Origin of the sequence: Leptolyngbya sp. UWPOB_LEPTO1 (genome assembly GCF_017302695.1) — a bacterium.
Taxonomy (GTDB): Bacteria; Cyanobacteriota; Cyanobacteriia; order Leptolyngbyales; family Leptolyngbyaceae; genus Leptolyngbya; species Leptolyngbya boryana.
In genome coordinates this window covers 1-115,343 of record NZ_JAFLCJ010000018.1, presented here as the reverse complement: position 1 = coordinate 115,343, position 115,343 = coordinate 1, and the positions used below count along the sequence as shown (strand labels likewise).

The window sequence follows — 115,343 nt, the reverse complement described above, 5'->3', positions numbered from 1 at the left end:
GATACTGCTTTCTCAATCACTGCATTCGATGGCTCGCATGAAACTTTCACATTGAATGCTCCTTTTGAGAATGGCACAATGGCATCAAAAGGCGAAGCAGGCTCAAAACCTGGAGAAGTAACAAGCCGGATTAATCAGCAAGACCATATTCGCCCTCAAGTCTTCTTTCCAAGTATTGTGACACTGAAAGATCCAACTGAAGCAAGTTTCCTCTATGTGTTTAACAACATTCTAAGAACTCGTCACTATGGCGCACAAACCACTCGAACTGGGCGGCTTAGAAACGAACTGATTGGAGTCGTGTTTGCAGATGGAGAAATCACGAGTAATCTGCGTTGGACGCAAGCAATCTATGATCAGATGCAAGCAAAAAACACGTTGAACTCGACTGATCCATTGAATGAAGATGAAGTACTAGAAACTGCGGTCGCGACCATTCAAACTCTGATGTCAGAGGAATTCATTGTGCATACTGACTTAATCGGCTCTGACTTTGAGGCATTACTGACAGAAGTTAAACAGCTTACAGGTCAAGAATCAGGAATGCGATCGCTTTTGCAACAAGCTGATGCCGAAGCAAAAGCCTATGCACAGAAACACATCAGCAAGAAATCCACTGCAAAAGCAAAGTAATTTCCAATGCCTACTTTCTACCGATGCACGCTAGAACTTCATGACAGTCTATATTTTGCAACCCGTGAGATCGGGCGACTCTACGAGACAGAACCCGTGCTGCATAACTACGCGCTTGCGTATGCTCTAGGTTTAGTAGATAGCGTGCAGCATAGGACTGTCGTCGCTGAGAAAGACGCTTACAGTTATTTTTGCCCTGAACAAGTGCCGAAATATAAAGAGCATCTTACTCCACTCAATACTCAAGCAATCTATGTGACTCCTGCAAGAGCCATGTCTCACACGACGATCTTGAGTACTTGGAAGTATGCGGACAATCGCTATCATGTAGAGATGCAACCGACAGAGCGCAATATCCCAAGTTTTGGCAGGACAAAGGAGATTGCACCAGAAAGCCGATTTGAGTTTTTCATCATCTCAGAGCGAGCGCTCAAACTGCCTAGATGGATTCGCTTGGGTAAATGGGCAAGTAAAACAGAACTGACGGCCGAAATTCTGACAAACCCGAAGCATCATCAATCGGCAGAGTTCACGATTCCTTATCTTCTCAATCCGTTAGATGTGATGTTTACTAACCAAGTCTTGAGTTATGACACTGTGAATATGCCTCCTGTCAGCTTGATTCGCAATGTCCGAATGCGTGGAGAATTCTACACGTTTGAGAATTCTTCTTTGAAGATTCCGGCTCAGATGCACTATCACTTTGGGTAAGCCATGCCGCATAGTTTAGTTCTGAATTTACAACCTCAATCGCCAATTCCAGCGAGTCATTTGAGTGGGCGACATCTTCATGCACTGTTTTTGGATTTGGTACGATCGCAAAATCCAACGCTCAGCGAAACCTTGCACAAACAAACTTCTGAGAAGTCCTTTACGCTCAGTGCTTTACAAACAAGATCGCATCATTCGCTGCTGCAATATCAGCATGAAAGAGCGATCGCAGTTCCCTGCTGGTGGCGCATTTCTCTGTTAGATGATTCTTTGTTTAGTCAGTTAGCACAGTTGTGGCTGAATCTCAGTCCGAAGCAGTCTTGGCATTTAGGAGCCGCAGAGCTTACAGTTACTAGCATTTTAGGAACGGCGCAGCCGAAGCAGCCTTGGGCAGGATTTAGTTCGTATGCTCAACTGTACGAGCAAGCCTCAGATCGAGATCGACAAATTAAACTTCAGTTCTGTACTCCAACCACCTTTCGTCAGACTCGGTACGATAGTGCTTTACCGACGAAAGAGTTGGTTTTTCAGAGTCTATTGCGACGATGGAATCAGTACAGTGGGATTCCATTTTCTGAAGCAGTGATTGAGCCACTTTTTCCCAGTTACTTTGACATTCGGACTGAGATCGTGATGGACAGTCGGAGTAAGTTGATTGGCTGTGTGGGTGAGGTAACATTTGCAATTTTAGGCGAAGTGGATGTGGAGACCATTCGGCAGATTAATACCTTGGCGGATTTTGCGATGTATGCCGGAGTGGGACGAAAGACACCGATGGGAATGGGAATGGTAAGGCGAAAGTAAGTGATGAACCCTGAAAATTATTTGCCTCTCTCGTATTTGAATGCTTGGGAGTACTGTTCGCGGCGATTTTACTTTGAGTATGTGCTGGGGGAAATGGTTGAGAATGAGCATATTGTTCTCGGCACTCATCTGCATCGCAATATCAATGAGGCGGGAGTGATACAGGAGGGCGATACTATTGTTTACCAACAGCAATGGGTTTGGTCGGATCGATTGCAAGTTTCGGGTGTGATCGATGCAGTAGAGGAGCGCGATCGACAACTCATTCCCTTGGAGTACAAGAAGGGAAAAATGGGTCGGCACTTGAGCGATCACTTTCAACTCTGTGCAGCAGCACTGTGTCTGGAAGAGCGGACGGGAAAGACGATCGCGTATGGTGAGATTTTTTATCATGCGAATCGAAGGCGGCAACGGGTGGAGTTCTCACCTCAGTTACGACAGATGACAGAAGATGCAATTCGGGCAGCTCAGATGGCTGAAACTCGTCCGATGCCACCGCCGATCGACCATAAAACCAAGTGTCAGGCGTGCAGTTTACAGAGCATTTGTTTACCGATGGAAGTCAAACAATTAAGGAGTTAGCATGTCAGTTCTGTATGTGACTCAGCCGGATGCGATTTTGAACAAGTCGTATGAGGCATTTATTGTCAAATTGAAGCAAGCGGATGGGTCTTGGAAGAAGCAAACCATTCCGGCTCAGACGGTAGAGCAGGTTGTATTGATGGGCAATCCGCAAGTGACGGGCGATGCTTTGATGTATGCGCTAGAACTAGGAATGCCTGTGCATTATCTGTCTGGATTTGGCAAGCACTTGGGATCGGCGTTGCCTGCTTACTCGCGCAATGGGCAACTTCGATTGGCGCAGTATCGGCGGTATGAGGATCAGGCGCAGAAGTTGGAATTGGTGAAAGCGATCGTCACGACTAAAATCCACAATCAAGCGACGGTCTTGTATCGGCATGGAGTGAAAGAGCATCCGTTAAAGCAGCGAAAAGCGAGTGTGGCTGCTCAAAAGACGATCGATCAAGTGCGCGGAATGGAAGGGTTGGCGGCGCGGGAGTATTTTGGGTATTGGTCGCAGATGTTGAAAGGGAATTGGCAGTTTTCAGGGCGAAATCGTCGTCCGCCGACTGATCCGGTGAATGCGTTGCTGAGTTTTGCTTATGGATTGTTGCGATCGCAGGTGACAGCAGCGGTACATTTGGCAGGGCTTGATCCGTATATTGGCTATTTGCATGAGGTGACGCGGGGACAGCCTGCTTTGGTGCTGGATTTGATGGAGGAATTTCGCGCTTTGATTGCGGATAATGTGGTTTTGACAGTGCTTAATAATCGGGAGATTCAGCAGAAAGATTTTGCGGAAAGTTTAGGGGCATATCGCTTGTCAGATTCGGGCAGAAAAGCTTTTTTGCAGGGGTTTGAGCGGAAGTTGAGTGATGAGTTTACGCATCCGGTGTTTGAGTATCGCTGTAGTTATCGGAAAGCGATCGAGCTTCAGGCAAGATGGTTGGCACGGCATTTGCAGGAGGATGTGCCTTACAAGCCGTTAGCGGTGCGGTAGATGACGACGCTGTTTTATTTGATCATTTATGATTTGCCGGATAGTAAGGCGGCGAATAAGCGACGGACTCGGTTGCATAAGTTGTTGTCGGGGTATGGGACTTGGACGCAGTACAGCGTGTTTGAGTGTTTTTTGACGGCGGTGCAGTTTGCGAAGCTTCAGGTTCAGATTGAGCGGTTGATCAAGTCGGAGGAGGATGCGGTGCGGATTTATGTGTTGGATGCAGGGGCGGTGAAAAGAACGCTAGCTTATGGGTCGGAGAAACCGCGCCAAGTTTCGGCGATCGTTCTATAATGGCAGCAAGTTTTGGCAAACCGAAGCGGGGTCGAAAACTCTGGGAGGTTCGCCAAATCGCTAGAACCAAGACAAGTCAATAGTTTTAACGATTTAGCGATTCGCCATCATTGTAGAATAAAGGCTGGGATCAATGTTTCAGATGACCTTTGCCAAAATCGGTTCTACAGCCCTTGTTCAGTAAGGGTTTCAGATGGCGGACGCTCAAACCCTCTAATCCCGGCAACGGGACTGAAACTTGTCGCAGTCGGAGCGAAAAACCTCACTGAGGCGCGCTCAAACCCTCTAATCCCGGCAACGGGACTGAAACCCTAACCCCGTCCCAACTCCCAATCCTACTAAAACCGCTCAAACCCTCTAATCCCGGCAACGGGACTGAAACTATGACAGGACGACGCAAACGCGATTTCCTCAAACTCGCTCAAACCCTCTAATCCCGGCAACGGGACTGAAACCGTGAATTTGGAGCGATCGCCGTTGCCAACTCGATCCGCTCAAACCCTCTAATCCCGGCAACGGGACTGAAACCTGTATTTATGGCTTGATCGACAGCGCTTACGACAACGCTCAAACCCTCTAATCCCGGCAACGGGACTGAAACCTTAACTCGTCCGGTCAGGTCATCGGCACTACTCCTTACCGCTCAAACCCTCTAATCCCGGCAACGGGACTGAAACTTCTCTTAGCTGCCTATGAAGCTGGAGAGTCTGCCGCTCAAACCCTCTAATCCCGGCAACGGGACTGAAACAAACTACTCGACTCATCCCCAAATTCCACAGGCATACGCTCAAACCCTCTAATCCCGGCAACGGGACTGAAACAGAATTGGGACAAATCACAAATCAGAAATATGCACACGCTCAAACCCTCTAATCCCGGCAACGGGACTGAAACTATCCAAAATACTCGAATCGGACACTCTATTATTTCGCTCAAACCCTCTAATCCCGGCAACGGGACTGAAACTTGATGGCTTGGCGATTGAGGTTGGTCAAGGAACGCGCTCAAACCCTCTAATCCCGGCAACGGGACTGAAACTTCAGCTACTTCTTTGAAGAAGCAGTAGCCGAAGCGCTCAAACCCTCTAATCCCGGCAACGGGACTGAAACTCATCTCTAAGTCTCCTTATCCCTACGTCTGAAAAGCGCTCAAACCCTCTAATCCCGGCAACGGGACTGAAACATCCATTTGACACTATTGCTAATCCAGTTGACAGCGCTCAAACCCTCTAATCCCGGCAACGGGACTGAAACATTGCCTGCAATCGTTCGACTCGAATGTCTAAAATTCGCTCAAACCCTCTAATCCCGGCAACGGGACTGAAACCAGCAGGGATAGCTGCAAATGCGGGAGATGTCCAGCAACGCTCAAACCCTCTAATCCCGGCAACGGGACTGAAACTTGAAGCTTTTGAAGTTCAAGTTCAGCGATCGTGGCGCTCAAACCCTCTAATCCCGGCAACGGGACTGAAACTTCGGACACTGGATACTCTCGCTCAAGGAACCAGTAGCGCTCAAACCCTCTAATCCCGGCAACGGGACTGAAACACATCGCAGCGGTAGCCGTCGTTGGGGTCGGGTAGCGCTCAAACCCTCTAATCCCGGCAACGGGACTGAAACAGTCTATGGAATTCGTAAACGCTCAAGTTCTCATTGCCGCTCAAACCCTCTAATCCCGGCAACGGGACTGAAACTTCTGAATGGCGCTTTGACGCTGAATTGCCTTAACGCTCAAACCCTCTAATCCCGGCAACGGGACTGAAACTGGAGTCAGTGAGCCAACCGCGCAGAAGATTCCGAGACGCTCAAACCCTCTAATCCCGGCAACGGGACTGAAACGCACATGCGGCAGGGGCAGCAACTAGCGCAGGATTTGCGCTCAAACCCTCTAATCCCGGCAACGGGACTGAAACCCACCATTTCGACGATCTCCGATTCCGCCCGTTGCCGCTCAAACCCTCTAATCCCGGCAACGGGACTGAAACCTTTGCCGCGACGTTCGACGATTCGACGGGCACTGAGCCTGCGCTCAAACCCTCTAATCCCGGCAACGGGACTGAAACACGTCAAGAGGGGCAGGTACGAACTGCGCTCCCGGTGCTGCGCTCAAACCCTCTAATCCCGGCAACGGGACTGAAACTTGCCACTTAAATTCAAAGCCGCGATCGTGCCGAACGCTCAAACCCTCTAATCCCGGCAACGGGACTGAAACATCGCTCACTTTGGACTTGAAGGAGAAAGACTAGGCGCTCAAACCCTCTAATCCCGGCAACGGGACTGAAACTTAGCTACAATATCAACACCGTATAGGTTCCAGTTGACGCTCAAACCCTCTAATCCCGGCAACGGGACTGAAACAAGGTTGCGGTGAACGGCGCGTCATTGTTCGTCGACGCTCAAACCCTCTAATCCCGGCAACGGGACTGAAACAAGACTTGCCCCCCTTGTTTCCAAGGGGGGCTTTGCGCTCAAACCCTCTAATCCCGGCAACGGGACTGAAACTTCAACGACATCAAATCCAGCAGGGGTGATCGTGACGCGCTCAAACCCTCTAATCCCGGCAACGGGACTGAAACGAGAAAGTCCTGCTCTAATACAAGCTTCACATGTAGCGCTCAAACCCTCTAATCCCGGCAACGGGACTGAAACTATTAAGAAGATTCTTTATGCGCTACGTTTCAAAGACGCTCAAACCCTCTAATCCCGGCAACGGGACTGAAACTAGCGATATAACTGTCCAGGGCATTGTCCCAATTTTGCGCTCAAACCCTCTAATCCCGGCAACGGGACTGAAACTTCCACAACGTCATATCCGGCCGGGGTGACTGTGACCGCTCAAACCCTCTAATCCCGGCAACGGGACTGAAACCGCAAATTGATGACAGAGAAAAACATTGACTACAGCCGCTCAAACCCTCTAATCCCGGCAACGGGACTGAAACAAGCTCTTACCCGAACCAATTTGACCAGCAATCCCAACGCTCAAACCCTCTAATCCCGGCAACGGGACTGAAACGCGAGAGGTGATCGGGGGGAGGGGGGTGGGCTGTCGCTCAAACCCTCTAATCCCGGCAACGGGACTGAAACTCTGAGGGGGCGGATTTCTGCGCGGCGGCTCTTGCGCTCAAACCCTCTAATCCCGGCAACGGGACTGAAACAGGGTGCTATGTCGGGTTGCGAGAGGTGATCGGGGGGCGCTCAAACCCTCTAATCCCGGCAACGGGACTGAAACCAATCTCGTTTGTGGACGGTTCGGGCCGTCAGTTTGCGCTCAAACCCTCTAATCCCGGCAACGGGACTGAAACACTATTTTCGGCGCGATATCTACACTTGCATTCTGTACCGCTCAAACCCTCTAATCCCGGCAACGGGACTGAAACAAAATCGAAAATGCAAGCCTGAAGCAAGCGAATGCCCTGCTCGCCGCTCAACCCCTCTAATCCCGGCAACGGGACTGAAACCAAGGTAGCGATCGTGCTCTGGCAAATTCGAGACAACGCTCAAACCCTCTAATCCCGGCAACGGGACTGAAACCACCACAAACTACCGACCGCCAAGAAACAAGGCGCTCGCTCAAACCCTCTAATCCCGGCAACGGGACTGAAACATGTAATCGCTCAATCAGGGGATTACACAACGGCACACGCTCAAACCCTCTAATCCCGGCAACGGGACTGAAACATCGACAAACCCAAACGCCCCATTACTGAAGCGCCTGCGCTCAAACCCTCTAATCCCGGCAACGGGACTGAAACTCCAGCGATCGCTACGTTTATCGCCCCTGACACCACGCTCAAACCCTCTAATCCCGGCAACGGGACTGAAACAATTGAGATTAAAACAAAAAAAACAAAAGCCGCTTTAAACGCTCAAACCCTCTAATCCCGGCAACGGGACTGAAACTGCTGAAGTGCATTATTTGGATTAGTTCCAGGAGCGCTCAAACCCTCTAATCCCGGCAACGGGACTGAAACTCTAGTCCTCATTCTGGACAGGGATTCCTGGGCTCGCTCAAACCCTCTAATCCCGGCAACGGGACTGAAACAAGAGTTTTAAGACGGGCGATCTAAAGTTGCTTCAACGCTCAAACCCTCTAATCCCGGCAACGGGACTGAAACCCGTCCGCGCCAGAAGGATCTCGAACAAAATACACGACGCTCAAACCCTCTAATCCCGGCAACGGGACTGAAACTACTGAATTTGGCAAAGCGTTGGAGAGCGATCGCCTCGCTCAAACCCTCTAATCCCGGCAACGGGACTGAAACCAATTAAAACAGCGATCGCTCTCTTCAATCGTTTGACGCTCAAACCCTCTAATCCCGGCAACGGGACTGAAACGCTCATGCGATCTGCTTTGCAGGACTGGGGATAAACGCTCAAACCCTCTAATCCCGGCAACGGGACTGAAACATTTCAGCCTGAAGTTGATCTGGAGAAGGAGACTGTCGCTCAAACCCTCTAATCCCGGCAACGGGACTGAAACCAAGACGCTACCACGTTAGCGATCGCTAAAGCTCCGCGCTCAAACCCTCTAATCCCGGCAACGGGACTGAAACCTTTACTGACTTCGAGATTGAGTTTCGACGAAGCCGCTCAAACCCTCTAATCCCGGCAACGGGACTGAAACCCCCATCTGTGCGACCTTGTTGATCAGATTTGATGGCGCTCAAACCCTCTAATCCCGGCAACGGGACTAAAATCTGAATACTATGTGGCACTGACAAAAGATACTCAGAAGCTCAAGTTGATGAAATAGAAGACTTTCTCCGCGATATTAAAGACAAAGCCAGAGTTTTGAGAACTCAACAAGAATACCTACCACTATCCCTAATTTTAGGTAGTCCTCATTCTTCCTCATTAACAGCAACATCTAAGCAAATGCTAACAACAATGAGGAATAGCCACTCCTAAACATAAAGAAGACATTAAAGTAAGTACGGATATCATCAGACCCACCGCTATGCTGGATAGTCATAAATCTAATGCGCCTGATTTAAAGACATTGATCACGCAATTTTACTACTTCAGGAGATTGAAAAATCACCCTGCTCTACTGTAAAGAGGAATTGTTTATGTCGAATACTCCGCAACAGCGAAGAAGCGTTCGTTGTTTACAGATCAAACGACTTCCGAGTTTTACAGCATTCGGAGTTTTGCTCGGTACACTTGTGTTTTTCGCGATCGCATTTCACAGTAATCCAGTTCATGCCCAACTGTTTAATCAAGCTGAGCAACAAACGACTAGCATTTTCGGACAATATCTCGGCAACAATATCATTCCATTCATGTTTGGCTTACTTCGGGTTGTCGTCTGGGTTTCAGCAGTCGGATTCATCCTATTTGCGGTTTACCAAGCCCAACGTGGCGAGCAATGGCAACCTCTGATGCAGAATGCTTTTATCGTCATTGCAGCGGTCGTCGTTGTCGAAGGATTAAGTTCACTGTTCTTCGGTGGCGGCACAGGAGCAACTCCTACGGCTTCTCCTCGGTAAATCAGAGCCATGAGGGAGCGTTCCACTCTATTTCGTCCTATCAATCAAAGTTTAGGGCGACAGCCTAGCCTTGGACTTATTCCAGCACACCTTCTTGCACCTTCTGCTGGCATTTTAGTTAGCTTCTACATCGTCTTTGTCTTGATCTTACGCTTAGCTTTTGGCTGGTTTCTACTTTCGAGTCTTTGGGGAATCACCAGTTGGTGGGTTGTGGTTGGACAAAAAACTTGGAAGTTTACTCATAAGTTCAAATCTGTTCCGGATTGGCATCGAGGGCATCTACCCTATCACCCTTGTTTACGGGAGGAACCGCATGACCACAACGAAACATCACATTGGGACTAAACGCTTTACCTTTCAGCCGTTTGAAGATGAATCTCATCTGGAGTGCCTCTGCCAGCTTTCTCTGCAAGGTCGTACAGTCGGTGCTTATCTTTTACACGATCGACAAACCTTCTCACTCGTCTTTGGCTTTCGTACTCCTGGCGTTCATACTTTACTGACCAATGAGCAGATCGAGGGAGCCTTGAAACAATTAGAGAATGGTTTGCAAGGGTTTCGTCCGCAAGACCGTTTGCGAATTCATTGGAGATCATTTGCGAATGATCAATCCCGTCAATCAGAACTCGCTGATTTAATCGATCGTACTCCCTGCATCGAAAGCCAATTTCTACTTCTTGCTCAGCAATCTCACACGCACCGTTTAACTGAACGAGCAGACCATCAACCCAAGCAGCTTCTTCTGTTTGCGACTTACATGCTAGAACCCGGAGAGCAGAGCAAGGATCGGCTTGAGAAGCTTCTTGCTTGGTTGCTTCATCACTACGATGAACTCAAAGGACTGAAAGAAGACAACGATCGCGCCTACTACATTCAGCTCTTAACTCAAGCATTCACTGACGGATTCCTACATTGGGAACAGCAAGTCAATACCCGCATGGGACTGCAAGCAATTCCAATGTCGGATTCTGAGCTTTGGCAGTATCTTTGGGAGCAGTTTAATACCTCAGAAGTTCCTCCTATCCCCCAATTTTTAAAGCTTCAGGAAACTGCTGGCAATTTTGCGCTGAGTGAAGACATTCAAGAACCTCAACACGCAGTGAGTGTGTTGATTCGGGGAGAGTATGGGCAACCAACACACCCGCAAGCGGATCGAGAATGGGTCAAAGTGAAAGGAAAATATGTCGGTGCGATCGCACTTGAATCTAAACCATCTGGATTTGCTTCACCCAGCCATCAGTTGTATTACCTCTGGCGAGTTCTGTCACAATTTTCAGATTGTGGATGCGTTTGTGAATTGTCCGCAGCAGACCGAACTCTCACGCGAATGACGCTACAACGCCTAACTCGGCAGAGCTATACCGCAATGCACCGCGCCACCGTTTTCAAAGATGTCGATGTTGCGTCTCAAGTTCGGGCGAAAACAGGTGTAGAAGCACAAGAGAAAATGGTCGAAGGTGCTTTACCCATTTGGGTTTCTGTCGTCATTTTTATTCATCGAGATCACCCAAAATCATTATCTGAAGCCTGTCAAAAACTAGCTCACTCCTTCCCGCAAGGCGAGTTCGTTCGAGAAACTGAAATTGCTTGGTCATTGTGGCTGAAGTCGCTACCGATTATCAATGATTTACTTCTGCGTGACGGGCGCAAGCAGCTGTATTTCACAAATGAGGCACCTGGACTCATGCCGATCACTTGTACTCAGGCAGTAGACTTTAGAGGAATTGAATTCATTACGCGCTCGGGAAAAATGCCGCTCTACCTCGATTTTGTTCATCACCATCGTGGCATTTTGATCGCGGGTGAAACCAGAAGCGGAAAATCAGTGTTGGCGGCTGAGATTTTTGCTTGGGCGATCGCGAATGAAATGAATGTCATCTCACTTGATTATCCAAAACCAGATGGCACGACCACTTACACGGATTTGGTGAAATTTTTCGGCGAAGACGGTGCGTATTTCGATATTGGCTCTGAGTGTAACAATCTATTCCAGATTCCTGATGTTCGTCATCTCCCTGCATCCTTTCAGAAAGAGCGCTTAGAGGATTACACAGAATTTCTTGTCAAAGCCCTCGACACGATGGTAATGGGAACCGAAACTGAGGGACGATTGGGCAAGCAAGTTCATACGATTCTATGGCAAGCATTAGCAGCTTTTTTTGAGCAACCTCAAATTCGTCAAAGGTACGATCGCGCTTTTGAATCTGGTTTCAGTAGTGATACCTGGTTTGAAATGCCGACTTTGGTTGATTTCGTAAAATTCATCCGCGCCTTCGATTTGGGTGTTGAATCTGCCTCTGCTTCGGAAGCGATCGCAACGATCATTCTCGAACTACAAGGCTGGCTCACAAGTCGCGTTGGGAAAGCAATCTCTCAACCTTCCACCATTCGCACAGATGCCAAGTTTACGGTCTTTGCGCTCAGAAATGTGGGAGATAATATCGAAGCCGCAGTCCTCGCACTATCAGCACAGTCTCTCGCATTTCGGAAAGCCTTGGAAGTGACTGACTCACTTTTAGCGATCGACGAAAGCCCCATTCTGTTCAAATACAATGGTATTGCTCAAATCATTGGGCAAGTTTGTGCAAACGGAGCAAAATCAGGAATTCGTCCACTGATTATTGGACAAGACCCAGATACGATCGCGCAATCGATTGTAGGTTCTCAAATTCTACAAAACCTAAATACCCAAATCATTGGGGCTATTCAGCCCAGTGCTCTGCCGTCCTATCAGTCTTTTTTGGGAATCGATCCAGCGTTGTTACTTCCCAACACTCATGAATCCTTTCGGACTGATCCCATTCGGCTATGCTCCCACTGGCTCTTAAAAGCAAATGGGCGATTTGTTGAATGCAGCCACTATCCCTCTCCTGAACTTCTTGCAGCCGTTGCAAATAACCCCAAAGAGCAGAAAGCAAGACAACGAGTTTTAAAGCACTATCACAGCAAATTTGAGGGGTACGCTGCATTTGCTAAACGATATGTCGAAACTCTGAAAGCAGGAAAATCGATGGACACCATTTTCCCAATGCCGATTAAGAGTGCGGAAAATACCAAAGTATCAGTCATTCCTTATCTACGGAGGATGAAATGAACCGGAAAATTCTTTTGCTATCTACAGTAGCACTGACCACTTTGCTCAGCACCGGAACCGCTTCTGCTTCGCTTCTCCCTGGTGGAATTGGTGATACATGGCAGCAATGGGTGCTAGATCGCCTGAAAAATCCGCTCGATCAGATTCAGGCACAGCTTAAACAGGGAGATGAAATTCTCAACACCATTCTCAAGAATGGACTAGGGCAGGTGTGGGAAGAAATCCCTAGAAGTGCTGACAACCAAGCAATTGATCCTTATCGCATCCGAACGACAGACATCACAATTCCTTCTGGCGTACTTGCAACGAACTCGATCGTGCAAAAGCGGGATGCTGCAAATCTCTATGACCAGGAACTCAGTCGCTCGATCGCAGCCCCCGTTTTAGGTGAAACCGGACGAAAACGGCTTGAGCAACAAGGTCAGCAGACGAACGAACTCATACAAAACAATCAGCAAGGCTTACAAGTTACACAACGACTTGCACAGGATGCTCAATCGCTGACATCGACTCAGGATGTGATGAAAAGCAATGCAAAAGCTATTGCCTCGTTAGCTGGAATCGCCACGAATCAATCCCGACTCACCGCAGATAATCAAGTTGCCCTACTCAAATTACAACAGCTTCAGGGAACCGTTGCTCAACTCGCAGCAAACACAAGTGAGGGAATTGACGAATCGAATCGGCGTGAACGAGTGGCACGTCAGATTGAACTGAGTAGCGCGACAAATGCTGAAATCTACATTCCAGGACTTTACGACACACAGGACAAATAGCAATGCTCATTCCGCTTTTTGCTCAAGTTACGGGTGGTCGCGCCATCATTGAAGATAGCATTCAGCAAGTAGGAGATGTTCAAAAAGCCTGGGATAAACGTTGGATAGACATTTTCAACGGTACAAACGGACTGTACGACGGGATTAACAAGTTTGCGGCTGTGATTGTTGTGGGCGCTTTTCTTTTCTTTGCGATCGGTTGGGTTAAAGATGCAATTGATCGTGGAATCTTTCCTGCTTTGCCCCATGTTCTATGGGTACTGGTCGTTTTCGTGCTGCTTTTTAACAATGGCAAAATGCTGGGGTCAATAACATTAGGTATCCGAAATCTGATGAATGACCAAACCCGAATCGTGCTGCAAGTTCAAATTGGAGAAGTCTCCATGAGAGATGCACTGAATGACGTAATTGTTTCACAACAGGCAAAGACACTGATCCAACAGCAATATGCAGATTGCGAGGCAAAGGAAGGACAAGCTCAAATTGATTGTTTTATCGAAGCCGGAAAACGTGCTGAAGCATTGATTGAACAAGAATATAAATCAAAAGGATGGCTCACGGCTGGAGTTCAACGGCTGAGCCAACGAGTCAGCGCAGTTAGTCAACAAGTTGCACAAAACGCAGCAAAAGGAAATGCGATCGACAAACTCAGCTTCATCACGAACTTAGTGAGAGAGAATTTGATTGCAACGGCTGGACAAGCAGCAGCGCAGCAAATTCTTAAGGGTTTTCAATGGGCATTCGCCAATACGATTGAACTTGCGATGTTGCTAACTGGATTGATCGGGCCGCTTGCAGTTTCAGGTTCAATTTTACCGATTGGTACTCGTCCAATTTGGGCTTGGCTCATTGGTTTTTTCAGCTTGGGACTTGCGAAGTTTTCCTATAACGTGATCGTCGGACTTGCCGCGACTGTCGTTGTTGCTGCTCAAGCACAAACTTCCTCCGAGATTGGTTTTCTCTTAGTGATTAGTATTTTGGCTCCGATTTTGGCTCTCGCGATCGCGAGTGGTGGTGGAATGGCAGTTTTCCGAGGCATCTCTGGAGGCATTACGCGCATTATCTCAGTGGGGACTTCTACGCTGCCGATTAAGTAATTCAAGGAAGCTATGCAAATTCGCAATCTAAAACGTCCGCGCTGGAGACTGAATTCGAGCGACATTTTACCAATCTCGGTCGCTGGACTTGCGATCGCGCTGATTATTTTATCCAGCGCAACCATTTGGTTAGCTGTTTCATTTTCTAAACTCGCCAATCAGAAACCGCCGACTCTTGTTCAGCAGGTTGATGGCAAAGCTTTCACAGTGCGTCCTGAAACAGTTCTTTATCGGGAACCGGAAGTCATTCGGCGTACCATCTCAGATTGGGCAGTAATGACGCTGACATGGGGTAAGCCTCCAGGCGCGGCAAATACAACGATCGATGAAGGTAAACCAATTAATAGCAAGCGTGATCGAATTCCAACCTCATCTTGGGAAGCCTCCTTCCTGCTCGCACCTGATTTTCGCGATATTTTCCTCCAGCAGCTTGCGACAGATATTGTGCCACAGTCAGTTTTCGCAGGGCAGTCTGCGGCAGTTCTTGTGCCACAAAACTTCTCAGTTCCAGAGATCGCTGGTCAAGGGCGATGGAAATTGAAGATGATTGCAACCCGCATTGTCTTTGATGATGCGACTCCAGCAGGACGCTCGATCCCGTTTAATCGCATCTTTTTTGTCCGTGCAATTCCACCTCCTCAGAATCCTCTCCCTCAAACCGTAAACGATTACCAACGCATCGTTTACAGCCTACTAGAGCGAGGAATTCAGATTGAAGAAATTCGACCGCTAGAACGTGAGGAAAAAAGATGAAGCCTACACTTCAAGAGCTAAGGAAACTACTTGATGTCCCCGACCTACAATCATCATCATCTGTCTCCCCAACAGACACAACAGCAGTTCCTAAATCCCCTCGACCAATCTGGGCAAAGCCCATCCCTAAATTCACTGCTGCAACAATTCTACTGATGCCTGTATTCGCGGTTGCAGCGCTCTTTCTGGGTAGCACTCCTTCCTCTAACAAATCACGATCTCCTGAGTTCACTCAACCAGACAGCAAGTCTGAATCTCCTTCAGATACTACTGAAATAGTACGTCAAGAAAATGCACGATTGAAAGCTAACGCAGCGTTAGAGGGGCAACAAAGATTAGAAAAACAAGCAGCAAAAACTAGACCAAATTCAAAACCCGCTTCTAAGCAATCTGGAAAACCTCTTAAAGTAGCAATTTCAAGAGCGGTTGCGCCACCTTCTACAATCTCAATTCGCCAATCCGAACCTCCAAGGCTTGTTACAGCACCCGTGCCTCGTTCTGAAGCTCTTCCAACGCGTCCTGTTGCTTTGAAGTCGTCTCATACTCAGGCAATTAATCCAGCAAAGCGGTGGCAAGAACTGGCAGAGATTGGCAGTTACGGTTCCACTCCTGAGAGAATAGCTCAGCCAGAATCATCGAGGAGCCAACGACCTCTAGCACCTATACAAACTTTGAGTTCAGTTCCAGAACCAAGAAGCGAAACATCACACTTAACCGTAAATCCTGCTGTAGATAGAAATAACTTGCAATCAGACCCTGTTCTGCTGGTCGATAAGAATAGTGACCGCTCCCTGCCAATCTCATCTTATCCACCAATTCTCCAGGCAGCAGAGGCACGAGTTCTCAATCAAGATGTGGAAGTGCCTACGACACTAATTGTAGGCAGCAACGTTCAAGGCGTTTTAGTTACTTCAATTATTTCAGATGAACCACAAACAGAGGCTACTCGCGATTTCATTCATCAAGCAACTGTAGCACTATCGCAACCTCTCCAAGATGATAGAGGTAAAACTGTACTCCCCAAAGACACCAGGCTTACCGTACAACTGAGCAACATTTCTCAATCAGGACAGGTGCGGTTATCTGCGATCGCTGCAACCTGGATTCAAGATGGAGTAACACGATCAATTCAACTTCCCTCAGATGCAATTCAGATTCGAGCAGAAGATGGAAAGCCTTTGGTCGCTAACGATCTAGAAGATAAAGGTAAAGAAATTGCCGCTCTAGATACAGGGCAATTTATTCTAGGCGCATTGCAGCAAGCATCTGGTCAGTTCACACAGCCCAACACACAAGTTCAAGCTGGCAATGGAACAACGATCGTCACTCAAACCAATCCGCGTCCCAATCTAATCGCCAATGTGCTTAAAGGTGGCAGTGATTCGCTTCTCAATTCTGTGTCTGAGCGTAATCGTCGAGCAGTTGAAGAAATCCAGAATCGCCCAGTAACGAGAATCATCAAGGCAGGACAACCCGTTCGAGTTTTTGTCAATCAGGCTGTGCAGATCCAAACTTGAGCATTCCACCACCAGTATCTTTGGAGCAAGTAGCTATGCGAATCCTTCTCACTGCTGGGGTAACTTCAATCAGTCTTTTCTGTTTTGGCTCGATCGCAAATGCTAACCCAGTTCAAACGCTGAGGCTGTATCCCGGTTATGGCACGACACTTAACTTCCGCTCAACCGGAGAAATAGTCTACAAAGTATGGCTCGATGATCCTTCACAAGTCACGATCGATTTTGATGACTCGAACTGCCTTGCAAGGAGTGAAAAAACCGCTTGCAAGGCACAGATCATTCACCTACGCCGAATCCATCGCTTGAACTTTCCTGGATTACCAACAAGTTTAACGACAGCTTTAACTGTAGTTACCAATCGAAATCTCTATCAATTTCGACTCTCATTCCCGAATGCTGGAATACCGCTCACAGGCATTGTGGATGTCCAGTTCTCTGCTTCTCGATCGCAAATTTCGCGAGGATTGCAAATAGCTGCTTCGAGAAGGTTATTGCACCCTGGAGATGCTCTTTGGAAGAGAATGCAAGCATTCTTTCGACTTATCGATCGAGGAACGCCACTCAATCAAGCTGCCCAGCAAGTAGGAATTTCTCTTCAATTTATCCAGCAATTGAATGAGCTTGGTCAAATCGCTGTCCCGTGATGGGAAAAAGCCATGTGGAAAAACTTTGAAGCTTCGATTTACAGAATAATCGCTTGGTCATTGATGCTAATAGTAGCATTATTCATCATCCCTTCTTCTTTGCTACATGCAGAAACTTCATTACCTACAAGCTTATTGAAATGGAACGGGCAATCTGTTCAAATTCCAGACTGGTCGCAGACAACCTTAAAATCACTGCCTCCCATCCAAGAGAGCGGAACCTTCTCGGCGACTGAAAACATGAGCCAAGAGGTCGGATACGATCTATCTCGCACCTGGCAAGCAGGACAAACAGCAGATCAGTATCTCAAGTTGGGTGATTTACAAACTAGTCTCTATCCTCAAATCTTCAATCTCTACAGCATTGCGAGGATGACCAATTTAACCCTCGATCGAGTCTCGCTATCAGCATTAGAACCTATCCAGTGGCAAACGATCTCAGATTTAATCACTGCCCTTCCTGGGTTAGGAAACATTCAGATTGAGCAGATTCCACCCTTAAAAATCCTGATTGACCAACCCATCATGTCAAAGAAATCGTTGGGAGAGCTTTTACAAGTTCAGCCCCAGATTGGACAACTCAAATTGGGCGATTTAGGTAATCAACTCGGTCAATTTGCGATCGCATCTATTCCTGGACTCGAAAACATACCATTACAAAATCTGAAAAATTGGGAGAATTCTAAAATCGCTGGTATTCCTGGGCTAGGAGACGTTCCGCTAGCTCAAATGCCAAATCCGCTCAGCACAACAGGCATGATTGGAGTAGTTGATGTTGTCTACGGAGCAAAAGAAAATAATCGCGATCGCACAATTTCCGGCAGTCATGAACTAGGATTTCAGGTTGCTTGCAGCAGATATTGTGCCCATGTAGAGCTAACTGGGGACAAAGTGCTTCAAGGTAAGCAATGGATTTCTGGAAAATATCAGACTGTAAAAGGTGGATTCGGGGTTTTAGGAGGTGCAAATGAAGGGAAAGAACCTACTGGACGACATCCTTTTGGCGATGCTTTTAAAGTAGTAATCTGGGATGTCGATGAAGCCTCTGGGTCTGTTTCGACTGCGCTATTTTTTCGGATTTGCAAGCGCGGAATTCCTGACCTTGGTTGTACACCTTACTTTTTAGGTCCCGTTCCTTTCCTCAGCTATCGCGAAAAGAAGCCTATCTTCACCGGATTAATCGATGATCAAGGAGGGGCATTAAGCAGTGCATCTATTCCTGAAGGGGTGATTAAGAAGGCACGAAATTTGGGAATTCCTGCTTCTGCGTTACCAGAAGAGTCTCGAATTGGTATGAATCGCAAAGAGAGTTCAGAACTTTGTGGAACAGCCATTGGAGGTGTTGACTTTAGCGTCCTAGCCGATGCTTTCTCAGGAATCGAAGGAGATTACGATTCAGTCGGGGGATTTGTTTGCGATGCCGATGGAAACTGCGGACGAGGCTTAGGGCGCTATCAATATATGAGCTACCGATCAGATGTCAGAGCTAGAATCAGTCAGCAAGATGGAGGAGCAGCATTTCTTGCCAAAGCTGATTCCGGTGTGCCTTTAAGCCAAGCTGAAGTCGATCGTATCTTTCCACCAGATATTCAAGATAGTATTTTTCAAGCAGACCAGACTCGCAATATTGAGCAAGCTCAAGCAGAAGGGTTTTCAGGTGGACGCTTGATTGAGCGCGTTGGACAGATTCATTTTGGAGGAGCAGGTGCGCTGATTGATGGTGGAGCTTCCGATGCCAATGGACGGTTGACGCTCAAAACTTACGGAGAAGAATTGCGACAAAACTATGAAAGCTCGTTAGCCGATCGAGGGAAATGCCTACAGAAGCGAGGAGGAAGATCATGACACGAATCATTCCTTCCCTAAAGGTTCTGCTGCTATTCGGAGGGTCACTTTTTCTGACGATTGCGATCGCTCTCAATCATTACGCTTCTGGTCAAGAGCAATGGCAATTCGTACAGAATTCAGTTCCATCTGAACTATTAACCCAACTTGCTCAGGAGAATATTCAACCTGGAAAAGCGATCGACACTCGACGAATGAAGCGATGGAAGGTACAACAATCTCATCTCCTTTATCTATTCGATATGCGAGTTGCTTATTCTGAAAAACACCCTCGCGAAAATCTGCTATGTGGTCAATCAAATTGCCTGTTTGTTGGTTACATCCGAAAAGGAGAGCATTACCAGAAGATTCTCAATCTTTATCTTGATCCACATCTACCGCCGAGAATTTCTCTATGGCAAGTGCTTCCAGAACTCCGCGATCGCTTGCCCTGTTTCATAGCTCAGCAGCTTGTACAGCAGAAAATTCAAGTTTCAAAACTTTGCTTCAATCACGAGTCTTACGAAATCGTTGAAACGCAATACTTACCAAATCGATATGAATAGTCAAACTGTAATTCACGCTCTGCCGCAGCCTGTTCAGCCTATTATGAAATCGCTAATTGATTCAGGGCTGGGGATGATGCTTTTTGGAATGCTCATTCTTACTGCTGGGCTTAATCTCACACAGGGTCGAAACAGTAAAATCTCGACTGGGCGATTCGCTAAAACTAGAGAGAGAAAAACTGCAAAGCGAATTGCTCGACATCAGCAACGGCAACGCAAACCGAATCTTGTGAGCTTCAAAGTAGGTCAACTTGTGATCCCAGAAGCACAGCAAGGCATCGCAGTTTGTGGCGCGCCGAATAGTGGCAAAACTTTCAGTATTATTGACCCTGTGATTCGAGATGCAATTCGGCAGGGATTTGCGATCGCGCTCTACGACTATAAGGGAAGTCAGCTTGAAGCTCATGCAGCTTATGCAGCTTCACAAGGCTATGAAGTTCACATTTTTGCTCCGGGTTTCCCATACACAGGGGTTTGCAATCCGTTGGATTTTGTCAAAGATGCCTCTGATGCACTCATGGCAGGACAATTAGCAGAAGTCATTTATAAAAACATTCGGCGCGGAGGTCATACGAGTGAGAATGATTTCTTCGCTACCGCAGGACAGAAGCTTGTTGAAGCTGTGATTCTGCTTGCAAAGCATACACCTTATCCTGATCTGCTAATGGCAAAGAAGTTACTCAATCTTCCAAATCTTCCAAAGCGCATTCGGCTAGCAGAAGAAACTGGAAAAATTCCAATTTGGACGATCGAGAGTTTTAGTCAGTTGATTGTTTCAGAAGATGCTGAGAAGCAGGTTGCGGGAATTGTTGCAACGGCTCAACGCACCTTTGATAAATTTATTAGCCAGGAATTGATTCCCAGTTTTATCGGTCAGACAACTATTCCTCTAGATTTAAAGGGAAAGCAAATTCTTTTTCTTCAAGTAGACACTCAAAAGCGAGATGTGGTCGCTCCTTTACTGGCTGTTCTGCTGCATCTGATTATTGCTCGGAACTTTGCTCAACCTCGCAAAGAGCCTCTCGTCGTAAGCCTAGACGAATTGCCGACCTTGCATCTTGATAGCTTGCCAAAATGGATCAACGAATTCCGTTCCTCTGGCTTCTGCCCGATTCTGGGCTATCAAAATTTCGCTCAAATTCAACATACTTATGGGCGAGAGCTATCCAAAGCAATCTTTGCAGCTTGTGGAACGAAAGTCTTTTTCAATCCTCGCGAGGATGAAACCGCGACGTTAATCTCACGCTATCTGGGTGAGAAAGAAGTCCGAATGTTTACGAAATCGACCAACACCGGGACTCATCGTAGCACCAGCCGAAATGAGCAAATTCAAAAGATGCCATTGATGACGATCGATGAAATCCTGAAACTGGATCAAGGCGAGTGTGTGTTTATCAATCCTGCTTACAAGAATCGCACGGAAGCGTCTATTCCTCTCAGAACAAAGCTTCGAGTTCCACGATCCGAAGTAATACTTCAAGCAGAGAGTGAAAAACTATGGCGAAATATTTGGCGCGATCGCATGGCTGATCAAGCAAAATCTCAACAAATTGCACCAGAGCGAATCAATGCAGCCGCTCAAGTTCGACAAGCAGCCGCAGAAGCATTATTTCCTTTGAGCCAAGAAGCAGCTCAACCTCAGATTTATTCAGAAGACTATTTTGAAGACGAAATTATTTTTTAGGAGATAGCCATGTCTTTTCCAATTCATCCTGCTGATACTCAAGCGATGCAAGAAGACCAGACACAATTATTGAGCGCAATTTCTCACGTAACACGCAGCACGCTTAGCTGGCTACAGCAATCTAAATCCCAAGTTCAACCGAAGCCTGAATCTCCCAAGATTCATATGAACGGACGATTGGTGTATGGAGTTATGGCAGGTGGACAATTTCGGAATGAATTGACGACCGAACGCTTGAGAACACTTCTGGATGCGCTGCAAAATCCGATTGCAGAAGGCATTGAGGCGAAACGCTACAAAGGCAAATCCGCAGCAATCCAAATCTGTGATGCAGGAATCGTTCTGTTTCGACAAGAGCGAGATAGCACAATTACAGTGAATCAATTTCAACCACAGCAAGAATCTCACCCGAAGCAATCCTCTGGTATGGAGATCAGTTGAGATGGAAAATCAGCAACTCGTTCAACATTTCATGCAACAGTTTTTGGAGGGGAATGCTTTCAAAACAATTCTCGCTGCTAGACGACAAGCTGTAGAGGTGCTGGGCAAGGACATTTCAAGAGGTTCAAGCTTAACTAAGCTGGTTGATGAATCAGTTGAGGCCGCATTAATCCGAGTCGCGCAATCTATTGTTAGAGAAACTAGAAGTACGATCGAGATTTACGATCGCTTGGTGAATCTCTACCAACGCCAGCCTGTACTGAATGTTCGATCATCGACAAGTATTCTCCAGCAGGCTTACAGCACACCGATTCCTATTGCTTATCTCGCCTCTCAGCTTGCAGGAATCACATCTGAAACGAGCGTATATGAGCCGACTGGAGGACATGGAGCATTATTACTGGGAACAGATCCAACGCGCGTTACAGTAAACGAACTGAACCCAGAACGAGCCACTGATCTCAGAGTCCAAGGCTATACCGTGACTGAATTCGATGCGACGAGCTATCAGCCTGAACAACTACACGATCGCATTATTTGCAATCCACCCTTCGGTGTTCTCAAACATGCGAATGGTCGCGTGAAGCAGTTTGAAATGCCTAATAGTCGGCGGAGTTCAACTCAGATTGATCAAGTCATTGCACTGCGGGCATTAGAAGCAATGCAGCCGGATGGAAAAGCGGTCTTGATTTTAGGTGGAAAGCTGGGTCAGGATGACGATTTGAGATCTGAGCGCTATAACAGCTTAGAGAGTCGCAGCTTTTTTCGAGTGCTGTACGACCATTACAACGTGACGCAGCATATCTCAGTTTGGGGCGCGTTGTATCGCAAGCAGGGTGCAGGATTTCCAATTGATCTAATTGTGATTGAGGGACGAGGTAAATCGAGTCTCATGTTACCTGCTGCCCGAATTCCGCCTATCTTCAAATCTTTTGCCGAGCTAAAGGAGCTAATTCCAAATGAACGATTACATGAGCTACCCCAAAGCATGGAAGCCCGATCAGGAAGAGTTTCAGGACTTGATGATGGTGCGGATTCCAGATCAAATGCAGCAGATGAGCAAAGACGACTATTGGAGACTCATGGAACAACGCATCGACTGGATGGTGCGCCGCTGGATGAACCTAGCAGAGGAAGATCAAGCCCAAACCCATCAACGCTTGTGCAACGCACTGAGTCAATTAGATCCCGTCCAAGCTCCACCAGATCTCAATCCCGATTGGCAGACGCTACAAGCATGGACGCAGGAATGGGCGGCAACGTTTATCGAGTACAACGATCGATTGAAACAACGGATTTACACTCCCTTTCCCGTGAAGATCCAACCTCCACTTCTACCGGAAGTGCTGGAGCAATGGCTGACGATTCACGACACGATGAATCTAGCCGAGTGGCTCGAACAACTGACTTACGAACCGACGATCGACGATTGGTAATTTCTGGAGAGGTCAGAATGAACAATCTTCAAGCTTTGGATATTCCCTATATTCCAAGATCTAAAGCAAGAATTGCAGAAACGATTATTCCAACCAATATGGCTGCGGCAGCTCAGAAAGCACTCGACAACTTAGAAAAAGCCGTTGGGGATATCGATGAATTTGTTATGCATCGATTGGGGTACGACTCGACTGAGCAATTATGGCGGTACTTCTATGCTGAGCAAATTGATGCGATCGCACTTTCGTTTCATCAACGCGATCAAGGCAACATTTTTCTCAATGGCGATCAAACGGGAAATGGAAAAGGTCGCTTTGGGGCAGCAAATTTAATTGATGCTTTTAGAAACGGGTTTATTCCTGTGTTTGTAACGCAGAAATCGAACCTGTACAATACGATGCTCAATGATCTAGCGGATGTTGGAAAGACAGATTTTCGCATCTTTGCAACTGATAACGGGTTGCGCCTGAAGCTAGATGATGGAAGACGACTGACTACAGGAACGGCTGCTGAACAAGAGGCAGAAATGCGGCGCATCATGCAGGAAGGGCTTGGGAGTCAGTACAATGCCATCTTTACAACTTACTCTCAGCTTCAAACAATTGAGAACGAAGAACCTTTTCGGCGAGAGTTTTTTCGCTCGATCTCGTCCCGTGCTGTGTTCGTTTTCGACGAAGCGCATGAAGCAGGTGGAGTGAGCAAGATCGGAACATGGAAAACGAATGCGCCTGCGAATCGTGCTGATTTTGTGCGGGAACTTGTCGATCGATCTGCGGGGTCAGTGTTTATGTCCGCAACTTCGATTAAAAATTCGGCTGTGGTTGATCTGTATGCGAGGCGGAGTGATGCTCGTTATGCAGTCGAGCGGATTGAGAATTTAGAGAAGATTTTGCGCGATGGAGGTGTTCCACTTCAGCAAATGTTTGCAACAAAGTTTGTTGCAGCAGGGCAAATGGTTAGGCGAGGTCGTTCGATGGCTGGCATTTCGTTTGACTCTGAGATCGTGCCAGTCGATCGCGAAATTGCTGAGAATATCTCGACGATTATGCGATCGATTAACCGCTTCGATGAAGCGAAGCAAACTGCGCTGAAAGAAGTTGGTAAACAACTTAAGGCGGAGGCGAAAGCCTTGAGCCAGGATAATTCAATTGGGCAAGTGGGCTTGAAATCGACCAACTTTACGTCATTGATGCACAATGCGATCGACCAAAGTTTACTAGCACAGAAAGCAGAAGCAACCGTACAAAGCGCTATTTCTGCAATTCAGCGTGGAGAAAAGCCGATCATTGCAGTCGCTTCGACGATGGATAGTTTTATCGCTTGGTACACCAAAGAGAATGGCATTAAACCAGATTCTGCCATCTCGATTACCTTTGGTGATGTTTTACAGCGATATCTGGAGCGCTCACGCGACATTCTGGTGACAGACTATGACGGTGTGACAATCCGTAGAAGACTGACTGATGAAGAACTTGGTGATGATGGAGTTGAGGCATATCAAGACGCATTGAGTTGGATTGAAGCAACGGATTTAAGCCAGATTCCGCTAAGCTCGATCGATTACATTCGTTGGAGATTGACGCAGGAAGGCTATCGGGTTGATGAAGTAACGGGGCGCGAAAACATTCTTGAGTATGGGCAGCAAGGTAAGACGAGCTATGGATTGCGTCCTGAGCGTGAAGTTAGCCCACAGGGGAGAATCGATATTGTCAATCGCTTTAATCGTGGCACTTTGGATGTGCTGATTCTCAACCGTTCTGGTGCGACCGGAATTAATCTTCATGCTTCTGAAAGGTTTGCAGATCAACGTCCTCGACACATGATTGTTGCTCAGGCTGAGCGCGATGTGAATTTAGTCATGCAAATGCTCGGGCGCATCAACCGATTTGGGCAGGTCAATAAACCTCGATTTACTTTGCTGATGAGTGATTTGCCTGCTGAAAAGCGGTTAGGTGCTTTGCTTGCTAAAAAGATGGCGGAACTGAATGCAAATGTAACGGCTGCACCTGATTCAGAAATGTCGATCGCGAATGTAGTTGATTTTATGAATGTTTACGGTGAAGAAGTTGTCATAGATCTACTAGACGAAGATTTGGAACTTCAGGGGAAGCTGGGCTACCCGCTTAAAGGCAGTGATGACTCAGAAATTGCTGTGGTGAAGCGCGTGACTGGGAGAATTCCCTTACTCACGCTGAACGAGCAAGAGAATCTTTATACGCTGATTGAGGCAGAGACGCGAGATTTGATTGCTCAAAAAGAAGCAATGGGGGAAAGTGTTCTGAGAGCCGATCAACTCGATTTAGATGCGAGAACGATCGCTCGAATGGAAGTCATCCCAGATACAAGTGAAATTGAGAGCGAATTTACAGGTTCCGTCTGCCTAGAAGTCGTCGATGCGAAAGTTGCTGCGAAGCCACCGACTCAGCTTGAGGTGATTAATTCAGTTCGAGAATCTTTGAATCTGCAACGGATTAAACAGGTTGAAGAGCATGATTTTCAAGCAGTAGAAGAGATCGCTTATGAGCATACCCAAACACTTTTAGCTCAAGTTGAGCGTGACACGAACTCGTATCGTCAGCAAGCATTATTAGTCGCACCATCTGAAGCGAAGCGAGATAAGTTAAATACTCGACTAGATGAGCAACTGATGCATTTAAGACGCATTCTGCAAACACTACCTCCCGGAACTCCGGTTCAAGTCATTTCTCCTGAAGGAAATGTGTTTTATGGTGTGGTTTCGCAGGTAAGCCAGAAAAGCTATCGAGGCAGTCCATCGGCTCCGACAAATTGGAGAGCGCAGATTTTGATTGATCATCGTTCTCGTCAACTCACGATCCCGTTTTCTAAGCTGAATCGCGGGAAAGACGATACTGCGATGTTAGTGACAAGGCAAGCAGAAAACTGGAGCGGAGAGAATATTTACGAGGCGTTTGATTCGCGCCAACAGGAGAGCCAACGAACTGAAGTGCAGATTTTTACAGGGAATCCTATCAAAGCTTTTGAAAAGTTTCCGAAAGGGAAGTTTGTGAACTATACAACGGCTCAAGGCGAGGTTTTACAAGGTTTAGTGATGCCTGCTAGCTTCGATATTCAGCAGGTTTTGCGGGAAGAGCCTGTGTTTTTTCGAGAGTCTAGTCAAATTCAGGCTTTTTTGACTGAGGCGACGCAGTATCGTGGCGCGGTCAAAACATCGGATGAGCTACTCACGATTAAAACTCAGTTTTCGGCGAGAACTGGAGAGAGCAAGGCAGTTGGATTCGTGCTGCAAACAGTGAAATCGGGTTTAGGAAATCAATATTCGCTTGATCCAGAATTGATTCAAGCAGCAGGTGCAGAGTTTTACTCGATTAGCGATCGTATGGAATGCATTGTCTCTGCCGAACGAATTGATGCAGTCCTGACGCTCATGCTTAAAGAAAAGCGGTGGATATTAGCTGCATTCGACTTCAAAGAGAAAGCGCGAGATTTGCTCAATATCAAGCTTCCAGAATTTAGGACTGTAGAATCTGTTCCAATACCGCAGATGCCGGAGCGCTCCTCATCAGTTCGGGTACTCTCGGCTGAGTCACAGATAGGAACATCTGAAAAAAACATTGCTCGGTTTCTCGATCGAGCAAATTTAGCTGAAGCTGTGATGAGCAATTCAGAGTTTTACTTACAGATTCAAAATGAGCCATTTATCCCTTTGACGATCGAACGTCACGATGCGGATTTGCATTTTATTCATTGGCTTAACGATCAAGCAGGAGACTTATTCATCGACTCAGAAATGATTTTTCAGCTTAGCGAGGATGGACATCTTAAGCTACAAGAGATTGCTGTACAGAATGCTTTGATTGGGGGTGAAACACGAGGACTTGATCCAGCTTTTGCTCGGTTATTTTCTCAGAATATTCTCGATCAGGGTTTTGCGCAGGCTGTGGTCAAGTTGGAAGCATCTTCTAGTGAGAAAGCTCAGCAGAAATTAGCAGATTGGCAGATCCTCGATCGGACAGGTCTAAAAGCGCACGTGCTGTCTTATCTTGCACTAAAAGACGAGCATCCAAATGCGCTTGTGTTTCAGAAATCAAAGTCTCAAGCATTCTATGAAGCAATGTTTTCAGATGCTCGAACGATTGGGCGAGAGCTAGATTTAGTCGTGGTGAGTCGGGATTTGGGTGGTGCAGCAAAACAAGCACCATTGCTTCTCATTCCAGCGAAAGCAACCGTAATGAAGCGGTTTACTGAATACCTACAAGACCAAGGCTTTCGCGTTGTGGTGGATGAGGGACAGACATTGACTCCATCGCTCCAACCTTTAGCCGATCAATTACGAGGAATTGATTTGGAAATCGTGGCAGAACGATTAGGATTAGAGCGTGATCTCACAAATCCGCAAAAATGGCGCAGTGAGGAACATATCATCAAGATTCAGGAAGGTAAATTTCAGGATTGGGCAACCAATACAGAGGGGGAAGGTGCAATCGAGCTAGTGATGCACATCCAAAATGCGAATCTCAAAGCTGCGATCGCTTGGCTTTCTCGACAATTCTTGACTCAACCGAATGAGCAGTTTCCTCAAGCTATGGAGGCACATTGGAAAGCTGTACGAGCCGATTTGGTGGAAGTGCGCGAGCTGCCTGGAGACTGGATTGATCGATTGCATACCAGAGGGTTAATTTATGCAGATGCTCAGAAGAATGCTGTGTTTCTGAAATATCCAGAACAGCAGCATGGAATATCTTGGTCGCGCGGGCATCCAATAGGAGCAGAGTTGCAGAGAGCATCTGAGCCAGCATCTCAGGATCTTGCACCTAGAACGAGCAATGAGCAAGGATGGTTTTGGTTGCGGCAGGGGGAAGGGGAAGTTCAACGGATTGTTCTAGTAGGTTCTGCGATCGATGCTCTCTCATTGGCTGCTTTAGAACGAGAAAAGGGACAGAATTTGGGGACTACGGTTTATCTTTCAACGGATGGGATCGTTCCAACTCAAGCATTACGATCGCATCTAGAACAAGGTAGACAGGTGATTGTTGCGTTTGATGCGGATAAGGCAGGAGAGCGGTTAGCATGGCAGGTCGCACATGAAGTTTTGGGAGTGCGGCGAATGAGTCCAGCCGTGGGGAAAGATTGGAACGATCGATTAAGGGCGGAAAAGCATCCTGACCAATCTCAGCCTCTCGCAGAGCGGGGAAATCAAGAAACGCTGAAGTTAATGTGGAAGTGGTATCGAGTGTCGGGCGAATTGGCAAAGTCTGAGGCGTATCGGCAGCGAATTACTGAAGTAGCACGGGAGGTGGTAGATGGAACTCTGCTTTCGGAAAATGCGATCGCTGCAATGGAGAGGGATTTTCAAGCATATGGAGAAGTATCTCCTAACCAGCAATCTGCTCAGAACTTAAATTCGCAGCAGATCAGAGCATCCGTCGAAGGTGGGTTATAACTCTATGCAGTACCGGAATTGACGCTCTGAAAGTACGGATTCTCAAAAATGTTCGACTCATAACTAGGGCGGATACTGTTTCAGAGCAATGAGTTGCGCTCGCTCTGAAACTCGCTCTGGAGAATTAAATTGAAGAATTTTGGCAGTTACACGCCCTTCTGGCGTGAGAGGTATGATCGTTGCAGATTCAAGGCAGAAGTGATCTGACCAGTGTTGAATTCGAGGATTAAAGAAAGAGGTCAACTGGCGAGTCTCTGGATCGATTGAGCCTAAGTCTGTCCCTTTGAACCGATTGCAAGAGGGACAGGACAATGCCAAATTATCTGCCTCAGTGCTTCCATCATGTTTCTCAGCAATAATATGCTCAATCTCAAAGCTGAAAAGAGAGGCATGTTGAGGAAATTGGCAGTATTCGCACTTTTCCTCTGCACGTTGCACAACGAATCGACGCAGGGCTGCTGAAACATAACTCATGCGATCTCTTGTAAGCGCTTGTAGGCATTTGCTTTTGCAAGCCGAACCAGATGCTCAATGACTAAGTAACGATCGAGTTCGGCTTCCTCTTGGCGTGAGAGTTGTCCAGCTTTGTTTCGGGCGAGGAGATCACTCATCCGAGCTTGTAGGACTGGCGTTGGGCGAATGGCGAGAATGTCTTCTGGTTTAGGTTGACTGGCAAGAAGTTCAAGGATTTGTAGTTCGTCCTGAAAGGTCAAAGAGGAAGGTGTAGAAAGCTCCTGCATTGCGCGATCGAGTAATTCTGGCAGGCGATCGCGCAATGCTTCTAATCTTTCACCTACATCGTCAGGCACGTCCAAAATGATTTGCATACTGCGCCTCCAGATAGAACAATTGAGCGACGATAACAATATGATACCGCAGCATAAAAGTGAGGGGTTAATTTTGGAGAAGATGCCATTGTTGGCATAGAAACTAATACTGAGCATAATTCCACTCGATCTTTATCAGAGATTTCAGCCCTATTTGACCGCTAGAATGCTCTTCCGAAATGATAGACGAGGATGAATATCAAGAGCGGAGGGAAGAAGCTAGGCAGAAGAGAAATTTCAGTCGATTTCAGGCTCTACTATTCTCTTCTGTTCTCTATTTTCTTCCAAAGGACTATCCATCTTCCTGAAAAGACTATCTAGCAACATCCGATGCCAATCGTGATCCCGCAAATCCTGCACGATCGCACCCGGCAAACTCTGCCGAATCTCATCTACGATCGCTAAATCATCTCGTGAAGCCGCAAGATACCGCACCCCTGAAGGCACAGGCTGATCAAACACAAACTTTGCCAAAACCGCGATCGCCGAATCCACTAACACCACCCGTTTAATCCCTCCTTCACTATCCAAATAAAACCACCCTTGCCTCCTCCAACTTCCATCGGCAACCGTTTCCGTCTTTTGCTTGATCGAATAAACTGTCGCACCATTCGCTGTTTGCGTATTCAACGATCGATGCACAAATACAACTTGCCCCGCTTGATCTGGATAGAGCAATCTCGCTTGATACAATCGCTCCACCAATGTCCCAGGTAGCTTGAAAGTTTTAGTCAGAGATGCGTTCACCGCTTGCCAATGTTGCTCCCCTAGCTCTGGCAACACAAAAAGCTTTTTTGCTTCTGACTGCAAAATCTCCTCAGTTTGCCGTATCACCGCTTGTACTGTCGCAGCGTCCCCCCAACGATCGCGCAACCACACGATCGCCGCTCTAAAATCACACTGCTGCAAATACATCACAAACTCGATCACCCCAGTTCCACCGCTCAAAGCCTGCCAATCATAAAACCGATTGCCAGTAATGCTAATCGTCTGGCTGGCGTTTTGCCATTGTCCAGTCTGCCTACCATTTGGTTTCAGTCCTAGCTCGACCGCAATTCTTTCAAGCGACAAATCTTGAGTATCCAAATCGAGTTGAACCTTTTCCAACTTCTCAAGTCGTTGCTGCAATTGCCCATTTTCTCGCGCCAAATGCATTGCGGTCTGTTCCAGTTCATTCCGTTCCTTTAGAAGTCTTCTACGATCGACAAGTTGATGTTGAATCACCGCACTATCCAACCCAAAATCAGGCTCCTGCATGACGGCTGCATAATATTCCTGAATCGCCGTATGAGTTGCCCGACTTCCTCGAATCCCTCGCTGAATTCCCAAGGGTTCCAGAGCCTTCGCATAGCTATCTTGAAACTGCCTGAGCTTTGTACGATCGCCAAACAAGCCCCGACAATTTAACTTACCTCGCTCATCCAAAGGCACGAGATAAGCATGAATGTGAGGGGTCGCTTCATCAAGATGCAATTCTGCTCGAACAATGCGATCTCCATAGGTTTCCGTCAACCACTGCTGTACTGTCCACTGAAATCGCTCCAATCGTTCTTCATCCCAATAGCTCGCCTGACCAGGAGTATTCGCTCGAAAGTATTCTGGACTAGCAGTGAGCAACATTTCCACACACCAAACCGCATTCTTCCGAATTGATTGCGCTCCAATTCGCTGCTGAACCAATTCTTCCAGGGTCGGTTCCTTTTCCCCAACCAATCGAACGTTTCGTCTTTCCGGGTTAGCATTCGGCGTTTCTCTTAAGCGATTAACGTGTTGTTCTGATCCAGCTAAATTCGATCGTTTCAGCTTTCTAATCCGCGCAATTGCATAAGACATTTTTCCTCTTCTAAATTGCTTTCCTCAAGTTTCCTCAAATTTGTCAATCTTATCTCTGCAGTGTTAGCTTTCGTATTTATATCAATACAATTGCGTAGTAAGTACACAATCACAAATTATGCTGTCTGCTTTAGTTTCTCAATTATTTCAAATTACATAAAGAAATCCTAAAATAGCATTCCATATTCGATTTCACCGCTAGGATAAGAAGCAACTTCAATGATATGAATTCAGGGTGCAACTGGCATTCAAAATCGTTCAACTGACTACTCTGATGAGATGAGTTTGATATTCACTCTGGACTTGCGATCGCTGTCATCTCAAGACTGTGAAAGGTCATCTGTATAAAGCAGTGAGGCAAACGATGGCTCAGAAGAAACCGCCATTAGTTGAAATTGATGACGCAACATTGCAGCAAACTCTCGAAGCATTACATCAGTTACCCAGAAAGGGGCGCACTCTACGAGAGATCATCACCTATCTCAACGAGGAAATCCAGCAGACTCTATCAAAAGGCTACTCCTACCTAGAAATTGTGGAATTTCTAAAAGAACGGGGCATTGCCATTTCAGAAAATACCCTGCGGCAATATCTAGCAGAGACAACCAAAACAAGATCGCCCAAGCAACGACCGACAAAGAAAGCTCAATCTTCTGCTATCCCAAATCTATCCAACCAATATTCACCTGATAACACGCCCATATCTAAACAACGCCCTGCTGATACACACCCAAAGCGTCACACCATTGGCGAATTCGTAGAAATGCCCGACGAATTGTAGTTCCTGCTCAGGAGAACTTGAGATGACTATCACATCGAAACTTCAGAAAACAAAACGCTCCAGTCGAAGCCAATATCAGAAACGTCTAATCCTGATTACAGGCAACAAAGGTGGCACAGGCAAAAGCAGCTTTGCTCGTGGTTTACTTGATGTTTATCACCATTTGAACATTGCTTGCTCAGCTTATGACAGTGATACTCAGAATCCTCAACTCTTTCGTCACTACAATAAAACGATCGGTATCTCTCGGATCAATATCGCTCTGAGAGGCGGAGCCGATGTATTGTTAGACGACCTTGAGCAGCAAAAACCTGCGATCGCACTTGTCGATTTGCCTGCTGGAGCCGGAGATTCCTTTGAGCGATATGAGCAAGATGTGCAGTTAATATCATCCGCATCCGAATTGGGATATCGATTGACCATTGTTTCAGTCATGTCCAGGGTGAAAGATTCTGTCAACGCTCTACGATTACTCATGGAATTTTGCAGCGATCGCGTTGATTATGTTGCAGTGAAAAATCTGCATTTTGGTGAAGCAGAGAAATTCAAACGATTCGACCAATCCAGAGCGAAGGAACAATTCTTGGCGATCGGTGGCATTGAGATCGTCATGCCTGATTTATTTGATGATACCTATGATTTGATCGATGAGAAAGACTTCACGTTTCGAGAAGCAGTAGGAGCGACTTCCTCACTAAGCCGAGCAAATCGATCAAGAGTCCACCAATGGCTCAAAACAATGGAACTCGAAATCTTCAAAGCTGGACAATATTTTGGAGTTTCCCCATGAACGAATCAGAAACTCTGCTCAATACATTACTTCAGGGACGCTCTGATACTTTCAAGGCAAAGGTATTGGACATTGTATATCGCCATCATCTCGACCCAAATGACCCCAATTTTCAAATCTTGATTGCAACTGGACAATTAGAGATTTTGCTACAAGAAGCCCCAGAACAGTTTGAAGCAACTCTATCCCAATTGTTAGAAACTCTACGCAGATTAGTCGATTCAGAAGTAAAGACCCTTCAACGGCTGATTCAAACTGAGCGTGAAGTCTTGCAAGAGAGTTTGCTAGGAGCAAAGCAACTTACCGAGGAACACAATCAAGCTTTTGAACAAAAAATTCAAGATATTCATACACTAATTGCATCCCATCAATCTGCTCAGAAAACCTGGATGGAAACCCAACAGGCTCATCAGAAAGCAGAATATGAGCATCAGCGAGATATCACACTTCAAGAATACAAGGCAGCTTTGGCAAAAGAAGCAAAGGGATTGATTCAGCTTGCAGCTTTAGAATTGCGCGGAAGTTGGGCAATTCGAGTGGCATTACCAAGCGCGATCGCATTTCTTAGTATCGCGAGTATTGGCTTCCTGGGTGGATGGTCAACCCGATCTGCCCAAATCTACCAGTACTATAGTCCAGCAGAGTTAGAGTTTTTAGCTCAGCTTTGGCGAGAAAATCGCGATCGTATGTTGAAATGTCGAACCGCTAAACAATCTGAATGTGTTATTCGACTCGTTTCACTCGGTCAAAAGTCCTCTAATTGAACAGCACGATCGCAAGAATTGAGATGAAAAGTTTAGTAAGAGCTTTAAGACGTGGCGATCAAATATACAAATGTCGGTAATGTGACTGAAGTTTTTGATGTTCTATTTGTTAAAAAAGCGATTGAGGGGCTTCAACTGTCCAGACTGCACTAGCCGCTCAAATTGCAACTTCATGCCTTTTGCAGCACTTTGATCTTTTAGCAAAATGCCTGCTTCTAGATTGCGTTCGTGAGCAGCTTCGGTGAAATTTGCAGAAGTCACGAAGAGAAACTGTTCATCTACGATCACACACTTAGCATGAAGGCAAGCTTTTGGGCCTTTGGTTTGAGCAACTGATCTGGGGTCGTAAAACACTTCTGGAAGTCGGTTCCCGCACCAAATTCGATACTGAAATGTTTGAGCAAACTCTTGGACTAATGCAATCTCTGACTTTTGACTACCAAAGGTGCGCTTGATATTCAAAAACATTCTTACCCTTAGCGTTGGGATCTGATCCATTCGTGCTGCAAGAGTTGAAAACAGAATTTGTCCCTTCGTATCTGTATCGAGTGCATAGCTGGCAATCAGAACACTGTGAGTTGCTCGATCGAAGAGTTCTTGCACCACAATATGAGTATCTCGACTTTCCATCCCCGGTGTTTCTAACCCCGTCCAAACCAACTCAACGCGATCACGCTGTTTCTGAATCGATTGACGCTCCGCGATCGTAAGGTTCAGCATATATGTGAGATGCTGAACTGTCATTCCTTGCTGATAAAGCGTATTCAGTTCTAATGCGATCGTGCTGGTTGAATCCGCAGGGATATAGGCTGATAGAGTTGCAGGATGAACTGGAAATGAGAAACGTCCGGTTTCTAATGCTGTGATCAAACTGACCAGAGCCGGATAACTCAAATTTAGAAACGGAGAATCTGTCTTACCCATGCTCCGGGAAGAACGCACTACCCGCGTTCTCAACTGTATCAACGACTAATGCTCGATCGAGAAATTCATTATTGCGCTCACAAGAAGTTTCAGCGATTAGTAAACATCCATGACAGGCTGCACCATGTAAGAAGCGTTCTTCGTGAGTGTCAGCAGGTTTATGCTGAGCACAAACCGGATCATTTGAGCAGAGTTTGCCAAGCTCTAATGCACTTTCTAGAAGAGATTCAATACGTTTGCCAACTTGAACTAATCCACCTAAAGTTCCTTCTGAGCCTGATGAACCTGTGTACAGAAGAATGCCATAGCCAGAGCTACCTGCGTAAATTCGTTCTCGAATCGCGCTGGCGGAGTAACCACATTCTAGGGAAACAGCAGTGATTAAAAGATGAGATAAAGAATGCAGCATAATGTAAGGCATTCCAGGGAAAAGGAGCTTACTTGGATCAAGTCCTTTTCGCTCTATCCAAGTATTGAAACCTCTTTGCAGGTCTACACCTCGTTTTCTGACTGCATCGAGTTCCTTCCACGTATGGATAGCATCTGGGCTGAATGAGATGAATACACCTTCGCCTTTGTTCTCGATCGCTGGAAACCAGTTTAATTCTCGACCCAATGCAGCCGTTTGAACATTAAGCTGTAGTTCGCCATCGATATCTGCTAGGTTAGGTTCAAATCGGGTGAAGCCAATTTGAGCCGTTACTTCTCGTAAACGATGAACAAGAACGATGCGATCAATGCGATCGCTCAACTTTGAATTGAGATTTTCAATCGAGCGATTTCGAGCATAGAAATTGCTTTCTGGAATATCTTCACCAATTTCATTTGGCTGAGATAGTAATGTCTCGATTTCGACTTGCTTAATGCTTTTATCAGCGAGTTTGACCCCATTCCGGCGACGCTGTACTTCTTCCCAAACTGCATCATCACTGAAGCCTTGTAAAACGCTGGTTGCTAGAGGAGTTTGGCGTAGAATCTGGAGCATCTCTAAGCTCTGAGCAACTTGCAAAACGCTATCATAGACCTGATTGACAGCATCTCGTAATTTTTGATTTGAGTCAGGCAGCGAAATCACGCTCAAGGATTGAGCAAAGTAGGCATTACTCGCAGAACGAACGAGCAAGCGGCTGTAATAGGGCTTGTTCTTCTCTGGATCAATACATTCCTCTTGATCATGGATGCCTAACCAGGGACGTTTCCCTTCACATTTTCCTAGAGCTTTCGAGTTTGGGAGAGTCGCATCAGAGAGGGGACGACGAGCGCCGCATTGCTGGCATCGAACAAAGATATCTGCAAAGTCATTACTGGCTCCACCTTCATCGAGCCAGAGTGAACCTTTACGGTTGGTGCAGCCAGAATTGTGTTGAACGAAGGCTCCCCAGTTAATATCGCTAATATGACCATTCGGGCAGGCTTGAACAAAGCGAACTGGAACAACGGGGCATTTCTTCTTGTTTTGATCGACGTATCCACCTCGATAGATTTGTCCGTAGGGAATGAGGGGACGGGTTCGGTAGATTTTGCCGGTTTTGGATTCCCAAGTGTCGTCAGTCTGAGCGACAAACCAAGTTGGAAATAAGAAAGCTTTGATACCAGTTTTTACTCCCAACTGATCTTGGCTATTGTCAGGGGGAGTGAATAGTTTAATTGTGGTGAGATCGGGATAGTGATGTTTGAGGCGATCGTAAATCTTGGCAGTGAGGCGTTCTTCTAAAATTTCATTGCGCTCTGGTGGAAATCTCCAGTAATTGAGTCCGCCAATGAGGACAGAGGCTTCTGGTAAGTCAACCATTGAACCAGGCCCGTAGGTCGAGAGAACTTGGCTCTGGCGAATTTCACCATCGGGTGGACGCTTTTTAGATTTCATGATTCATCCTCCAATTCTGCACCATCGGGATTCACAATCCAGAGATTGACGGATTGTTCGACATCGCGGAGACTTCGTTGTGCCCTGAATTTTGGCTGTTTGCGGGATTCTGGGTCAAGGGGATCGTAGAGTAGCGGCGGGGCTGCACCTTCTTCTTGTTGGTATTGCAGTTTGCCTTTCTCTTCCGCAAGATGTGACCAACTATCGAGGAGATCAATCACGGCGCTGCGAAGTCGGATGCGTTGTTCTTCGATCTCATCAGAGGAGCGATCTTTGTCGTGGTTTTCGGCTCGGCGTGAGAGTGCTTCTGCTACGAAGTCGAGTTCATCTCGGTGATTGAGAATCGCTAACGCATTGTGTGGAGCCGTGAGTTTGTCGCACCCGAGTCGAGCCAGTCCAACTGAAACTCCTGCTAATCCTCGATCGATAGCGCGAGGCGAAAAGGGGGTAACGCTGGTTGCTTCTACAGCACGGTAGAAGGTGTTGTGCCAGGATTGGAAACGCTCATAGTATGAGCGATCGCGAGGACGATGAATATTCATCAATGTGATCACCAATCCTGGGCGGTCTTCATCGCGTCCAACTCGGCTTGTGGCTTGGATATATTCAGCCGTTGTTTTGGGTTGACCGAGAACGACCATTAAGCCAAGGCGAGTGATGTCAAGACCGACAGAAATCATGTTCGTGGCAAGAACAACATCGACAGCGCGTTCTTTGCTGTGGAAAGTTCTTTCTAGCTGACCTTTGGATTCTGCGACTTGGCTGGTGCTGACTCGTGAAGTGAGTTCGATCGGTTCATCGGTGATAGTGCGATCGACAAATAATCCTTCTGGCTCTGTGATGCGTTTTTGGGTGCTGTAGGTTGCGAGACGTGATTTTACTTCGTCCTCTACAATGCGGCGACTGCCTCCGAGTTCTCTGAGAGAGTTGAAGTAGCCGAGTAAAGTCATATAGGGATCGACTGGGTTAGATTTATTCTTCGCGCCGCCGGATTCTTCCCAGAGCTTTTGGGCAGCACCAAGAAGAACAAGGTAAGAGCGGAGTAGGACGACTTTGAGGCTTCGACCTTGTCCTGCGATTCCAACATAGAGACGAGCATTTCGCTCAGTGGCAGAAACCGTTTTTGCAAAGAAGGAATCTCGGCGATCGGGGCCGGGTGGTGGAAAGACTTCGACTAGTTCTCGACCAAACAGGGCGCGAATTTGCTTTGTTGCACGGCGAACGGTTGCGGTCGAAGCAACAATTTTGGGTTTGATGGTTTTGCCGTTCACTTCTTGAGAACATAGGTTTTCGATGACTGTTTCGTAGAGTCCGACCATTGTGCCTAAGGGGCCTGAAATGAGATGTAGCTCATCTTGAATGATGAGATCTGGGGGTGGAAGAGGCTTTTCGAGCTTCTGAGTGCCTTTGGACTGAGGTGTTGCTGCACCATAGAATCCACTGTTGTCATAACTGGTAACTTTGCCAAATAGGGAAGCTGTTCGTCCGACCCAAGGCAGGTTTGCGAATTTATCAACGGTTGAAATGATGAAACAAGGGATGCGACGATAAATTGCTTCGTCTACCGCAACGATTGGCAGTTTGTTATCGCCTCGGAAATCACATCGACGATTGAGACAAGAGACTTCTAAATCAAGAGGGTGATCTTCTGACGGTTTGAGTCGGAAGGACTCTTTTTTGAGGGCATGACCACACCAAGGACATTTATCGATCGGGATTGGAGCGGTGGTGGTTTTACCTTCTTTGAATTCGCGAGTGCGGTGTCGGGCAGTGCCTTCTTTCTTGTCACCTTTGTGCCCCATTTCATTTGGGGTTGCGCCAAGCCCGACCCATAGCCCAATTTCAAAAGGATGCACACCGAGTTTGACGGGATCTTTTTGGCGTTCTAGTTCTAAAGCACAAATGAGTGTTGTGGCTCGACTGAGTTGATCGAGCGTGAGCAGTCGTAGCGTGTAGCGCATGAGGACGCTCATTCCGGCTCCTTGAATGCCAGGGTTTCGCAGGCGACGGAGAACGAGAGTAAAGGCTGCTAGTCCTAAATATGCTTCGGTTTTACCGCCGCCTGTTGGGAAGAAGAGAAGGTCAACGATTTCACGATCGCGGCTTTCGGGTTGAGCAATGCCGACGAGATTCATTAAGACGAAGGCAAGTTGGAAGGGTCGCCATTTTGGAGGTTTGATATCTTCGGGTTGGAGATCGCTGCCGTGAGTGAGGCGACGACGGATTGCAGTTGCGATCACACAATTGGCAAGTTGGAATGCTTCGAGAACTTGTGGATCGTCTAAAGCAGCGAGTCCGGCAGCAATTCGTTGATTAACAATGGTGGCGCGGTGAAGCAAATCACGAGCGGTAATGGGGCGTTGATCATTTGCGTTTGTGGGTTCTGGAATGGGTTGGGCTGCAATCCAGTCTGCATAGGCTTGCACCATTGGGCTAATTTGGGCGCGCACTGCATCGGCAGAGTTTGCTTGTGCGATCGCTTCCATTGATAGCTCGACTGGGATTTCTTCATTGGCGATCACTTTTTCAACTTCTGCGGTGGGCATCCAAGCTGTTTTGACTTCGGTGCAAGGGAGGGTTGGATTGGCCAGTACAGAAACGTTGTGTCCGACTGCGAATTCGTAATCTTGGCGAAATTGCAGGTCTGCGATGCGTTCGTCATCGTCTTCGATGCGATGGGTGCGGAGGTCGGGACGAGGGACGAATCCATTGGGAGTTTGAACGGTTAGCTGAGCTTGGAAGATGTAAGCTGCATCTCGTTTACTATCGGTTTCGGGACGGCGATGGTTGACGAGAAATAGAGAAACGGCACGGGTTCCAGTTGGGAGTTTGTCGGTTCCGGTGACGGGGCGGACTGAGAGGGAGAGTTCTAAGCCGTTGCTATCGGGTAGTGCGATCGTAGTCGGTGCAGGTTGGTTGGAGAGAGGCACAGTGAGGCGACGGCGTTGTGGAGTGCGTTGCCACGGGGTTGAAGTGCGTTCTTGGAGAGCGGTTTCGGCGTGATCGGGGGCTTGTTCGATCGAGTGGTAGTCGCCCCAGGTGATTTCGACTTCGATAGATTGGGTTTGGGGGGTGACGAGGAAGCTTAAGCCGATCGAGGAGGGGAATAAGCCTTTACGGGCGGATGCCATTTCGGGCGTGTTTTCTTCGTCACTTGCACTAGAGGATTCTAAGAGGCTGAGTTGATCGTTGCCGTCGGGGGTGCTGCGGTCTTCGATGCTGGCTTCGTAGGGGACAAGAAATCCAGTGAGATACCACTTTGAAGGGGCTTGAGAAAGGATCTCAGTTTGGTAGTGGTCGTTGTCGGTTGGATTAGGCCCGATTAGGTCGAGGCGGAGCGCTCTAACTAAGTGTTCACGCGCCTCGGCGGAAGAAGTCAGCATGAGTTTTAGGGGGCGATGGGAAGGCTGTATCAATATTCACCCTACATTGTGTCGCATCCGTATCATTTTGGATAGAAACTTCGATAAGAGTGGCTATTTATACTGCAAACTTAGAGGGACTCGATCGCTCTATTGAATGAATATCCGAAACAGCGCAAGCAGGGGAATTTTGGCTTGATGAGGTTTCAGTCCCGTTGTCGGGATTTGAGGGTTTGATCGGTGATTCTCTGGTTGAGTTTTGGATGACCAACAACATTCGTTTCAGTCCCGTTGCCGGGATTTGAGGGTTTGATCGTAGGAACCCATAAAGCTTATCCTGCAAATCTAAGTTTCAGTCCCGTTGCCGGGATTTGAGGGTTTGATCGATTCTTCGTCTGATTCAGTAGGAGAAGACGAGTAATGTTTCAGTCCCGTTGCCGGGATTTGAGGGTTTGATCGTAGCTAGTTTGTAAAGGGTAAATGAAGGTGAGAAAGTTTCAGTCCCGTTGCCGGGATTTGAGGGTTTGATCGTTGGAAATGTAGATGTAGACACTTCTGCATTATTGTTTCAGTCCCGTTGCCGGGATTTGAGGGTTTGATCGGTGAGTGGATAATAAGGCAGAATGCGATTTTCAATAGTTTCAGTCCCGTTGCCGGGATTTGAGGGTTTGATCGCGTTGATAACGTGTTCAAGGGTTGGATTCTGCATAAGTTTCAGTCCCGTTGCCGGGATTTGAGGGTTTGATCGTGAAATTCAAAGATACTCCCCAACTCTAAATAACTTGTTTCAGTCCCGTTGCCGGGATTTGAGGGTTTGATCGCCTTGCTTTTTTGAAGCTTGTATTCCTCAATTCAAGTTTCAGTCCCGTTGCCGGGATTTGAGGGTTTGATCGAACCGTCTATTGTATACGTTTGTGATATTCATCACAGGTTTCAGTCCCGTTGCCGGGATTTGAGGGTTTGATCGTTTAAATTATGCAGAGCAAACTTCTAAAGATTTAGAGTTTCAGTCCCGTTGCCGGGATTTGAGGGTTTGATCGTTCCCGCCGGAGCTTCGGATTCGGGAGTGTCCCGATGTTTCAGTCCCGTTGCCGGGATTTGAGGGTTTGATCGACAAGGGCAACCCGTTTATAAGGTTTCAGGAGGACAGTTTCAGTCCCGTTGCCGGGATTTGAGGGTTTGATCGATCTCAAAATCCCGATCGAGATCTGGATCTGCCGCGTTTCAGTCCCGTTGCCGGGATTTGAGGGTTTGATCGACTAAATCAGCGATCGCATTCTTCGCCAGTAGCTAATGTTTCAGTCCCGTTGCCGGGATTTGAGGGTTTGATCGCTTTGAAGGGACGATCGCGCAAAAGCCAACAACTGGTTTCAGTCCCGTTGCCGGGATTTGAGGGTTTGATCGCTTATTCCTGCCCGCACACCCCGCTAGAATCGCTCGTTTCAGTCCCGTTGCCGGGATTTGAGGGTTTGATCGACATGCGTGTTTGCACACCCGATCGTGATGGCGGGTACAATTGGTTTCAGTCCCGTTGCCGGGATTTGAGGGTTTGATCGAAAGGACTAAAGCTTACCTTGAAAGACTGACAAGCGTTTCAGTCCCGTTGCCGGGATTTGAGGGTTTGATCGACCCCCAAGGGTGTAATTGTCCGGCATTCCCACGGGCGTTTCAGTCCCGTTGCCGGGATTTGAGGGTTTGATCGGGGAGAAAATTTGCAATCAGTACTTAAACGAATGATGGTTTCAGTCCCGTTGCCGGGATTTGAGGGTTTGATCGGCAGCAACTCACCTCTCAAATCCTTCCTCACATTGGTTTCAGTCCCGTTGCCGGGATTTGAGGGTTTGATCGTTGAAAACTTCCATCAGCATTATGCTTGAAGATTTGTTTCAGTCCCGTTGCCGGGATTTGAGGGTTTGATCGCAGTACCTTTTGGACGACCAGCACCGTCTCTTTTACGTTTCAGTCCCGTTGCCGGGATTTGAGGGTTTGATTCCGCCATCTGAAAGCCCCACTGAATAAGGGGTGTAGAACTGATTTTGGCAAAGGTGATTTCAAAGTTGATTTCAGCCTTTATTTCTACCACGATGGCGATATTCTTAAAGCCTTAAACTATTGAATTGTCTTGGTTCTAGGCGTTTGGCAAACCTCCCAGGATTTTCGACCCCGCTTCGCTTTGCCAAAAACTTGTGCTGATTATAGAACGATCGATAAACTCCCCCTCAAATCTTTCTAAAAAGTTCAGCATTGGACGATCGTCAATCTCGATCAAATCGTTTGAGGAAAGCTTGGTCGGTGAATTAGATTACTGAAAGGGATTGATAATTCTAACGGCTTGATTGATGAATTGATTGTGCTGCATATCTTCTGAATAGACGATCGAACAATCATTGAGAAGTGCAGTCGCAAGAATGAGGCTGTCCCAGTAAGCGTAATTGTAGCGATCGCTAATTGTCAGTGCAGTAAGAACGGATTGCGGGTTGATATCAACAACTGGAATGTCCTGGATGATGAGCTAAACGATGTTGCTACTGTCTGTTTTGCTGAAGAGTTTCTTACGAGTTAGCACATTGTATAGTTCGCCCAAAACTTGTGTACTGACAATCAGCGATCGTCCAGAACTGCTAATGAGATCTGCAACGGCTTGGTATTTCTCTTGTGGATTTTGTGTGTAGAAGTAAACCCAGAGATTTGTATCCAGAAATACTTTATCGGTCATAAAGCTCGTCACGGTCGAATTTATAGTCTGCGGGAAGTTTAGCAGAATATTGTTTCGACCTCTCGACAAATCGGTTAATTCTGGCTTGGGCTGCTGCTTCAGATTCGGTTTGATCAGCTTGATACATTGAGTCAGCGTCTAGAATAATGATCTTCAATTTCTTGCCTTCTAGTTCTGGACTCAGTTCTTCCTGAAGAACTAACTGCCCATTTGAGAGTGTTGCATTTAGAATCGTAGTCATAGTTCATTAGATTGCTACTAGTTTTCCGGATTGACGGTATATCGTTAATCGATCGTAAGTTACGGGTCAACGTAATCTCATCCTAAGTTACGACATATCAGAAATTACCTAATTTTAGGAATTGTTGATAACAAAAACTCAGGTGATTTCTAGATTCAATTGTTCAGAGGTTTGATTTTTAAGGGTTTCTGATTTCTTACCTCTAGTTTTTTGTCCCTTAGATTTTTTCTCGGCTCGATCGCCACCTAAGATTTCTTGCTGGTGGCGCTGTTGGTTGAGGTCGAGGAGGCGGGCGAGGACTTCATCGTGCAGGGGTTCTGCCCAACGGTAGCGCCAAGGTTTTTTGCGTTTGCTGGTGCTGTCGGGGTCTTCGTCTTCGTAGTCGAGGCGGAATTCGCAGTCGGTGGGGAGATCGTGCCAGCCGTAGGCATCTAGGACGGCTCGATCAAGCTTTTCATGCAGGTCGCGCAAAGTGAGGATGTCGGGATCGGTTTCGTTGGGGTCGTGGAAGCGGTTGTAGGTGTCGGTGAGTCCTTGGTTGTTGCGAATCATTAGCTCGGCGCGGTATTCGTAGTATTGTTTGCCGATGGTTGCGAGGGTTGGATCGGTTTCCCAGTTTGGGGGAAAGGGGAAAGTTTGGAAGCAGTCTGAGGGAGTGTAGACAGGATCATCTTTCATAGAAGAGCCAAAGAAAATAGCCCAAACCTCATGTATGCGTGAATGTAAAGTCGCAAAAGCTGAGTATTGAGATAGAGCAAAAACAACTAACTTCTGGTCAAAGACGTAGTGAGGAGCTAGAAATGTAAATGTTCTATATTTGCTTGTCTGAGCACAAACCAAAACGCGATCGAGAGGTGAGATCGCTCTAAACAATGCTGGTGTGGTTTCACCAAATCGCCACCAGTAACGTGCCCGAATCTCTCGTTTTTGTCTAAGTCGTTCCGGCTTAACTTTGTCTTCAACGATCGCCATCAAGTCAGGATAGTTTCGTGCCTCATCTTCACTCATTTCTCCAAAATTAATAACATAGCGGCGATGAGAATGAGTTGGACTACTGTTTACTTCTTCACCACCAATGTAAGGAAAGATTCTTTGAGCATTGCATTGATCTTTCTCAATTAGTCTGTTCATCTCACTTATCGAAGATGCATTTTCATTTGTAGCATCGAAAGTAAAACCAATTCCTAAAATAACACTGCCCTTAAAGCTCTTCTCAGCATTCGCTAACAGCACTTTTGGATTCTCACTATCGCCTTTGGGAAATAGAAAAGCAGAAATCAGTGGAGCTTCCTTTCCATCTAATTGTTTCGTGCCGTTGTACTGTCCTTTGAACACATTGATCACACTCACAACGACTGCTGCTTGCCCTGCCCATCTCACGCGCTTCTGAGCATGATAGATAGTTCCCTTATGCTGACAAATCCAGCGTAGTCCCGTCGATCGAGTATCGCCTTGAGCAATGGTATTCGTCGCAATCAATCCGAACGTTCCGCCTTGCCGCAGTAAATCAAACGATCGACGGAAAAAGTAAGCTACTAAATCAGAATTACCATGAGACTCTGGATAGTTCTCTTTTAGCCATTCTAGATAGTTCTCTGGATTGCCATTGATGATCGTGTTCTTTCCAGCAAAAGGCGGATTTCCGATAATGCAATCAAATCCAGGATTTTCTCGATCGAACACTTCAGGAAACTCGACTTCCCAATTAAACGGAACAACCCCTTTCTGATTTCGCAACTTCCAAGCGATCGAGCTAATTCCAAAATCCGTCGCATTGTTGCCCACATTTTCAGAACCCTGCGATCGCCAATGTCCAATCAATGCCGCATATTCTGTCGATCGCTCCTGTCGCTCCTTCTTACTGCTGCCCTCAAAAAACGCCGAAATCATCAGATCCGAGGTCAATCGAGCCTCTTTAATTGCTCGTTCCGCATCTTGCCACTGTTCCCGTTTGTGATCATCATCCGCATCACTGCGCGTATCATGCGCTTGAATCTCAGACCGGAATGATTTTGCTCGATCGACCTGTTGCGTAAGTAACTGCATTAAAGGTAACTCTGCATTCGGATCTCTACCAAACGAACCAATCTCAGCCTTTCGCAACCCAATCAAAGAATCCCCACACTTCAGCGCATGATCCAGAAACGTAAACGGCAACGCCTTCGACAACGTAAACAACCACAGCGACAACTTCGCCAAATTCACCGCAAACGGATTCTTATCCACCCCATAAATACACCGTTGCGCCACCAACCGCCGCGCATACGACAACGGATCTTCCCCCTCCGGAAGCTCAACAGGCAACCCTTCACGATTCCAAGCCTCAACCAGCGCTTCAGCTAACTGCTGACAAGCCTCGACCAAAAACGCCCCCGACCCCATCGCCAAATCACAAACTTTCAACTCCAAAATCTGTGCCGCAGTCGGAATCTCTCCCAACCCTTCAAAAATCGGTCGCAACGTCGTTTCTACGATCGGTTGCGTTAACTTCCGAGGCGTATAGTGCGATCCCGATCGTCTACGCTCCTCAGTCGGCTGTAAATAGAATGATCCTACATTTAGCAAATCCAGGGTTCGACTTGATCTTTTTCGCCCCAGTGCAGCAGCTAACTCTGTTGGGTTTGTTGCTTCTTTAACCGCTTTTGCAGTACTACCTGATAACTCACAATTTGCCCATTCTTTGAGCAACTTTGCGCGATCACTGCTCTTTGCTGCTAACAGTGCCTCTACATCAATTACTACAGTCGTCGAAATCTTCGATCCCTTGGGTTTACTATTTACCCCGATCGATAAACTTGTCGATCGCTCAACCGTATAGCCCATAATCCCTTCATAAACAGACCCAATGTTAGAAACGTCCAAAGACCTGTAAGACAACCGCTCCCCATCTAAAATGAGTAACTTATCCAGCATCCGATAAACCACACCATCAGGAATTCGAGGCACTTCATACCGTCCATCAGTTCGTCGGTTGTTCCCTTCCAAAAATGGATACTCACTCGGATCAAACAATTGCCCATGTCGAGCTGGCAAATATTCAGGAGTCGCCCCGCCCCCGTCATACACCAATCGAAACAAACTCAACAACCAAGCCCAAGCCCCATAGCGATCGTCCATCGTATCGGGATAGTTCCCCGCATCTTCTCGCAGTCGCTCATACAATCCACTCACCGAGTAGTAGCACTGATACACAGGCTCATCCGGCATCAATCCCTCATCCTCGGCATACAGCAAAAACACCAGCCGCATCAACGTTGTAATCAGTCCCCCATACAAATGCGTCGGATCTTCAGCCAGTAAAGTCTGATTCACCGCAGCATCCGCCATCTGAAACCCACGCAACAGTTCCCACAGCGCATCGACAACTTGATCAGCCAGCTTTTCCGAAACTTCCGATTGATACTCCCGACTCTTTTCCAGAATCTTTGGCAATCGTCGATCGCTCGACACACCAAACAATCGATCCGCACCCAGCAACAGTTCCATTGCTCCCAAAATCAACCGCCCAGACACCTGCGACATCACCTCGATCGGAAACGTCAGATGTCCCGAAGATTCTCCCCTCGGCGCATAAACCAATCGAAGCTCAACCCCATTCCACAAAATCCCAGTCGGAATCTGTGTTTCTCTCAGCAATCGCTCAAATCTCTGGTGTACCGTTGCTTTCCACCCCTTCTCAGCATCCGGCAAAAAATCATCCAATTTCTGTCCCGGCATCACCGTTTGCACCAGCATGATCCAGTCTTTACTATCTGGATCTCTCACCCCATAAGTCGGCTTCAGTATCTCCCCATACTCCGGCAACGGCACAGCCATCTCCTCTGGCAAATCCGTCACCAAATCCTCCGGTAGCCACTCCAGCACATACTCCGCCAACCGTGGAAAGTCCACACAGTCCCGCCATCCTTCTTCTCCCTGCATCGTTGAGAATTCCGGTGTCGCCAACTGTTCCAACAAAATCTGCAATCGTTCCTGAAGTTTGACCAGTTGAGATCGATCAATCGTCGCCTCCGCACTCACCAATGCTACCGGAGACACCACCAACCCCACAGGCTGCAAGAGTCCCAACCATTCCCGATGCTGCAAAATTTGAGGATCGATCGCCATAACACTTCTCGACTAAAAAACTTCTAACTCTTACTCCCCTTCTCCCAAGCTTGGGAGAAAAGGCTGGGGGATGAGGGCTAGTTCGACACCGGAACCAAATACACCAATCCCACAGGCTCAATCCGAGTCGCCTTCACCTGATAAATTTCCTCAATCCGGCGTGGCTCATCTTCAATCTCCGTCTCTAATTCCTTCAACCTGCGCTCCCAATGTCGGCGATCAGCTTCAAGCTGCTGCGTTTCTTCAAAAAGCTTGAGTTGCACATTCTTCGATTTCTGTTCCAAAATGCGATCGCGCTGTTCAATCAACAACTGCCGCATTGCCTCCGCTTCTTCCTGTCCCCGTTTGGTCAACTTCTCACTCGCTCGCTTCGTCAGCACCTGCGCCCGGTCTTCTAGCTCAGACAGCAATTCTCGAACATCTTGCGCCGCACAGTCTTGTAGCCGTTCAGAAACGCCTTGTGAAACCTCTCTCAATCGCGGTGTGATCAACGAGGTCTCTAGCAGTGCCAGCACATCTTTTTTCTCACCCTCCGTCAGAGCCTTCAACTTCCGTCGTCCTCTCGCTTCAGGTGCGATCCAATCTGCCGCGATCGCAACGATTTCATCATGCAGTCGCGATGCCCGTTCTCCATACAAAGACAACCGCCCCAACACAATGACTTTCGGAATTGGATCATCCGTCAAGCACACACAAGCACGAGTCAATTCGTTATGCACAAACCCTTGCGCCAAAAATCGCCCTAGTAATCTCTGTACTAATCGATGTTCTAAATGCAGGTGAACTACTTCCCCATCCAATGTCCCTGGATCTTTGAAGACCACAGGACGCACAGGATTTTCATTGCGCCAATCCCAGAGCTTTTGTCCCGGTTTCCGCAACGGTCGCAAACTATCTAAAATCCCTGCCCAAAGCGGATCATCTGTCATCGGCACAACCCATTTTGTGCGATCGAGATCTGCGATCGCATCTTGAGAATTCATCGGTGCTAATCCCGAAGCTCCCAAAAGCTCCAACGAAACGGACAACGCATCTCTAAAATGCTGGTCACTCAGTCCTAACCATTGTTGCGAATTGGTGAGAATCCCTTGCAATTCTTCTTGCTGCTTATGCAACTTCTGTACTTCAGGTCGAATCGCTTCCAACTCATTCAAGATTGTATCTTTGCGCTCTACATTCTCATCAACCTGCTCTAAAGCTTGAGTCAGCGCTGGCACTTCACGCGATCGAATCCCTCCATCGAGTAACTTAGACACCTGCCTCTCCACGACAGGCGACAAGCTGCCTAGCTCCTCTTGAATCGTTGCTGTCTTTCGCACCAAAACATCTAGCACTCGATCCTCTGGTCGCTGAGGCAGCACAAAATAGTAGCACCGCACCTCTTTCTCACGTTGCAGCTTACGATCGATTCTGCCATTGCGCTGCTCCATCCGGCTCGGATTCCAAGGAATATCAAAATGGAACAAATCCGCACAGTAATTTTGTAAGTTCACCCCTTCTCGTGCCGCATCTGTCGCAATCAAAATTCTCAACGGATGCCGCTCTGGGTCAAAATTAAACGCTGCTTTAATCGCTTCGCGTGAATCCTCACCCATTCCCCCATGAAATGCTCCAATCCGACGAAGGTCTAGGTCAGAATCGGCGATCGCATTTCCTAACTGCTGTTCCAAATAGCGTTTCGTATCCAAGTACTCGGTAAAAATCAGCATCCGCCGATGATTCCACTTGGCTCCCACTTCTCCCAAATCAGGGCATTGATGTTTCCGAATCCATTCAATCAACCGTTTCATTCGCGAATCGGGCTGATATCGTGCCGCTTGTGCAATCCGTTCCATTTCCGCCAACAATTCCAACTCCCGTGGCGTAATGTCTTGATTAATCTGCTGCGTTGCCCGTGTCATTTGAGCATCTTCTTCCGCCTGAATTTCCGCCTCTGCAAATTCAGCCCGATCGTCATCCGCTCCTGGAGCCTGCACCAATAGATTAAACGGTGTACAAACCCTCGAATTTCCCTCATCCCCTAGCCCCTTCTCCAAGCTTGGAGAAGGGGAACCAGAGTTCTTGCCACCCTCTCCAAGCTTGGAGAGGGGTTGGGGGTGAGGTCGAAACGTCCCTCCAATCTGCTTTTGAGCCTGTTTATCAATTGCTTTGCGATGCACATTCAATGTCCGCGCAAACGCCTCGATCGACGACAATAGCCGCTTCTGCAACGAAGTAATCACCAAACTCGCAGTATTTTGAACCGACTTTGGCGCATCTTTGAGCCGTTCTTCGCGCTCCCGTCGATACTCCTGTAACAATCCTGCCAATGCTAGCTCTGGCGCATCTTTTTCTAATCCATCAATCACGATCGGGATCACTTCCCGTTTCGGAAAATCGCTTGTATTCAACTCCCGAATATCCCGCTTTAGTCGTCGCACCATGACTGCATCGAGTACCTTCTTGTTTTTAACAGGCACACCTCGACAAAACCGTTGCGGGTCAAGCATTTCCAGCAATGCCGCAAAACTATTTGAGTGTCCATTATGCGGAGTCGCCGACAGAAATAACTTATGCTCAAATCGTGGTGCAAGTTCTCGAATCGACTTCGTTAGCTGAGAATCGATCGCATATCGTGATCCACTTGCCGGAGCCGCATTATGCGCCTCATCCAAAATCAACATCGACCCCGGCGCAAACTCTTTCAACCAATCTCTCAACGGAGCCGCATACGTCTCATCCCGAATCAGCGCATGAGAAATAATGAATCGAGTGTGCGTCGTCCAGGGATTAATCCCATACCCCCGCTCTCGCCGCCTCACTGCTACAAATTCGCGATCGACAATCTGAAACAGCAATCCAAACCGACTTTCCATTTCACTCTGCCACTGCCGCACGACTGAAGGCGGACAAGCAATCACGACCCGCCGTATTTTCTGCCGCATTAGCATCTCACGCAGAATCAATCCTGCCTCGATCGTCTTTCCTAGTCCCACATCATCTGCAATGAACAAGGACACTCTCGGCATCAGCAATGCTTTTCTCAATGGTTCTAGCTGATATGCCTTGACTTCAATCCCTGCCCGATAAGGAGCCTGAAACAGCTTCGGATTTGTCGAAGTGACACAATTCCATCGCAGTGTATGTAAATAAGCCGAAAAGTACCTCGGATTATCAAATCCTCGCTTTGCGACCAATTCCCAAGACGCATCGCCTAAAATCTGTGCATCCCGTTCCCGCTCCCAAAAGACCTCAAGCATTTGCCCTTGAGCATCGTCTTCTAGGCAGGACAATGAAACCTGTGTATCACCTCCCATTTCACGATGAGAGATGACATCTTCGACGAGGTACTGCCGCGATCGCAGGTACACAATTTGACCAGTAGCAGGGGATTGCACGGATGAAATCTGGTAGTTTTTTCACTTTATGTTACACGGTAAGATACGGGCATCAGGAAAGATCCGACCTTCATCTAGGTCAATTAAGCCTTTGATCAGAAGAATTTACGCATCGACTCTGATAAGTATTAAATACTACTCTCTTACCTGAATTCTCATCCATCATGCTAGACACATCCGCAATTTCTGTTTTCTTTTCCTACTCCCATCGCGATGAAGCTTTGCGAGATGAGTTAGCAAAGCATTTGAAATTACTAGAGCTAGAGGGTGTAAGTACCTTTTGGCACGATCGCAAAATTACAGCAGGGGATGAATGGGAAAATCAGATTGAACAGTACCTCGAATCATCCCAGATTATTTTGCTTCTGGTTAGTGCTGACTTTATGAGTTCGGACTATTGCAACCTGGAAATGAAACGAGCAATGGAGCGACATGAAGCAGGAGAGGCAAAAGTTATCCCGATTATTCTCAGACCTGTGAGCTGGAAAACTGCCCCATTTGCAAAGTTACAAGTTCTCCCCAAAGATGGTCTAGCAATTACAAAATGGCAGAATCAAGATGAAGCATTTGAGCAGGTGTCTGAGAAATTACGATCGACGATCGAGCAACTGTCTCTGACTCAGGTCGTTCCTCCGAAGTCGGCTCCTCTAAGTTTATGGGTGCATGGCTGGAGAGAAACAACATTCGATGGAACACCCACAGTGGAGCTAGATTGGACGAAGTATTTTGATCCGGATAGTCCTCGTCGCATTGCCGATCAAAAGATTTGGGATGAGCAGTTGTTTCCAGATCTCATGAGAGCAAAGCAATCTTTTCCATATGGTTCGCGGGTTCAGGTTTCGGGATTGATGCCTTTGAGTATGGCATTAGCGATCGGGACTCGATTTTCAGATGCAGAACGGTACACGCTCCAAACGCTACAGCGAACAGCCGGAAACAACGTGCTTTGGTCGTCTGATGCGAAGAAGTCGGATGAAACTTTTCACATTGTCCAAGAGCAGGGGCAAGTGGGTGAGAATTTGCTATTCATGCTGGCGATTCGCGATCGTGCAGTCGATGATTTGTTGCAGTTGTATCGGCAGGGTGGGTTTGATTCGATGGTGTATGCGGAGCCTGTTTCGGGAGTGGGAGAGTGCGCGATCGCGTCTTCTGCAGATGCGGTTGCTTTAGCGATCGATGCGATGCGGTTGATCAATGAGTGTCGTCGTCGATATCAGGCGCAACGGGTGCATTTAGTGTTGTATTGTCCGATGGGATTTGCGCTGTTTTTGGGGCAGCGATTGCGGTTTGTGGAAGTGGTGACATATGAATTGATGGATTTGAGCGATCGGACTTATCAGGTTTCGGTCATCCTTTAGTTTTGGTTCTGGAAGTCTCGATCGATTAGTTTCCGTCCCCTTGCGGGGTAATGAAGTCCTGAACCAGTACCATACACTGCGCTATAAACGTTCGCTGGGTTTCCGTCCCCTTGCGGGGTAATGAAGTCCTGAACTCTGTAGTACTGGTTACGCTGTTATTGCAGATTAACAGTTTCCGTCCCCTTGCGGGGTAATGAAGTCCTGAACCAGTCAGGATCCCGACGACCAGCCAGGGGCTGACGATGTTTCCGTCCCCTTGCGGGGTAATGAAGTCCTGAACTTTGAGGAGCTTCGTCGACTAGAAGCTGCATACGAGTTTCCGTCCCCTTGCGGGGTAATGAAGTCCTGAACATTGCCGACCCTTCAAATTCAGATGCAGTTTGCGATTTGGTTTCCGTCCCCTTGCGAGGTAATGAAGTCCTGAACTAGAGAGCAGCTGGTTTAACAGCTAGCGCGCTCTGTTTCCGTCCCCTTGCGGGGTAATGAAGTCCTGAACTTCCACGACCATAATGAACAAGGAGCCTTTGCAAGTTTCCGTCCCCTTGCGGGGTAATGAAGTCCTGAACTTACCTGTCCTTCCGATCGGACTTACTCTTGTTTCCGTCCCCTTGCGGGGTAATGAAGTCCTGAACCGTTGTTTTTGACTTTTCCTTACCAGGCAAAAGCAGTTTCCGTCCCCTTGCGGGGTAATGAAGTCCTGAACTGTTTGGAAAGATGGATCTCTTTGTCGTTTAGACGAGGAGTTTCCGTCCCCTTGCGGGGTAATGAAGTCCTGAACAGACATTGGTAAGTCTATGTCTAACCGGTCACTTAAGGTTTCCGTCCCCTTGCGGGGTAATGAAGTCCTGAACAGTTCTACTGGGGGATGTTCGACTCAGCAAAACAACAGTTTCCGTCCCCTTGCGGGGTAATGAAGTCCTGAACGCTATTCTCTCGGTTCGGTTACGCTGGGTTGCCCGTTTCCGTCCCCTTGCGGGGTAATGAAGTCCTGAACTTGTATTGGTTGCATTTTGCCGTTCTCGGGTTGTTGGTTTCCGTCCCCTTGCGGGGTAATGAAGTCCTGAACAAGTTACCAAAAGGTGGCAATTCTCAGTTGAAACTAAGGTTTCCGTCCCCTTGCGGGGTAATGAAGTCCTGAACCCCGGCACTTTTAAAGTCTTACGCAGCAAGGGTTTGAGACACCAAATCTGGCAGGGTCATTTGTACTTGTCAATAAGGCAGGGTTTATGTCAATAAGCTCTCGGAAAAGGAGCCTGAAACTCTTACCCAGCAAGCGATCTGCTAGGGTCAACGAAACTATGTGGTTTTCAAGGTTCGGACGACCCCCACAGATTTTGGGGTTCTCTATGGTTCAAAGTAAGCAATGTTGCTCATTTGTTCCGCAAAGAAACCAGAGAAATCTAGTTCTTCGTCTCGAATTATACTTCCATTTTTAGAAAAGAAAAGGCGAGAAATCTAAATTCATATTGAAGTAGGAACGTTCAACCACAGCTTACGAAATCTCGATCGTTATCTTGCTAACTTCAGCGATCGCCCCTATTTCTGAATTTCACGCCGAAAGACCCGAACAGCTTCCGCTTTGTCAGTCTGTGCAAGGAGAACACATCGCGTCAAGAGTGCCAAATCTAAATCCTGCAATTCTGGGATTTCACTTTGCTGAATGAGATCGTAGCGATCGCCTCGCAAATGATAAAGCGTGAACACTCCATCTTCCCAGAACCAGACTTCAGGAACCCTTAAAGCTTGATATCGAGCAAGTTTACTAGCTCCGCCGCTCGTAAAAACAACTTCAATGGAAAGATCAGGAGTCGGCTTTGCTCCCCCAATGCAGAAAGACTCATCCGCTTGAGCAGAGGCGACATCTGGTGCTTCTTGCGTCATAGAGCCTGTCGGTTCAAACTCGATTCCCTTCTCCAAGAAGAACGTCATCACGAAGTAACAGATCAAGCGTGAAAAGATTTCATGTTCGCGTCCCGGCATCAGAATCTCAAGCGTTCCATCATAGTAAAAAAGCCTCACTCCCGAAGCCCCTGCAAATCCAGATTGGATCAGCTTAAATTTCTCCCAAGTCAAACCATGATAGACAAGGTACTGATCGATTGCAGATTTCTCAAGAGTGTGCGTCATAGGTCAATCATATGCGGCTCTAACCGCCATTCTACCAGGTCTAGAAATGATGCCACCGTTCTACAAGTAGACCCTATTTCTGAATTTCACGCCGAAAGACCCGAACAGCTTCTGCATAATTGGTCTGAGCGAGCAAAACACATCGAGTCAGAAGGTCGAGATCCAACTCTTGTAGTGCAGGAAGTTCGCTGCGAGAAATACGATCGTAGTGATCCCCCCGCAAATGATAAAGCTGAAACACGCCATCTTTCCAAAACCAAACTTCAGGCACACTCAATGCCTGATATTGCGCCAGCTTATTCTGTCCGCCACTGGTAAAAACCACTTCAATTGACAAATCAGGAACAGGTTTCGGATCACCAATGCAATAAGATTCATCCGCCTGGGCTGAAGCCGTTGCCTCGGCTTCTTGAGCCATCGAACCTGTCGGCTGAAACAAAATCCCTTTCTCTAGAAAGAACGTTTCAATCAAGTATCCAATCAATGTTTTGAAAAGTTCGTGTTCGCGTCCCGGCATCAGAATCTCAAGCGTTCCATCATAGTAAAAAAGCCTCACCCCCGAAGCCCCCGCAAATCCAGCCTGGATCAGCTTAAAGTTCTCCCAGGTCAACCCGTGGTAGACGAGATGTTGATCGGTTGCAGGTTTCTCAAGAATTTGCGTCATAGTTCAAACAAGTCGATCGCTCACTCAAATCATAACAATAATCAACCTTCCTCAAGCACTTTCCGAGCGCGCTTAGAATACTGCTTCACTGTGTCATAAGCCAATTCCAACTCTGCCGCAATTTCTGGAATGGTTTTACCTGCTTCCTGTCGAGCCACGATCGCTGCCCATACTTCTGCTGCTTTCTCGGCACGTTCTCCTCCCCGTCGTTTCTTACGGCTGAAAAAGAATTCCTTGAGTTCGTTTTGTCGATGACTGACTTCACTTTGAATAGGTTTTACTTTTGGTCGATCGCTTTGAGTCGGCTTTACTTTTTTCTCAATCGGTCGCTCGACTTGAGTCGGTTTTACATCTTTTTCAATTGCTCGATCGACAAACCAACCTGCCTGAGTTTGCCCGAGTCCAAAAGTAACTTTGTGCCCTGTCCCAAAGTAAGGCGCACAAGCAATTAAACTATGAATGAGTTGCACATACTCAGGTTCATTTTTTGCTTTTGGAGTCAGCCCAAATTGCACAGCACCGACAAAGCCTGTGACTGAGCCTTGTTTTCCGGCTTGAGTTTTCAGCGATCGAATGTCATGCCGCAAGATCACAACACATTCATTTATCCATTCACGAAACTCTTCTAGTTCAAATTCTAAATGTGCGAAGTCATTCCAGCGTCGGAGGTAGCTCTGGAAGATATTTTCAGGAATCGGAAGCGGCATGTGATTGCTGCGTTTGCGAAAGCTGGTTGGAGTTGTAAAAGTAAGACTGAGTTCGGTTTGAGAAGGGTTTTCTGCTGCGCTCCAGATTGTTTCGTAGGTCGTAGCAGGTAGACTAATTTGCCAGCTTTGAATTTTGAAGATTCCGCTGCGGAGTTGGATTGTTTGAGGGGGTTTACGGAGCCAGTTTTGTAGCCAATCGCAGACGGATTGGGTGAGAGCAGCGATCGACCATTGGTATTGCTCGGTTGTGGAGAAGGTTATCGATCGATTTTGGGATTGGAGGTTTCCTGTGATGGAGGAGAGGGAGAAGGCTTTTTCGGATTGTCCGTCGTGGAGATAGGCGGAGAGTTCTGGGTTAGTCAGGCGGACTTGGTTGAGGAACCAGGAGTGGAGTTCGGTGGTGTAGTGAGTGGGGGCGCGGAAGTCGGATTCGGGTTGGAGGGTGAGGGTGAGGGCGATGAGGTCGGTGGTGGAGGGAATGGGGAGAATGGGTTGGCGTTTGGGGGGCATGGGGCAACGGATTAAGGGATGGATGGGATGTTGAAGGGGTGGGTGAGGGCGGAGGAAACGGATGGTCGATCGTTGTGTTCGCTAGTTCTTCTAGCTCTGTAAATTTCTCCCACAAATCTACCATCCATCCGTTTCTTCTTCTCAACAAATCAAATGACAGCGTAGATAGACTAAACATCCGTTGCCGCTGTTTCCGTCCCCTTGCGGGGTAGTGAATTGAAAAACTATCATTGAGTGGACGGCCCGCTGGAACAAGATTCGTTTCCGTCCCCTTGCGGGGTAGTGAATTGAAAAACATTCGTGGCAGTTTATCAGAAGCCATGGACAGAGTGTTTCCGTCCCCTTGCGGGGTAGTGAATTGAAAAACTTCTTTTTGGAACACGATGCTTCTATTAACCCGTTTCCGTCCCCTTGCGGGGTAGTGAATTGAAAAACATTCGCGCTGCTTTGCAGCAGCATCCGGCTTTGACCGTTTCCGTCCCCTTGCGGGGTAGTGAATTGAAAAACAACAAAAGATGCTTCCCTCAAGAGGAAGCAAATGTTTCCGTCCCCTTGCGGGGTAGTGAATTGAAAAACTTGCGGCAACCTTTTGCATCAGCCCGCTGTTACGGGTGTTTCCGTCCCCTTGCGGGGTAGTGAATTGAAAAACTTTTTTCTGAACCGCAGCTACGTGGGTGATGCAAGTTTCCGTCCCCTTGCGGGGTAGTGAATTGAAAAACTCGCAGGAAACGGACCAGGTGGCCGTTGGTACGCATCGTTTCCGTCCCCTTGCGGGGTAGTGAATTGAAAAACATCCTGAATGCTGGAACCCGAATAGAGGTTCTAGAGTTTCCGTCCCCTTGCGGGGTAGTGAATTGAAAAACCTCGCACAGCTCTTTGACAAACGCTTCTTCATCTAGGTTTCCGTCCCCTTGCGGGGTAGTGAATTGAAAAACAGTGTACGAGTTCCCTGCGCCAACAATACCAATGTTTCCGTCCCCTTGCGGGGTAGTGAATTGAAAAACCCCGGCGCTTTTAAACCCTTATGGGGTAAGGGTTTGAGATACCCATTTTCGCGGGGGTCATTTTTACATGTCAATAAGACGGGTTTCATGTCAATAAGAAACAAAAAAAGAAGCTGAAACCCAAGCCCCGTAATCGATTCGCGAGGATCAACGAAACTATGCGGTTTTCAAGGTTCGGCTGACCCCCTAAACTTTTGGGGTTCTCTATAGTTCGACGAGCAATTTTACTCATAGATCGAACGGCGAGCATCGAATTTGCTCTCTAGAGTCAAATTATACTTCTCACACTCTAAAAGTTAAACCACTTTTCCATGAAATCCTAGACAGAAAATAATCTTTCCCCAAGTCTTGTTTAAAATGCTACACTGCATCAGAAAATCGAAAAATTTGATGAACTCAGAGCCTGAGTAGATTTCTCAGCTTTTTTCCCGAATTCATAGGTTCCTCAATGAATTCTCCGTGTAGCCCTTTGACACAAGCCCCTCCCGATGAGCAAACTCTTAAGCCCCCACATCGTTGCGCTCCATACGATTCAATTTGCGATCGCAGAACTCATTCACTGGGCAGGCGGACAGCTACCAAATCGTTGCTCATTGGAACCTGATCAAGCAGGCTCAGCAACGAATCGTGCAAAGCTTCTATTTAAATGGAAAACCGCAAAAATCGGAACGCTTCGCTTACTCTTCGATCGAGTCAAGCTTTCGGAAGATCAGACAAGCCGAACCAACTATCTACCGATCTCAAAGATTGATGACTCTAATCCCGTAATTCCCTACCCCATTACTCAATCGCCCGATAATTTCGCTGATTTCAAAAAGCAGATTCTCAATCTTCCAATCGAGCAAAATTGGAACAATCTTTCCTTTCTGTCCCTGATTCTAGAGAAATATGGTGCTTGCCTCAGCTTCGGACAAGACGAATGTGATGTTGCATTGCCTGATGTAGTTCGCATTACTGGAGCCGTTGCCGCCGCGATCGCAACTGACCCCACTGCAAAACAACTGAGCTTAATTGCTGCAAGCCTATCCGGGATTCAAGACTTTATCTATACGATTTCTTCTGATGGAGCGCTGAAATCTCTTCGCGCTAGAAGCTTCTATCTGGAATTGGTAACAGAAGAAGTCGTTCAGCAACTTCTCGAACGATTGGATCTACCTCGCACTAGCATCATTTACACAGGTGGGGGCAAACTCTACCTACTTGCTCCCACTGGTGTAGAAGAAAAAGTTAATAACCTACGTCGAGAATTCAATGAATGGTTAAGAGATAAATTCCAAGGCAAAATCTTTCTCTCAGTAACCACGGAAACTTGCGAGGTTGAACATACTGCGACTTCTGCATTTATTCAAACTTGGGAAAAAGCGATCGCCGCTCTCAATGATCAAAAAACGCTGAAATTTGCAGATCAACTAGATGAAGTTCTAGCACCTCAACCTAGTCATGCACCTTGTAAAGTCTGTCATCGTGATGATGAGGCAACACTTCAACTTCTAAACGGAGAAGGTTCTGTACTGGCGTGCTCAACCTGCTGTGAAATGTTTCAGCTAGGTGGAAACTTACTAAATGCGAAAAAATTCATACGATCGCGCAAAGACCAGCTTTCAAACAATCCGATTTGCTTCGCACTCGATTCTGGCAAAATATACTATCACCTCTTCGATGAGAAGAAATCTGTTGACTTCAGAGAGGATACTCTATTACTCATCAATAACTGGGACATAGAGGAATATACGCGCCCCAACACAATGCCTCTCTTACTTGGTAACTATGGTAAAGAGACTGATGAGGAAAACGAATCAGGCTTCATGTCAGCCAGAGAATTTGCTGCAAATTCTAAAGGCATCAAGCGAGTTGGATATCTCAGAATGGATGTCGATCGCTTGGGTCAGATTTTTGCGAGAGGGATAAAAGACAGCTATTCTTTGCCAAAGTTAGCAGGCTTGTCCCGACAGATGAGTTATTTTTTCAAAGTCTATCTCAATAGCTTAGCCAGCGATCGTAAAACTAATTTCCTCGATAAAGTAGACAAATATCCGTTTAAAGCGTTCACACAAGATCCCCGCAAGAGACTGCTTGTCATCTATGCAGGCGGAGACGATTTATTTGTCAGTGGCTCTTGGAATGAAATTGTCGAATTTGCTTTTGATGTCTATCAAGCATTTCGAGCCTATACAGGCTACAATCCCGACATTACACTCTCTGGTGGAATTAGTCTTGAGATCGACAAGTTTCCACTCTACCAAGCTGCAAATGAAGCTGGAGAAGCAGAAGATCAAGCAAAAGACAACGGGCGAGATAGTCTTGGACTGTTCGGATCTGCTTTCAAATGGGGTGTTTGGTTAGGAGACAAGGAACAAATTTCTGAGCTAGATAGTACTGCAAAGCAACATTTAACTGGAAATAGTGAGCCAGAATTGTTTGGAGTCTGGGATTTTGTACAATTATTCCACCAGAAACTTTCTGGAAACTACGCTCAAAGCTTCGTCCGTAATCTTTTAGCCACTGCTCAACTTCAGGAACAACACATTCAAGAGAAAGAAGATCTCATTCGCGATCGTAAACAACAGAACGCTGATACCGCACAACTAGAACACGATCGTGAAGAGATTCGCTACTATCTTCACTTACCAAAAATTGCTTACACGCTAGCAAGATTACCCAGCGAATTGCGTGACAATAAGGAGGAATTCAAGCCGATCCGAAGCTCATTACTTAGCCCATACAATGCACCTTATTTTCGTGCGATCGCAACCTGGATCGAACTACTAAATCGCAAGCAATAGATAGTGACAAACATATGACTCAAGCACCGAAAAAAACAAAAGCAGAAGATATTGCTGATCAAATTTCTCAAAAGATTGATCAATTTGACGGTTTGGCAGACTATAGCACTCGTGAGTTAGTTGAGGATGCGAATAAGCTCGGCGAGAAACTAGTCAGAACACAGCTTAAAACAACTCAGATTCGCAAATTTCTAGATGCTGTCAATCAACTTAAAGCCAAAATCAAAGCTGCCAAAACACCCAATGATATTGAGATAGTAAAAGCAGAACTGCCTCTACTTCGAGCGAAACTTGCCTATGCAACAGCGCGACAGCAGAAGAAAGATATCGAGTCGAGTCCTGTTGAGCCATTAAAGAAAGTATTGGACATTGCAATTAAGAGAGTGCGGCAAGATGACTGCTTTCCGCAAGATTTTACTCGCCTTGTTCAACTGATTGAATCGATTATTGCGTATCATCGCTATGCAGGAGGAAAAGATCAATGACAGCTACGACAACTGAGCAAACTCAAACACTTTTACTTGGAAAGATCAGGATTGAAAGCACACTGTTTATCAAAACAGGTTTACACATTGGAGGAGGAAACGAAACTCTAGACATTGGTGGACTTGATAAACCTGTTATTCGAGATCCCATCACACGCTATCCTTATCTGCCTGGATCTTCTATTAAAGGAAAACTCCGCTCAATTTTGGAAAGATCGCTGAATCGTCCGTTAAATCGCCGAGGAAGTCGAGACACCTATCGGTACGAAAGTGACGATTTAGTTGATGGTATTACTGAATTGGATGGACATTACATTCGTTTTGCAGGGGCGAGAAACTGTCCGGTGTCCCGCATCTTCGGCTCTACTGGAGTTAAGTGTTGGGTCAAAGTAGAGAGTGCAGAAGACGAAAAACTGCTTGATAAGGATCAGCAAGGTAATATCAGAAATCGAACTCAGCAGATTGATGGAGAACCCTATGCTTGGGTTGATGGAAGAAATTGCCCATCCCGTTTAATTGTGCGAGATAGTCATTTAGAAACTTCTTCCGCTCAAGAACTGGAAGAAGTTGATACTGGCTTGTATATGACTGAATGGAAATTTGAAAATGGGATTGATCGTATTACTGCTGCTGCAAATCCTAGACAAGTAGAGCGAGTGCCGAAAGGCGCGAGATTTCATTTTGAAATGATTTATACCGTTGAAGATTCAAGTCAGGTCGCTGAGGATTTGAAAAATTTGGCTTTTGCCCTTGCAGTGCTGGAAGATGATGCTTTGGGAGGGCATGGTTCACGAGGATATGGCAAAGTACAATTTACGGATATTAAGCTATTTTGTAAGAATCGAGAACAGTACTACAACCCAACAGACAGCGGAGATCAGCCCTTTAAAACCTATGCAACCATAACTGATTTACTGAAACAGTTTGGTGGACTTGTTGAAGAAGTTCGGAGCCTACTGCCAGGGAGTTAGATATGAGTGAATGGAAACTCATTCGACTAGAGTTTGGGCGCAATGTTGCTCACTTTGGCGAGTTGGGAATTGGAATCGAGCAGACGAGTGAGCGAGTTCGATCCGATACGTTGTTTAGTGCTTGGTTGAGTACTTATGCTCGATTGTTTACAAGTGCTGAAGTGAATGATTTGATCGAGAAATTCAAGACAAATCCTCCATTTCGATTGAGTTCGACCTTCATTTATCAGCAGATCAACGGTGAGATCATTTACTATCTCCCTCGTCCTTTAAAGTCACCCTCTGGCTATTCTGATAATGATTTAGCCATCAGCAAGAGCTATAAAAAGCTCAACTATCTTCCATTAAAAATTTGGCAACGATGGTATCAAGGACAAGGATTTACAGAACAAGATCGCGAATCTCTGATATCAACAACCAAATCGGAAGCTTTTCAATATAAAGAGGCGTTCAAAATTCAAAAAGTCCCAAAAATTGGAGTCGATCGCATCACAAGGGCAACAAATCTCTATCACACAGGGATGGTGCAATACCGATGTGAACAGCAAGAGAATGAAGTTAAAAGTCTTTCAGGGCTTTACTTCTTAGTTCAATTTCCAGAAGCAAATCCTGAGCTAGAAAATACTTTTCTTGGTGTGCTGGATTTTCTGGGAGGCGAAGGAATTGGAGGAGAGCGATCGAGTGGAGCAGGACAGTTTAAACGCAATATCTCAACAGTGCTAACTCCCCAATGGCAGGAAGTAATCAACTTTCAGAATGGAAATGCTCATAGCTTAATCAGTTTATTTTGGCAACATTCTGTTACTTCTGAATTGATTCATCAGGCAAGCTACGAACTACAAGAACGGGGGGGATGGATCACTTCATCCAGCGCAGATAAACGACGTAAAGCAGTGCGGATGTTTGCAGAAGGGTCTGTTTTTTTGTCTCAGCCAGAAGGACAGCTTGCAGATGTGACTCCAGATGGATTTAGAGCGCATCACGTTTATCGCAGTGGAATCAGTTTGAGTTTGCCGATTAGCATTCAAGGCGAGTCACGATCATGATGGAACTTTCAGCACTGTCAAAGTCCAAAGACTACGAAACTAAGCGGATTTTGCTCACCAGCCCAATGCTACATATTGGCTCATCTGTGCCGCGCTTAAGCCCATTTGAATATGTACAAACCGGAAGTCGAGTGTACTTACCAAATCAAGAAGCACTCGATCGATCGCTGAAACAAAGGGGCTTTTTAGATCAATATATCTATGAAATTGAGAATCGCAAGTCGATTGTTTCATTACTTGAAAATGCGTTTGGTGAAGCATGGCAAAATGCAAAGACTGAACAGGGAGACCCTATCTTTCCCAAACATCTTAGTAGTTTGAAATGGACAGATGAACGTATTACTGATTTGCGCCCAATGATTCGTAATGGATTTGGAGCCTTATATATTCCAGGCTCTTCGATCAAAGGAGCAATTCGGACAGCGATCGCATATCACTTACTCAAGCATAGCAAACAGTACAATGTTCCTCAAAAGCAGGAAATTAGCGCGATCGAAGAAAGACTTCGCCAGTCGATGGGAGAACTGAAAAGACGAGCGAAATTTGCGGATGATGAACACTTTATGAATACGCTCTTCAGTGATTTTCAGTTGCTCCGTGATGGTAAAGAAGCAAGGGGCAAAACGAGCTTGCCTAATACAGATTTTATGCGGGCAGTGCAAGTCTCGGATAGCTCGGCATTGGTTGAAGAGAAGACGACCAATAAGAAGGGACAAACGATTATTAGTAATTTAGCGATCGTTCCTGAAGTGATCGTTTCGAGTCATTTTCCAGATGGACGAGCAAAATATCGCGCTTCGATCTTTGCTGAAATGGTGCGATCGGTACGGACAGAATTTACGATTCGGATTGATACTGAAATGCTGTCTTGGTTTCAACATAATCAAGGGATGAAAATTCCGTTTCAGTCAGTCGCGGACATTCTCAAAATCTGTCAGGAGTTTGCACAGGATCAATGGGACGAGGAGCATGATTACTGGCAGAACATTCAAAACAATCTCAATGCTCAAGGCAAACGATTAGATTTTAGTAATCTTCGATCGATGTATGAACCAGAGCAATGTCCGCACAGTCTCAAGCTAGGCTGGGGAAGTGGAATGACTGGCACAACAGTCACGATGCTATTGAAGGATGATTTGCGATCTGAGATTCGCGATACTTGTGGCATTCCTGCTCCAAACTTTGAAGCTCCAAAATCTCGTCGGACTGTAAAAGGTAAAAGTGGAGAGATCAAATTTGTTCCCGGATGGGTGAAGTTCAAGGTGCTGTGATGTTAATTCGATCGACATGGACATTAGCAACTTCAGAACCGATCGCACTGCCAAAGTCGTATCGGTTGGAATTGATTAAGCAGTTGCATCGACGAATGGGGCTGGAGTTTGATGGAGAGATACCAGCCGCGACATTTTCTGGGATTGTGGGGCGATCGAGGGCGGCAGGAGATTTTGTGTCGTTTGGGGCTGAGGAAGAGTTTAGGCTGTCGCTATGTGGATTGCAGACGGAAGCATCAAAGGCGATCGCAGATTTAGATTTAACAGATGGACTAGAGCTTTTAGGAGCAAAGTTTCAGGTTTTGAATCGAGAGGATGAAGTTACCAGCTATGAGACTTTGTATCAAACTTTTGTAGCGACAGAGCCAGAGTGTCCGAATCGATTTGAACTGAGATTTTTGACTCCGACTGCATTTTCTCAAGGGCGGGTGCATTTGCCGCTTCCGGTTCCGACGCTGATGTTTCGTAGTTGGGTCGAGCGGTGGAATCATTTTGCGCCTGTGTATTTGGGAAGTGAGGATTTGATTGGGTATTTGGGAGAGTCGATCGTGCTTTCTCGGCATCGTTTGCAGACCCAAAGTTTTCCGGTTCATGCAAGTCGAGTAACGGGATTTACAGGAGAGATTACGCTGCAAGTGCTGTCTCGAATTGATCCACTGATTGCGAATGTGACAGCCCTTCTGATGGAATATTCCAGGTTTGCGGGGACGGGGATGAAGACACGCCTGGGAATGGGTGTTACACAATTGAATCAGGTATAAGTATTGTTCAAGCTTTCAGTCCATCTGCTACATAGGCAGCATCGATCGTTGTGCCTAAAAATGAGATTAAAAAATTAGCGGAGACTAGATGAGCAGGCTTGGTGCGCTTTTTTCGGATGCAGGGAAACTGTCCGGCTACGTAGACGATCAGGATATTATTTGTCATTTGTTGAATGACAGCATTGAGATGAGTCTCGACTTGTTCATCGGTCAATGCTTCTGCATTTAGATAGTGAACTAAGTCTAGAATTACGATGTCGCCTGTAAATTCGTCGAGAGTGCTGGTTAAGATTGTCTGAAAGCCACGAGACTCTAGCATCTTGAATCCTTCTGGCGGGAATTGATTGAGAGAGTTAGGAACGTAATAATTGACGATCGTTTTCTCAATGACGATTTCTCGTTCTAAAAGTCTTTCAAGATATTGTGTGCGACGACGCAACGTGCTTAGCTCCTGTTGGACTCGGCGTTGGACAACTTGATCGATTTCGGTGAGGGATTGCTGGACTTTGGCTTCTGATTTTGCGATCGCTAAATTCACTCGTTCTTCTGTGCGCTCTTTGATTTTACGATCGAGGCTATTGAGAATTACTGGGGTCGCGATCGCGGCGACGGCAACGGCAAGCGTTAACACAGCAACTAAGACCCCAATTCCGGTAATGAGGGTGTTTACAGTACTTACAAAGCTGTTAAAGCTATTGACGAGTTTTTCGTCTGGGGAGGTTGCAATTTGAAGGAGTGTGAAAGCGCCAGATTGCATGGTTGAGTCATTCTAGAGAGGAACGTAAACCAATATAGAGGCAATGGGTCAGAATCGCTGAAAATTGTTGAGGCTATTTATTCGAGAGAATTTGATTGTCTCAGTTGAAGTTCTGATTTCGGCGCGAACTGAGTTTTGACAATCTTGCGATCGCGATCGATTGTCTTGTTTCCGTCCCCTCGCGGGGAAATGGTAATGAATCACGGAAGCAGATAGAGAAAGCTAGAAAGCAGTTAGAGCAGTTTCCGTCCCCTTGCGGGGAAGTGGTAATGAATCTTCAGACCAGCCAAGGGCAGAGACTTAGTAGCCCTAGAGTTTCCGCCCCCTTGCGGGGAAGTGGTAATGAATCGTTTCTTAACGATGACCTTGAACCAGTAGCCTATCACTATAGGTTTCCGTCCCCTTGCGGGGAAGTGGTAATGAATCAGAAGCTGAATCAACGAATTGCCAGATTGCATCAAAGGTTTCCGTCCCCTTGCGGGGAAGTGGTAATGAATCGCTATCCGCTACTGCTCGAAAAGTTCATTCCAATGTTTCCGTCCCCTTGCGGGGAAGTGGTAATGAATCAGATGGACAATCCAGCGAGAACTTGACTCCAGAAAAGCGTTTCCGTCCCCTTGCGGGGAAGTGGTAATGAATCCCTCATCAAACTCTTGGGAGCGATCTCTTGGATCAAGTTTCCGTCCCCTTGCGGGGAAGTGGTAATGAATCAGCTATTTGCATCAGTTCGAGGCAGTCGAGTCTCGTGTTGAAGCGTTTCCGTCCCCTTGCGGGGAAGTGGTAATGAATCTCGAAGAAATCAAAGCGGCTGCATCTGAGATGGTAGAGGACGGTTTCCGTCCCCTTGCGGGGAAGTGGTAATGAATCTCGCGAGAAAAACGCTCAACTCCCTGCCGAGGAAAAATTGTTTCCGTCCCCTTGCGGGGAAGTGGTAATGAATCATTATTCATACGCCCTGTAAGCGTTGCGGGCGTGACCTGTTTCCGTCCCCTTGCGGGGAAGTGGTAATGAATCCATCGGACTCGAAAAAATCATCGATAACACCTATGCTTACGGTTTCCGTCCCCTTGCGGGGAAGTGGTAATGAATCCATTGACGATAGAAGGAGCGATCGCCCGCGCTAAGTTTCCGTCCCCTTGCGGGGAAGTGGTAATGAATCCCTAGAAGGCTCGGACGGTAATCAGTACGTTGTTCGGTTTCCGTCCCCTTGCGGGGAAGTGGTAATGAATCAAGGGTAACAATTGTCATTTTTGGCGAATCCTTACGATCGATGTTTCCGTCCCCTTGCGGGGAAGTGGTAATGAATCTTTAGAGAAACCCAGTAGCGAGTACGCTACCTTCTTGTTTCCGTCCCCTTGCGGGGAAGTGGTAATGAATCAATGCAAACCGATAAAATCGAGCGTTTTGCGCTTTTCAGTTTCCGTCCCCTTGCGGGGAAGTGGTAATGAATCAGTTCTAATAGCTTGTTCACGCTGTCACCTCCCTCGCTTGTTTCCGTCCCCTTGCGGGGAAGTGGTAATGAATCTCCGCAACTGTTACTAGACTTAACCCAACTGCTCGTGTGTTTCCGTCCCCTTGCGGGGAAGTGGTAATGAATCATTCAAAACCTTGTACCAGGGCTGAGGATTCAACTTGGTGTTTCCGTCCCCTTGCGGGGAAGTGGTAATGAATCCAGTAACTTACAGTTTAGAATCCTCCGTAGGATTCAGGTTTCCGTCCCCTTGCGGGGAAGTGGTAATGAATCCGCCTAAAAGCTTGTGGAGCGCGTTCTTGGTGGGTCTTGAAATTGTTTCCGTCCCCTTGCGGGGAAGTGGTAATGAATCCCAAAAGAAATCCTGAAACTAGACATCCCTGGAATGCCTCGCGTTTCCGTCCCCTTGCGGGGAAGTGGTAATGAATCGTTGAGCGTCAGCCAGGGCAGTTAAATCATCCGTTTTGGTTGTTTCCGTCCCCTTGCGGGGAAGTGGTAATGAATCACAGCTTGAGCCGCGCTTGGTTCATCAAATTAACGAGTTTCCGTCCCCTTGCGGGGAAGTGGTAATGAATCAATCCTCTATTTGAGCCGTTGGTAGTCGGAACTGTGAAGTTTCCGTCCCCTTGCGGGGAAGTGGTAATGAATCATGGGTTACAGACCGTAGAGGTTTGTACTGAAGAGTTTCCGTCCCCTTGCGGGGAAGTGGTAATGAATCTCGGATTATTAACGGTCAGCATCGTAGAGCAGGTGTTTCCGTCCCCTTGCGGGGGAAGTGGTAATGAATCCTCTCTCTTAAATCGACCGAATTACGTGTACAGGGATGTTTCCGTCCCCTTGCGGGGAAGTGGTAATGAATCCCCGCCGAAGAGTGGTGGGAGCAAGTCCGGAACTATTATCGTTTCCGTCCCCTTGCGGGGAAGTGGTAATGAATCCTCCATCTAAAAACTGCTCAAACGTTCGGGCAGTTAAGTTTCCGTCCCCTTGCGGGGAAGTGGTAATGAATCCGTTGAGCCTCTAACATCGCGGTCGCCTCAAACGGAAGAGTTTCCGTCCCCTTGCGGGGAAGTGGTAATGAATCGCTAGAACTGTCCCCTTACAATCTGAAAGCTTTTCGGGTGTTTCCGTCCCCTTGCGGGGAAGTGGTAATGAATCTTAAAATAGCGTGAAACCGCAGATGCGGTTATGTATATTTGTTTCCGTCCCCTTGCGGGGAAGTGGTAATGAATCTCTCGATCGATGTCGAAGCAGCAGCAAAGCTGTTGTTAAGTTTCCGTCCCCTTGCGGGGAAGTGGTAATGAATCAAGACCATCAGGATGCTTACCTGAGAGAAGTCCAGGTTTCCGTCCCCTTGCGGGGAAGTGGTAATGAATCGAGAATTGCTTTCCCAGCCCGTTGACCGAGTTCAAGGTTTCCGTCCCCTTGCGGGGAAGTGGTAATGAATCCTTATGACATTTGAGCAGTTACGTGCTATTGCCGTGTTTCCGTCCCCTTGCGGGGAAGTGGTAATGAATCAAGGTGCATTGTTATATCATGATGCCAGTAAAGACAAAAGTTTCCGTCCCCTTGCGGGGAAGTGGTAATGAATCGTGCGCGAATCGTTTGCCCCGTGGGGTAGCTTTGAACGAAGTTTCCGTCCCCTTGCGGGGAAGTGGTAATGAATCCTTGAATTGAACAACCCAAACCCAGGGGTCACGCTGTTTCCGTCCCCTTGCGGGGAAGTGGTAATGAATCTGTGAATTTTCAAGCCGCGCGATCGCGCTAGATAGTTTCCGTCCCCTTGCGGGGAAGTGGTAATGAATCGATTCCTAATCCCGACCCTCACACAGCGGGTCATAGAATGTTTCCGTCCCCTTGCGGGGAAGTGGTAATGAATCTCCGAATACCGTACACACCACTGCTTTCTATCAGTTCTCGTTTCCGTCCCCTTGCGGGGAAGTGGTAATGAATCCAGTGTAGCCGAAGAATCCAAAACCGCCCGGAAATTCCGAGTTTCCGTCCCCTTGCGGGGAAGTGGTAATGAATCTCGGCAAGGTCTGAAGCCCCCAGCGCTTCAGGTATGTTTCCGTCCCCTTGCGGGGAAGTGGTAATGAATCGCTTTTTTGTAACTATGGTCGATTACCCTGTTGTGTTTCCGTCCCCTTGCGGGGAAGTGGTAATGAATCATCAAGTTCCTTCAGTGTTTCAAGCTTCTCCTTTAGTTTCCGTCCCCTTGCGGGGAAGTGGTAATGAATCTCCTTGAGCTAGTGACCAGGAGCGGCAAAGCAAGGCTAATCGGAGAGTTTCCGTCCCCTTGCGGGGAAGTGGTAATGAATCCACAATACCCGTCGCCTAATGACAGGAGGTTGCATGGTGGTTTCCGTCCCCTTGCGGGGAAGTGGTAATGAATCCCCTTCTCTTAGAAACCCATATGAGAGAAGGGTCTTAGAAGCGAAATCGACGCATATCTGTCAGATTTAACTTCTAAGAACTCATTTCTGAAATCTAAATCAAACGATACGACCTGAAACAACTGCCACAAGCCATATCGACGGACTTCAATGAAACTATTCAGTTTTCCAGGTACAGGTCAGTAGCATCGATTCCGCTACTTCGCCCCATCGTAACAGACGATCCCACGATCGCGGATTAAATTATGTAAGCACTCGGAGGCGCACCCGGCAAAGGACTTCCGATCGTTAATGTCTTCGGCAGAGCATCCGACGGAATCCAATAAAACCGCACATTATCCTCTGTCGCTTTCACTCGACGCTTCACCTGCTCAAACAACTTCTTCACCTCCGACAACGACAAAAAACACTCAAACACACTCTCCTGCACCCGATGACCATACCCCTCCAGAAAACTCGCCAACCGCGTCCGACGCTTATTATCCGCAATGTCATACACCACTAAAAGCAACATCACACCGCCCTCAAAAAAGGAACATACTGCCCCGCATTCATCACACATCGCTGATACTGCCGAATCTGAAGCTGAATCGCATAGCGATAAGACACCCGATCCTGCACACTCGAATGCGACACCTGAGCCTCCATCCGCGCCTCAAACTGCTTCAAAAACAATCGCCTCGCCGCATCCGTCAGATAAACACCCCCCTCCGAATCCGGAGCCTGAAAATCATCAGGCTTCACCATGCGCCGATTCACTAACGTCATCACCAAACTATCCACGATCGCAGAACGAAACTCCTCCATCAAATCAAATGCAAGATGCGGCTCTGCTCGATCGCTACGATGCAAATTTCCCAAATAAGGATGCAACCCTTCTGTCAAAATCAAACTCAACACATTGTTAAACAGCAACGTATACCCAAAACTCAACATCGAATTTACCGGATCAGTCGGCGGACGACGATTGCGACCCTCAAACTGAAATTCAGAACCCGTAATTAACGCTCCAAACGCTGAAAAATACCGACTCGAAGCAATTCCCTCATATCCCCGCAAAGACTCCAAATTTTCCACTTGTGCGATCGCATTCAAATCCCGATTCAATCCTGCGATCGCCGTTGTCACAGCTTCCAATTTGCGCTTACGATTCAGCCGGAGCAAAAATTGTTTGGAATTGAGCAATTTACCCCGCACAATCGATCGAGCCATTTCTAGTTGAAATTCAGCATTTTGGTACTGGCTAAACTGAGCGATCTCAGACGTAAAACGTGTCTGTTCAGCACTCCAGAGATGTCCCTTATACCGTCCAGTTTGAGTCAGAAACATCACAGGTACATGAGACTCTAAACAGCTTGAAATAGCAGATGTCGTCAGATGAATATTGCCAAAAACTAATAGTCGATCGACATCTCGAATTGGAACTGAGAGCGATGCTTGCTCAGATTGCTCAGTCGGTTGAATGACGAATCGAGACTGTACCTTACGAACAGTTGTTCCCTGTTGAACAAGATAAAGCGTAGACATAGATGACGATTTTAAATAGGAACGCTTCCAGACTGCCCAAAAAATCTAGGTTCTCTTTCCGTCAAAGTACTTGGAAGTACATTTGCGCCTCCGCAGAATTAACCAGCGTCAGAGGGTTTTAGAAACTTATATCGCAACTCATATACTGCGATCGATGAGTTGGATCTATAGTCGAATACTGGCTTGTGAGGATAGGAATGTCCAGGAAAGCAGAGCGATCGAGCTTTCCACATTCAGTCTCACAAAACAAATGACTACAATCTACGTCGCGCAACCTCAGACCGAACTTAAAATTCAGTCTCGGCAGCTTCAAGTCTTTCATCAGCAGCGATTCTGTTTTGCTGTGCCTCTGAATCGAATCAATCAAATGGTAATTCTGGGACATCAACCTTGGACTCGTAAAGTTGCAACTCTCGCACTTTCACTTCACATTCCAGTCCTGTACTTTGAACCAGATGGTCGCTGTGTAGAATATGTCAATCCCGGCAATCTTGATCCTGCCAAATATCTGAAAGCTCAAATGCAGAAAGCCCAAGATCAAAATTTCACTCATACGATCGCTGAAAGTGTAGTTCGCGCCAAGCTTCACAATTCAAGAATTCTGCTCCTGCAACTCAGTCCTTCTCCTCAGCCTGCAACCGTTCAACAGGTTCTGAATCTATTGCAACGGTTGATCGATGATTTGCCGATGGCTCCATCAGTCATTGCGCTCAAGAACTATGAAAGTACTGGCTCTGCTTTTTATCGGGCTGCATTGAGTCGGTTACTCCCAGAAGAGTTTCGCGATCGTAATCTGGGACTCAATCCAATTCAGCGATTGAGCAATTTGGGAACAGCTTTGCTCAGTCAGCGAATTCAAGTCGTTGTACAGTCGGCAGGATTGGATCTTGAAGTTGCGAACTTGCATTTTGATGCAGTAAATCGTCCGCCGCTAGTGTGTGATTTCTTGGCTGAATTTCAGAGTGCGATCGTCGATCTCGTTGTGATGGAATTACTCCAAAGTCGGCAGATTGTTTCTGATGACTTTGTTTGGGTCGATCAGGGGATTTTCTTGGAGCCTGATTCCTTGGAGCGGTTTATTCAGCATTGGGACGCGATGTTAGCTCGTCGAGTTGAGCATCTTTATGCAGGTGAGATGAGCTATCAGCAATGCTTGAATGTGCAGGTGCAGGAGTACATTGATTGCTTGCTCGAAGATCAGGAGTTTTATCGTCCGATGCTGTTGAAGGGGTAGGGAGGAATGTTCTATTTGGTGTGTTATGACGTGATTCAAGACAGGCGACGCAACCGAGTTTCTAAGTTACTAGAAGGCTATGGATTGCGAGTACAAAAATCGGTGTTTGAATGCGTTTTGACTCCAGATCAGTTTGAGCTATTGAAGCGGCGATTTGGGACGAAGCGGTATTTGAATCCAGAGGAAGACCAGATTCGATTTTATCCCATGTCGCCTCGGCATCGGCAGATTGTGCTGATTCTGGGTGTGAAACCTGAGCATCAGGTGGATGACTCGGTATTCATTGTTTGAGGAGGAAGACAATGGAAAATCCGTTTGTGATTAGCTATCGGGAATTGCGGGTCTATCAGGCTGCATTTGAAAGTGCAATGCAAGTGTTTGAGCGATCGAGAGAATTTCCGATCGCAGAACAAGAACAATTGACAACGATGCTGCTTCGAGCTTCGCGATCGGTCTGTGTGAACATTGCTCAGGCATGGCAGAAACGACGAAATCAGCAGGCATTTATTGCGCGGTTGAATCACGCTGAAACGGAAGCCGCAGCAACTCAGGTTTGGATTGAATTTGCTGTGCTGTGTGGGTACTTGGAGGCTGAGATAGGTCAGGAGCTACATCATGAGTATCAGCAGGTACTTGCTGATTTAGCTCGACTGATTGAACATTCTGCGGCTTGGGTGGTCAATGCTGAATCGTAAGGAGAACGCATGGTTAGACGCAGACGAAAGTGGCGGAAGCTCTTTGCTTGTGGACATCGGGGATTTGGGCGGTACTGTCATCGGTGCGATGCTTTCAGCACAGAGAAACGCGATCGCACAACTGAAATTCAGCCTGTTGTTGTCGATGTGCGTCGAGTCAAAAAGCCGAAACGAGATCATTCCTGGTATCAGCGATTCGATCGTGATCCAATCGAGTTAAGGCATTTACCGAAATCGATCGTGATCAAAACTCGGCGAATTTTGGATTTGCTCGATCTAGGCGTTGCACCAGGAGAGTTGAAGGGGAGGAGGTTTAACTTCGATCGAACGTTACTACGAATTCCAGTTTCATATCGGTATCGATTGCTGTGTCGCTGGCAGGCGGATCGGATTGTGCCATTGCAGGTGCTTTCACATGAGGCTTACAATGCGATTTCTCGCAATCGGAAGCAGGCAAAGAAAAAGTAAAGCGATTCAATTCATCTAGCTTGATTGCCCTTGGAATCCGAAAGTCTAAGGGCACTTTTTTGCTGATTGCAGGCGAATCAGCCATCAATCTGGTGTAATCAAGGTTGCTTGTGAAAAGTAGGTACGATACCGATTCGTGTCTCCCATTAGAAGAGGTAGATTTGCCACGATCGCATGTGCGCCGATGTAGAAATCTGGTAGGGGAGAACGCCGCTCTCCTCCACGTCGTCGGTAGGATACAAACGCTTGCCCTGCAAGAAATCCTGCTGAATATGGCAGTTGATCGCGTCGAAATCGTTCGGGAGTTAGTAAAGCATCTAATTCTTCGATTCTGGGAAAATAGGTTGAGATTTCTGAGTCAATGATGGGATTGATCACCAGTTCTCCCTGTTCTGCATACTCGCTCAGAACTGATGCTGACCAGTCAAACCAGTTTGGATCTTCTGTCAAAATATCTAGGATTACATTACTATCTACCAGTACATCCGTCATCGCCGCGTGTTAGTTGCATGATTTCATCGGTGGTTTGCTGGAAGGGTGCTTTTCCTCGTAGATCTTCAACCAATTGCTTTCCACGATTTTGCTGTGATTTCTTTCGTAATTGAATGACATCATCGATAATTTCTACTTCAAGTTCAGTCCCGATCGCAATTCCTAGACGATCACGGATTTCTGGCGGAATCACAACTTGTCCTTGCTCATTCACTTGCATCACACTCTCCTGTGTTGTGATGGCTTTTAATTTAAACACTATAGTTGAAATATTTGGTTCCGAATACATTGCTTTCTACTGAGCTTCAATCGATTCAAAATCCGGTTGTGAAAGCAACGATCGAGCGAGGATTCTCTGAAGCAACAACGGACGAAGATTTTTCTAGTTTGCTCGAAACGTTTCACTTACTGAGTTCTCCTGCGAATGCCAAACGTTTGGTGGCTGCATTGGAGCGTTCTCAATGTTTATTCTCGTTAACAGTCCGTTTTGAGAGGTAGGGTCTGATCTCGTCTTGCCAATTTGTGACGGTTTTGGGTGGGAGGATGCGTTTGTATTCGAGGCGCGATCGTCCAAAGTTGAAGAGGAGTCCGACGGGGGCTTGAGTGGCGGTGAGGTAGGTGATGATCTGAGCGAGTTCTTTGTGACTGAGATTACGGGTGAAGGCTTTGTCTTCGATGACGATGCAGTTGTTGACCCAGTGATCGAGGTAGAGGTTGCCGAGCCATTGATTTTCGGTGTCATAGACTTGAACGGGGTATTCTTCGATGCTGCTGAGTCCGATGCGGTGGAGTTCACGGGTGAGGGCGCGTTGGTAGTGTTTTTCGCGCAGCCCGCGTGGGGTGTTGCGGTGGACGCGCATGGCGGCTCCGATGATTTGGTAGGTGAGGTCTTGGTGGGGAATGGACATGGAATTGATCGATCGGTTTTGGGCTAGTATGCCCAGAAACTTGGTTGGGTGTTGGGATGGGCGGGGGCAACGGATGGGGGGTGCGTTGGGATGCAGGGTGGATGGGTGAGGAGGGATGAAACGGATGGTCGATCGGTATGTCCATAAGTTCTTCTATCCCTGTAAGTTTCTGCTACAGATCCACAGCCCATCCGTTTCTTCTTCCCAACAAGTCAAATCACAACGTAGTCAAACTAACCATCCGTTGCCGCTGTTTCCGTCCCCTTGCGGGGTAATGAAGTCCTGAACTACAACCACCAACAACACCGACAATCGCGCTATCCAGTTTCCGTCCCCTTGCGGGGTAATGAAGTCCTGAACTGTTCTTGCTGATGAAACTACAGTTAAAAGTGGGAGTTTCCGTCCCCTTGCGGGGTAATGAAGTCCTGAACCCTGCCCATTTTTAGTCAGAATGGCTAAAGAAGGAGTTTCCGTCCCCTTGCGGGGTAATGAAGTCCTAAACAACTCTATCAAGAGCGAGGGTTCATTCTGGAGCTGGTTTCGTTTCCGTCCCCTTGCGGGGTAATGAAGTCCTGAACCAAACTGATGCAAGCGATCGCTCAACCTCAACCTAGTTTCCGTCCCCTTGCGGGGTAATGAAGTCCTGAACTTTGCTTTTGTAAGCGCGATAACTAGCCTTTTTTGTTTCCGTCCCCTTGCGGGGTAATGAAGTCCTGAACCGTGGAGAAATGAATAGCGGGAAATAAAACTTCCGTGTTTCCGTCCCCTTGCGGGGTAATGAAGTCCTGAACTTTTATCTCGCCATCTGATATCTACGGAGAGGGTTTCCGTCCCCTTGCGGGGTAATGAAGTCCTGAACCGCTGCGGGGAACAAGTTGGATGATGTGACTGTTGTTTCCGTCCCCTTGCGGGGTAATGAAGTCCTGAACACCGATGTACCTCAAATGGATGGTACAGAATTTACCGTTTCCGTCCCCTTGCGGGGTAATGAAGTCCTGAACCTGTTCTCGCTGGTATCGGTGGAATTGCATAGAATCGTTTCCGTCCCCTTGCGGGGTAATGAAGTCCTGAACCCGAAGCCTCAGAGACCGAGCCGATCGAAACGTAGTTTCCGTCCCCTTGCGGGGTAATGAAGTCCTGAACAAGGTGTCAAGATAAAGTGCGTGTGGTGGCGACTGTTTCCGTCCCCTTGCGGGGTAATGAAGTCCTGAACACGTCTGAATCCGACAGCTCCGATACACCCGTTGGTTTCCGTCCCCTTGCGGGGTAATGAAGTCCTGAACGTGTTATGAGCTGGTTTGGTTTTGAAAGTCAATGTTTCCGTCCCCTTGCGGGGTAATGAAGTCCTGAACTGCCTGCACAATCTTTGTCGGCGGAAACCCCGTGACGTTTCCGTCCCCTTGCGGGGTAATGAAGTCCTGAACTGGTTGGAAATTTAGGTCAATTGGAAGGAGAATTAGAAGTTTCCGTCCCCTTGCGGGGTAATGAAGTCCTGAACCATTGAGGCTGTTCCCGTTACTGCGCTTCCGCCAATGTGTTTCCGTCCCCTTGCGGGGTAATGAAGTCCTGAACGGTTTGTAACTAAATCTGGATTTAGCTTCTTAATGGTTTCCGTCCCCTTGCGGGGTAATGAAGTCCTGAACTTTCTGGTTGGAGGTTTTGGGTGTTCCTTGCTTCTAAAGTTTCCGTCCCCTTGCGGGGTAATGAAGTCCTGAACAGTGGAGAAGTCCAAGGAGGTTAGAAAGGGAGAGAAGGTTGTTTCCGTCCCCTTGCGGGGTAATGAAGTCCTGAACAAAAAAACCTGCCATTTGTTACGGAATATGAAAGATGGTTTCCGTCCCCTTGCGGGGTAATGAAGTCCTGAACCCCGGCACTTTTAAAGCCTTACGCAGCAAGGGTTTGAGATACCCTAATCTGGAGGAAGCATTTTTACCTAGTCAATAATGAGGGTTCATTCTCAAGAAGCCTCACGGAGAAGAGGCTGAAACCCATGCCAGGAGACTAATCTGAGGGATTCGACGAAATAATGCGGTTTTCAAGGTTCGGCTGTATCCCTCAGATTAGCAGGTTCTCTATGGTTCGGAAATAAGTATATCTACTCTTTCCACCGCATCGGGCGATACACCTCCTGCTCCCCAGTCAGACACCTAATATACTCCCACACCTGCAACTCAAAACAGCGGCGGTAATCCACTTTCAGCCCTGAATTTGGGTGCGAAATTTGCGTCTGTAACCGCTTCTCCCACTGAGTCAAAAACCGCTTCAACCCATCCGGATGCAAATACACCCCACCCCGCTCATCTGGCGGCGTAAAATCCTCCAGTACGAAAATCCTCTTATTCACCAGATAAGCCACCAACGAATCCACCACCAACGCCCGAAACTCCTCAATCAAATCCGACACCAACGCCGGATGATTATCCCGTGGCACATGCAAATTCCCAAAATGCGTATGCAACCCCGCCACCTCCACCATCGAATGCAAATTCTGATGCAGCAACGTATACCCCAAACTCAACAAACTATTCACCGGATCAGTCGGCGGTCGGCGCGTCCGTCGCTCAAAATCCCACTCCCCCTTCAACACCGACGCAAACGCCGGAAAATACAAACTCGCCCCCTGCCCCTCATATCCCAACAACACATCCAACGACTCCGCCAACCCCGCCAACTCCATCAACTCCGCCAAAGCCAAAATCGCCCCCGTCGCCACCTCCGTCTTCCGCCTCCGATTCAACCGCATCAACAACACCCGCGAATTATGCAACTTCGCCCCCACGATCGCCTTCGCCTGCCGCAAAATAAACTCCTCGTCAAACGATCGCTGCACCTGATAAATCAAATACTGCACCTGCGCCTGTCCCGTCGTCTGCAACTGCCCAAAATACTTCCCATTACTCGACAAATACAGCACCGGAATCTTATGCAACAAACACAACGACACCGCCCCATGTGACAAATTCGAGCAACCAAACAACACAATATGCGTCACCCGATTCACCGGAACACTACACTTCAGTTCATCCCGCAAAAACACCTGAAACTGCTTATTCTGCACCCGCACATAAGCCCCCAAATCCGTCACATACAGCGTCGTCATCGGTTCCCTCCAATATCCATCTGAAGAACTGCTACTTGATTTCGGCACTTGCACAATGCTGCAAACCTTCGGCGGTCTGCCCCCCGATTTACCCGATTTCCGTTTCGATCCCTCAATTGCCTTGGTCGCTCTCTCTGGCGCTTCCACCTGTCCCGCCGCAAACCGAAACCCCAAAAACGTAAACGCCTCATCCGGTGCAAAAATCTGCGTCTTCTCCGGCTGCAACGTCAAAAAACTCTCCTCCAGCCACCCCTGCATCAGACCCAACGCCCGATTCGCTCCCATCCAACTCTCCGACACCACCAAACAATCATCCCCATACCGCACCAACGGCAACCCCACCTCCAAACAACGCCTGTCGAACTCTCGCAAATACAAATTCGCCAACGCCCCCGACAACACCCCACCCTGCAACACCCCCTGATTCATCGGCACATACCGCCGCTCAATCACCATCCCCGCCTTCAACTGCTGCTCAATCCACCGCACCAAAATCGGCTCAATCCCCAACCGCTCCACCTCCCCCATCAGCACCGCCCAACAAATCCGATCGAAGAACTGCCGAATATCCGTCTTCAACACCCAAACCGGATGATTTCGATACACCTCCATCACCCGCTCAACTGCCATATAAGTCGAATACCCTGGACGATACGCATAAGCCACCGGACTCAAAGCCCGATCCAACTGCGGATAAATCGCCTGAAGCAAATAGCGCTGCAAAATGCGATCGCGCACAGTCGAAATTCCAACCAGCCGCCGCCCACCGCTCTTTTTCGATAAATAAAATCCCTTTGCTGGACTCGCTTGATAAGTCTCCGATCTCAATTGTTTCAACAGAGATCGCATCTGCTCCTCAACCACTCCTGAAAACAATTCCACCGTCATTCCATCAATTCCAGCCGACGGACTTCTCTGCCGCACCAACTCCCAAGCCACCCACAACTGCTGCTCCAGAATCCGAAATCGTTCTGGGTTGCGTTCTGCTTTCATCGCGCACCTCTCAACTCGATGCTTTCATCATCGCGATCGCAGATCCGGCTCTCGATCTAAGTTCAAGCCAACCGTGTATAACTTTGTATATGAGTTCAATCCTGACGATGGCAAGGCGCACTCTCAAGGCATCACAACCCGGCATCGAAAAGGCAAAACGTGCCCTAAAACGTCTCGGACTCGTGCAAAAAGATTTGACGATCGATCCGCTCATCGCTTCTTGGGGAACCATCAACAACTTCTTCAACGGTCGTGCCATCGACCACACCATTTTCAAAGAAATCTGCTTTCATCTCAATCTCGACTGGCAAGAAATCTACGAGCCACCCGAAGACGATACGCCACCTCAAACCGCAGAACCAAAATCTCAAACCACTTCAGACTCTACTCAAACTGCTGAAGATCCAATCCTTCTTGCTGTTCAACAACAATCGATCGCGGCTCGTGAAGCACTCACTCCCAGAATTCTAGAACGCATTCCCCGCGAAGTAGTCCGTAAAAAGTACCTTCCTGCTATCGATCGCGGAGTCAACGGCGGACAACAGCGAATCATTCCGATTATCGGTGCAGCAGGCTATGGAAAAAGCACGATTTTGGGCGATCTCTACGATGAACTGATTCAAGCTAAAACGCCTTGGGTTGGACTTATTTTGTGTAATGCGCTCTCGATGTCCGCCGCAGTCAGATCGTTCATTTCTTATTCAATGGTTGCTTCTACTTTAGTTGGAGTAACAGACTATAACCCCGCTTCCCCCTCGTCCTATCAAGCCTCGATGATCGAAAATGGCTTCGGTCAGAGCCTCTGCGGAACTTCTCGCTCCATTCTCGAAGTAACTCGCCATCTCAACCATACTTATGGTCAAGGTGTTCTCCTGATCGACACCTTAGATTTAGTCATCAGCCGAGACTTCATCCCTGCATTTGTTCCCATCCTGAGACAACTTTTAGAACAAGGAACAACCATTGTTTTCACCTGTCGCGATCATGAATACAACGACTATCTAGAACCCACTCGCGAACGTCTCCCTGGCATTGCTCAAACGATCGATCGCCACACTGTCCCAAACTTCACCACCTCTGAAATCCGCGCTGCTGCCGAAACCTTCTTCCAAAAAATTGATCCCAAACGTGGACAAACTTTTGCAGATAACATTCTGTCCCTTTCTGCCGATAATCGATCGCTTCGAGACATCATCGAAAATCCGTTACTTTTAGCTTTACTCTGCGACCTATTTGCCCAAGAAGGCAATGTTCCGCCCGATCTCACAGTCAGTAAACTCTACAAGCGCTACTGGAGTGAAAAGATTGCCTACAGTCGCGCCGATCAGAGTCATTTCAAACCATTAGCGATCGAGAAAGAAAATCTCTGTCTTACGATCACTCGTGTCCTATTTGAAATGTCTCAAACCCAACTCTGTGAATCAATTTACCGCGATGAAATCGGAGTGCAATTCACAGAGTTAACGACTCAAGCTTATGCTGATCTATTCAGCGAAGGAGTGCTAGAAAGTCTGCCTTCTAGTAAAATTCACTTCTTTCACCAAACTTTACTGGAATATGCGATCGCATATTGGCTCACTCGCCACACTGCACAACCTCAACGCAATCAATGGCTTGAAAGACTCAGAAATCCTGCATCTCAGTCGATTAACCATTGGTATCCAGTTCTACGCCAATATCTCACAATCGCCGAAACTGATGATGAGTTTGAACAGTTAGCAGAACAACTCGGCACACATCATCTCGGAATCTTTAGCGCGATCGTGTTTGCTGCTGCGAGCCGCGATCGTCCTGATGCACTTCTAAAACTCTTACCGACCGCACTCAAGTCAGGAGAGTCCTATCAGAAGCGATTACAGCAAGCTTTAGAATCCGCACCTCGTCAATTTGCTGAAGAAGTTTGGTCAATGATGGTAACACTCCTATCACAGGGAAGTCATGCGATCGCCATCAATACTGCCCGCACCATGAACGCTCTCGCAATCCGATGGTGGGATCAACTCAGTTCACGATTAGCTGATGCGATCGCTGCCGTTGCAGAACGTTCTTCGACTCAAGATCAATCAATGATTTTGGGCTGGCTTGTTCAGGATAGTCTGTCTCTGCTTCAAGATCGATCGAATCCAATCTTACTTGCTTCGCTCCGTCAGTTTTATCCACGATTCGGTGCAAGAAGCTGTGTCAAGATTGTTCAGCTTCATCTCACAAGCCCAGTCGAAGTGCAAGAAGAACTGCTCCTTAGAATGCTAGAGCAAGCTATTCCAGACAACGTGGAGCTAGAAGAGATCACCGCACAATTTCTAGCCGCATTCATGGAAGCTGGACTTCAAAAGCTTTGGTCTTCTTGGTTAGAAGCTTTGCATCAAGTGAACCCGTCAGGGTGGGATGTCATTCAAGCAAGAGCGATCGGACTTTGCACGGTCAAAAATCCTGAAATCATTACTCTAATTCTACAAGATCTACTAGAGCACACCCCTCCCGAACCTCGGCGAAACTCGATCGTACTGTCTGAAGCTCTTCGCCAGGGGGCTGAAATCGAAGTCGCTGAAAAACTGCTTCAATGCCCTTTTGAGCAACTTGAACCCCGATATTTCAGCACAGTCACAAGCTTCCTCAGAATGCAAGGACACCTTTTCTCACCCGACTATCAAGAAGCGATCGCTCAAAAGCTCAAACCATTCATAGCCCAATATGCAGAGCGCCTTCGTCCCGCATTCGACACATTAGCTGATCAATCGATGACCGCGCGTGAACTATTCCGCCAATTAGTCTCCGAACTCTCTCCCAAAAAGCAAGCCGAGTATGAAGGGCGACTTCTCCGATTTATCCCGATCGAGCAACATCCGCCCCTAGAAACTCTCGATAAAGAATCTCAGCTATTTCTGCTCAAGCTTTATCGCACCGAAGTCTCCCCAAAAGCAGCCGAGCAACTCTTACAAGCCACTCATTCAAAGTATAAGGAAGTTGCGATCGCAGCTTCTCAAGAGTTGTATTCTTTGATAGGAGATCAGCTATCTCTAGCATTTGTAATTGGACTATTACGCTCTAGATTTCCAGGAGTACGGGTGAATGGATTAACTGCGATCGCTCAAATGACAGATCGGGGAAAGACCTTACACGCAACCGAACTAACGGAAATTGCGATCGCGCTAAAAAACGAAGACAACCAAGCGATTGTCTGTTTATGGTGTGAGATTGCAGCAAATTGGATTCAAACTTATCGACAGGTTCCACCCAATGTCGCCGATGCAATTGGACATCCACTGCCGCGTTTGGTCGAGAAGCAACTTTTGGATGGAGGAAGCTGCCGAAATTTACTGGCTGCACTCAAAGCGATCGCGCAAAGTATTGGAGGCGAATCGACAGTTGATATTCCCACGTTAAAAGACTGGGTAATCCTGCTTCTCACGAGTATCGATCTGATTCGAGTGATCAATAGTGAGCCAGAAGTGATTGATTTGCTTTGCGCGATTCATCGACTCGATCAAACCTTTATTGTGAGACTGGTTGAGCAGGAATGTTTAATCTTCTCGCAGCGAGGATGGTGGAAAAATATTGCTCCCATTCTGAAAGCAGTTCGACGAATTGATCAAGTGCGATCGCCGTTATTCGATCGAGTGCTGTCGAGTGACTGGTGTACTCCAGAAGTTGAGGGGATGATTTTGGAGATTCGTGGCATTTAGCAACCCGTCATGACAACACTCAATTATTTTTTAATGTTCTAAATTACACAAATGCAAGTACGCTTCAGATATAGTGAATTCGTTTTAACGATTCAAGCTACCTGAGTAATACTACTCATCGAACTATAGAGAACCCCCAAATCTGAGGGATACAGCCGAACCTTGAAAACCGCATTATTTCGTCGAATCCCTCAGATGATGCTCCTAGTCTGGGTTTCAGCCTCTTCTCAGTGAGGCTTATTGAGAATGAACCCTCATTATTGACTAGGTAAAAATGCTTCCCTCAGATTAGGTGTCTCAAACCCTTGCTGTGTAAGGCTTTAAAAGTGCCGGGGTTCAGAACTTCATTACCCCGCAAGGGGACGGAAACTTTTGGCCGTTCTTGGTGCCAACTCTACCGCCGGTTCAGGAATTCATTACCCCGCAAGGGGACGGAAACATGGTTTGATGCAACCCGATCGCGTCAAATGCTGGATTGGGTTCAGGAATTCATTACCCCGCAAGGGGACGGAAACAGCGGCAACGGATGATTGACTTGTCTTCGTTTTAGTTGGATTTGTTAAGACGAAGAAACGGATGAGCTGTGGATCTGTAGCAGAGATTTACAAGGATAGAAGAACTTAAGAACACACCGATCGACCATCCGTTTCTTCTCTCCTCACCCATCTGCCCCGCGTCTCAACACACCCGCCATCCGCTGCCCTCAGATCCTCACCGAAGCCTGATACCCCTGCCTCCCATCAAACTCATACGTCAACACCTCCCCAAACCTCGATCGCATTCCCAAAAACAGCGCAAACCCCACCGGACAAAACAGAACCAAATGCACACACCGCGCCCCATAGCGATCGCGACACTCCCGAATCAACCGCCGCCCATCGATCGCCAACGCCACTGCATCCCCATCCGACGCGATCACATCTTCCCCTGTCCCAGAAACAGGCTCCGCATACACCACCGCATCAAACCCGCCAGACTGATACAGCCGAAACGCAGCATCTCGCCCCGACCCAGTAACCGCCAACATCAACAGCAAATCCTCACCCGGCTGTCCCACTTCTTCGATTACATGAAACATTGCATCCGACCTCTGCGCCGAAGACTTCCAAAGCAAATCTCGACCAGATGTACGCTGCAAAACCTGGAGCGTATACCCTTCCACATCTAAAAACTTAGTCCCGATCGCGAACGCAGCACTCAGTGGAATTTGCCCTCGCACATCAATCACAGATCCCATTGGAAAAGACTGCTTCGCCTCATCCAAACTCGGAAACAACTGCTTATCCCAAATCTCTTGAGTCGCAGTTCGACGAGGAAAAACATCCAAGTCAAAATGCTCCGTCCAATCGAGTTCTACAGTTGGCACACCTTCAAAGCTTCGTCGTTTCCAGCCTTGTATCCACAAACTTAAAGGAGCAACCGCAGTTGGAGAAGACTGAACCATGTGCGATCGCTGCATTTCCTCAGCAACACCCCGCAATGATTTCGCAATACTTGCAAATGCCTCGTCTTGATTTTCCCATTGCGTAATCGGTTTACCATCTTTCGGCAATGCTTGCAGCTTCCCAAACGGTGCGAATTCCCAATCTACAGGTTTGAGAATAATCGGAATAACTTTAGCTGCACCAGTTTCATGACGTTCTAATGCCCGCTTCATTTCTAAGTCATAGCAATAGTCCGAAGCCAGAAAATTGACACTGACTAGCAGCAAAATGATCTGAGCCGTTTCCAGATGATGATCAATTGCATTTGCCCATTCTTGCCCTGCTGTAATTTTACGATCGTGCCATGTTGCGATCGCACCCTGACGCTCTAGTAGTTTCAGATGCTTTGCTAACTCGTCTCGCAGCGATTCATCTAAATGGGAATAAGAGAAAAAGATCGAGATAGCAGGATTACTCATTGTGATGCGATCGAACACTTGGCTTGTTCTATAGAATATCCTCTCAGTAGACCAATGTTCTGTTTTTGACCAATTCTGTTGAAAGTTTGATTGCGTATACGATCGTTCAGCGAATGATTCCAGCCCTCATGGAAATCGCAACAGCCTGAGCGCGATCGTTCGCATGAAGCTTGTCCAAAATGCTCCGAATATAGGACTTCACAGTACTCAAACTGATATAAAGCCTCTCAGCAATCACATCATTTCTGTATCCCTGCACAATCAACTCCAGAACTTCAATTTCCTGAGCCGTCAACGGTGGATCAATCCGTTTCACCTGAGCATTCGCAGTTCGAGCATACTTTAATACAATTCGTGAGATCGCTGGATCTAGCCACGGTTCCCCCTCATAAGTCGTCCTCAAAGCTTCAATCAACCAGTCACTTTTACTAGTCTTAATGCAGTAGGAACTCACTCCAGAGGTAAATGCCTCAAACACCAGCGATTCGTCAACATATCCCGTCAAAATCAGAAACTTTGTCTGAGCATCATCACGATTAGAAGACCGAAACTTCCGAACCAGTTCAAGTCCGTTGTAGTCCGGAAGAACAATATCAACGATCGCCACATCCGGCTGAGTTGTCTGCAACAACAACAATCCATCATTCGCAGTTGCCGCATCTCCCACAACCTGAATTTCACTTTTCCCTGCTAAAACACTTCTGATTCCTACGCAAAGTAAGCTGTGATCTTCAATAATTGCGACTCGCATTCCCACCTCGCTCACCCTGTAGCTTTGTCATTTGCAACACAACTTTCAGCAATTCAAGCTTCACTCACTCCGTCAAAAACAGAGCACAGATCGATAAAACAAATGTGTGGCAGACCTAATCCCTGAGTGCGTAACAAAAACCTACAGAACAACTTAAAACTTCCGTAAAGCTTGCACGAGCTTTTGTAAAAATCCGATTAAGTAGGACTTTATAAAATGAGCTTCTTTTTCTGACTTCACCCTGTTCCAAATTCTAAATTGGCACAATCAACATCAAGAATGAGCACCCGTGCCACGAAAGTTATCAAAGCTTGATTGATTAAGGAAAGTGTTTAGCTTGATCAAGCAAATATAGTCTTTCAATGAAACAGAACAGCTTTCAATTCGTCGAATTGCACAAGCCTCTTAGGATAAAACTTGACAACCTCTACACAACGGTTGCCTTATGCCCCAATCAAAATCTAAAGCTACTTCAACAGATTCACATGAATCTGCCCCTAGCAAAGGCGAAAGTTGCCGTCCGACCTTTTATATGTCGGCTGATCTGCTTGCTGCGATCGATGAGCAATGCGCGACCGAAGGCAGCAAAAAGAGATCGCCCTTGATCTCAGAAATCCTGCAAATCGTTTTGACCTCTGAAACTGGGCAAGCCCTCAGATTACAAGCACGAGAGAACCAGCATAGCCTTGCTGAAGAACTCAAGCGTAATCTAATTTTGTTCAATACTGCCATTCCGATCGAGCAAATTCGCTCACTGGCAACAAGTAGTCAGCGCAATCCTGATCAAATGGTGATTCATCTAATTCTGCTCGGATTACAGGCTTACCAACAGCAACACAAAAATCCAACCGTAAACTAGAAAACTCAGTCATGTTGTGGACACCTGAGAAATTGACCACTCCATCATGCAGAATTTGCAGTCTTTCCAATCCACAAATTGTCTACTTCGACTCAAATTTTGACCATTTGGACACTTTGTACCTGCTTCACGGTTTCTATAACTTCCGCTACACTAATTTTCTAAGTAACCTCTTTGAGACTTGTTCTTATTTTTACAGTTGTGATTTCAATCAGCGTTTTGATTGCTGGCAATTCTGGAAATCAGGAAGTTGATTGATGTGACAAAATTAGCAGCGCTGAAAATCAGGGTGCAGTTTTAGGGTGCAGCGTCATTTGTCATCTTGCTCGATAATCTGTGAATCTATGCACTCAAGATCCGCGCGTTCAGTTGTTCCCGTTAAACAAATTCTCCTCGTTGATGATACGCCCAGCAGTTTGAATATCATTCGTGATGCACTAGAATATCAAGGCTATGAAGTTGCGATCGCACAAAGTGGGCGAGAAGCTCTCATCATCATTTCTCAATCACCACCCGACTTAATTTTGATAGATGTGGTCATGCCAGAAATGGATGGGTATGAAGTCACTCGACAGATCCATGAAAATTCGCAGTTACCGTTTATTCCCATTGTGTTGATCACTGCTTATGAGTACACCTTGATGGATGCCTTAGATGCAGGTGCGATCGACATCCTGGAAAAATCAGGACGTTTAGATGAGCTAGTCGCACGAGTTGCGAACCTACTCACCGTTAAGCAGACTTGGGATGATCAAGTCCAAATTCATGAGGAACAAGCATTGATGCTCGTCGGTCTAACACATGATTTGAGAAGTCCATTGATTGCAGCCAGCCAAGTCCTTGAACAAATTCAAGTAGGGACTTTCGGCAATACCCTGACCGAACTGCAACCACCACTCGCTCAGGTCAAGAGCAATAATCAAACTCTGATTAATCTGGTCGAGACTGCTCTAGAAGCTTATCAATACAACACCCACAATAAGACCTTTGCCTTCCTCCCAGTAGACTTAACTGAACTCAGCCGGGAGGTATTAGCAGAATTGCGATCGCTTGCGACTTCAAAGGGGTTAGATCTACGCCTCTCAAGCAGCGAAACAATCGAAATTTTAGGAGATCGATTAGAACTTCAGCGCCTTCTGATTAATCTCGTGAGCAACGCCATTCAATTCACAGAGACAGGTTTTGTTGAAGTTCAACTTCGGCAAACTGCTAATGAAGATGGAGTAGGTCGGGCTATCATCGAAGTCATTGATACAGGAATCGGCTTCTCTGAATCTGAGCAAGCAAAGCTATTTCAGCGATTCATATCAACCCAAAATTCTCGATCGTTGAGTGGGCTAGGACTGTATTTATGCCAACAAATTGTGGAAGCACACCAAGGAAGCATTCACGTACAATCCACTAGCTCTCAAGGAACGACATTTCTCGTCGATTTACCAGCGATCGCAAAGCGTTAAAGTTCTAATTCGAGGGCTGCAATCAGCCCTCTGAACTCTATAGTCGTCTTCTACGATGAAGACTGCGTAGCTGTTCTGACTGCCACCAAGTTGTACTCAATGTTCTCAAGCCCTCTAATCGGTAGCTCCATTGATAAGTTTGTGCTTCTGTCTGAAAGCACCAAATACCAACGATCGTGCCAACTTCTTTCGTCGTTTTCACTTTGACAACTTGAAAGAACGAAAACTCTGGCAACGGGACAGTTGGATTAAGTATCAGAACTCCCTGAGTTGGAGATTCATTCGTCATGGCTTTAGTTCTCCATAATTTTGGGTTCCAATTGGTTAACATCAGAAAATAGAGTCGTAATTACTCTCGCCATCGGTGTAATCTCCTACACCATCCATCCATCCAAACGCAAAATGCTGACGCGGACTGTAATGCTGAATTTTGCCTGATTCATCCCTGGGCTGTTTCTTCAACTGAGCGACATACCCTTCGAGATAAGCTTCATGGGCATATACGGGTAAGCGCCCGAAAGCCGCATCATTTGCTCCATCCGTGTAGTAAGTTTCATCAATCTCTTGGCAAGTCTTGGATTCTCGCTGTGCGGCTTCGCTGCACTTGGGACGTTCAAACTCGTCTGCCTGACGATCAGTAATCAATGACATAATGAACAATGCTCCTAAATCTGGATAGGTTTGGGACAAGGAGTGCTTTTTGCTTGGTCGGCGGGCACTCCTTTCTCATGCAAGCGATCGAGAAGCTAAATCGTCCCCTTACCTGTTCTTTGCTCATCTATTCAGTATTATATCCCGCGTGTACGTGGGATATAGAATTTAGAAGCTAGAGTTTAATTCAAATGTCTGATCCATCCTGTCGAAAAATCCGCGTCTCGATAAGCTAGGCTAATTGTCTGTCTACCCTTGTACACTAGGGCAGGAGCTAATTTTTCTTTTCCAAGGAGCCTAGCTGCGATGGCACAACCTCCAATTCGTCCTGACGTTCTGACTCGGTTTCAGACACAAAACGACATTCCAATGGCAAAAACTCCGTTGTCGGTACGAATGCCTGAAGACATTGATGAGATCGTGCGAGCAAAACCGAATCGAACCCAATGGCTACGCGATGCCATTCTAGAAAAGCTCGATCGAGAAGGCGAACTTCCAGCGCAAGAGACATCTCCGATCGATTCATCTGTTACCAAAAAGACGATAAAACCTATCCGATCTGCACCAAAAAAATAGCCAGATGGATACTGTTCCTTCAGCCGCACTCAAATTCCATTTAACAAAGATTGTCCAATGAGTCTTTAAAACTAGCCGAATGGATAATAATATTTTGGACTCGTTATCCATGACAAAAAAATCTTCAGATTCATCAGTTAAATTCAGTTTTGTTCTTTGAGATAGATTCGCAATTTCTTCCTCAGATTTCCTCAATTTTCCTCATAGATTACACGGAGATTGAGTGAAATAAATCCTAAAAACCGATAAGTTTTTAACTTCAGTATTATCGAAATGAACTTTTAATTTAAATCACATTTAATTGAATACATTGACGAATAGAAACGACTTAAATCCTGAATTAATGGAGTCTTAAAGCACATCTTTCTTAGTACTACTTAGTTCAAGTTTGTGATTTTAATTACGAATACACTGATTAGAACTCAAATCATCTTCTTTTTTAGGTTGCGTAATTTTGCCAAAGTCTGTATAACTTGAGAAAAGTTTCCAGGGCGCACTTCACTACCTATTCTCGATTACGATTCTTCTACGAATTGCGAGTTCTTTTAATCTTAGAACCTGTCTTTCTTCAGTTTCTGAAATTCTCAAGTCTTCATCTTTTGAGAATTCTAGAAACTCTCATTACTCATCATTTCTATCTTCTGGAGGAACATCGGATGCAACGCTCCCAACCTCAGAGATACGATTACCGTACACGCATTCAAGTCCCCATGAATAGTTCGGATGCCGTACTGCTTGACTATCTCAAAACTGATTACCGCCAAGTCGCTTCGCAGAAGGAGATGCAGCTTTCTGCTTTGCGGGCTTACTGGCTTCCGATCGCATATGAATCCTTACGAGAACGCGGGGGTTCTGTCTCTGACGAAGAGCTATCACGAATGGCACAAAACTGCATCTTACATCTACGAGAACGGGCTGAGGTACTACGACAGCGATTCTGCCCTAAGTTGAACCTGCGCGCCGATCTACCAAGAACCACGCAGCCACTTCCGAATACCGAGAGTGCTATGGTTCCAAGGCAATTGCTTCCTCCTGGCAACGATGCACAGTTCAATCGATCGAACAATGGAGACCGAAATCATCTCTGCTAAAGTGCATCCCTGATTCGATTTCAAACTTCAGCGAACCAAAGCTCACGAAGGTTAAACGCCTAATTGCTATTTTCATCGTCTAAAGCGTCAGTTTCTTCAACAAGCTGACCCGGCTTTTGCATGGAGAGATTGCTTTCAATCCTACATTACAAACCTCATGGAGGCTCAGATGACTTTTGTTTCCAACAATCAGTCTGCATTTGATATTCGACAATGGGTGGAGCTAGATAGCTCCGGACGCGCGGTCTGTCCTTCCTGTGTTCAAGATGGCAAACCAAAACAGAAAAATCTCAGCATCGATCTCTCAACTGGAGCCTACCGCTGTTGGCGAGGATGTACTCGAGATCAGATTCGTGCCGCATTGGGAAATTCAAAATCTAGTAGCTCTAAATCACGAGCTATACTCACGACTAGCACCCCATCCCGGCGCAAATCTCGGTTGATTTCACGCAATGAAGTTCTACTCTCTCAGCAGCGTCTCTTGAATCACAACGATAAACCTCAGCAACACGCTCGGCAATGGCTAGAGCAGCGCGGTTTCACGCCCGAAATGATTCACTTCTACCATATTGGATTAGAACGGTGGCAGCAGAATGGAGAACATTACTGGTCAATCGCACTTCACATTCCAGCAAATCAAGAAGACCAGTTCTATCGCAAGCTCAGAATTTCACCTTGGTTGAATCATCTTGAACTTCCCAAATGGAGCCAAGCAGGAGTGCCTGCCACTCTCTTTCATACCTACACTCCCGACGATGCAGAAGCCACTTGGTTCTGTGAGGGAGAATGGGATGCGATGCAGTTAGGTTGGCTCGCGCGGCAGCATAAGGCAAAAGTTGCAGTCTGCTGCTCAACGGCAGGGTGTGGTGCGATTCCGCCGCAATCCCAGTTGAATGAGCTACCTGGCACTGTATTCATTTTCTTCGATCGTAATGATACCCCTACGAAAAATGGCACGATTCCAGGAGAAGAGGGAGCGAAGAAATTAGCACAAGCATTGGGGGAGCGGGGCAAAATCGCTCAAGTTCCTATGCCTTCAGATTGTGCGATCGCAGGTTGGGATGTCTCTAATGCCATTGAAGCAGGGTTCACCTGGGGAGACTTTGAACAAGCAGCTTCTTCCGCAATTTTCCCAGAACCCTCCAATTCTCAAACGGAAGCCAGGGTGCTGCGCGAACTCCTAGAAGAAGCGCTCAGCGAAAACCACACTCCGTTTCAGCGAGAAATCGCACTGATGGATGCAGCCAGGACAAAAGGTATTCCCTATCGAGATATCAACATTCTTGCAAGTGCCATTCATACCGAACAGGAAACGACCTTAGATCAAGCTCAATCCACACTCAAACTTCAAGACCTTCTGAGATCGCGTCCTACTGCGTTCAACCTCCATGACTTTCTCGAACCTTGGTTTGCTGAGATTCTCACCAAGACCGCAAATGCAATGCCGACGACTCCAGAGTTTTTGTTTACCACACTCCTTCCTGCTGCTGCGAGTCGAATTGGAACCGCCGCCCAAGTCGTGATCAAACCCAGTGCAAAGTACACTCAGCCGATGGTGATTTGGAGTGCGATCGTCGCTCAGTCCGGCAGCATGAAAACCCCTGCCCAACGCATCATTCTTGATCCACTCACAACTTTGGAAAAAGAGGCACACAAACGGTACGAAGCTGAAATGGAGGAATACGAACAACTCAGAGCCGCAGGGGAACAAGTTAAAAAGCCAGTTCGCAAACGCTACTTGACCAAGGATTCTACGATCGAGACATTGCAACGCACTCATGCTGAAAATCCGAGAGGGATTCTCTACTATCGGGATGAGCTTGCTGGAGCGATTAAAGGACGGAACCAGTATCGCAGAGGTCAAGGAGCAGACGAAGAAGCAGAATTGGATCAGTGGACGGGGTCGGCTGTGATTGTCGATCGTGCTGAAAAAGCAGTGTGTATTCCCGATTCTGCAATCTGCCGAACTGGAGCAATCCAGTGGGAAGTACTCGCTGATTTGATGGGCGATCATCATGATGCCAATGGAGCTTGGAGCCGATGGTTATTCTGTGCCGCAGATGCGCCTCCCCGCTACTTGAACCTATCCGAAGATGAGCCAGATACCCAAATTACTGAAGCACTCATCTGGCTCTATCGTCAGCTAGAGCAATTACCAAAACAAGACTACTTCTTATCAACTGAAGCAAAGTGTCTATTTGAGGCATGGCAGCATCAGTTAGTCGATGCTCAACGCGCAGAAACCGCGATCGGGCTACAACTCGTTTATCCCAAAATTGAAGCATATACAGCTCGGCTTGCCTTGTGGTTACACATCGTCAACACTGTTCTAAGTCAGCAATTCCCATCTCAAATCATTGATGACCAAACAATGGAACAAGCAATTCAGCTTGCCGCTTACTATCTTTGGCAACATCGACTGATTCATACCCACAATTCACCAGATTCAGGATTAGCTGCGATCGCACTCAAAATCCAGAAATTTGCAGAGCGAGTTGGCGAAGTAACCGCCTCACGTTTGAAAAGCGGAATTCGATCGCTGAGAAACGTTACGACCGAGAAAATTCGACAGCTCATGCAGCTTCTAGCAAATGCCGGATATGCTTCAATTCAGGGAACTGGAACACACATGAAATTAGTTTCAGTCTCTAATGCCTTTGCAAGTCCAGCAGAAATTGACAGGAATGACCGTCCATTGACGATCGCGTCATCTTCTACAGTTCCACCAGTTTCAACACTTCCGCCCTCCATTGACAAAACTGACGACCCCAAAACCATACATAAACCCGACAGTACCCATATCCCAAACGAGACTTCATCTCCTCAAATACTCAAACTAGGAGATGAGATCGAGGTTTGGCGAAATAATTGCTGGATTCGAGCAATTTATGTCGGTGCATTGCCCAATTTAGTCCTTTCGCATCTCACACGAAAACTTGACGATGCACATCAAATCCGGTTCAGCACTCAATCCCGCTCAGATTGCCCCCAGCGAGTTGCCTTTTCAGATTTACGTTGTATCCCCAGCATGACCTAGACAAACCACCTTATCTCAAATCGCATCAGGAGATCTCCCGTGGCAGAATTCGTCAATAAACAAGAAGCGGCTACCTACCTCAGAGTCAGCAGTAGTACTTTGAAACGTTATCGCATGGAAGGAGAGTGGATCGAGGGTGTTCACTGGATTCGAGTGAATTGCCGCAGCATTCGATACAACCTGGATTTAATCAAAGACTGGCTCCAGAATCGCCACAATCCAATTCTGCACCAACAAGCAATCGAGCAATACTGTGCAGCAGTTGCAAAGGAAAACAAGAGACTGAAACACTAAGATTGCTTCAAGACTGCGATCTTAGAATATTTTTTACAGGACGAAGTAGACACACCCTTTCAGTCAAATGAAGGCGGCAGGCTACTCTTCATCAGGCTCCGATTCCTCTTCATCGGTCAGTCCAAACGAAGGTACGTCCACCTGTCGGATAGTTCCCAGATAATGTTGCTCAATAATTGCAACTGAAGTGCCGCACCACTCCGCCACTTGTTGGGGAGAAATTTTGTCTTCTAGACAGAGCGTGATAAAAGTATGGCGACAGTTGTACTGTGGCAAATACCGCTTCACTTTGCCTTCTTCCACCAACCGCTCCACGATCGGTCGCCAGGTCCGAGTCAGAAAATTCGCGGCATCCAGTTCCTTGCCGTTTCTGCCGCTAAACACAAGTTGCTCTGGGCGGCAGTCCTGCGGGCGAATCGCATCCAAGATTTTTTTCAGTTCCTCGTTAATCGGGAAGTAGCGTTCTACGTATGTTTTGGTTTCTTTACGCTGTCTCACATCCGTCGCGAATGCCTCGCAGAAGTGGATGTGAGCAATCTCAATGTGCTTCCATTTCAGCGCGATCGCTTCTTCGGGTCGGCATCCAGTATGAAGCAGGAACTTGACATAGGGCAAATAGTACGAATGAGATCGAGGTGTGTACTTCGACGCATAGGTATTATTCTCAAAAGCAGAGAGAATTGCAGCAACGCATCGCCGCGTGAACGGTTTCCGCGAGACTTTGCTTTTCTTCTTGATTTTGATTTCTTGTGCAAGTTCCTTGAACGGGTTCTCTGTGATCATCCGTTTGCGGATTGCCCAGTTTGCACAGGCACTCAGTTGCTTCAGTGTTCGCTTCGAGGTGTCAGCGGAGTAATTCTTGAGTAACCAAGCCTGAATTGCGATCGCTTCCTCCAAATACGGCTCTGGCATCTTGTGAAGGCGCTTCTCAATTTTGTTGTAATCTCGCAGGATTGTTGTCTTCGCTAGATGCACCTGCTGAAATTCGGTGTACTTCTCCCACAGATCGATCAGCGACGTTTTGGGCGGTGGCTCAACTTCCTTGGGGGTAATTTTGGGGGTAACGTCCGCGATCGCTGCCTGCGGCTTATATTTCTCCAGAGTCGGATCAAATCTTTCCTTGAAAATATCGTCTTCAATCAGGGACGCTTTGCGCTCTGCTAGTTGCCAATTCAGGGGCGTGTCTGCCAATCCGGTCGAGAGGTAATAGCGTTTGCCTGCTACTCGAAACACGAGTTGAAGCCGCTCATTAGAAACCTTGACCTTGACTGAACCTTTGAAAGCTTTGCGGGACGGGGGTTTGTCATACATCAGTCTCACCTCTAGTAGGAAAACATTTGTACGATAGTTTTACCCCCAATTTACCCCCAAAACCAGCCCAACCCTGACCAATATGACCCAACAACAAGAAGCAGTGAACCTTTCGATCCACTGCTAAAAGCCTTTCTGGGCTTGGTTTTCCTTAATGGCTCAGGCGAGATTTGAACTTGCGACCTTGGGCTTATGAGACAGCAGTAGTAAAAAGCCTGTACCACAGCGATACAGGCTAAATCCCTTATGAAATCAGGCTTTTTCGGTTGAGCGAATGTACTAAATTGTCCTGAGTTGTTCTGAAATATTGGCAAAATCTAGGGGTAATTTAGGGGTGTTTATGGCGGTAATGGTCGATCGGGTCTTTGCATTGCTAAATCGAATGCCCTCTGATGTACATCATCAGAAATCCAGTAGTGATAGATGTTGCAGTGAACTTGGTAGGAATGTCCCATCTGTTGTGCTGCGAGTTCGACGGGAATCCCAAATTCAATCGTTCTGACTGCCCATCGATGGCGCAAATTGTACGGTTTTTTGAATCCGTACCGAGCAAAAGCCTTTGTAACGCGATTCCCCAGAGCCGAATTGTCTTTTCCCGTAACCGATGGGAGCTTCACATCCCATAGTCGCCATTTATCCCACCATTCCGGATAGACCGCCCAAACGCGCCTAGATCCTGTTTTTCCACCGCCGTTGTCGTCATCTATCAAGCTCAGTACTGGCGAGTCTTTCAGCCGTTCCAAATCGATATGAAATAGCTCATGATTCCGTAGTCCATAAGTCGTCATGATTCCAAATGCCCAACCCCATGACTCATTTTTGCTATTGATGAGATCTCGCCATTCGCTAATCTCTTTATCAGTCGGCAAATCTCGCGGGGTTAAGCGTTTGGGATTATAGTCGCCTTTAAGTGCAGCTGCATTGAGGTCTATCACCCCGGCAAATTTGGCAAATGCTTCATAAGCAATGCAGTACTTTTGCCGATTGCGGGTGTCTGGTTCAGTTTCGAGGATTACTTGCCGCAACAGCTCCGCCGTCAATGGCTTCTCATGCGGCAACCTGGTAAACGGTTGTAGATAGTTTGATCTCCAAGTCGTTTCAGATTTTGGTGTCCGCGATCGACGATTAAAGTAATCCTTCTCAAATAGCTCAATCCATTGCCCTGTAAGACGTGTAGTTTTAATTTCTGCCTCACGTCTTAGCTTTTCATCCCAATCGAGCCAGTTAAATTCGTTCAAATCAATCTGCGATCGAATTTTCCGCGCTTCTGCTTCTGCTTTTTTAAATCCTGAAGGATTGGCATAAACATGAAGCGCAATTTCCCTTTGCTTTCGCTGAGTTTCACCGGGTTTAGGTGGAAAGATGCCACGCAGGTGCAAGCGATCGCCATTCTGTTCAACGGACACACCAATTTTTGCCGCCTTGAGGCGTGCATTCACTTCTTTTAGGTTCATTGGATTAGTTAGTAAGATTTGCGCTTCTCAGGCGGGGTTTCTAGCTGCTTTGAGCAGCGTTCTACATGAAACTGGTATCGAGGGAGTTTCGAGTTAGGAGGCGTTACGTCTCGAACGTGGTAGCCCATCTTGAACAATCCTGATCGATTTAACTCTCTCAGTTTTTTGGCAGGCAAATCAAGAGCGATCGCCGCTTCATTCGTGAAATACCAAATTTTCTGGCTCATCTTTTTCGATTTGCTTTGTAATGTTCAAAAGTTGTCAGCGATCGCTCTGCAAGAAGGAGCAATTTGATCGATCCGGGACGTTTCGCAATGCGATCGATTAATCTGTGGCAGCGCAAGCGCACCTCGTTCAGTGTTTGAGAGGGTTGCTCGTTATTCGATTCGGGATTATCAATCATGCTGCTTGTGCCTCCCAACCTGGCGGAGGTGTTTCGTAGCGTTCCTTCTGTTCCCGTCGTCTCTGTCGATCGTCGCGTTCGGTTGCAAGTCGATCGCGCAGTGCCTCAAGAATCAATTCAAGATTTTCTCGGAAGTAAGCAGAGCCACTGCATTCCATCAGAAACCAAAAGACAAAGTAAAACGTTTTAGACTTGCTGAATCGCTGATTACCCTTGCGATCGAATCCGTTCTGATTCAGCCCCTCAGTCTCAACTCGGATCGACTTCCCACCGCGCTCGTAACCCAGATAGGACATACAAGCCTTGAGATGATCAAAGAATGCTTTCTCCGAGTCGATTAGCGGGAACAGCCGAATCAGTTCAGAGTTTGCCTGAAACTGCCGATATAATTTCACGATCGCTGGACTTAGAGCGCGAAAAGAGTTCACGTCCGCTTCGACTTCCTTGATGTTTGCGATGGATGCCAAAGAACCAAGATTGAGCGATCGGAACAATTTGATATTTTGCAGCCGCTTAAAGTTGCCAGCGTTGTAATGCGTCGGACGTTCGCGCAAGTACTGGAGCAAATCACGATCGTCCTGCTCGTTTGGTTCGGTTGCCATCACGTAGTTTTTAAGCTTTTCAACTCGTCGTGAGTGAAATAGCTTTGTCATGTCGATCGCATCCAGCGCTAATTCACCTTTAGCGCTGAGCAGTAAACGATCAAGCTTTGCGTATTCTGCAAAAGTATTCGTTCGTCGTTGTGTCAGCAAGAACCACTCTCTGCGAGCATCCACAAGCGCTTGCCAATCGTCAGGACTATCAGATTCAGCATAAAAGCGCTTCAGAATATCAAGCCGCTCGTCTAAAATCTCGATCGCGTCGGTGAGTTGCTCAATGTTTGCAGCAAGTTCGGATAGCTTGACTCGAATGGCATCACAGCCACCTAGCCTATCAATCTCTGCGTTTGATTGTCGCACTTGAATTTCAGACTGTTCAAAATCAAAGATCGCTTTCTTTGCAACTTTTGGGTACTTCCCGCCGAATTCAGCCAGTTTGATGTCCCAAACTTCAGAATTTAGCGTCGGTTGCTTTTGCTCATCAATCAGTCTTAAACCGTTACTTAGATTAGCTTTCAGGATTTTCTCGCACTCCTCATTTTTGAGGATCTGGGAATCCTTGCGCCATTCAGTGACGCGATCGTTCTCGACTTCAACCGCTTCAACCGCCTCGAAGAAATGATCGAGCAGATGCCGCATATATTCGGACGTAAACGCCTTCTCAATACCGCGTGTGAGTTCTTCCCAAATCCCCCATCCTTGAGCCTCTAGAGGCGCGTTGAAGCCTAGATCCGCGAATGTCTGTCTGATTTGTTCCGTCCATCCTCGGATCTTATTGCCGTCTAGAGATGGTGTCACACATTCGGGACTGCCTGAATGCCTGGGTGCTGAGACGTACCATTCAGGACATTGCCGACAGCGCCCCAACATTTGCAGCATTTGGGTAGGTGCAAGCGTTCCGGTACAAATCAATAAACCTCGATCGAATTTGGCTTGGATGTCTAGTCCGCTTTGAGCCGTCGGAGTGTAAATCACAGCCTGAATCTTGCCACTCTCGATCAATTTGTCCGGGTCAGGCATGAAGCCTTTATTCTGCTCTGGTGTTTCAGAGCAAACGATCCAGGTTTTAACCCCTTTCGACTTGAGGTAGCGATCGAGCATTTTGGCGATATGGATTGAATCGACTGCGATCGCAATTCGTCCTAACTTTTCCTCAATCCACTGATCAATCAGCGGGTAATAAAGTCCTTCATGGCTGAACGAAATATCACCCTTCCGGTTGCGACACTCCAGCCATTTGATCTTGACGGGAGACTTCTTAAATTCTTGGTTCAAAATCTGCATTGAACCCGATCGATACTTCCGCACAACTCTGATATCAACCCGACTCAGAAAGGCATCTGCCACAAGCAGCGAGGCACATCGAGAGATCGCATCAGTGAACTGTGGCAATTCGGCTGTCTTGCCCAAAATCTCTTTACGGATTCCGCTAAATTCGTCAATCACAAGGATTTTGCTCTGCCACTCAATATTCGTCACGGCATAAGTTTTCAGCGAATCGGGAGCCATAAAGTAAATTCCAGGCTGATCGATTCGCAGCATTCTGGCATGTTCGCCAGCATTATCTTGATAGTGGTACGTGCTGAATCCAAGCTCTTTGGCTTTCTCTGCCGTCTGCCGTAACAACCCATTTCGGGGTGCAAGCCAAACGATCGCTTTATCTTGATAGGGAATCAACGATCGCAGCATTGCTGTAGTTTTTCCCGCTCCAAGCCAACCTTGTAAGCAGGTTGTTTCCCAAAATAAATCGATCATCGGTGCAAATCCTTGGTATGCCTGAAATCGAATTTCGTTGCCCTTAACAAGAGTTGGCAGTAAGAAATCTCGCTGCAAATCATTCCAGAATTGACGGAAGCGCAATACCCGCTTGCTGATTAAGCGATCTCGATCGGATTGTTCAGATTTAGGCTGTGATTCAGTCTCAGGAAGTTCGTAACCACCGGCAACAGAGATCGCTAAGGCTTCCTGTTGAATCCGTTTTGTATCGCATCCAGCCCAACATTTATAAGCACCTGTGTCGATTCGGATATGGAGAGAATCATCGGAAGTACCATTGTGGGCTGGGCATTTGCACTCGATCCAGTCGCCTTCAATCCGATACCCAATTAAGCGATCAGCAAAGTTGCGAATATCCCAAGGGTTATCGATCGGATTAGTGGGGGTCGATTGACTTGCGCTCTGTCCGCTCCGCTTCTGTTTGCGAGTTTGGTTCGCGATTTCATCCTTTGTCGGAAAAATGCCGATCGCTTCTAGACTTTCAACTTCTGCCGGGGAACTCCAACCGATGCGACGATAAGGATTCCCGTTTGGATGAATGGTTGGAGCTAGTACAGTAAAACGCCCTTCCCAGAGTGCTTCACCGATATGTTCACCGTCGATCGTGGTTGAAAAATTGGTGAACGCCGGCTGATTTTGAGGGCATACAGCAATTCGCCACCCACCGGAGCCAGTGCGCTCGATCCAAGCATCCTCTAAGTTGTTAGCGCTGATGATTCGCTGAACATCACGATCACAGTCGTCCTGGCTCGAATAGTTCTTTGCATCAAAATCGATCCAGACTACGCCTGAATGCCCTCCAAGCGTACCGATACCCGTTTCAGGATTACTAAACCATTCTCGTAATTCCCATTCGTAAGGCAGTCGATTCTGATATGTCTTGTGATTTAAAGATCTCGCTCTACCATTGCGATCAAGGTAACTCGGATTCTTTCCGGTGAAACGTCCGATCGGCTGTAACTTCTCGTCAAGACGGCAATAATCGCCTTTCACGGGTGCAACAAAATCGCCAACCTTAGTTTGAGAAATCCGGCAGTAGTCGCCTTGAATCGCTGGCTGATTTGGACTGACTTCTTTGAAGCGCACGATCACAAAGTGCTGATGATGACAGCCTTCTGCTCTTGGATCTTGCTTCGGTGCAACTGGGATTGGAGGACAGCCGAGGGCTAAAAGAGCTTCGATCGTCGCGTGAACGCCTGGATTAGAACTGTAGATTGTTCTAGGATTTCCACCGACTTCGACTGATTGAACTTTGCCAAATCCTTTAGAGGAAAAACCCATTAGTCAAGTCCTCCCCCGAGCGCAGATTCCGCCGCCGCCCAAATTCGAGCGATATCAGTCGGAACGCCACGATCGTCCAAACTCCAATCGAGTCGAACAGTCCAATCGAATAACTCGTAAGCTTGATCCTTTGGCAATTCAAGTCGAAGCGTGAATGTGCCGTAGCACAGGCAGTAGCGATCGCCCTCAAACTCTGAACGAACTGGTTCGATCGCTAATTCCGGTTTAGGCTTCGGTCGTGGTTTCGATCGCGGCGGATTAGTCGGGCGTGTCTCTTTCGGCTGTAGATTTTGGGGCGAAGTATTGTTGGGAAAGAGTCTAAGTTGGGAATGGTTTTCAAATTTGTTAGAATTTGAGTGGGTTTTCTGCTTAGCTGTCGAAAAAATCATCATAGAATTAGAGCGTACCTACGCGGTACGAGCGCCCTAAATAGCGAGCAAGTTTGCCGACTGAAATCGCTATTTCTAAGGGTTTGATAAGAGAATCCCTTCAAGGCTTAAGCCGCTTTGGAGGGGTTTTTTGATGGTGAAGCGCACAAATAGCTATAGATGGCTTTTCTCGCGATCGCGCTTGCATTTGAATTCTCAAATTTTGCTCGATCTTTCAGTGCCTCCCAGTCAGTAGGAGCAAGGCGAACAGGTAACACAATCCGTTTGATTTCTGCCATTGGTACGAATTAACTCTTATACGTAAGATAGAAGGACTCAATTTGCGATCGCAACTTTTGTGCAACTAAGTTTTTTCTTGTAACGTTTTTGTTACACTCCAAATCCTTTCCCCACTTTTTTGGCTTTACGTGGGGCTTTTTTGCCGCTGGGTAGCAATTGTCCATTCCGAAACACCGTCTGGTTAAACCCAGGCGTATTTCTGATAGTTCTTCCCCAACGCTTAAGTTCTCGCTGGAATGCTTGGTAAGCCTTACTAAATCGAAAGGTTTCATCTTTCGATGCAGTTAGCGCTGATATACCTAGTAGCGCTTCGGATAATGGCAACGACACATGATGATCTTTTGATGCCCGTATAGAATTGGCAGATTCTAACCATCTTGCTGTGTGTTGCATCACCTTGTAGCTGTCTGTATTGGAATGGCGAATTTCTTCACTGGCATTCCCTGTAGCTAGTCCTGACACAAAAAAGTCGGCATCCAAGATCGAGGCTTCCCATGCAAACCAGAGATCAGCAGGGGTTTTGAAATCTTGTTGCAGTTCAGCACTTCTTGGAAGCAACTGAACCGCCAGATCTAAAACAACTTTGGAAAGCTCGGCTCTTGGTTTTACTCGAACTTCGTCAGAGAACAGAAGCTCAGCAGGGATTTCTTTGTCTCCTGGATTTAAATATCTGAGCCACTCGGACAGCGATCGATACCACTTCATTGTTCCGTCATACACGGCAATTTGATCCGTATGACATACGCACTGCTCGAAGCCATAGCGGTAAAGCAGTATTTCAGGCAGAAATCGAATCAGAACAAGGTAATCGTCCCACTCAGCAGTTTTATTTCGCCATCGAGCAACGGACTGCCCAAACGAATCTGCAAAGCCGTGAAAGAATTGCATCTTACGCTGTTGATATACAACGTTCAACGCTTGTTCGTGATGTAACTGTGCTTGAATTTCTGCACGGGTAAGGGTATCTCTACGGATCGGTTCTTTACTCAAAATCCACCTCTGTTTCAGTGATGAGATCTCACTCCTGAGTGATTAATCAAAATCGTTACTTTTTACGCTGCCTTTTTCGAGTCTTGGGCTTCTAGCTCGGCTAGATAACGTTCCAAAGCTACTCGAATAATCTGATTGCGAGGTTTACCTTGCTTCCGTGCTGCTGCATCAATGCGATCGCGGAAACCCTCGACACAACGAAACGGAACGGGGGGAATTTTTGAAGCCATGTTGAAAACCAGTGTAATACACCAGATATGGAATATTCTAATCAGTTTTTAGTAGCACGATCGCTCAAACTACCATTTTGCAATGATTTCGCCCTAGTGTTATCAGGTTTCGTGATTATAAGCTCCGCTTTTGGGGCTTTTTTAGCTGCAAAAGACACCAAATAGCTGCTGTTTAGTACCAACTGTCCCCGTCTCCCACCGCACATAGCCCAGAAAACGATAAGAGATACTAATTTATGGTCAAGGGTTGCAGTACTGCGGTCGTCTTTTGGTGCAAGAGTGCGATCGCTCAGTCAATCTGTCCAGGCTTTTGATTTCGGCATTACCTTTCTCTGAATTGTTGCTCGATCGCTGTGACTTCTGTTTCAGTCAAGTTGAATTCTGCGATCGCTGCTTCTCGTTGCGCTTCAGCCAGTTTGAACAACCACATAGCCTCAGACTCATTGCGTGGTTTGAAAACACTATCGGGATATAGGTATTCGTAACCGAGCGATCGCAACCGCGCCTCAATATCTGCAAGTTCTAGATCCGGTAGGGATTCCCAGTCAATTTGCTGAGGATCGAAATCCGTTTCAAATGGACAGATGAAAAATTTCATAACGATCGATCCTCGCTGTCGGTTAATTCTCGGCATCTGCGCGATCGTTCTCCTGCTCAGATTTTTTCGGTGGCTTCCCTGCACCTAATCGTTTTCCCCCGCGTGTTTCACCTAGCGGCTCTGCATCAGGTGGAATAACTCCGTTAATTTTCCCGTGCTGGAAAATCAAATCTTCGAGATATTCATTGATAGATTTCCCGGTGCGATTTGCTAGTTCCTTAATCGCATCGATACATCGTTCGTCTAGTCGATATCCCGCGTTCTTTCGTGGCACTGTCGTTGGCGTTTGAAAAGTATTCATGTCTCCTCAATACATTGAACCGTATAAAACACAGCATAATCCCTTTTATTCTCGAAGTAATAGTACTATTACATTGATTTATCTTATCAAAGTGCTAGTATTTTATGCTGCTTAGAACTGTTATTTGATAACTGTTTAAGCCTATTTTAAGAGCATTTTAGCAGCATAAGCAGGTTCAATGTAATAGTGCTATTACTTTGAAAAGAATCGAGCTATATTAGTTTTGTCGGTGGGAGAGACAACCCACACGGCGGGGGTGAAAGACCCTCACGGCGGGTTCGCTCAACGGATGCCCCGCGTAGACAAGAAGACTGAAATAAGTCCGGGGTGACTGGTAAAGGACTCTAAAGCGGGATTGCAACCGCCACGAACACAACCACGAGATTTCAGCGATCGCGCTTTTGCCTTCGGGCAAATCACACCTTACCGAGGTTTCAAATGAAAAAGCTCGTGATAACGCTCACATATGGCTATAGCGGAATCCTTCCTTCCAGCTCTGGCACTTTTAGGGTGATCAGCGTATCCGTAACGTTTACAAACGAATGGGAGTTAAACCCGTCGATTCCTATACGCGAGCAGATCGCGCAACACCTGGAAGAGTTAGGTTCTCAGTGCAAGACACACTTTGATTCTGCCGAGGCTTGGGAGTCTACGCCTTGCGATGCCCTTAATGTTGCCAGAAGCCTTCTCGGAGTTATCACGCATTCGATGCTCGTAATCGACAACGAATAGATTTCAGCGATCGCGCTTCTGCAACAGAAAGCGATCCGCTGGACTTCCAGTCAATCAACACTATTTGAGGAGCGAAGAAATGTTAGATTCCGCGCAAATTGCAGAGCGAGTTAAGCAACACTCTTGTGGGACGGGGACTGATGACAGTGTTTGGTTCATCAACCCCAAGACTGGCGAGCCATTTAACGGCTTTGTTTTCCCTAAGCGCTTTCTCGAAATCGCGATCGCCGCACAGAGTGATCCTCGTTTTGATGTGGATCACAGTGTTTCTCCAATAGGCGAATGGCTCACAGCGATTCATCTGCCTGAGTTGTATGGAAGCGTTTTTGTGGTACTGCACTTCAAGCCAGATAGCGACACGGTAACGATGTCTGAGTGTGCATCAGGCGAGTTTGAATCCTTAGATCAAGTTCATTCACTGCTTCTTGCACTCAAGTAGATTTCAAGGTTCAGTAATTTTCCCAATCAAAAAGCCGTCCCCAGACTCGCAATCGTCGGACGGCTAAACCCAAATCACCTAGGTTTCAGTCAATGTTAAACCCTTCTGAACAAATCGAACAGTATTTCGGACTTGATCGCTCTCCTTGGAAATTGCTCAATCTGCAAAGTCGATTGAAGAAAGCCAAATCGCCAGAAGCAAGAGCAGCAATCAATCAAGAGATTGAAAACACAGTGCGATCGTTAGCACTACTTTACTCCAATCTGCATCAAGAAGGCTATCAATCCGGACTTGAATTTGGCAAGCAGAACGCGCAGTTTTATGCGGATGCAGAGCAGTATCAGCAACGCGCACCACATCTAAAAATCGAAGTTCGTAGACACGAGCGTACTCCGGTAATGGTCGTAAACGGTAGAACAATCGATTAGGTTCAGTCCCCCGGATACTCAGAGCTTCATTCAATCAAAGGACAAAATTATGACTTCAATTCCAAAAGTTCAATTCAGCGAAATCCCCGATGGAATCGATCCAGAACTCTACAAAGAGGTTGCGATCGCAGCTTTCCAAGGCTTGCTATCAAATTCGGCTGTTGTTCAAGCGATGCAGGCAGAAGATTTTCATGCGATCGCAAAGTATCAAGATTTCAACCCCTGGCAGAATCGGATTGCTGATCTCGCTCTCGAATGTACCGATTGTTACTTGCACAGGTTAGTCGATTAAGAGCGATCGCAGAGCTAGATAACCTCGGTTGGTTCTAGCAACCACTCATAACCAATTCAGGCAGCTAGAACCAACCCAAACCAATTACAACCACTAACGAAGAACAAAAACAGGTAACTATGAATATTGTTCGGCAGCTAGAGCCAGTCACAACCAATCACAGCCAATTTCAACCACTCGGTTTAGACATTGGCAACGGGGCAACAAAGTTTGTGATCGATGCCCGTGAAATCCTTATCCCGTCTTATGTTCATGCGATTCATGACATCGGTTCGACTGATCCAGAGTTGGGATTGATTGAATATCTCGGAGGTGATCGAACAGACTTAATCGGCTCCAAATGGTTTGCTGGAAAATCAGCCGCTCAAGTTGCACCTTTAACTTTTCAGCGAGTCGTTGATGATGCAAAAGGAAAGATTAAATTTGCACTTCAACTGCTAACAGGCGCGATCGAGACAATGCCACATCAGTTGCGGTGGAAGTTTGCGATCGTGCTTTCGTCCCAAGATTCACAAACATTCGGGGATGAATTAGCCGATTCGGTGCAAGGTGTTCACAGTATCCGATTTCGAGGCTCTGACGTGACGCAGATTGAAATCGATGTGCTGTCAGTTGTTGAAGAAGGCATCGGAGCGATCGCCGTTGCCAGCGCTGATATCGACATCAAAGGGACAACGATTGTAAACGACTTAGGCAACGGAACGCTGATTGCATCGGTGTTTCAAGGTGGAAAGCTGGTCGATCGTAAAGTGATTCTACGAGGTGTGGAACCGTTGATCGATGACATTGCCAACCACAAGGAAACCCGCAAAAAGCTATCGACTCCAGCCAGAAAGGACTTGATTCGAGCAGGGATTGAGAACAAAACCTTTGACTATGGCAACGTCGCTGTTACTGGGTTCAACTTTGAGCAAATCTATCTTGCAGAACTTAAAGAGTGGATTGTTTCGGGCTTAGCTCAATTGCTCAAAGCAACCTCGGAATGGAGCGCGAACGCAGACGCTTCGATCGCCATTGGAGGCGGGGCGCAACTGCCAAAAATCACGCCGTTGTTAGTTGCTAAGGGGATTACCCCGATCGCTGATTCTCATTGGAGCAATGCGCGGGGATTGTTCAAATTGGCTCAACTGAAGTTGCAGAAAGGAGGCAAATAGAGCATGAGAGCAACGATCAAGGCTTATCAGCGTGATTATGTTCGTCAGATTGGTTCATTGATGGGGACAGACGATCCGACTGAGATTATTTCTCGGATCATTTCCGATCATCAAATGCGGTTGCTAGGTGTCTCTGTCCCAGAAATTCAGAATGATGCTGTGATGTCTCAGGGTAATAGTTCAGAAGTGGATGAGAGCCTGTTAGGACTACTTGGTTAATGAGCTTTGCTCAGACTGAATTTTCAAGCTTGGAGAATCACCCATGTCAGACACGTTTGAGCAAATCAAAGCTTTCTATCGATCGCACTGGGAACAGCTTTCTATCTTCGATTTAAGTATGCTGGCTTCTCATTGTGCGATGACCATTCCGACCGGGAACGCGATCGAGCTTTCCCACTTTGACGGATTTATGCACCGTCGAAAGTCGATCCAACCCGTCGATCGCACCGATGCAATTGAGGTTTTGAAGCTTGTCACTGATTTCTTAGCTGAGCGTCTGAAGTCAATGCCACAAGCAGAGATTGAAGAACTCGATCGAGTGCAGAGGGTATTGTTGCAAGCTTCCGAACTTCCAAAACGACTCGATAACTGAGATTCATGAAAGTCGGTAATTTCGTTTATTGGCGCAAATGTCCAGGGCATTTATCACAATTTGCGAGAAACCAAGTCATTGAAGTTCAAGGCGATCGCGCTCGACTGAGATTCTTTGCAACTTGGTGCAATATTGCAGATTTGCAAATCGTTGAGCCGACTGAAGCAGAAGAAAGCTTCTGCAACCTCTACCATCAGCCGATTACAAATCACTGGACTGATTATGACGACTGGTAAACATCAAAAACCAATCGCTTTGCCCTAGGAAAGTTCAGCGATCGGTTCTATCCCCAAACATTCACACATTCAGAGGACTTTTTCATTATGAGACTTCAGGACATATTCGCGGGACTTGTCGCACTCAGTTTGGGTGCTGCGATCACATTGATTGCCTTGCAGCCAAAAGAAACCTTGCAGCACATTCGATACGAGCAAGACGGCAAGGAAATCGACAAGTCAACTTACGATCGCGAGTTCAAAAAGAACCCTGCATCTGTTGCTGAATGCACTCGCGACAACGCTACGAGCGAGGTGCAATGCGCTGGGGGCTAGGGCTAGACAATAACCTGCGATCGCTCAATTCCTCGAAGAAACCAGCGATCGCTACTCACAACTTCTCACAACAAATACACGAACGGAGAAATCGAGATCATGGCTAACTCAATCGGCTATTACGGCGGAAATTACGACATCACTGAGATTAAGGAATTCGCAGAAAAATTTGAGGATGCAGCAGGTAATTGCAGTCTGTCTGATAACGATCAGGCAGCATTGACGGCAGTGTTGGCGGTTCATGCTTGGGGTTTGAAGTCCGGGCTACAAGATGATTTTTGGACAAGTGTTTCGGACGCGATCGGGGATGGCGTTGAAACCTCAATGGAGAACGAAACAGCAAACGATCCAATGCTGTTTGCACTGGAAAGCTTATCGACTCTGACAGACCCGATTCAGTGTTGGGCAGTCATCGCTTGGTTAATTCAATGATCGACCTCAAAGACGAATTCATTCCACACCCGCTCGAACACATGGCTTCAGAGCGGGTGAAAACAACAATGCAGCAGATCCGTGGCATCGTCGAAAATTCAGGCTTGGATGAAGACGAGCTACCTGATCTGCAATTCCTGATCGAAGACCTTGCCAATGATTTAGAAAACCTAATCCCGGAGGATTAAACCGTGAGCAACTATCACCGTGATGACGGATCGATGATGAGCGGGATTTTCGTATTTGGCTGTGTCCTGCTCAGTTTCGTCGCTGGCTACTGGGTACGTGACCAGGGCGTTCTATTCAAGGTTGAAGTCCCACAGACAGAACAACGGAGGGCGAAATGAGCCTACACAAACAGCTTTACCTCTACGCCCGAAACCTTGGATTAGGTCTATTGCTTTTCTCTGCCACAGTCGGAGGCTCCCAATTATTCATCAAAGCAGGTAAACAGCATCAAACCGATGTGAAAACCGCAGAGATTGAGCAGCGCGCGCAAATCGCAGAGAAGCAGGCAGACGCGCAAGACAGAGAGGCTAAAGCCTTTCAGAAAGCAGATCAATTAAACATCGATCGGCTGATTGTTGGCAATCTTAGCCGCGAGCAAATTAAAGCCGACAATCCAGCGTGGAAGAATCACCCGACTCAAACTCGATTGATTTTCGATAAGTTCGAGCGCTGTGCAGGAATTTGGCGCGATCGCAAATTCACGCCGGATACAACCGTCTGCAATAACCCCGATCATCCCTTACTCAAATAGGAGCAACACTCATGGCACTTCGTAGCGCTCAAAATAATTCAACTCAGACAAAGCCTGAATCGTCCACTAGGCAGCCATCAAAAGCGAATCACAACACTGAGCCGACAGCAGATGAGTTATTTGGCTCAATGGCAGACTCGATCGCGTGGTTCTTTTCCCGTCCAGCCGACCTTTACAAATGGTGTACGGCTCCACGCGGGGGACAGCGAATCTTTCTCGGTTCAATCGCTATTTACTTCTGGTTATGCTCTGCCGAGTCCTATTGGCAGGCGTTAGCCATCGGCAATTACTTCTCTAAGACGGGCAAGTTTGATGGCTCATACATTGCCGAAACTCACCCGTCATTCATGCCGAAACCGTTCAGTCCCAATAATGGCAACATTCAGAATATTGGGATTGCTTTTGCTGATCCGAACTTCTACGTGACGGGCATTATCTCGATCGTTGTTCTCGGAGTTCAAGCCAACTTGCAGCGCGGTAAGAAGTCTGTCGCCAAGGCAAAGCAGGACTATGAATCGGTGAAAAACTTCCGAGTGGGTGAAGTTCCAAAAGAAGCGATCGACGTGGTACACATCGAAGCACAAGCCTACAAGCAAGCAGGTACATCCAATCACAAAAAGATCTCAGGCGCGGTTCGAGCTTCCTATGCTGTGGATGTTGCAGCAGCGATCGCTCCGCTTCATCGGTTTATGTTCCTTAGCCCCGGTGCTTTTGTTACCTGCGCGATTTGGACTTACATCAACGTACTTGCTGCTGAAAAGTTTGTAGGTCTATGGCAAGCCAATGAGGACATTATCAAAGCCGAGGGAGACTCGAAGCGCTTCCCCAAAGTGCTGAACTTTAGAAAGCCTTCTGCCAACAAATCTGAATCTGCATAGATACGACAAAGGGGAGCCATCACACTCCCCTTTTTTCCATTCAAGTTCCCCGGTGAGGTAAATCAAATGGCTCTAAGCAAGTTTAATCCGCAACTGATGCACGATGATCAGCTTCTCCCTGCAACCTTGCTGGAGATGGGCGACACGCTCAACTTCATCGAAACCCGTAAACATACCCTACGCAATGAGATCAAGACATCCAAGATTGATGCTGGAGTGGGTAAAGTTTCAGGGCTTGCAGGAATTGCAGGCGGAGGCGCGTTACTCATTCTCAGCAATCCACTAGGCTCACTCATCGTTGCAGGAGGAGCGATCGCCTATTCGATGGCAGTCTTTGCCCAATGGTTGCAAACTGGCAAAGTTCAAATCATGCCGCTATCCAGCAAGACCCAAGCCGAGCGTGATGTTGAGTTGTCCAGTTCAACCGAAACCGGAAACGCTTACGATGTCTCTGCAATCCAGGGGCAACGCGATTCAATTCGAGAAGATGCAGCCTACTTGAGCGATCGCGAAAAGGTTGAGTATGAATTACTCCACTTCTCGCCAGAAGGCTTAATGTCAGCAATGAATCACGTTCACCCAACCCAGAGATGGGCTTGCTATCAATTCCTCATTGATGCGTTTCTCGCGGGTACAATTCAGAGCTATTTTGCAAATCCCCAAGCATTGCGAGATGTTTTGGGCAATCCGCAAATTTATACAAGCCATCTGCCAGAAGCATCGAAGCGATTCCCTCAATATGGATTACAGAGCGCAGGCGCAATCAGAGCCGAAGATGCGATCGCATCATTTCAACCGGCGGCAGTGCCCACAATTGGGGCGAATACCCGATTGAATGCGGTAGAGGTGCAATCCTCGCCAATGATTCAAAGTGTTGCTTCTATGGCTCAAAAACAGGGAACAGAGGACATTGCGAAATCCCTCGCTGAACATCTGCAATCGACTTTGATTGTCGGACAACCGGGGGCGGGAAAAGGGTTGACGATCGCTTATGCGACTCGCTGGATCAAACAGCTTCATCCTGATTGCCAGATTTGGGCGATTGATCCGAAGTCAGATCCGGCAGAGGCGGACTATTGGAAGATGTGCGATCGCTTGCTGCAATGTCCCATTCGTCCGTTCACGCCTGCTGAAGACATGGAAGCCATTCAAGACGCGATCGATAACTTCATTGCAGAGTTTCAGAACTCACATGCACCAATGAAGCTGCTGATTTTTGATGAAGCCTTAGCGGTGAAGGAAAAGACCGGGAAGTGGTTCAAGGGGCTGATGGCAGGGTTTAACGCGCTTTGTTCAATGGGACGGAGTTCTAAACAGTACGGCTGGCTTGTGAGTCAATCACCGAATACTGATGACTTTGGGATTAGTGGCGGAACTCGCAACGTTTACAGACGGGTGTTGTTGTTGGCGAAATCGAATCAAGGTTTGATTGCAAATCGATCGACTTTCTTTTCTGGTGAACCAACTCAATCCCAACTGAACGAAACCGGGCGAGTGTACTTCGACTCGATTACAAATTCGTGGGGAATCACTCCGGTTTATCCCGACTTGGTTCGAGATGTTCCTGCAAATTCGGAGCCTAGAACAGAGCCAAAATCTCGCAGGATTTCACTCGAATCTTTAATGCAATCGACTGAAGCTGAACACCCGATCGAGCAGTTCTATCACAGTGATTCTGTTGCATCAGACGAGGCTGAATCTGACTCGTCAGAACTCGCAATCAGAGCAGAAATCAAACGTTTCTTACTGGCAAATAGCGAAGGCTCTAAACCTCGTGACCTTTCTAATAAAGCGCGATCGCCCGTTCGTAAAATGCCTGTCGAGGAAATCAAGCTTTATCTCGATGTGATGACACTCGAAAATGAAATTTACGAGGTTGATGGAACGTATTTTGCTAACAGCAATTAGCCTCTGTATCAGTCTGTAGCAGGTAGCAAAAACATTCGTGTAGCAGAGTGTAGCAACGATGATACAGATGCTACAGCCTCTTGCTACAGTGCTACAGCTTGCTACATGCTACAGTGCTACACTCCAAAATGCTACAACGCTACACTCTACGATCGCGCAATCAAACTATCAACAAATACTCAACTGTGCACCACAATTTCAAACAGAAGCTAGCCGCTAAAGGCTGGCAATTTCTACGCAACGGCAAAGGCTCACATCAACTCTGGCAGCATCCAGAACGCGGCGTTATTTCGATATCGATTCGTGCTGGAAGAATGCAGATCGCACGATCTCTTGAGCGCAAGTTATTCGGACTCTGAAAAATGAAACTCTCTGAAATTTTGAATCAATTACTCGATCGAGGATTTCACCCTCAAATTTGCAGCAATGGCGACATCATTTGTCGAATCAATCTAGATTTTGAATCGTTCGGCTTTACCCTCGTTCTCGGTGAATTTATTCGCTGTATTGCTTGGAGTACTTACGCTGGACAGAGTTACTTCGATCGTGTCTTTCCCAATTTGGAGCAAGCAATCTTTGCGGCGATGATGGCTGCAAGTTTGGATGACGCAAGATTGGCTCTTGACGTTGCATCGATTGGACAAAAATAGGAACACAACAGTTGCTATGAAAATCGCATCATTCAAAATCCCAGAATTCTCGCACTTCGATCCGATCGGGGTAATGTTCAAATCGAAAACCAAAGCAGGAAACGATCGCGTATTTTTCTGGGTTGCTCCTTATCAAGAAAAGCCAGAGCGCCTATATCGATGGATTCCGATGTACGGACAATCGATCCGAACTGGCATATGGAAAGAGTTGTCGATCGAATCTGCGCTGCCATCCAAAAAGCGAAGCCAGCTCCAAGAATTTTGGCAAGCTCAAGATATTGGGCTGTGGATTACTCAGTCGAAGCGACTTGCTGAGTTGAACGCCAATCTTAGAACATCTGCATAAATTAATCCCGGCGATCGTTGGAATGCGATCGCCGGGATTTTTGCGTCCATGAGCGCATTAACCCAGGATTTCTTGCACCGGGAATCCATAATCCCGACCAGCAAGCTTTTGTGTATCACCTCGGAAAAAATCGGCTTCACTTCTTGAAAGCAAGAAAATAGCTGGTTCACCTTGCTTGTGAAGAACACAGGGCAAACGATCGGGCTTAATGCCCAAACTAAGACTAGGCTTTTGCTTCAGTTCATATTGCTTTTCGTTGATCGATTGACTAAGCGTTTCAAATTCTGTCATCAACTTGAACAATTTTCGACTGCCTTCATTAATGCGATCGCCCAGTTCTCGCAACCGATGCACATCTTCACCCAAATCAATTTCAACCTGCTTCAACCGTTCCTGCTCTCGAACCGTAGCGAGTTGTGATTCGATGCGTCGCTTTTGATTTTCTCGCTCAGCAATGCGCGATCGTATTTCTTGCTCGCTGGATTGAGCAGCGGTTAATTCGTCGATCGTTGCCTGCAATTCTTTTTCAAGTTCAGCAATTTTCATTTTGAAGTCATTTCAAAAACATGTGTTCTATTTTGAACCAATTTAAGAGAAGGCGATCGCTCACCGAACTAGACTAGGCTCAACCTTTGCCAGATAATCGCGGAAAAGTTGGCGCGCGGTTTTATGATCACCTTCGATCGTCATATTGCACAGCCACCATATCGTTTTGCTTTGATAGCATCGCGGTTGATCTGTTGCAATTAACCGTCCCAAGTGTTCACAATTCCAGCCCGTTAGAGAGTAGTTCCAGTCAGCAAAAACATGGAGCGCGTGTTTTAGTCGCTCGATCGTTTGCTCTGGAGTGAAAACGAGGTGATCAACCCCGATAACGAGCTTTGCATCAAGCCTTTCAAATGAACACAATCCGCGTCCTGTATCGAAGATGTGAGTATCGGACAAGCCAATTCCGTAATGCCAAAACGGATCAGGCGGATTTTGCCAGTTGAGCAATCTTCCATATCGTTCACTCGAAGGGTTAGCAAAGCGATCTATTTCCTCCATTGCCTTGGCAACTCTGTCTAGGGATAATGTCATATTTATTCTTTCTAAATGTATAAATTCACCTCATATTACTTGTGGCGATTAGAGGCGATCGAGCGATTCATCAAATCTTCTCGATCTCGATTTTCAGTTCCATCTCCCCAATTCGACGCGATCGAGAAGATTCAGTAAAGCTTGATGATGTAAGAAATATCACCCGTAGAATGGGGTGTTTTTTGCTGAACCGAGATTATGACCATCACTAAGGAAGATATCGCACAGGCTATACAAATCAATCCAGATCGCATCAGAGACTTTTATCAGAACGGCAATGTGATTCGCGTTTTTCTCACGGATACCCAAGAGGTTTTGACCGTGAATCTGGATAAATGCCAGCCTTTTATCGAGAAGAACCAGGCAGCTACGCCCAGACCACGGCAAGAAGAGGGGGCAATCATAACTTCTTGGACAATTACTAAAGGAATTCTTGGGGCGATCGCGATTCTTTCACTTGGCATTGGCGCGATCAGAATCATTGCGGATATGACCACTGAGCAGCCTAGCGAATTCAAAAGAATGGCAGATGAGGCAGAAGCCAAAGAGATAATTTATGAGCAGTCGTTATGTAATAACGGGAACAAGGAATCTTGCGCCAAGGTAGATGAGCTTTGGAAGAAACGCAAAAAATAGCGATCTTGCTTTGAATAAACGCACGATCGAATAGTTACGCTAAGCGGTTCTCTTAACTATGCTTTGTATTTGATAAAGAGGATCTCGTTTGTTTCTACTGATAAAGGTTGTGATCAGGGTCTAACCAAACAACATAAAAGATTTCTTCTATGAAGAATCCGTGTACGCGACCATGTTCATTCGAGGATAGTGAAAACTGATAGGGTTTATCAATTAACTGATCCTCGTTCGGAATACCAAAAGAAAGTTCGCACGTATCCTCCCAAGCAATTGGGTGGCATCGAAGAGACTTGTTACCGCTTTGTTTTAAGTCTAAAGAGTTCCAGCTAGACAAATCACGTAATCTTTCAAGCAAAATCATCAAGTATGTTGAATCACGACCGATTACTGAGAAGCGATCGTGATTCAGTTGAAAATATTTGTACGAGAAGCTTATTCCAGAGGGAGGAGAGAGTTTTGTTGGTTTAATCCTGGATGAAGAATCGCGTGGAATTTGTGTTTTACTAAAACGCTGCTTCTTCTGCTTCGACACGAGATCCGTAGTACTCCTTCATCCAGTTTTTCTCAATAATTGCGGTAGAAGGTATATCCATTGGTAGTCCGCCACGGGCACGAAGCCAAGGCTCTTCCACATGAGTCATTCGCTCAAGCTCATAGCCATCACAAGCAAAATACTCTTCAGATACTTCTTCTAAGAAATCTAAAACATTATTGAGATTCACGCCAAGCTGCTCTCTGTCAACATTTTTACGAATGGGCGACCATCCAAAGCGCTTAAACTCATGATAGAGAGAAGGAATAACAGGCCCATGCACCCATGCTTCAAAATCCTCATCAAAAAGAGGCTCTCCATTGAGCGCCAAATGCCATGCCTGAGCATAATAGACCAGTTTTTGAAGCTTAAGGTTACTGACAAACGAGCCTGTATCGTTTGCTAGGCAAATAAAATATTCTGCTACGTCAAAACAGGTAGGCATGATCAACTTCCTGCTTAAGTTTTTGCATATCCTTTATAAGCATACGCAATTTCGTTCCCAAAAAAGGTGCATGTTAGTACACTTGTGTATTAATTTGTGACACCCTAATCTTGCACCCTAAGAAGAAAAAAGTGCACATCTTTCTCTCAGAAAATTACCCGATGTAGTGGCTCACATTCGTAATGTCCCGATGTCCGCTAATTTGTGCGATTTCGTGCGGTGCATAGCCTTGTTTATGCAAATTCGTGATGCCACTTCGACGAAACGAATGAGTAGACGCGCCATCAATACCAACCAGATCGCAGGCTTCTCTCAAAATCTCATCTGCCATCCGTGCCGTTAGATGTCCGGTCTTGCTGCCACGTCTGCCGGGGAATAGATAAGGAGAATTGACGGAGCCGCGATCGCTCATCCAATCGTCAAGGAACGGCTTCAAATTTGCATCGATCGCAATCTGGCGAGTCGCACCCTTACCCTTCGTCGTTGCCTTGCGAAATGTGATCACACCGTTCTGGATGTCACTCACCTGCAGCTGGACACATTCACTGATCCGGCAAGTGGTGAAGTAGCAGATTGCGAAAATGCAGCGATCGCGATTCGTCTGCAATCCTTCCGAGAATAATTTAGGCAACTCATCCACGCTGAGTATTTTTGCCTTGCCGTGACGGTTCACTTTCTGAGCAACTTGCGGCTGAAAGTTTAGATCGAAGTTCATCTGTTCTGTCTCAAAGATCACTCCTCAATTGTACTTCCGAAAATACCATTTTCGGAAATAGAGGCATCAAAACCTTATTCTTTCGTGTTTTTCGCCAAGTCTCATCAAAATCGCTTTGACTATTGAGAATGAACCCCTTTTATTGAGAAAACAGGGTTATCTTGGTTATCATTTAAGACTTAAAATGAGATGAAAATGACGAGAAGACGATGAGCCAAGAAAAAACGGTGATGGTAGGAACTCGTGTAAGTACGAACATTGAGCAGAGAATTAAACAACTTGCAGAGAAAATGGGCATCACACCTGCTCGGCTCATTGGCAATGCGATCGCGCTTTATTTGGGTGATGAAGTTGCACCTTCACCTGTCGATCAATTGTCTGAGCTAGAACAAACCGTCTCAGCATTGAATCGACGCATCTCAAATCTGGCTCAACCCCTAGAGATTGACGAGCAATTGACTGCGTTAAAACGTGAACTGGCAGACATGCGATCGCGCATCGATAAAATTTCAGCACCCGTAATCCGTCCGCGCTGTCCAGAGTGCAACTGGCATCAACCCCGAAAAAATGGAACTCGATCGGACGGCTCTCAACAATGGATTTGCAATCGCTGTGGGCGAAGTTGGCATCAAGAGCTTGTGCTGCATACGATCAACCAAAATTAGTCGATACATGAGGTGGAACCAAAAAGCTGGACAGGTGAATAAGCTACCCCCCCTCAACCTCATGGTAAGAGTAGATTATGAGCCAAAACAAACGCAAACAACACAGTGCCCAATTCAAAGCCAAAGTCGCACTTG

At 46.9% G+C, this 115,343-nt stretch carries 98 protein-coding genes, 1 pseudogene and 7 CRISPR repeat arrays (1 of these 106 running past the window's edge); of the genes and pseudogenes, 60 read left to right on the top strand and 39 right to left on the bottom strand.

Annotated features, from left to right (window positions below):
- The 19 genes from cas7d to J0L70_RS23570 all read left to right on the top strand — a co-directional run.
- Positions 1-633, top strand: partial view of a type I-D CRISPR-associated protein Cas7/Csc2 gene (gene cas7d / locus J0L70_RS23660; RefSeq protein WP_287456135.1) — the 3' portion only. 375 nt of this gene lie to the left of the window's left edge; only the last 633 of its 1,008 coding nucleotides appear in the window; the start codon falls outside the window, past its left edge; its stop codon occupies positions 631-633.
- Between the two features lie 6 nt (positions 634-639).
- Positions 640-1,344, top strand: coding sequence for a type I-D CRISPR-associated protein Cas5/Csc1 (gene cas5d, locus J0L70_RS23655; protein ID WP_287456134.1), 705 nt, complete (start codon positions 640-642; stop codon positions 1,342-1,344).
- A 3-nt stretch (positions 1,345-1,347) separates the two neighbouring features.
- The gene (cas6, locus tag J0L70_RS23650) at positions 1,348-2,148 is read left to right on the top strand and encodes a CRISPR-associated endoribonuclease Cas6 (RefSeq protein WP_287456132.1); all 801 of its coding nucleotides are present in this window, start codon (positions 1,348-1,350) and stop codon (positions 2,146-2,148) included.
- 3 nt (positions 2,149-2,151) lie between these two features.
- The gene (gene cas4 / locus J0L70_RS23645; RefSeq protein ID WP_287456131.1) at positions 2,152-2,730 is read left to right on the top strand and encodes a CRISPR-associated protein Cas4; all 579 of its coding nucleotides are present in this window, start codon (positions 2,152-2,154) and stop codon (positions 2,728-2,730) included.
- 1 nt (position 2,731) lies between these two features.
- Positions 2,732-3,709, top strand: a complete 978-nt coding sequence (gene cas1d, locus J0L70_RS23640) for a type I-D CRISPR-associated endonuclease Cas1d (RefSeq protein WP_287456129.1) — start codon at positions 2,732-2,734, stop codon at positions 3,707-3,709.
- Positions 3,710-4,003 carry a CRISPR-associated endonuclease Cas2 gene (gene cas2, locus J0L70_RS23635; RefSeq protein WP_268243143.1) on the top strand — a complete coding sequence of 98 codons (294 nt, stop codon included), beginning with the start codon at positions 3,710-3,712 and terminating at the stop codon, positions 4,001-4,003. It begins immediately after the preceding gene.
- Between the two features lie 201 nt (positions 4,004-4,204).
- A CRISPR array of direct repeats spans positions 4,205-8,702; the repeat unit is 37 nt; unit sequence CGCTCAAACCCTCTAATCCCGGCAACGGGACTGAAAC.
- A gap of 372 nt (positions 8,703-9,074) precedes the next feature.
- On the top strand, positions 9,075-9,494 hold the full coding sequence (locus J0L70_RS23630; protein WP_287456128.1) for a hypothetical protein: 420 nt from the start codon (positions 9,075-9,077) through the stop codon (positions 9,492-9,494).
- 9 nt (positions 9,495-9,503) lie between these two features.
- Positions 9,504-9,839, top strand: coding sequence for a hypothetical protein (locus tag J0L70_RS23625; RefSeq protein WP_287456126.1), 336 nt, complete (start codon positions 9,504-9,506; stop codon positions 9,837-9,839).
- Entirely contained in the window at positions 9,808-12,588 is a 2,781-nt protein-coding gene (locus J0L70_RS23620; RefSeq protein WP_287456125.1) for a putative type IV secretion/conjugal transfer ATPase, read from the top strand. The genes J0L70_RS23625 and J0L70_RS23620 overlap by 32 nt, the downstream gene beginning before the upstream one ends.
- The gene (locus tag J0L70_RS23615; protein WP_287456124.1) at positions 12,585-13,364 is read left to right on the top strand and encodes a hypothetical protein; all 780 of its coding nucleotides are present in this window, start codon (positions 12,585-12,587) and stop codon (positions 13,362-13,364) included. Before J0L70_RS23620 ends, J0L70_RS23615 begins: the two co-directional genes overlap by 4 nt.
- Positions 13,365-13,366: 2 nt before the next feature.
- On the top strand, positions 13,367-14,461 hold the full coding sequence (locus tag J0L70_RS23610; RefSeq protein WP_287456123.1) for a hypothetical protein: 1,095 nt from the start codon (positions 13,367-13,369) through the stop codon (positions 14,459-14,461).
- Between the two features lie 12 nt (positions 14,462-14,473).
- Positions 14,474-15,214 carry a hypothetical protein gene (locus J0L70_RS23605; protein WP_287456121.1) on the top strand — a complete coding sequence of 247 codons (741 nt, stop codon included), beginning with the start codon at positions 14,474-14,476 and terminating at the stop codon, positions 15,212-15,214.
- A gap of 299 nt (positions 15,215-15,513) precedes the next feature.
- Positions 15,514-16,731, top strand: coding sequence for a TrbI/VirB10 family protein (locus tag J0L70_RS23600; RefSeq protein WP_287456119.1), 1,218 nt, complete (start codon positions 15,514-15,516; stop codon positions 16,729-16,731).
- A 35-nt stretch (positions 16,732-16,766) separates the two neighbouring features.
- Positions 16,767-17,375: a hypothetical protein gene (locus J0L70_RS23595; protein ID WP_287456118.1), complete on the top strand. Its 609-nt coding sequence runs from the start codon at positions 16,767-16,769 to the stop codon at positions 17,373-17,375.
- 12 nt (positions 17,376-17,387) lie between these two features.
- Complete coding sequence (locus J0L70_RS23590) at positions 17,388-19,220, top strand: hypothetical protein (protein ID WP_287456116.1); 1,833 nt, start codon at positions 17,388-17,390, stop codon at positions 19,218-19,220.
- Complete coding sequence (locus J0L70_RS23585) at positions 19,217-19,765, top strand: hypothetical protein (RefSeq protein WP_287456114.1); 549 nt, start codon at positions 19,217-19,219, stop codon at positions 19,763-19,765. The genes J0L70_RS23590 and J0L70_RS23585 overlap by 4 nt, the downstream gene beginning before the upstream one ends.
- Positions 19,758-21,449, top strand: coding sequence for a type IV secretory system conjugative DNA transfer family protein (locus J0L70_RS23580; protein WP_287456113.1), 1,692 nt, complete (start codon positions 19,758-19,760; stop codon positions 21,447-21,449). Before J0L70_RS23585 ends, J0L70_RS23580 begins: the two co-directional genes overlap by 8 nt.
- A gap of 9 nt (positions 21,450-21,458) precedes the next feature.
- Complete coding sequence (locus J0L70_RS23575) at positions 21,459-21,890, top strand: hypothetical protein (RefSeq protein ID WP_287456111.1); 432 nt, start codon at positions 21,459-21,461, stop codon at positions 21,888-21,890.
- Between the two features lies 1 nt (position 21,891).
- Positions 21,892-28,749 (top strand): strawberry notch C-terminal domain-containing protein, encoded by a 6,858-nt coding sequence (locus J0L70_RS23570; protein WP_287456109.1) that lies wholly within the window; start codon positions 21,892-21,894, stop codon positions 28,747-28,749.
- 63 nt (positions 28,750-28,812) lie between these two features.
- Here J0L70_RS23570 and J0L70_RS23565 read toward each other — a convergent pair whose 3' ends face one another.
- The 3 genes from J0L70_RS23565 to mobV form a co-directional block, all read right to left on the bottom strand.
- On the bottom strand, positions 28,813-29,223 hold the full coding sequence (locus J0L70_RS23565) for an HNH endonuclease (RefSeq protein WP_287456108.1): 411 nt from the start codon (positions 29,221-29,223) through the stop codon (positions 28,813-28,815).
- Complete coding sequence (locus tag J0L70_RS23560; RefSeq protein WP_287456107.1) at positions 29,220-29,576, bottom strand: hypothetical protein; 357 nt, start codon at positions 29,574-29,576, stop codon at positions 29,220-29,222. Before J0L70_RS23560 ends, J0L70_RS23565 begins: the two co-directional genes overlap by 4 nt.
- A gap of 237 nt (positions 29,577-29,813) precedes the next feature.
- Complete coding sequence (gene mobV / locus J0L70_RS23555) at positions 29,814-31,409, bottom strand: MobV family relaxase (protein WP_287456106.1); 1,596 nt, start codon at positions 31,407-31,409, stop codon at positions 29,814-29,816.
- Positions 31,410-31,773: 364 nt separating this feature from the next.
- On the opposite strand from mobV, the gene J0L70_RS23550 reads away from it, so the two are divergent.
- The 3 genes from J0L70_RS23550 to J0L70_RS23540 are packed head-to-tail and all read left to right on the top strand — an operon-like array spanning position 31,774 to position 33,744.
- On the top strand, positions 31,774-32,190 hold the full coding sequence (locus tag J0L70_RS23550) for a hypothetical protein (protein ID WP_287456105.1): 417 nt from the start codon (positions 31,774-31,776) through the stop codon (positions 32,188-32,190).
- Between the two features lie 22 nt (positions 32,191-32,212).
- Positions 32,213-32,980 (top strand): P-loop NTPase family protein, encoded by a 768-nt coding sequence (locus J0L70_RS23545; protein WP_287456104.1) that lies wholly within the window; start codon positions 32,213-32,215, stop codon positions 32,978-32,980.
- Entirely contained in the window at positions 32,977-33,744 is a 768-nt protein-coding gene (locus tag J0L70_RS23540; RefSeq protein WP_287456103.1) for a DUF6753 family protein, read from the top strand. The genes J0L70_RS23545 and J0L70_RS23540 overlap by 4 nt, the downstream gene beginning before the upstream one ends.
- A gap of 102 nt (positions 33,745-33,846) precedes the next feature.
- Here J0L70_RS23540 and drmC read toward each other — a convergent pair whose 3' ends face one another.
- From drmC to drmD, 7 genes and pseudogenes are all read right to left on the bottom strand, one after another.
- Positions 33,847-34,668 carry a DISARM system phospholipase D-like protein DrmC gene (drmC, locus tag J0L70_RS23535; protein WP_287456101.1) on the bottom strand — a complete coding sequence of 274 codons (822 nt, stop codon included), beginning with the start codon at positions 34,666-34,668 and terminating at the stop codon, positions 33,847-33,849.
- Positions 34,661-36,535, bottom strand: a complete 1,875-nt coding sequence (drmB, locus tag J0L70_RS23530) for an MrfA Zn-binding domain-containing protein (protein WP_287456100.1) — start codon at positions 36,533-36,535, stop codon at positions 34,661-34,663. Before drmB ends, drmC begins: the two co-directional genes overlap by 8 nt.
- Entirely contained in the window at positions 36,532-39,918 is a 3,387-nt protein-coding gene (gene drmA, locus J0L70_RS23525) for a DISARM system helicase DrmA (protein WP_287456099.1), read from the bottom strand. The genes drmB and drmA overlap by 4 nt, the downstream gene beginning before the upstream one ends.
- Positions 39,919-40,100: 182 nt before the next feature.
- A CRISPR array of direct repeats spans positions 40,101-41,890; the repeat unit is 37 nt; unit sequence GTTTCAGTCCCGTTGCCGGGATTTGAGGGTTTGATCG.
- A 309-nt stretch (positions 41,891-42,199) separates the two neighbouring features.
- Positions 42,200-42,613 (bottom strand): annotated as a pseudogene (locus J0L70_RS23520) (PIN domain-containing protein).
- The gene (locus J0L70_RS23515; RefSeq protein ID WP_287456098.1) at positions 42,603-42,854 is read right to left on the bottom strand and encodes a hypothetical protein; all 252 of its coding nucleotides are present in this window, start codon (positions 42,852-42,854) and stop codon (positions 42,603-42,605) included. Before J0L70_RS23515 ends, J0L70_RS23520 begins: the two are co-directional and overlap by 11 nt.
- A gap of 138 nt (positions 42,855-42,992) precedes the next feature.
- Complete coding sequence (locus tag J0L70_RS23510; protein ID WP_287456096.1) at positions 42,993-46,961, bottom strand: Eco57I restriction-modification methylase domain-containing protein; 3,969 nt, start codon at positions 46,959-46,961, stop codon at positions 42,993-42,995.
- 77 nt (positions 46,962-47,038) lie between these two features.
- Positions 47,039-50,338, bottom strand: coding sequence for a DISARM system SNF2-like helicase DrmD (gene drmD, locus J0L70_RS23505; RefSeq protein WP_287456094.1), 3,300 nt, complete (start codon positions 50,336-50,338; stop codon positions 47,039-47,041).
- 164 nt (positions 50,339-50,502) lie between these two features.
- Here drmD and J0L70_RS23500 point away from each other — a divergent pair, with 164 nt between their 5' ends.
- Complete coding sequence (locus J0L70_RS23500; protein WP_287456093.1) at positions 50,503-51,696, top strand: SAVED domain-containing protein; 1,194 nt, start codon at positions 50,503-50,505, stop codon at positions 51,694-51,696.
- A gap of 28 nt (positions 51,697-51,724) precedes the next feature.
- Positions 51,725-52,836: direct repeats of the CRISPR family, unit length 36 nt; unit sequence GTTTCCGTCCCCTTGCGGGGTAATGAAGTCCTGAAC.
- Between the two features lie 396 nt (positions 52,837-53,232).
- Here the strand turns inward: J0L70_RS23500 and J0L70_RS23495 are convergent.
- The 3 genes from J0L70_RS23495 to cas6 (J0L70_RS23485) all read right to left on the bottom strand — a co-directional run bounded on the left by J0L70_RS23495 (position 53,233) and on the right by cas6 (J0L70_RS23485) (position 55,704).
- Entirely contained in the window at positions 53,233-53,823 is a 591-nt protein-coding gene (locus tag J0L70_RS23495) for a Uma2 family endonuclease (protein ID WP_287456092.1), read from the bottom strand.
- A 73-nt stretch (positions 53,824-53,896) separates the two neighbouring features.
- The gene (locus J0L70_RS23490; RefSeq protein WP_287456091.1) at positions 53,897-54,487 is read right to left on the bottom strand and encodes a Uma2 family endonuclease; all 591 of its coding nucleotides are present in this window, start codon (positions 54,485-54,487) and stop codon (positions 53,897-53,899) included.
- Between the two features lie 41 nt (positions 54,488-54,528).
- Entirely contained in the window at positions 54,529-55,704 is a 1,176-nt protein-coding gene (gene cas6, locus J0L70_RS23485; protein ID WP_287456090.1) for a CRISPR-associated endoribonuclease Cas6, read from the bottom strand.
- Between the two features lie 189 nt (positions 55,705-55,893).
- Positions 55,894-56,708: direct repeats of the CRISPR family, unit length 36 nt; unit sequence GTTTCCGTCCCCTTGCGGGGTAGTGAATTGAAAAAC.
- A 488-nt stretch (positions 56,709-57,196) separates the two neighbouring features.
- On the opposite strand from cas6 (J0L70_RS23485), the gene cas10 reads away from it, so the two are divergent.
- The 6 genes from cas10 to cas6 (J0L70_RS23455) are packed head-to-tail and all read left to right on the top strand — an operon-like array spanning position 57,197 to position 64,025.
- Complete coding sequence (gene cas10 / locus J0L70_RS23480; RefSeq protein ID WP_287456089.1) at positions 57,197-59,491, top strand: type III-A CRISPR-associated protein Cas10/Csm1; 2,295 nt, start codon at positions 57,197-57,199, stop codon at positions 59,489-59,491.
- 14 nt (positions 59,492-59,505) lie between these two features.
- Complete coding sequence (gene csm2 / locus J0L70_RS23475; RefSeq protein ID WP_287456087.1) at positions 59,506-59,976, top strand: type III-A CRISPR-associated protein Csm2; 471 nt, start codon at positions 59,506-59,508, stop codon at positions 59,974-59,976.
- The gene (csm3, locus tag J0L70_RS23470; RefSeq protein WP_287456086.1) at positions 59,973-60,947 is read left to right on the top strand and encodes a type III-A CRISPR-associated RAMP protein Csm3; all 975 of its coding nucleotides are present in this window, start codon (positions 59,973-59,975) and stop codon (positions 60,945-60,947) included. The genes csm2 and csm3 overlap by 4 nt, the downstream gene beginning before the upstream one ends.
- Positions 60,948-60,949: 2 nt before the next feature.
- Entirely contained in the window at positions 60,950-61,993 is a 1,044-nt protein-coding gene (gene csm4 / locus J0L70_RS23465; protein WP_287456085.1) for a type III-A CRISPR-associated RAMP protein Csm4, read from the top strand.
- Positions 61,990-63,264 (top strand): type III-A CRISPR-associated RAMP protein Csm5, encoded by a 1,275-nt coding sequence (gene csm5 / locus J0L70_RS23460; protein ID WP_287456084.1) that lies wholly within the window; start codon positions 61,990-61,992, stop codon positions 63,262-63,264. Before csm4 ends, csm5 begins: the two co-directional genes overlap by 4 nt.
- Complete coding sequence (cas6, locus tag J0L70_RS23455) at positions 63,240-64,025, top strand: CRISPR system precrRNA processing endoribonuclease RAMP protein Cas6 (protein WP_287456083.1); 786 nt, start codon at positions 63,240-63,242, stop codon at positions 64,023-64,025. Before csm5 ends, cas6 (J0L70_RS23455) begins: the two co-directional genes overlap by 25 nt.
- A gap of 7 nt (positions 64,026-64,032) precedes the next feature.
- Here the strand turns inward: cas6 (J0L70_RS23455) and J0L70_RS23450 are convergent, their stop codons facing one another.
- The 3 genes from J0L70_RS23450 to cas1 (J0L70_RS23440) all read right to left on the bottom strand — a co-directional run bounded on the left by J0L70_RS23450 (position 64,033) and on the right by cas1 (J0L70_RS23440) (position 70,170).
- Positions 64,033-64,782, bottom strand: coding sequence for a hypothetical protein (locus J0L70_RS23450; protein WP_287456082.1), 750 nt, complete (start codon positions 64,780-64,782; stop codon positions 64,033-64,035).
- Positions 64,783-64,949: 167 nt separating this feature from the next.
- Positions 64,950-66,971: direct repeats of the CRISPR family, unit length 35 nt; unit sequence GTTTCCGTCCCCTTGCGGGGAAGTGGTAATGAATC.
- A 106-nt stretch (positions 66,972-67,077) separates the two neighbouring features.
- Positions 67,078-68,643: direct repeats of the CRISPR family, unit length 35 nt; unit sequence GTTTCCGTCCCCTTGCGGGGAAGTGGTAATGAATC.
- Between the two features lie 238 nt (positions 68,644-68,881).
- Positions 68,882-69,157 carry a CRISPR-associated endonuclease Cas2 gene (cas2, locus tag J0L70_RS23445; RefSeq protein WP_287456081.1) on the bottom strand — a complete coding sequence of 92 codons (276 nt, stop codon included), beginning with the start codon at positions 69,155-69,157 and terminating at the stop codon, positions 68,882-68,884.
- Positions 69,157-70,170 carry a CRISPR-associated endonuclease Cas1 gene (cas1, locus tag J0L70_RS23440; protein WP_287456080.1) on the bottom strand — a complete coding sequence of 338 codons (1,014 nt, stop codon included), beginning with the start codon at positions 70,168-70,170 and terminating at the stop codon, positions 69,157-69,159. Before cas1 (J0L70_RS23440) ends, cas2 (J0L70_RS23445) begins: the two co-directional genes overlap by 1 nt.
- A 250-nt stretch (positions 70,171-70,420) precedes the next feature.
- Here cas1 (J0L70_RS23440) and cas1 (J0L70_RS23435) point away from each other — a divergent pair, with 250 nt between their 5' ends.
- From cas1 (J0L70_RS23435) to J0L70_RS23420, 4 genes are read left to right on the top strand one after another with little or no spacing between them, the layout of a single operon-like run.
- Positions 70,421-71,404 carry a CRISPR-associated endonuclease Cas1 gene (gene cas1, locus J0L70_RS23435; protein WP_287456079.1) on the top strand — a complete coding sequence of 328 codons (984 nt, stop codon included), beginning with the start codon at positions 70,421-70,423 and terminating at the stop codon, positions 71,402-71,404.
- A gap of 6 nt (positions 71,405-71,410) precedes the next feature.
- A complete protein-coding gene (gene cas2, locus J0L70_RS23430; protein ID WP_287456077.1) occupies positions 71,411-71,695 on the top strand; it encodes a CRISPR-associated endonuclease Cas2 in 285 nt (94 codons plus the stop codon).
- Between the two features lie 11 nt (positions 71,696-71,706).
- Positions 71,707-72,099 carry a four helix bundle protein gene (locus J0L70_RS23425; RefSeq protein ID WP_287456076.1) on the top strand — a complete coding sequence of 131 codons (393 nt, stop codon included), beginning with the start codon at positions 71,707-71,709 and terminating at the stop codon, positions 72,097-72,099.
- A 9-nt stretch (positions 72,100-72,108) separates the two neighbouring features.
- On the top strand, positions 72,109-72,567 hold the full coding sequence (locus J0L70_RS23420) for a DUF7682 family zinc-binding protein (RefSeq protein WP_287456075.1): 459 nt from the start codon (positions 72,109-72,111) through the stop codon (positions 72,565-72,567).
- Positions 72,568-72,651: 84 nt separating this feature from the next.
- Here J0L70_RS23420 and J0L70_RS23415 read toward each other — a convergent pair whose 3' ends face one another.
- Both J0L70_RS23415 and J0L70_RS23410 read right to left on the bottom strand, forming a co-directional pair.
- On the bottom strand, positions 72,652-73,059 hold the full coding sequence (locus tag J0L70_RS23415; protein WP_287456074.1) for a type II toxin-antitoxin system VapC family toxin: 408 nt from the start codon (positions 73,057-73,059) through the stop codon (positions 72,652-72,654).
- Positions 73,037-73,279 (bottom strand): AbrB/MazE/SpoVT family DNA-binding domain-containing protein, encoded by a 243-nt coding sequence (locus J0L70_RS23410; RefSeq protein WP_287456072.1) that lies wholly within the window; start codon positions 73,277-73,279, stop codon positions 73,037-73,039. Before J0L70_RS23410 ends, J0L70_RS23415 begins: the two co-directional genes overlap by 23 nt.
- 44 nt (positions 73,280-73,323) lie before the next feature.
- On the opposite strand from J0L70_RS23410, the gene J0L70_RS23405 reads away from it, so the two are divergent.
- Positions 73,324-73,557: a type II toxin-antitoxin system Phd/YefM family antitoxin gene (locus J0L70_RS23405; protein WP_287456071.1), complete on the top strand. Its 234-nt coding sequence runs from the start codon at positions 73,324-73,326 to the stop codon at positions 73,555-73,557.
- On the opposite strand, the gene J0L70_RS32020 is transcribed toward J0L70_RS23405, so the two are convergent.
- Both J0L70_RS32020 and cas1 (J0L70_RS23395) read right to left on the bottom strand, forming a co-directional pair.
- Positions 73,518-73,919 carry a GxxExxY protein gene (locus tag J0L70_RS32020; RefSeq protein WP_353736658.1) on the bottom strand — a complete coding sequence of 134 codons (402 nt, stop codon included), beginning with the start codon at positions 73,917-73,919 and terminating at the stop codon, positions 73,518-73,520. The two genes, J0L70_RS23405 and J0L70_RS32020, sit on opposite strands and share 40 nt — an antisense overlap.
- A gap of 300 nt (positions 73,920-74,219) precedes the next feature.
- Positions 74,220-75,833: direct repeats of the CRISPR family, unit length 36 nt; unit sequence GTTTCCGTCCCCTTGCGGGGTAATGAAGTCCTGAAC.
- A 229-nt stretch (positions 75,834-76,062) separates the two neighbouring features.
- Positions 76,063-78,060 carry a CRISPR-associated endonuclease Cas1 gene (gene cas1, locus J0L70_RS23395; RefSeq protein ID WP_287456068.1) on the bottom strand — a complete coding sequence of 666 codons (1,998 nt, stop codon included), beginning with the start codon at positions 78,058-78,060 and terminating at the stop codon, positions 76,063-76,065.
- Positions 78,061-78,167: 107 nt separating this feature from the next.
- On the opposite strand from cas1 (J0L70_RS23395), the gene J0L70_RS23390 reads away from it, so the two are divergent.
- Positions 78,168-81,743 (top strand): NACHT domain-containing protein, encoded by a 3,576-nt coding sequence (locus tag J0L70_RS23390; protein ID WP_287456067.1) that lies wholly within the window; start codon positions 78,168-78,170, stop codon positions 81,741-81,743.
- 703 nt (positions 81,744-82,446) lie between these two features.
- On the opposite strand, the gene J0L70_RS23385 is transcribed toward J0L70_RS23390, so the two are convergent.
- Complete coding sequence (locus tag J0L70_RS23385; RefSeq protein ID WP_287456065.1) at positions 82,447-83,646, bottom strand: SAVED domain-containing protein; 1,200 nt, start codon at positions 83,644-83,646, stop codon at positions 82,447-82,449.
- A 106-nt stretch (positions 83,647-83,752) separates the two neighbouring features.
- Entirely contained in the window at positions 83,753-84,397 is a 645-nt protein-coding gene (locus J0L70_RS23380) for a response regulator (protein WP_287456063.1), read from the bottom strand.
- Between the two features lie 445 nt (positions 84,398-84,842).
- On the opposite strand from J0L70_RS23380, the gene J0L70_RS23375 reads away from it, so the two are divergent.
- Together J0L70_RS23375 and J0L70_RS23370 are read left to right on the top strand one after the other, a co-directional pair.
- Positions 84,843-85,256, top strand: coding sequence for a hypothetical protein (locus tag J0L70_RS23375; RefSeq protein ID WP_287456062.1), 414 nt, complete (start codon positions 84,843-84,845; stop codon positions 85,254-85,256).
- 344 nt (positions 85,257-85,600) lie between these two features.
- Entirely contained in the window at positions 85,601-86,713 is a 1,113-nt protein-coding gene (locus tag J0L70_RS23370; RefSeq protein WP_287456060.1) for a hybrid sensor histidine kinase/response regulator, read from the top strand.
- Positions 86,714-86,750: 37 nt separating this feature from the next.
- Here J0L70_RS23370 and J0L70_RS23365 read toward each other — a convergent pair whose 3' ends face one another.
- On the bottom strand, positions 86,751-87,002 hold the full coding sequence (locus J0L70_RS23365) for a hypothetical protein (RefSeq protein ID WP_287456059.1): 252 nt from the start codon (positions 87,000-87,002) through the stop codon (positions 86,751-86,753).
- A gap of 41 nt (positions 87,003-87,043) precedes the next feature.
- Positions 87,044-87,364, bottom strand: a complete 321-nt coding sequence (locus J0L70_RS23360) for a hypothetical protein (protein ID WP_287456057.1) — start codon at positions 87,362-87,364, stop codon at positions 87,044-87,046.
- 306 nt (positions 87,365-87,670) lie between these two features.
- Between J0L70_RS23360 and J0L70_RS23355 the strand changes: the two genes are divergently transcribed.
- From J0L70_RS23355 to xisR, 4 genes are all read left to right on the top strand, one after another.
- Positions 87,671-87,940 (top strand): ribbon-helix-helix domain-containing protein, encoded by a 270-nt coding sequence (locus J0L70_RS23355; protein WP_287456055.1) that lies wholly within the window; start codon positions 87,671-87,673, stop codon positions 87,938-87,940.
- 656 nt (positions 87,941-88,596) lie between these two features.
- Positions 88,597-89,031: a hypothetical protein gene (locus tag J0L70_RS23350; RefSeq protein ID WP_287456053.1), complete on the top strand. Its 435-nt coding sequence runs from the start codon at positions 88,597-88,599 to the stop codon at positions 89,029-89,031.
- A 169-nt stretch (positions 89,032-89,200) separates the two neighbouring features.
- Positions 89,201-92,068, top strand: a complete 2,868-nt coding sequence (locus J0L70_RS23345; RefSeq protein WP_287456051.1) for a DUF3987 domain-containing protein — start codon at positions 89,201-89,203, stop codon at positions 92,066-92,068.
- A gap of 39 nt (positions 92,069-92,107) precedes the next feature.
- On the top strand, positions 92,108-92,362 hold the full coding sequence (gene xisR, locus J0L70_RS23340) for an excisionase family protein (protein WP_287456049.1): 255 nt from the start codon (positions 92,108-92,110) through the stop codon (positions 92,360-92,362).
- Between the two features lie 81 nt (positions 92,363-92,443).
- On the opposite strand, the gene J0L70_RS23335 is transcribed toward xisR, so the two are convergent.
- The 11 genes from J0L70_RS23335 to J0L70_RS23285 all read right to left on the bottom strand — a co-directional run bounded on the left by J0L70_RS23335 (position 92,444) and on the right by J0L70_RS23285 (position 101,973).
- Positions 92,444-93,673: an Arm DNA-binding domain-containing protein gene (locus tag J0L70_RS23335; RefSeq protein ID WP_287456048.1), complete on the bottom strand. Its 1,230-nt coding sequence runs from the start codon at positions 93,671-93,673 to the stop codon at positions 92,444-92,446.
- A 338-nt stretch (positions 93,674-94,011) separates the two neighbouring features.
- Positions 94,012-95,127 carry a site-specific integrase gene (locus J0L70_RS23330; protein WP_287456047.1) on the bottom strand — a complete coding sequence of 372 codons (1,116 nt, stop codon included), beginning with the start codon at positions 95,125-95,127 and terminating at the stop codon, positions 94,012-94,014.
- 8 nt (positions 95,128-95,135) lie between these two features.
- The gene (locus J0L70_RS23325; protein WP_287456046.1) at positions 95,136-95,354 is read right to left on the bottom strand and encodes a hypothetical protein; all 219 of its coding nucleotides are present in this window, start codon (positions 95,352-95,354) and stop codon (positions 95,136-95,138) included.
- A complete protein-coding gene (locus tag J0L70_RS23320) occupies positions 95,351-95,530 on the bottom strand; it encodes a hypothetical protein (RefSeq protein ID WP_287456045.1) in 180 nt (59 codons plus the stop codon). Before J0L70_RS23320 ends, J0L70_RS23325 begins: the two co-directional genes overlap by 4 nt.
- On the bottom strand, positions 95,527-99,186 hold the full coding sequence (locus J0L70_RS23315) for a bifunctional DNA primase/polymerase (RefSeq protein ID WP_287456044.1): 3,660 nt from the start codon (positions 99,184-99,186) through the stop codon (positions 95,527-95,529). Before J0L70_RS23315 ends, J0L70_RS23320 begins: the two co-directional genes overlap by 4 nt.
- Positions 99,186-99,578 carry a hypothetical protein gene (locus J0L70_RS23310; RefSeq protein ID WP_287456043.1) on the bottom strand — a complete coding sequence of 131 codons (393 nt, stop codon included), beginning with the start codon at positions 99,576-99,578 and terminating at the stop codon, positions 99,186-99,188. The genes J0L70_RS23315 and J0L70_RS23310 overlap by 1 nt, the downstream gene beginning before the upstream one ends.
- Before the next feature lie 104 nt (positions 99,579-99,682).
- A complete protein-coding gene (locus tag J0L70_RS23305; protein ID WP_287456042.1) occupies positions 99,683-99,853 on the bottom strand; it encodes a hypothetical protein in 171 nt (56 codons plus the stop codon).
- A 91-nt stretch (positions 99,854-99,944) separates the two neighbouring features.
- Complete coding sequence (locus J0L70_RS23300; protein ID WP_287456041.1) at positions 99,945-100,844, bottom strand: hypothetical protein; 900 nt, start codon at positions 100,842-100,844, stop codon at positions 99,945-99,947.
- 62 nt (positions 100,845-100,906) lie between these two features.
- A complete protein-coding gene (locus J0L70_RS23295) occupies positions 100,907-101,074 on the bottom strand; it encodes a ribbon-helix-helix protein, CopG family (RefSeq protein WP_287456040.1) in 168 nt (55 codons plus the stop codon).
- Between the two features lie 322 nt (positions 101,075-101,396).
- Positions 101,397-101,672 (bottom strand): hypothetical protein, encoded by a 276-nt coding sequence (locus J0L70_RS23290; RefSeq protein WP_287456039.1) that lies wholly within the window; start codon positions 101,670-101,672, stop codon positions 101,397-101,399.
- Positions 101,673-101,694: 22 nt separating this feature from the next.
- On the bottom strand, positions 101,695-101,973 hold the full coding sequence (locus J0L70_RS23285; protein WP_287456038.1) for a hypothetical protein: 279 nt from the start codon (positions 101,971-101,973) through the stop codon (positions 101,695-101,697).
- Between the two features lie 811 nt (positions 101,974-102,784).
- Here J0L70_RS23285 and J0L70_RS23280 point away from each other — a divergent pair.
- The 17 genes from J0L70_RS23280 to J0L70_RS23200 all read left to right on the top strand — a co-directional run bounded on the left by J0L70_RS23280 (position 102,785) and on the right by J0L70_RS23200 (position 111,135).
- Positions 102,785-103,144: a hypothetical protein gene (locus tag J0L70_RS23280; RefSeq protein WP_287456037.1), complete on the top strand. Its 360-nt coding sequence runs from the start codon at positions 102,785-102,787 to the stop codon at positions 103,142-103,144.
- Between the two features lie 92 nt (positions 103,145-103,236).
- Positions 103,237-103,572: a hypothetical protein gene (locus J0L70_RS23275; RefSeq protein WP_287456036.1), complete on the top strand. Its 336-nt coding sequence runs from the start codon at positions 103,237-103,239 to the stop codon at positions 103,570-103,572.
- A gap of 49 nt (positions 103,573-103,621) precedes the next feature.
- Complete coding sequence (locus J0L70_RS23270; RefSeq protein ID WP_287456035.1) at positions 103,622-103,864, top strand: hypothetical protein; 243 nt, start codon at positions 103,622-103,624, stop codon at positions 103,862-103,864.
- A 119-nt stretch (positions 103,865-103,983) separates the two neighbouring features.
- Positions 103,984-105,018: a ParM/StbA family protein gene (locus J0L70_RS23265; protein ID WP_287456034.1), complete on the top strand. Its 1,035-nt coding sequence runs from the start codon at positions 103,984-103,986 to the stop codon at positions 105,016-105,018.
- Positions 105,019-105,021: 3 nt separating this feature from the next.
- Entirely contained in the window at positions 105,022-105,237 is a 216-nt protein-coding gene (locus J0L70_RS23260) for a hypothetical protein (RefSeq protein ID WP_017288177.1), read from the top strand.
- Between the two features lie 43 nt (positions 105,238-105,280).
- Positions 105,281-105,610, top strand: coding sequence for a hypothetical protein (locus J0L70_RS23255; protein ID WP_287456033.1), 330 nt, complete (start codon positions 105,281-105,283; stop codon positions 105,608-105,610).
- A 5-nt stretch (positions 105,611-105,615) separates the two neighbouring features.
- The gene (locus J0L70_RS23250) at positions 105,616-105,846 is read left to right on the top strand and encodes a hypothetical protein (RefSeq protein ID WP_287456032.1); all 231 of its coding nucleotides are present in this window, start codon (positions 105,616-105,618) and stop codon (positions 105,844-105,846) included.
- An 87-nt stretch (positions 105,847-105,933) separates the two neighbouring features.
- The gene (locus J0L70_RS23245) at positions 105,934-106,161 is read left to right on the top strand and encodes a hypothetical protein (protein ID WP_287456031.1); all 228 of its coding nucleotides are present in this window, start codon (positions 105,934-105,936) and stop codon (positions 106,159-106,161) included.
- 99 nt (positions 106,162-106,260) lie between these two features.
- Entirely contained in the window at positions 106,261-106,593 is a 333-nt protein-coding gene (locus tag J0L70_RS23240; protein WP_287456029.1) for a hypothetical protein, read from the top strand.
- The gene (locus tag J0L70_RS23235) at positions 106,590-106,781 is read left to right on the top strand and encodes a hypothetical protein (RefSeq protein WP_287456028.1); all 192 of its coding nucleotides are present in this window, start codon (positions 106,590-106,592) and stop codon (positions 106,779-106,781) included. The genes J0L70_RS23240 and J0L70_RS23235 overlap by 4 nt, the downstream gene beginning before the upstream one ends.
- A gap of 3 nt (positions 106,782-106,784) precedes the next feature.
- Entirely contained in the window at positions 106,785-106,940 is a 156-nt protein-coding gene (locus tag J0L70_RS23230; RefSeq protein ID WP_287456026.1) for a hypothetical protein, read from the top strand.
- Positions 106,937-107,353: a hypothetical protein gene (locus J0L70_RS23225; protein ID WP_287456025.1), complete on the top strand. Its 417-nt coding sequence runs from the start codon at positions 106,937-106,939 to the stop codon at positions 107,351-107,353. The genes J0L70_RS23230 and J0L70_RS23225 overlap by 4 nt, the downstream gene beginning before the upstream one ends.
- An 11-nt stretch (positions 107,354-107,364) precedes the next feature.
- Positions 107,365-108,231 carry a hypothetical protein gene (locus J0L70_RS23220; RefSeq protein WP_287456024.1) on the top strand — a complete coding sequence of 289 codons (867 nt, stop codon included), beginning with the start codon at positions 107,365-107,367 and terminating at the stop codon, positions 108,229-108,231.
- Between the two features lie 66 nt (positions 108,232-108,297).
- The gene (locus J0L70_RS23215; protein WP_287456023.1) at positions 108,298-110,139 is read left to right on the top strand and encodes an ATP-binding protein; all 1,842 of its coding nucleotides are present in this window, start codon (positions 108,298-108,300) and stop codon (positions 110,137-110,139) included.
- A gap of 128 nt (positions 110,140-110,267) precedes the next feature.
- The gene (locus J0L70_RS23210) at positions 110,268-110,498 is read left to right on the top strand and encodes a hypothetical protein (protein WP_287456022.1); all 231 of its coding nucleotides are present in this window, start codon (positions 110,268-110,270) and stop codon (positions 110,496-110,498) included.
- Positions 110,499-110,501: 3 nt separating this feature from the next.
- Complete coding sequence (locus J0L70_RS23205) at positions 110,502-110,789, top strand: hypothetical protein (RefSeq protein WP_287456021.1); 288 nt, start codon at positions 110,502-110,504, stop codon at positions 110,787-110,789.
- 16 nt (positions 110,790-110,805) lie between these two features.
- Positions 110,806-111,135 (top strand): hypothetical protein, encoded by a 330-nt coding sequence (locus J0L70_RS23200; RefSeq protein ID WP_287456020.1) that lies wholly within the window; start codon positions 110,806-110,808, stop codon positions 111,133-111,135.
- A 57-nt stretch (positions 111,136-111,192) separates the two neighbouring features.
- Here the strand turns inward: J0L70_RS23200 and J0L70_RS23195 are convergent, their stop codons facing one another.
- A complete protein-coding gene (locus J0L70_RS23195; protein WP_287456018.1) occupies positions 111,193-111,681 on the bottom strand; it encodes a hypothetical protein in 489 nt (162 codons plus the stop codon).
- A 60-nt stretch (positions 111,682-111,741) separates the two neighbouring features.
- Positions 111,742-112,215, bottom strand: coding sequence for a hypothetical protein (locus tag J0L70_RS23190; protein ID WP_287456017.1), 474 nt, complete (start codon positions 112,213-112,215; stop codon positions 111,742-111,744).
- A 198-nt stretch (positions 112,216-112,413) separates the two neighbouring features.
- Between J0L70_RS23190 and J0L70_RS23185 the strand changes: the two genes are divergently transcribed.
- Complete coding sequence (locus J0L70_RS23185) at positions 112,414-112,851, top strand: hypothetical protein (RefSeq protein ID WP_287456016.1); 438 nt, start codon at positions 112,414-112,416, stop codon at positions 112,849-112,851.
- A 503-nt stretch (positions 112,852-113,354) separates the two neighbouring features.
- Here J0L70_RS23185 and J0L70_RS23180 read toward each other — a convergent pair.
- The gene (locus tag J0L70_RS23180) at positions 113,355-113,828 is read right to left on the bottom strand and encodes a Panacea domain-containing protein (protein WP_287456015.1); all 474 of its coding nucleotides are present in this window, start codon (positions 113,826-113,828) and stop codon (positions 113,355-113,357) included.
- 154 nt (positions 113,829-113,982) lie between these two features.
- Positions 113,983-114,543, bottom strand: coding sequence for a tyrosine-type recombinase/integrase (locus J0L70_RS23175; protein WP_287456014.1), 561 nt, complete (start codon positions 114,541-114,543; stop codon positions 113,983-113,985).
- Between the two features lie 209 nt (positions 114,544-114,752).
- Here J0L70_RS23175 and J0L70_RS23170 point away from each other — a divergent pair, with 209 nt between their 5' ends.
- Entirely contained in the window at positions 114,753-115,208 is a 456-nt protein-coding gene (locus J0L70_RS23170) for an IS1/IS1595 family N-terminal zinc-binding domain-containing protein (RefSeq protein WP_287456013.1), read from the top strand.
- Positions 115,209-115,343: the final 135 nt, after the last annotated feature.

Excerpts from the sequence above, each read along its gene's own strand:
- J0L70_RS23580 (WP_287456113.1), top strand. The coding sequence starts at position 19,758 with ATGAATAGTCAAACTGTAATTCACGCTCTGCCGCAGCCTGTTCAGCCT.
- cas1d (WP_287456129.1), top strand. The coding sequence starts at position 2,732 with ATGTCAGTTCTGTATGTGACTCAGCCGGATGCGATTTTGAACAAGTCG.
- J0L70_RS23215 (WP_287456023.1), top strand. The coding sequence starts at position 108,298 with ATGGCTCTAAGCAAGTTTAATCCGCAACTGATGCACGATGATCAGCTT.
- J0L70_RS23500 (WP_287456093.1), top strand. The coding sequence starts at position 50,503 with ATGCTAGACACATCCGCAATTTCTGTTTTCTTTTCCTACTCCCATCGC.
- J0L70_RS23185 (WP_287456016.1), top strand. The coding sequence starts at position 112,414 with ATGACCATCACTAAGGAAGATATCGCACAGGCTATACAAATCAATCCA.
- J0L70_RS23320 (WP_287456045.1), bottom strand. The coding sequence starts at position 95,530 with ATGATTGATAATCCCGAATCGAATAACGAGCAACCCTCTCAAACACTG.
- J0L70_RS23225 (WP_287456025.1), top strand. The coding sequence starts at position 106,937 with ATGAGCCTACACAAACAGCTTTACCTCTACGCCCGAAACCTTGGATTA.
- J0L70_RS23265 (WP_287456034.1), top strand. The coding sequence starts at position 103,984 with ATGAATATTGTTCGGCAGCTAGAGCCAGTCACAACCAATCACAGCCAA.
- J0L70_RS23605 (WP_287456121.1), top strand. The coding sequence starts at position 14,474 with ATGCAAATTCGCAATCTAAAACGTCCGCGCTGGAGACTGAATTCGAGC.
- J0L70_RS23585 (WP_287456114.1), top strand. The coding sequence starts at position 19,217 with ATGACACGAATCATTCCTTCCCTAAAGGTTCTGCTGCTATTCGGAGGG.
- J0L70_RS23180 (WP_287456015.1), bottom strand. The coding sequence starts at position 113,828 with ATGCCTACCTGTTTTGACGTAGCAGAATATTTTATTTGCCTAGCAAAC.
- cas6 (WP_287456090.1), bottom strand. The coding sequence starts at position 55,704 with ATGCCCCCCAAACGCCAACCCATTCTCCCCATTCCCTCCACCACCGAC.
- J0L70_RS23330 (WP_287456047.1), bottom strand. The coding sequence starts at position 95,127 with ATGAACCTAAAAGAAGTGAATGCACGCCTCAAGGCGGCAAAAATTGGT.
- J0L70_RS23325 (WP_287456046.1), bottom strand. The coding sequence starts at position 95,354 with ATGAGCCAGAAAATTTGGTATTTCACGAATGAAGCGGCGATCGCTCTT.
- J0L70_RS23545 (WP_287456104.1), top strand. The coding sequence starts at position 32,213 with ATGACTATCACATCGAAACTTCAGAAAACAAAACGCTCCAGTCGAAGC.
- J0L70_RS23195 (WP_287456018.1), bottom strand. The coding sequence starts at position 111,681 with ATGAAAATTGCTGAACTTGAAAAAGAATTGCAGGCAACGATCGACGAA.
- J0L70_RS23370 (WP_287456060.1), top strand. The coding sequence starts at position 85,601 with ATGCACTCAAGATCCGCGCGTTCAGTTGTTCCCGTTAAACAAATTCTC.
- J0L70_RS23560 (WP_287456107.1), bottom strand. The coding sequence starts at position 29,576 with ATGCAAATCATTTTGGACGTGCCTGACGATGTAGGTGAAAGATTAGAA.
- J0L70_RS23275 (WP_287456036.1), top strand. The coding sequence starts at position 103,237 with ATGTTAAACCCTTCTGAACAAATCGAACAGTATTTCGGACTTGATCGC.
- cas4 (WP_287456131.1), top strand. The coding sequence starts at position 2,152 with ATGAACCCTGAAAATTATTTGCCTCTCTCGTATTTGAATGCTTGGGAG.
- J0L70_RS23305 (WP_287456042.1), bottom strand. The coding sequence starts at position 99,853 with ATGGCAGAAATCAAACGGATTGTGTTACCTGTTCGCCTTGCTCCTACT.
- J0L70_RS23450 (WP_287456082.1), bottom strand. The coding sequence starts at position 64,782 with ATGCAATCTGGCGCTTTCACACTCCTTCAAATTGCAACCTCCCCAGAC.
- J0L70_RS23270 (WP_287456035.1), top strand. The coding sequence starts at position 103,622 with ATGACTTCAATTCCAAAAGTTCAATTCAGCGAAATCCCCGATGGAATC.
- J0L70_RS32020 (WP_353736658.1), bottom strand. The coding sequence starts at position 73,919 with ATGCGCGTCCACCGCAACACCCCACGCGGGCTGCGCGAAAAACACTAC.
- J0L70_RS23315 (WP_287456044.1), bottom strand. The coding sequence starts at position 99,186 with ATGGGTTTTTCCTCTAAAGGATTTGGCAAAGTTCAATCAGTCGAAGTC.
- J0L70_RS23335 (WP_287456048.1), bottom strand. The coding sequence starts at position 93,673 with ATGTATGACAAACCCCCGTCCCGCAAAGCTTTCAAAGGTTCAGTCAAG.
- J0L70_RS23550 (WP_287456105.1), top strand. The coding sequence starts at position 31,774 with ATGGCTCAGAAGAAACCGCCATTAGTTGAAATTGATGACGCAACATTG.
- J0L70_RS23495 (WP_287456092.1), bottom strand. The coding sequence starts at position 53,823 with ATGACGCACACTCTTGAGAAATCTGCAATCGATCAGTACCTTGTCTAT.
- J0L70_RS23410 (WP_287456072.1), bottom strand. The coding sequence starts at position 73,279 with ATGCAAGTGAATGAGCAAGGACAAGTTGTGATTCCGCCAGAAATCCGT.
- J0L70_RS23175 (WP_287456014.1), bottom strand. The coding sequence starts at position 114,543 with ATGAACTTCGATCTAAACTTTCAGCCGCAAGTTGCTCAGAAAGTGAAC.
- J0L70_RS23365 (WP_287456059.1), bottom strand. The coding sequence starts at position 87,002 with ATGACGAATGAATCTCCAACTCAGGGAGTTCTGATACTTAATCCAACT.
- J0L70_RS23235 (WP_287456028.1), top strand. The coding sequence starts at position 106,590 with ATGATCGACCTCAAAGACGAATTCATTCCACACCCGCTCGAACACATG.
- cas2 (WP_287456077.1), top strand. The coding sequence starts at position 71,411 with ATGTTCTATTTGGTGTGTTATGACGTGATTCAAGACAGGCGACGCAAC.
- drmA (WP_287456099.1), bottom strand. The coding sequence starts at position 39,918 with ATGCTGACTTCTTCCGCCGAGGCGCGTGAACACTTAGTTAGAGCGCTC.
- J0L70_RS23250 (WP_287456032.1), top strand. The coding sequence starts at position 105,616 with ATGAAAGTCGGTAATTTCGTTTATTGGCGCAAATGTCCAGGGCATTTA.
- J0L70_RS23515 (WP_287456098.1), bottom strand. The coding sequence starts at position 42,854 with ATGACTACGATTCTAAATGCAACACTCTCAAATGGGCAGTTAGTTCTT.
- csm3 (WP_287456086.1), top strand. The coding sequence starts at position 59,973 with ATGACAGCTACGACAACTGAGCAAACTCAAACACTTTTACTTGGAAAG.
- J0L70_RS23510 (WP_287456096.1), bottom strand. The coding sequence starts at position 46,961 with ATGGCGATCGATCCTCAAATTTTGCAGCATCGGGAATGGTTGGGACTC.
- J0L70_RS23420 (WP_287456075.1), top strand. The coding sequence starts at position 72,109 with ATGGTTAGACGCAGACGAAAGTGGCGGAAGCTCTTTGCTTGTGGACAT.
- csm2 (WP_287456087.1), top strand. The coding sequence starts at position 59,506 with ATGACTCAAGCACCGAAAAAAACAAAAGCAGAAGATATTGCTGATCAA.
- J0L70_RS23290 (WP_287456039.1), bottom strand. The coding sequence starts at position 101,672 with ATGAAATTTTTCATCTGTCCATTTGAAACGGATTTCGATCCTCAGCAA.
- J0L70_RS23615 (WP_287456124.1), top strand. The coding sequence starts at position 12,585 with ATGAACCGGAAAATTCTTTTGCTATCTACAGTAGCACTGACCACTTTG.
- J0L70_RS23565 (WP_287456108.1), bottom strand. The coding sequence starts at position 29,223 with ATGAGTTATGTTTCAGCAGCCCTGCGTCGATTCGTTGTGCAACGTGCA.
- J0L70_RS23210 (WP_287456022.1), top strand. The coding sequence starts at position 110,268 with ATGCTACAACGCTACACTCTACGATCGCGCAATCAAACTATCAACAAA.
- J0L70_RS23220 (WP_287456024.1), top strand. The coding sequence starts at position 107,365 with ATGGCACTTCGTAGCGCTCAAAATAATTCAACTCAGACAAAGCCTGAA.
- J0L70_RS23205 (WP_287456021.1), top strand. The coding sequence starts at position 110,502 with ATGAAACTCTCTGAAATTTTGAATCAATTACTCGATCGAGGATTTCAC.
- J0L70_RS23200 (WP_287456020.1), top strand. The coding sequence starts at position 110,806 with ATGAAAATCGCATCATTCAAAATCCCAGAATTCTCGCACTTCGATCCG.
- J0L70_RS23255 (WP_287456033.1), top strand. The coding sequence starts at position 105,281 with ATGTCAGACACGTTTGAGCAAATCAAAGCTTTCTATCGATCGCACTGG.
- J0L70_RS23345 (WP_287456051.1), top strand. The coding sequence starts at position 89,201 with ATGACTTTTGTTTCCAACAATCAGTCTGCATTTGATATTCGACAATGG.
- J0L70_RS23295 (WP_287456040.1), bottom strand. The coding sequence starts at position 101,074 with ATGGCTTCAAAAATTCCCCCCGTTCCGTTTCGTTGTGTCGAGGGTTTC.
- drmC (WP_287456101.1), bottom strand. The coding sequence starts at position 34,668 with ATGGGTAAGACAGATTCTCCGTTTCTAAATTTGAGTTATCCGGCTCTG.
- cas6 (WP_287456132.1), top strand. The coding sequence starts at position 1,348 with ATGCCGCATAGTTTAGTTCTGAATTTACAACCTCAATCGCCAATTCCA.
- J0L70_RS23610 (WP_287456123.1), top strand. The coding sequence starts at position 13,367 with ATGCTCATTCCGCTTTTTGCTCAAGTTACGGGTGGTCGCGCCATCATT.
- J0L70_RS23575 (WP_287456111.1), top strand. The coding sequence starts at position 21,459 with ATGTCTTTTCCAATTCATCCTGCTGATACTCAAGCGATGCAAGAAGAC.
- J0L70_RS23360 (WP_287456057.1), bottom strand. The coding sequence starts at position 87,364 with ATGTCATTGATTACTGATCGTCAGGCAGACGAGTTTGAACGTCCCAAG.
- J0L70_RS23375 (WP_287456062.1), top strand. The coding sequence starts at position 84,843 with ATGCCCCAATCAAAATCTAAAGCTACTTCAACAGATTCACATGAATCT.
- J0L70_RS23385 (WP_287456065.1), bottom strand. The coding sequence starts at position 83,646 with ATGAGTAATCCTGCTATCTCGATCTTTTTCTCTTATTCCCATTTAGAT.
- J0L70_RS23170 (WP_287456013.1), top strand. The coding sequence starts at position 114,753 with ATGAGCCAAGAAAAAACGGTGATGGTAGGAACTCGTGTAAGTACGAAC.
- J0L70_RS23355 (WP_287456055.1), top strand. The coding sequence starts at position 87,671 with ATGGCACAACCTCCAATTCGTCCTGACGTTCTGACTCGGTTTCAGACA.
- J0L70_RS23570 (WP_287456109.1), top strand. The coding sequence starts at position 21,892 with ATGGAAAATCAGCAACTCGTTCAACATTTCATGCAACAGTTTTTGGAG.
- cas6 (WP_287456083.1), top strand. The coding sequence starts at position 63,240 with ATGGGTGAAGTTCAAGGTGCTGTGATGTTAATTCGATCGACATGGACA.
- J0L70_RS23425 (WP_287456076.1), top strand. The coding sequence starts at position 71,707 with ATGGAAAATCCGTTTGTGATTAGCTATCGGGAATTGCGGGTCTATCAG.
- cas1 (WP_287456079.1), top strand. The coding sequence starts at position 70,421 with ATGACTACAATCTACGTCGCGCAACCTCAGACCGAACTTAAAATTCAG.
- csm5 (WP_287456084.1), top strand. The coding sequence starts at position 61,990 with ATGATGGAACTTTCAGCACTGTCAAAGTCCAAAGACTACGAAACTAAG.
- J0L70_RS23260 (WP_017288177.1), top strand. The coding sequence starts at position 105,022 with ATGAGAGCAACGATCAAGGCTTATCAGCGTGATTATGTTCGTCAGATT.
- mobV (WP_287456106.1), bottom strand. The coding sequence starts at position 31,409 with ATGTCTTATGCAATTGCGCGGATTAGAAAGCTGAAACGATCGAATTTA.
- drmB (WP_287456100.1), bottom strand. The coding sequence starts at position 36,535 with ATGAAATCTAAAAAGCGTCCACCCGATGGTGAAATTCGCCAGAGCCAA.
- J0L70_RS23245 (WP_287456031.1), top strand. The coding sequence starts at position 105,934 with ATGAGACTTCAGGACATATTCGCGGGACTTGTCGCACTCAGTTTGGGT.
- J0L70_RS23595 (WP_287456118.1), top strand. The coding sequence starts at position 16,767 with ATGCGAATCCTTCTCACTGCTGGGGTAACTTCAATCAGTCTTTTCTGT.
- cas1 (WP_287456080.1), bottom strand. The coding sequence starts at position 70,170 with ATGTCTACGCTTTATCTTGTTCAACAGGGAACAACTGTTCGTAAGGTA.
- csm4 (WP_287456085.1), top strand. The coding sequence starts at position 60,950 with ATGAGTGAATGGAAACTCATTCGACTAGAGTTTGGGCGCAATGTTGCT.
- J0L70_RS23390 (WP_287456067.1), top strand. The coding sequence starts at position 78,168 with ATGGCAAGGCGCACTCTCAAGGCATCACAACCCGGCATCGAAAAGGCA.
- J0L70_RS23490 (WP_287456091.1), bottom strand. The coding sequence starts at position 54,487 with ATGACGCAAATTCTTGAGAAACCTGCAACCGATCAACATCTCGTCTAC.
- J0L70_RS23415 (WP_287456074.1), bottom strand. The coding sequence starts at position 73,059 with ATGACGGATGTACTGGTAGATAGTAATGTAATCCTAGATATTTTGACA.
- cas5d (WP_287456134.1), top strand. The coding sequence starts at position 640 with ATGCCTACTTTCTACCGATGCACGCTAGAACTTCATGACAGTCTATAT.
- J0L70_RS23280 (WP_287456037.1), top strand. The coding sequence starts at position 102,785 with ATGTTAGATTCCGCGCAAATTGCAGAGCGAGTTAAGCAACACTCTTGT.
- cas2 (WP_268243143.1), top strand. The coding sequence starts at position 3,710 with ATGACGACGCTGTTTTATTTGATCATTTATGATTTGCCGGATAGTAAG.
- J0L70_RS23310 (WP_287456043.1), bottom strand. The coding sequence starts at position 99,578 with ATGATGATTTTTTCGACAGCTAAGCAGAAAACCCACTCAAATTCTAAC.
- J0L70_RS23590 (WP_287456116.1), top strand. The coding sequence starts at position 17,388 with ATGTGGAAAAACTTTGAAGCTTCGATTTACAGAATAATCGCTTGGTCA.
- J0L70_RS23380 (WP_287456063.1), bottom strand. The coding sequence starts at position 84,397 with ATGCGAGTCGCAATTATTGAAGATCACAGCTTACTTTGCGTAGGAATC.
- J0L70_RS23240 (WP_287456029.1), top strand. The coding sequence starts at position 106,261 with ATGGCTAACTCAATCGGCTATTACGGCGGAAATTACGACATCACTGAG.
- J0L70_RS23350 (WP_287456053.1), top strand. The coding sequence starts at position 88,597 with ATGCAACGCTCCCAACCTCAGAGATACGATTACCGTACACGCATTCAA.
- J0L70_RS23630 (WP_287456128.1), top strand. The coding sequence starts at position 9,075 with ATGTCGAATACTCCGCAACAGCGAAGAAGCGTTCGTTGTTTACAGATC.
- J0L70_RS23190 (WP_287456017.1), bottom strand. The coding sequence starts at position 112,215 with ATGACATTATCCCTAGACAGAGTTGCCAAGGCAATGGAGGAAATAGAT.
- J0L70_RS23625 (WP_287456126.1), top strand. The coding sequence starts at position 9,504 with ATGAGGGAGCGTTCCACTCTATTTCGTCCTATCAATCAAAGTTTAGGG.
- cas10 (WP_287456089.1), top strand. The coding sequence starts at position 57,197 with ATGAGCAAACTCTTAAGCCCCCACATCGTTGCGCTCCATACGATTCAA.
- J0L70_RS23620 (WP_287456125.1), top strand. The coding sequence starts at position 9,808 with ATGACCACAACGAAACATCACATTGGGACTAAACGCTTTACCTTTCAG.
- J0L70_RS23540 (WP_287456103.1), top strand. The coding sequence starts at position 32,977 with ATGAACGAATCAGAAACTCTGCTCAATACATTACTTCAGGGACGCTCT.
- cas2 (WP_287456081.1), bottom strand. The coding sequence starts at position 69,157 with ATGTTGCTTTTAGTGGTGTATGACATTGCGGATAATAAGCGTCGGACG.
- cas1 (WP_287456068.1), bottom strand. The coding sequence starts at position 78,060 with ATGAAAGCAGAACGCAACCCAGAACGATTTCGGATTCTGGAGCAGCAG.
- J0L70_RS23285 (WP_287456038.1), bottom strand. The coding sequence starts at position 101,973 with ATGAATACTTTTCAAACGCCAACGACAGTGCCACGAAAGAACGCGGGA.